Origin of the sequence: Bradyrhizobium sp. Arg816, from assembly GCF_029989365.1 — a bacterium.
Classification (GTDB): Bacteria; Pseudomonadota; Alphaproteobacteria; order Rhizobiales; family Xanthobacteraceae; genus Bradyrhizobium.
In genome coordinates this window covers 683507-798849 of the sequence record NZ_JAPRAQ010000001.1, presented here as the reverse complement: position 1 = coordinate 798849, position 115343 = coordinate 683507, and the positions used below count along the sequence as shown (strand labels likewise).

Genomic DNA, 115343 nt, shown 5'->3' with positions numbered 1-115343 from the left:
GCACGACCGGGCCGCTACCTGCTTCAGGCGGATCGAGCACATCGGCCGGCGCGGGCAGTTCGGGCATTGCTCCGACCTTTCCCGCAGCCTATGTGCCGCTGCGAGTCGATCAGGTCTCCCAATCGAGCGGTTCGACGCCGGGCGGTACGGTTGCGACCGTGTCGGCGGTTTCGCCGAGCTATATCGCGCAATCCGACCCTAGCGCGCCCTTCGCAAACCAGGACGGCCTGGTCGCCGCGCCCAATGTCGATCTAGCCAGCGAATTCGCTGAGCTGGCGACCGCAAAGTACAGCTTCATTGCCAATGCGAAGGTCATTCAAGCCTACGCCGAGACAGAAGAGACCCTCCTCGATATCAAGACGTGATCGCTGACGGATTGTATCGACGCATTGGCGGCGGGAACCGTCGCCGAACTTGATCCGTGTCAAAATCTCCTTTCCCGGTTCAAGCTAAATGGGATTAGAGTGCCGCCGGGGCAGGCTGGCGCAGGCAGGAGGTCCCATGTCAACTTATGTCGTCAGGTTCATGAAGGACGTGCTCGGCCAGTACGGCCGGCAGATCGAGGTTTGCCAGGGCACGCTCGAAATCGACGCCACCGACGAGGACGAAGCCAGGGAGCGGGCGAAGGCGAGGTTTTGCAAGGACCAGGCGTTGCATCATTGGTCGCTGCATGCCGACCGGATCCAGGTCAGACCGGCTGACTTTCCCTCGTAAGGTCTAACGGCCCGGTGCCGTTAGCGTCGGCGGCGCGGTGACGCCCGCGCCGAGCGATCGCTGCACCATGACCGTGTCGGACCAGCGGCCGTGGCGATAGGCGACACCGCAGAGCAGGCCGGCGCGCGCGAAGCCGAACTTTTCGTGCAGCGCCAGCGAGGGCGCGTTGTCGGCATCGATATAGCCGATCATCTGGCGGAAGCCGGCCGCCGCACACGCATCGATCATTCCCTGGAGCAGCAGCCGTCCGACGCCGCGACCGAGATGCTCGTGATGGACGTAGATCGAATGCTTGGCGGTGTAGCGGTAGGCCGGGCGCTTGCGGAACAGCACGGCATAGGCATAGCCGACCACCTCGCCGCGATAGGTCGCGACCAGATGCGGCAGGCGGGTCTGCTTCAGGTTCTTGCGGCGGTCGCGCAGATCGTCCGGTTCGGGCGCGCCGGTTCCCTCGACGTCGCGCGGCACCCCATTGCGGACGTGATGGCGGTAGATCGCCAGCATCGCCTCGACGTCGCTCTCCCGTGAGGGGCGGACCAGAACCGGTTCGTCATCTGTACGCGCAATCGCTGTTTCGTTCATCGGCACCTACTCGGCAACGACGTAAGTATAGAGGCCGATGCGGCCCTGTGCATCGATCTCCTTGTAGACTCCCTGGATTTCCACATCGAACCCCGGGAACGTGTTGAAGCAGGTCTCGAACATCTTGAGATAATCCACCATGGGCTTGGCCCGCTCCGTCAGCCGCTCGCCGGGCACGATGGTGGCGATGCCGGGCGGGTAGACCACGAAGGGCGTGGTGGCGATACGGCCCGCGATCGCCTCGATCGGGAGATAGTCGACGTCGTTCTTGAACAGATAGCGTGCGGCATCGCGGGGCGACATCGCGATCTCGGGCATGTGCTCGGGCATGAACTGCCGGGCCTGGAGGGCGCTGACATCGGCGGCGCGGAAGAAGCGGTGCATGTCGCCGCAGAGATCGCGCAGCCGTACGCCGGCATAGCGCGCCTGACGCCGCTGGTAGAATTCAGGGATGACGTCGGCCAGCAACGCGTTGTCGTCATGCAACCTCTTGAATGCGACGAGGCCGGAGATCAGCGTACCGGCTTTGCTCGCCTCGACGCCGGGGGTGAGCAGGAAGAGCAGGGAGTTGAGGTCGTTCTTTTCAGGGACGATGCGGTTTTCGCGCAAGTACTGCGCGACCACAGGCGCGGGGATGCCGTGCTCGGCATAGGCGCCGGTGGTGCGATCGAAGCCGGGCGTCAGCAGCGTCAGCTTGTTCGGATCAGTCATGGCAAAGCCTTCCGCAAGATCGGGAAAGCCGTGCCAGTTGGTATCTGGCGAAAGCTGCCACAGCGCCGGATTGGTGGCGAGCTCATCGGTGGAGAGGGTCTCCCAGGCGACATTGTGGGCGGCGCCGGGGCGGCTGACGTCGGGAATGGCGACGCGATCGGGAACGAAGGGCTCGAAGAACCAGCGGCGATCCGGATTTTGCTCCTTCTCCTCGAACTCCCGGCGCATCGCGCGGATCTTCTTGCGCAGCTCGATGCCGAGGCGGATCGTGTCGTCCCACAGGACCTCGCCCGAGCGGCCCTTCATCATCTGCGCGCCGACGTCGAGGGAGGCGAACAGCGGGTAGAACGGCGAGGTCGAGGCGTGCTGCATGAAGCTCTCGTTGAAGCGGCGGTGTTCGACCCGCCGCTTCTGGCCGCGGATGTGGCGGTCCTTGATGTGGATCTGGGAGGCCTGCGAGAAGCTCGCGAGCTGCTTGTGGGTGGATTGCGTCGCGATGATGCCGGGCGCTTCGGGAGGAAGATTCGCCAGCCCCATGGCGAAGCGGCCGGCATAGAGCGGGTGGAACTTCATGAAGCCTGCCCAGGCCTCGTCGAACAGGATGTATTCGCAGAGATGGCCGATGCGCTTCAGGATCATTTCGGCGCTGTGGATCGTGCCGTCATAGGTGCATTGCTCGACCACGGCGACGCGGAATGGCCGCTCCTTGCGCCAGGCGTCTTTGTCGGTCACCAGCGGATGGTTGCGGATCGCCTCGCGCACGGCCTTTTCGTCGAGCATGTCCCAGCGCATCGGGCCGATCAGGCCCCAGGCGTTGCGGATGGTCGGTACGTAGACCGGGACGCCGCCATTGATCATCAGCGCGCCGTGATGGGCGGCCTTGTGGTTGTTGCGGTCGAACAGCACGAGGTCGCCGTCGGTGACGAGGGCGCCGAGCGCGACCTTGTTCGAGGTCGAGGTGCCGTTGAGCACGAAATAGGTCTTCTCCGCGCCAAAAATCTGCGCGGCTTCCTTCTGCGCCCTCAGCGCGGGACCCTCATGGGTGAGGAGGTCGCCGAGGTCGAGCACGGAATTGTCGAGGTCGTCGCGGAACACGGATTCGCCGAGATGCTCGACGAAGACCCGGCCGATCGGACTGCGGTTGTAGAACACGCCGCCATTGTGACCCGGACAGGTCCAGAGCTGGTTGCCTTCCTCGGCATAATCGACCAGCGCCCCGAAGAACGGCGTCTTCAGCGTCTCGGCGTATTGCTTGAGCCGGCTGATCAAATTCTTGGCGATGAAGGTCGGCGTCTCCTCGGAGAGGAAGACATAGCCGTCGATGAAGTCGAGCACCTCGACCGGCAAATCCTCGAAGCGCTTGCGTCGGATCAGGAGGATGATCGGGAAGTCGAGGCCGCGGCGCCGCATCAGGTTGATCAGCGCCGAGGTCTTCCCCTCGAGGCCCTTCTTGCCCCAGTCCACCACCATGCAGCCGATCGCGGCGTCGGTCTGCACCGCGATCTCGGCGTCCTCCAACCTGCGGGCCCTCACGACCTCGAAGCCGGAGCGCTGGATCTCCTCGATAATCTGGTTGAAGCGGATGCCTTCCAGATCGTCGGCGTCGAACACAGGTGCGGCGAACAGGAAGTTGAAGCGCTTGAAATAATCCATGGTGTGTCCCGAATCTACAGAGACTGGCAGGTCTCTGCACTTTCGATGACAGTTTTATGACAGTCGCCCGATCCAGCGGGGATCGTGTGACGGCGATCAGTCCAGCAACTTGTCCAGCGTGATCGGGAAGCGCCGGATGCGCTTGCCGGTGGCGTGATAGACTGCGTTCGCGATCGCCGCAGGCACGCCGACGATGCCGATCTCGCCAATGCCCTTGACGCCCAGCTGGTTGATCCGGTCGTCGGGTTCGTCGACGAAGATGACGTCGATGTCGTGAACGTCGGCATTCACGGGAATGTGGTACTCGGCGATGTTCGCGTTCATGATCCTGCCGAAGCGGTGATCCATCACCGTCTCCTCGTGCAGCGCCATTCCGATGCCCCAGACCACGCCGCCCATGATCTGGCTGCGGCCGGTCTTGGTATTGAGGATCCGGCCGGCGGCGACGGCGCTCACGACGCGCGTGACGCGGATGACGCCCAGTTCTTCGTCGACCTTGACCTCGGCGAAGACCGCCGAATGGGTGTTGCGCGCGTGCGACCTGTCCTCCGCGAAATGATTGAGCTTCTGCTTCTCGATCCGCTCGAGCTTGCCGTGACGCATCGCGTCGGCGATCGAGACGGCACGGGCCTTGTCGCCGGCCTTGGCGATCGCGCCGTCGACCAGGATCACGTCGGGCGCATCGACGCCGCCGAGGGGCGAGGCGGGTATCGCCTTGGCAAGCCGTGCGAGCTCCTGGCGAATGTCTTCGGCCGCGCCCAGCACGGCGTGCGCGGCCGACGCCGCCATCCAGGAACCGCCTTCGACAGGGGCCTGCGGCAAGGTCGAATCGGCAAGCTTCACGTCGATATTCTCGATCGGCAGTCCAAGTGCGTCGGCGGCCACTTGTGCCACGATGGTGTAGGTGCCGGTGCCGATATCGGAGGCGGCGCAGGATACTTCGGCATGGCCGTTCGACGTCAGCACGATGCGGACAGCGACCGGCATCTGAAGCGCCTCCCACACCCCCGTCGCCATGCCCCAGCCGACCAGCTCCTTGCCGTTGCGCATGGAGCGCGGCGCAGGATTGCGTCGGCTCCAGCCGAAGGCTTCCGCGCCGCGGGCGTAGCATTCGCGCAGCTGCTTGCTGGTGTAGGGCAGGTCTTCACTCTGGTCGCGGTCCGAATAGCACTTCAGCCGCAGCTCGATCGGGTCGAGCTTGAGCGCGACGGCCAGCTCGTCCATGGCGCATTCGAGCGCGCAGACGCCGGAGGCGGCACCGGGCGCGCGCATGTCGCAGGGCGTGGACACGTCGAGATCGACGAGCTTGTGGGAGAAGAGGCTGTTCGGGCTCTTGTACAGCTGTTCCGCCCAGCCGGTGTCATTGCGCGAAAAATCCTCGTAGCGCGAAGTCACGGCAGTGGCTTCGTGCGTGACGGCATCGAGCGTGCCGTCAGGCTTTGCGCCGAGCGCGACGCGCTCGATGGTCATCGGCCGGTAGCCGAGCCCGTACATCTGCTGCCGTGTCAGGACGACACGAACGGATCGCTTGAGTTCGAGCGCGGCAAGCACCGCCAGCACCACCTGGTATTGCGGCCGCAATCCGGAGCCGAAGGCGCCGCCGACATAGGGCGAGACCACGCGGAGGTCATCGGGCCTCTTGTTGAACACACCGCATAGATATTTGTGGACGTTCTGGACACCTTGCGTCTTGTCATGGACGGTAAGCCTGCCGCTGCCATCGCGGACCACCGTGGTCGCATAAAGCTCCATCGGGTTGTGGTGTTCGGTCGGCAGGACGTAATCCGCCTGGTGCCGCACGGCGGCCCCAGCCAGCGCCGCGGCGGCGTCGCCGCGCGGCTTGTGTGGCCGATCCACTTTGCCGGCCTTGCCATGTTCGGATTCGAGATCCGTCGCAAATGCCTCCCGGTCGTATTCAACACGCACGCGGGTCGCAGCGAACTTGGCGGTTTCCCAATCATCCGCCACGACGAGCGCGATCGGCTGGCCGTTGAACCTGATCCTGTCGTCATAGAGCGGGCGGAAAGGCGAGCCCTTCTCCGGCGCCACCTCGTCCTTCCAGGCATCGTCATTGTCGGCGAGGGGCGGACGATGCGCATGCGTGAGCACGTCGACCACGCCCTTCACTTGCAGCGCGTCGCTGGCGTCGAGGCGAGCGATGCGTCCGCGCGGAATCGTGGACTCGACGACGAAGCCGTGGAGGAGGCCGTCCGCCGGAAATTCGCCGGCATATTTGGCGGCTCCGGTGACCTTGGCGCGGCCATCGACGCGGGACGTTGGCGTTCCGACATAGGCTTTCATCGGTCCCTCACGCGATTTTTTTGTGAGCCTGTGATTGTGGCGTGGCGCTGGCGGCCTGTATCAGCGTCCGCGCGATGGCGCGGCGTGCGAGCTCAATCTTGAAGCGGTTATGTGCGCGGGCCGTTGCCCCGTGCAGCAGCAGATCGGCAGCGCGCGAGAAGTGATCCGACGTCGCCGCCCGGCCGCGCAACGCCGCTTCGGCCTCGAGGCTGCGCCAGGGCTTGTGAGCCACGCCGCCGAGCGCCAGGCGGGCTTCGCTGATCGCGTTGCCATCCAGTTCGAGCGCGGCCGCGACCGAGACCAAAGCAAAAGCATAGGACAGCCGGTCACGGATTTTCAGATAGCTGTAGTTGCGGGCAAAGCCGTGCTTTGGAAGTTCGACGGCCGCGATGATCTCGCCGGTGCCGAGATTTGTGTCGACGTGAGGTTTGTCCTCCGGGAGCCGATGGAAATCAGTCAATGCGATCGTGCGCTGGCCGGAGGGACCTGCGATGTGCACGAGCGCACCGAGCGCGACAAGTGCGACGCTCATGTCGGACGGGTTGGTCGCGATGCAGGACGCGCTCGTGCCGAGGATTGCGTGATTGCGGTTGAGGCCGTCGATTGCCGAGCAGCCGCTGCCGGGCTCTCGCTTGTTGCAAGGCGTCGCCGTGTCATAAAAGTATGCGCAGCGCGTGCGCTGCATCAGGTTGCCGCCAACGGAGGCCATATTGCGCAATTGCGCGGAAGCGCCGGCGAGGATGGCGGCGGCGAGCAGGGGATAGCGCTGCTCGACGAGCGGATGGTAAGCGAGGTCCGAATTCGGCACCAAGGCGCCGATGCGCAGCCCGCCATCGGCGGTCTCCTCGATGTCGCGGAGCGGCAGGCGGGAGATGTCAATCAGCCGGGAGGGCCGCTCGACATTTTCCTTCATCAAGTCGATCAGATTGGTGCCGCCGGCAATCAGCTTGGCGCCGGGATCGGCGGCCAGCAGGCGGATCGCATCGGCGACGTCGGTGGCGCGGGAATATTGGAAGTTGTTCATGGCCGGCCCATTGCCTGCTGGATCGCGGCGACGATGTTCGGATAGGCGCCGCAGCGGCAGAGATTTCCGCTCATCAGCTCTCTGATCTCGTCGGCATCCCGGGCGCGGCCTTCGGCCAAAAGGCCCGCCGCCGAGCAAATCTGTCCCGGCGTGCAATAGCCGCACTGAAAGGCGTCGTGGTCGATGAACGCCTGTTGCAGGGGATGAAGCGTTAGGTCCTTGGCAAGCCCTTCGATCGTCGTGATCTCGGCGCCGTCCTTCATGACGGCGAGCGTCAGGCAGGAATTGACGCGCCGTCCGTCGATCAGCACGGTGCAGGCGCCGCATTGGCCGTGATCGCAGCCCTTCTTGGTGCCGGTCAGCTCGAGATGGTCGCGCAAGGCGTCCAGGAGCGTGGTCCAAGGCACCAGGTCGAGCGTGTGTCTGACGCCATTGACCACGAGATTGATCGGAATGCGGTCGGGAATTTGATTTGCGGCGTCGGCCATGTCGTCTCCCCTGCGACGGAGGCCGAGCCGAGACATCTAGCCGTGTTGATGCGAGGGCGCATCGTCTCTGGTGGCCAGTAGCGCCAACGGGCAACCGGTCGCTTGGTTCCTTGCGACGAATTGTCTCTTCGACGTGGGCGGTCAGCGTTTGGCTTCGCCGAAGACCACCGTCGGAACCGCGCGGTTGACGATCTCGCGCAGCGCAAAGCTCGATTGCACTCGCGCCACGCGCGGCAGGCGCGACAGTTCGGTACGGTGGATGCGCTCGAAATCCTGGATGTCGCGGGCGAGCACGATCAGGATGTAGTCGTCGGTGCCCGACATCAGGAAGCAGCGCACGACGGAGGGGCATTTCACCACCTCCGCCTCGAACGCCTTCAGCGCCTCGTCGCTCTGGCTCTCCAGCGCAATGCGGACCAGCACTGTCGTGGTGAGGCCGAACTGGGCGAGATCGAGCGCGGCCTGGTAGGCCTGGATATAGCCGTCGTCCTCCAACGCCTTCTGCCGCCGCGCCAGCGCCGTGCTTGATAGCCCGACCTTGTTGGCGAGCTCGGTGTGGCTGGCCCGCGCATTGGTGGTGAGTTCCGCGAGGATGGCGAGATCTTTCCGGTCGAGGGCCAAGGTTTCGTTTCCAGCGTGAAAGGGCGTTTGCACGCCGGAAACCGGCGCGGGGAGGTCGAAGCTAGCGGATATTTGCACGAAACCAAACCGGCCACGCCGTTACGATCGTGAGGTGAATCAAAAGGAGCCCAAAATGCGCGTCGGTGTGCCCAAGGAGATCAAGGTGCAGGAATATCGCGTCGGGCTGACCCCAGGCGCCGTCCGCGAATATGTCGCGGCCGGGCACCAGGTGACTGTCGAGACCGGCGCCGGCAGCGGCATCGGCGCTTCCGACGAGGTGTACCAGCGGGCAGGCGCCGCGATCGCGGAGAACGCCCGCGACATCTTCGCCAGCTCCGACATGATCGTGAAGGTGAAGGAGCCGCAGAAGAGCGAATGGGCCCAACTCCGCGAAGGCCAGATCCTCTTTACCTACCTCCATCTTGCGCCGGATCCCGAACAGGCCAAGGGCCTGCTCGCTTCCGGTTGCACTGCGATCGCCTATGAAACCGTCACCGACGCGGCCGGTCACCTCCCCCTGCTTGCGCCGATGAGCGAAGTCGCTGGCCGCCTCGCCATCGAGGCCGCCGGCGCCGCGCTCAAGCGATCGGCCGGCGGCCGCGGGGTGTTGCTCGGCGGCGTGCCCGGCGTGCAGCCGGCGCGCGTCGTCGTGCTCGGCGGCGGCGTGGTGGGAACGCAGGCCGCGCGCATGGCGGCGGGCCTCGGTGCGGAAGTCACTGTGATCGACCGCTCGATTCCTCGTCTGCGCGAGCTGGACGATGTGTTTCTCGGGCGGGTGCGCACCCGCTTCTCGACCATCGAAGCGGTCGAGGACGAGGTGTTCGCCGCCGACGTCGTGATCGGGGCGGTGCTGGTGCCGGGCGCCAGCGCACCAAAGCTCGTCACGCGCGCGATGCTCAAGTCGATGCGGCCGGGCGCCGTGCTGGTCGACGTCGCGATCGACCAGGGCGGCTGCTTCGAGACCTCGCATCCGACCACGCACGCCGATCCGACCTATCAGGTCGACGGCGTCGTGCATTATTGCGTCGCCAACATGCCGGGCGCGGTGCCGGTGACGTCGAGCCAGGGACTGAACAACGCGACGCTGCCGTTCGGCCTGATGCTCGCGAACAAGGGCTTTGCCGCGGTCCTGGAAAATCCGCATTTGCGCAACGGACTGAACGTGCATCGTGGCCGCATAACCAACAAGGCGGTTGCCGAGAGTCTCGGGCTGGAATTTGCCCCGGTTGAGAGCGGCCTCGCCGCGTAACGGCTACACTGATTTGCGGTGGCGGCTGCCGAGCGCGGCTTCGATCGTTTCCGGACGCTCGATCCGCTCGATCAGCATGTCGATGCGATCACCGCCCCAGAACAGCTCGCCGTTGAACACCATGGTCGGCACGCCGAACACGCCGAGTGCTTCGGCCTCGTCGATGATGCGGTCGTGCTCGGCGCGGGCAGGGCCGTTAACGTAGGCTTCGAACTCGCTTGCCGAGCCGCCGCACGATTTGATGACGTCCGCGATTGCGGCGAGATCGTCGATCTCCAGCTCATGGCTCCAGAATTTGCGGAACACCGCGTCGTGATAGGAGCGGAAGAACCCGTGCCGCTGTGCGAACAGCATTCCAACGCTGGAATAGAAGGCGTCGTAGATCCGGCGTGGCCCTTTCATGACGAGCCCTTGCGCATTGGCATAGCGCCGCGCGTCCATATAGGCGTAGCGCACCTTGCGCCAGAAATGCGGCGTGCGCTCCTCGACTGTCCCCATGAATTCGGCGACGCGCAGCGTATACGGCAGCCATTCGAGCTCGAAGCCATGCGTCTCCTCGAGTTCGAACAGGCGCTTGTTGGCGACGAACGCGTAGGGGCTTTTGTAGTCGGTGTAGATGCGGACAAGCGGCTTGGGCATTGGCGTTTCCCTTTTTCTTCCTTCTCCCCTTGTGGGAGAAGGTGGCGCGAAGCGCCGGATGAGGGGTATCTGTCCACTCGCGCTACCGTTCGTGAGGATAGAACCCCTCACCCGGCTTCGCTTTGCGAAGCCACCCTCTCCCGCAAGGGGAGAGGGTGCACCGTCGTCGCCGCACGATCAATGTCCCCAGGTCCCTGCGCTCACCCCTTCGTCAACCGATACTGTCCCAGATCCGGATCATGCGTCATGCGCCAGTAGTCCACGAACCGCCAGGGCATCGCGGAAAACACACGGCCGCTCGAATTGCGATAATAGGTGCTCATGCCGGGATGGGTCCAGATCATCGCCTCGTGCTCGGCATCGACCTTGCGGACGTAGTCGTCGAGCACGTCCTGACGGACGTCGATGGCGGCGACGTCCTGCTCGATCATGTCGGCGAGGCAGGTGGAAATATAGCGGCTCTGACATTCCGACTGGAAGATGACGCTGCCGCCGTGGGCGGGGCCGGAGTTCGGGCCGAGCATGCAGAAGAAGTTCGGAAAGCCCGGGACGGTGAGGCCGAGGAACGCGGTCGGATTGTCGTTGGCCCAGGCCTTGCGCAGATCCTTGCCGCCGCGGCCGCTGATGTTGAGGCGGGCCGCCATCTCCGTCACCTTGAAGCCGGTCGCGACCACGATGATGTCCGCGGGGCGGTGCTCACCGTCAGCGGTGACGATGCCGTCGCGATCGAAATGATCGATCGCGCCGGTGACGAGCTCGACATTGTCCCGCGTGAGCGTCCTGAACCAGTTGTTGTCGAGCAGGATGCGCTTGCCATAGGGCGGATAGGTCGGCACGCATTTGGCGATCAGGTCGGGCCGGTCCTTCAGCTCGTTAAGGATGAAATCGGTCAGCTCCTGGCGATGCCGGTCATTGCCCTTGTTGACGGCGCGCTCGGGATGCGGCCAGGCCGGGTCCTTGCGCAGGAACGGCAGCAAGCCGTCGCCATAGCGCCAGAACATGTTGAAGCGATACCACTGCACATAGAACGGCAGATGCGCGAGCAGCCAGCGCGCGCCCTCGCTGATCGGATCGGAATAGCCCTTCACGGGCCGCGCCCATTGCGCGCTGCGCTGATAGACCGTGACGGACGCGACGCGGCCGGCGATCGACGGCACCAGCTGCATCGATGTCGCGCCGGTGCCGATCACGGCAACATGCTTGCCTTCGAGATTGATGTCGTCCGACCACAGGGCCGAATGCAGGATCGTGCCCTTGAAGTCTTCCTCGCCTTTAAAGCGGGCGCGCGAGGGATCGTTAAGCTGGCCGATGGCCGAGACCAGTGCGGTGGACTCAAAGGTCTCTTCGCCGCTCTTCGTCTTCAGCGTCGAGATCCAGCGCCGCTTGCCCTCGTCCCAGCGCGACGCCGTCAGCTCGGTATTGACGCGCAGATGCTTGCGGATGCCGTATTCCTCGGCGACCTTCAGCAGATAGCCGAGCAGCTCCTCGCGCTGGCAGAAATAGCGCGTCCATGCATTGCCCGAGCCGAACGAGTAGGAATAGGAATGGTTCGGCGTATCGACACCGCAACCGGGATAGCGGTTGATCCACCAGGTGCCGCCGAGCTCGGCGTTCTTCTCGACGATGGTGTAGGGGATGCCGAGATGGCCGAGTGCCACGCCGAGCGCGATGGCGCAAACGCCGGCGCCGACGATCAGGACATGCTGGCCGGCAAGCTTCTCGTCGGAAGGGCGCTTCGTCCACTGCGGCTCGCGCGCCACAAAGCCCATCTCCTCGCGCATCAGGGGCGCATATTCCGGCGCGACGTTCTCGCCGAGGCACGCGCGCATCATCTTGAGCAGCAGCTCTTCGCCGGGATCGGTGATGACGGGTTTTGGCGTGCCGTCGGCAAACAGCTTGACCACTGCGGCACGGATTTCGTCCTGGACCTCCCGGGGCACGCCAGCCTCGGGATCGGGAATGAGACGGATGTCGCGCTTGGGCAAGTAGGGCGGCTCGAGCCAGCGCTCATCGCCGGTCATGTGCACCAGCACCATCAGCAGGCAGCGGATATCGCCTTCGGCGATCGCGGAGACGAGATCGAGCGGCTTTTGTGGAGATGCGATGTTCATGGCGTGTCCTGATCTCCGGATGCGCTGAAAAGGCCGCGCGTCATCAGCTTGCGATAGGCTGAGATGACGTGGTCCGGCACGGCGGTGACGCCGCCGGCCGAATAGGAGTAGCGGCGGCTGAGATAGCCGCGCGAGCCCATCAGCATGTGGACGATCGCCTCGAATTCCTCGTCGCTGTAATCCTCGATCGCTCCTGCCGCTCGTGCGCGGCGCAAGATGCGGACATAGGCGACCGAGATGTTGTCGAGATGTTTCTGGTAGCCGATGGGCGCGAAGAATTCAGCCTCGTTGAGGATGCGCAGGAACTCCGGCACCTCGCGGATAAAGTCGAAGAAGGCGGAAAAGCGCGCGATCTCCTGCCGCGCGGCATCGGCGGTGCCGGTGCGGGCGCGGATGAATTCCACCATGTCGAGGCCGATCTTCGGCAGCAGCTGATCGAGCAGCTCCTGCCGGTTCTCGAAATGATTGTAGAAGGTGCCTTGCGCGACGCCGGCTTCTTCCGTGATGCGGGCGACGGAGGCTTCGGCATAGCCATGCTTGCCGACGACCTTGGTCGCGGCGTCAAAGATCTTCTGCTTGGTCCAGGCGTTGCGCTCGACGCGGTTGAGCTTTGTGACCTTGGCATTCGCTTGCGTCATTCAGAGGTCTCCAGCTCGGCGCGCAGCACGCGCTTGAGGATCTTTCCGCTCGGATTCCGCGGCAGGCTGTCGCGGATGACGAGCTGCTTCGGCACCTTGAAGCTCGCCAGGCGCGTACGGCAGTGCTCGGTGAGGGCAGGGAGTTCAAGGCTTGCGCCTTCGGCCAGCACGACGATCGCGACCGGCCGCTCGCCCCAGCGCGCATCGCGCAGCCCGATCACCGCGACTTCGCGCACCTCGGGCAAATCGTAGATGACGCGCTCGACCTCTGAGGAGGCGATGTTCTCGCCGCCGGAGATGATCATGTCCTTCTTGCGGTCGGTCAGGTACAGGAAGCCTTCCTCGTCGAGATAGCCGACGTCGCCGCTGCGGAACCAGTCGCCGAAGAAGGCCGCCGCCGTCTTCGACGGATCCTTCCAATAGCCGCGCGTGATCTTCGGTCCGCGCAGGCAGATCTCGCCATTGACGTTCGGTGGCAGCGTCTTGCCGTCCTCGTCGCGGATCTCGATCTCGACGTGGGCGATGGCGCGCCCGGTTGAACCGATCTTCTCGAGCTCGCGGCCGGCTTCCATGAAAGTGTCGCCGCCGACGGTCTCGGTGAGGCCATAGGCATCGATGTAGCGCGCATTGCGGAAGAACTCCGAGAACGCGCGGATGCGCACCTCGGGCGTCTTCTCGCCGCCGCCGATCGCCCATCTCAGGCTGGAGACGTCGTAGCGATCGCGGGTGGGGCAGGTGAGCATCGCGGTGGTCATCACAGGCGCGAACCATGTCGCGTTCAGCTTGTCCTCCGCGATCGCCGCAAGCGCGGTCTCTGGGTCGAAATTGCGTTCGATGCGGATGAACCCGCCATGCCAGAGCACGGCGATGCCTGGCAGGTCGAGCGCGCCGACGTGGTAGAGCGGGCCGACGACGAGCAGTCGGGTCTCGGCGTTGATGCCGAGCGCAATCGTCTGGTCGGCGGACTTCCAGTAGAAATTATCGTAAGCGAGCATCACGCCTTTGGGGCGGTCGGTCGTACCCGAGGTGTACATCAACCGCATCAGGTCGGATGGCGCGCGGACGAGCATCGGCGCGGGCGCGGCCTCGCCCGCGAGGTGCGAGATGCTTTGCTGCGCGGCTTCGTTCAGCACGACAATTTTCGCGCCCGTTGCATTCGCGGCAAGTTCTTCATCGACGATCAACAACCGCGCGCCGGCATTGCCCGCGATGTAGCTGACCTCGTCGCGCGAAAGTCGAAAATTGATCGGCAAGAACACCGCGCCCAGATGGCTGGTGGCGAAGACGAGCTCCAGGAATGCCGCGCTGTTCTTCATCAGCACGGCCACGACGTCGCCCACGCCGATGCCCTGCGCGGCGAGCCAGCCGGCGGCCTGCCGGATGCGCGCATCGAAAACGGCGTAGGAGATCTCCTCGCCGCGATATTTCAGCGCGGGCCAGTCCGGCGTGCGCCGGGCGTGAAAGGTGATGAAGCTCGAAAGATTGATCATTTTGCGGGCTTTGGGCCGATTGTCGGCCTCGTTTTCTCCTTTGATGAATTATGACTCGTAATTCATCTTTGGCTTGACGTCACCCCCCAGCCTCTGAAATTGTTGGAAACACGGAGACGAGACGATCTCCGGCAAGGGACTGGAACGCCGACCCGAAAGAGGGAGGGGAAAATGACGAGAACCCGCATGCCGGGCATCAGCCGCCGTTCAACGCTGGCGCTGATGGGCGCCGGTGCGATGAGTGTTGCCGCGCCGTGGGTGGCGCGTGCGCAAGCCAAGACCATCAAGATCGGCATGCCGACGATTCTGTCGGGCCGCGTCGCGCAGCTCGGCACGTCGTCACGCAATGCGGTGATGCTCGAGGTCGACAAGGTCAACGCTGCCGGCGGACTTGCCGGCCGTCAGATCGAGATGGTGATCCGCGACTCCAAGGGCCAGCCGCAGGAAGCCGCTCGCGTCGCGCGCGAGCTCGTCAACACCGATGGTTGCGAGTGGTTGATCGACGGCGAGGCGTCGTCCGGATCGTTTGCGGTGCACGAAGTCGCGCGCGATCTCGGTGTGCTCTGCGTCCACACCTGCTCGGAGGCGTCCTCGCTGACGGCCGATCCGAAGCAGCACATCCCGAACGCGTTCCGTTGCGTGCGTCAGGGCATCCACGATTCCATCGTCGGCGGCAGCTATGCCGCTGGAATCGCGAAAGCCAAGGGCCTGAAGAAATGGGCGACCTGCTCGCCGGACTATGCCTATGGCCGCGACACCACCGGTGAGTTCACGCTGTACCTGAAGCGCTTCGCGCCCGACGTCGAGATCATCAGCGAGTCCTGGCCAAAACTGTTTCAGCCCGACTACACCGAAGTCGTGACCAAGATCCTCCAGGCCAAGCCGCAGGCGCTGTATTCCTGCCTGTGGGGCGGCGATCTCACCTCCTATATCGACCAGGCCAACATCTACGCGATGTTCGGCCAGATGGAGGTATTCGCGGTCAACATGGCCGACTACACCGCGCTCACCGTGGTGAAGAACCTGCCCAAGGGCATCCACTCCGGCAACCGCTACATCAAGACCTTCCCGACCACGCCGGAGAACGCGGCCTGGGGCGATGCCTACAAGGCGAAGTACAACGAATATCCGACCAACTGGTCATGGCAGAACGCGACGGCCGTGATGTTCCTCGCCGAGGCCGCGAAGAAGGCCAACTCCACCGACGGCAAGAAGATCGCGGAGGTGCTGAAGGGCCTCACCATCAAGTGCCCGTTCGGCGCCGACGGCACCGTGACGATGCGCGGCGACGACCACACGCTGGTCGGCTACGCCATCGGCTGGGGCACCACGATCCCGCAGGAGCCCTACGTACCCGAGGTCAAGGCCGGCGACTGGAAGACCATCTTCGAGCTCGAGGCCGAGTGGAAGAAGAGCAAGGGCTACACCTGATCCGATGCGCGGCGGGGACGGGCGACCGTCTCCGCCGTTTCTATTTGGCTCTCCGCGCCAAGTCCGGCGCGTCGCAATGAAAGTGCTCCCGTGGATCTCGACGCGCTTGCCGGCTGCCTCTCCAGTTCCGCCTGCCTGGTGACGCAAACCACCAGCGGCCTCATCATCGGCATGCTCCTGTTCCTGGTCGCAGTCGGGCTGACGCTGATCTTCGGCGTGCTCAAGGTCGTCAATTTCAGCCACGGCGCCTTCTACATGTTCGGCGCCTATTTCGCGATGACGGCCTATCAGCTCACCGGGAGCTTTGCGCTTGCGATGTTCGCGGGGGCGGCCGGCACCGCGGTTCTCGGCCTGATCTTCGAGCGCGTCTTCATGAGCCGCGTCTACGGCGCCGACGTGCTGATGCAGCTGCTCGTCTGCTACGCCTTCGTGCTGATCTTCGACGATGTCGTGCGCATCATCTGGGGGCCGGAATTCAAGTCGATGGGCATGCCCGCGGCATTCCAGGTGATGCCGCTGTTCATCGCCGGCGGCGTGGTGCCGCCTTACTACCTGCTGCTGATCGGCGTCGCGCTGGTCGCAGCGATCGTGCTCGGCATCGGATTGTCGCGCAGCCGCATCGGCAAGGTGATCCGGGCGGCGGCACATAATCCCGGCATGGTCTCGGCGCTCGGCATCAACACCGGCCTGATCTATGGGGGCGTGTTCGCGCTCGGCGGCATGCTGGCCGGCCTTGCCGGCGCGCTCGCGGCGCCCGTGCGGTCGCTGACCCCCGGCATGGGATTTTCGGTGCTGATCGAATCCTTCATCGTCACCGTCATCGGCGGCATGGGCTCGATCCTGGGCGCTCTGATCGGCGCGCTGCTGCTCGGCCTTATCAGGTCCTTCGGCTCGCTCGGCTTTCCCCTGTTCACGGAAGGCCTGATGTACCTTTTCATGGTGATCGTGCTGGTCTCAAAACCCACCGGCCTGTTCGGCAAGGAGGCGGCATGACCGAGCTCGAGGCCGGACGTGCCGAAACGCTGGTCCCCGTGCGCAGCGGTGCGGCGCTGCAACGCTATCGCGACGTGCTGATCGCGCTCGTCGCCTTTGCCGTGCTCGCGAGCCTGCCGCTGTTCACCGGCAGCAAGGCGCTGCTCGATTTCCTCATCCGCTGCTCGGCTTACGGCCTGTTCGCGACCTCGCTGAACCTGCTGGTCGGCTACACCGGCCTGACCTCGTTCGGCCACGGCATGTTCTTCGGCTTAGGGGCCTACAGCTTTGGCCTGATCATGCAGAAGCTGGGCGTCCCCATTCCCGTGGCCTTCGTCGCGACGCTGGCGATCACGGCGGTGATCGCCGCAATCATCGGCGCGATCTGCGTGCGGCTGAAGGAGATCTATTTCGCCTTCGTCACGCTCGCCTTCCAGATGTTGATTCACTCGACCATCCTGTCCTGGGCGTCCTTCACCGGCGGCGACCAGGGCCTGCGCGGCGGCATTCCGCGACCCGTGTTCCTCGGCATCAATCTCGCCAACCACGTCCATCTCTACATCGCGAGCTGCGCGCTGTTGATCCTCGGCCTGCTCGCGATGCGTCAGATCGCGCAGTCGCCGTTCGGCTACACGCTGCGCATGATCCGCGACAACGCGGCGCGCGCGAGCTTCCTCGGCATCGACGTCTGGCGCGCAAAACTGACCGTCTTCGTGCTGGCGGCGCTGTTCGCGTCGATGGGCGGCATGGTGATGGCGCTGTTCGTGTCCGGCGCCTATCCGGAATTCGCCTATTGGACCATCTCGGGCGAGGGCATCTTCATCAACATGCTCGGCGGCGTCTCGACCTTCCTCGGACCGATGGTCGGCACGGTGCTGCTGCTTCTGCTCAACGACACCGTGACGCGCTTCACCGAGTACCACGGCATCGTGCTCGGCGTGGTCATCCTGTTCTTCGCGCTGGGCCTGCGCAAAGGCCTGCTGGATTTCGTCGCCGACTGGTTCGCGCACCGGCGCGAGACGGGCGAGGGGCGCTAGTCATGCTCGAGATCCGCAACCTTGCAAAATCCTTTGGTGGTGTGAAGGCGACCAACGACGTCACGCTCGACTTCCCCGACGGTTCGCTCACGGCGGTGATCGGACCGAACGGCGCCGGCAAGAGCACGTTCTTCAACCTGATTACCGGCGCCCTGAGGCCGGATTCTGGTCAGGTTCTGCTCGACGGCGTCGATCTCGCCGGCCGCTCGCCTCCGGAGATCGTGCGCCACGGCATCGGCCGTGCCTTCCAGGTCGCGAGCATCTTCAAATCCCTGACGGTGCAGGAGACCATGCTTGCCGCCGTCAGCGCCGACCAACGCACCTCCGCAGTGTTGCACAAGCGCTTTCCGCTGCCCGAGACACGCGACCGCGCCGAGCATGTGATGGAGCTGCTGGGCTTGGCGGGAAAGCGCAATCGCACGGCCGCAACGCTGTCGCATGGCGACCAGAAACTGCTCGACATTGCTCTCGCACTGGTGCTCGAACCAAAGGTGCTGCTGCTGGACGAGCCGACCGCCGGCATGGGCCCCGAAGAGCGCTGGCGCATGATCGACAAGGTCCGCGAGCTCTGGGACACCCAGAAGATCACCGTCGTCTTCATCGAGCACGACATGGACATCGTGTTCAAGATCGCACCAAAAATCGTCGTGCTCTGCTACGGCCGCATCCTTGCGACCGGCACGCCCGACGAGATCCGTAACAACAGTGCGGTGATTGAGGCCTATCTCGGCACCGAACATGCGGGGGCCGCCGCATGAACGCCGCCATCATCGAAGTCGCCGATCTCGACGTCTATTACGGCACCAGCCAGATCCTGTTCGGCGTCGGCCTCTCGGTGCGGCAGGGCGAGACTATGGCGCTGCTCGGGCGCAACGGGGCGGGCAAATCGACGACGATGAAGGCGATCATGGGACTGGCGCCGCCGCGTCGGGGCAGGATCAGCCTGCGCGGCGCGGTGATCTCGGGCCAGAAGCCGCATCATATCGCGCGCGCCGGTCTCGGCTTCGTGCCGGAGGATCGCCAGATCTTTCCGGAGCACACGGTCGAGGACAATCTCGTCATCGGTCGCAAGCGGGGGCCGGAGGGCCAGGACGAATGGCCGATCAGGCGCATCTATGAGGTCTTCCCGCTGCTGGAGCCGCTGCGCCATCGTATTGCCGGGCGCCTGTCAGGCGGGGAGCAGCAGATGCTCGCGATCGCGCGCACGCTGATGGGCAACCCGGCGCTGTTGCTGCTCGATGAGCCGAGCGAGGGCCTCGCGCCGATCATCGTGCAGCGGATCGGCGAGCTGTTGCGGCAGCTCCGACAGCTCGGATCGACCGTGCTGATCGCCGAGCAGAACATGCATTTCTGCCTGGGGCTGGCGAGCCACGCCACGGTGATCGACAAGGGCCAGATCGTCTACGCCGCTGGGATCGACGAGTTGAAGGCCAACGACGCGATCCGCCGCCGCTATTTGGCGCTGTAACCGGGTTCCGGAGCGCCAACCCGGCCCAAAGAAGAAAACTATTGTCTCGGGTTCGTCAGACGGAAGGAGTTTCCCCGTCGAGGGCCAAAAACGCCAATCGCTTCCATTGCCGTTTGGGGCCGAAACGACGACATTCCATTCAGAATTTGATGGATCGGCGTAGCCATGGAACGCACTGGATTTGAGCCCTTCGGCGAGCAGCTGGTGTCCGCAACGGACACCCAGCCGCGATCGCGCGCGTCAAAGCTCCTGCTGCGGGCCGGCACCACGGTGTTCTGGTCGCTGGTCGCGGGCATCGTGCTGGCGCGTGCGGCCTTCTTTGAGCCGGGCGTCTATGACAGCTTCAGCCGTGTCGCCTCGCTCGCCAAAAGCCTGATCTTCTGAACCGATTATTCCGGGCTGAGCATAGAACTTCCCTCGGCCCTGATATGCCGAAAACTTATTCCCCAATCGGCGAGCACTGCGTATAAATATTTCTCCTCTGGGAGAGATTTGTGTCGCAGAATCAAGCATCCAACCCGGCCGACGCCAAGCCAACCACTGTCGTGAGCCGTATCGCGGCGCTGATTCCGGGAATCCTCCTGTGTATCGCCGTCGCCGGTATCTCGGCCTTGCTCGAGCGGGCCGAGCTGGGTGTCTTCGAGCACCCCTATGTCGAAGCGCTGGTGATGGCGATCCTGCTCGGGATGGCGCTGCGCAGCTTCTGGAAACCGGCGCCGCGCTGGCAGGCCGGCATCGCCTTCAGCGCCAAGCAGCTGCTCGAAGTTGCGGTCATGCTGCTGGGGGCCTCGATCAGTTTCGCCGCCATTGCGGCTTCCGGCGTGGCGCTGCTGGCATCGATCGCCGCGGTCGTCGTGATCGCGCTCTGCGTCTCCTTCGGCCTCAGTCGCATGCTGGGCCTGTCGACGCGGCTCTCGATCCTGATCGCCTGCGGCAATTCCATCTGCGGCAATTCCGCGATCGCCGCCGTGGCGCCGATCATCGGTGCCAACAACGACGAGATCGCGTCCTCGATTTCCTTTACGGCGATCCTCGGCGTGATGATGGTCCTCGGCCTGCCGCTGCTGATTCCGCTGCTGCAATTGTCGGCCACGCAATATGGCATTCTCGCAGGCCTCACCGTCTACGCGGTGCCGCAAGTGCTTGCGGCAACGGTCCCGGCCGGGCTCGTCTCGACGCAGATCGGCACGTTGGTGAAGCTGATGCGCGTGTTGATGCTCGGGCCGGTCGTGGTCGGCCTGTCGCTCGCGGCCTCGCGCTGGCAGGCCGAAGCCAAGAAAACCAATGTCGGCTTCTTCCGCCTGGTCCCCTGGTTCATCCTCGGCTTCCTTGCGCTGGCGACCCTGCGCTCGCTGGAGATCGTGCCAGGCACGGTGGTGGCTCCGATAACGCGGATCACGGGTTTCCTCACCGTCGTGTCGATGGCCGCGCTGGGCCTCGGCGTCGACGTGAAGGTGCTCGCCAATGTCGGCGGCCGGGTGACGGCCGCGGTGACACTGTCGCTGATGCTGCTGCTCGGCATCAGCATCGTGCTGGTGCACTGGTTCAAGTGAGAGCGCGCTTACCCTCCCCTGGAGGGGGAGGGTCGATCGCGCGCAGCGCGAGCGGGGTGGGGTGATCTCTCCACTCGGGCACTGTCGGAGGCGGAGAGACCGTCACCCCACCCCGACTCACATTTTCGCTGCGCTCAATGTGAGCCGACCCTCCCCCTCCAGGGGAGGGTAAGAGGATCGCTCACGCCGAGAGTGTTTGCCGAGTCTAAATCACATCCGCTAGCGAATGCCCATGCAGCTCGATGTTCAGCCCCTGCATGCCCATGTCGCTGATCTCGCCGCCCATCGCCTTCAGGCTCTCCTCGCGGATCAGTGACATCAGCCCGCGGCGGAGCGCCAGGAACTCCGACGACATCATCATCGCCTGCTGCCGCGGTCGCTCCAGCGGGATCGGGATCTCCGCCTTGATCGAGCCGGGGCGGGCCGTCATGCAATAGACGCGGTCGGAGAGGAAGATGGCTTCATCGATGTCGTGGGTGACGAACAGCACCGAGATCTTCAGCCGTTGCCACATGTTGGTGAGGATCTGCTGCATGATCACGCGCGTCTGCGCGTCGAGCGCACCAAAGGGCTCGTCGAGCAGCAGCACCTTAGGGCCCGTGGCGAGCGCGCGGACGATGCCCACGCGCTGCTTCATGCCGCCGGAGAGTTTGTCCGGATAATGCTTTTCGAAGGCCTCGAGCCCGGCAAGCCCGAGCAGCGTGCGGGCGGCGCGTTCGCGCTGGGAGCGCGGCATGCCGCGCATCTTCAGGCCGAACTCGACGTTCTCCCGCACCGTCTTCCACGGAAACAGCGAATATTGTTGAAACACCATGCCGCGCTCGGCGCTGGGGCCGTTGACCCGCTCGCCGTCGACCGTGACGATGCCTGTGGTCGGCTTGAGGAACCCCGCAACCGCATTGAGCAGCGTCGACTTTCCGCAGCCGGAGGGCCCGACGATCGAGACGAACTCGCCGGGCTTCACATGAATCTGCGTGTCGGTGACGGCCTGCACCGGTCCCTCGATGCTCTCATAGCTGAGGGAGAAATTCCTGACCTCGATATGGCCCTGCGGTGCTTTGGTCAGGATTTCGTTCATTTCAGCCTCCACGGCATCACCAACTGCCCGGCGCCCCTGATGAGCAGGCTCGATCCAAGGCCGAGCACGCCGATCGCGATCATGCCGAGCGCGATGTCGGCATATTGGACCAGGGAATAGGCTTCCCAGGTGAAGTAGCCGATGCCGTATTGGCCCGAGATCATCTCGGCGGCGATCAGCGACACCCAGGCCACGCCCATGCCGACGGTGAGACCGGTGAAGATGTGCGGCAGCGAAGCTGGAAAATACACCTGGCGGAAGATCGACCGTTCTCGCGCGCCGAGACATTGCGCGGCGCGGACCAGCACGGGATCGACCAGCGACATGCCATGCAGCGTGTTGACCAGGATCGGGAAGAACGCGCCGAGGAAGGTGATGAAGACGATGCTCTGCTCGTTGGTCGGCCAAAGCATGATCGCCATAGGCACCCAGGCGATGGCCGGGATCGGCCGCAGCACCTCGGCGACCGGGAAGATGATCTCGTGCACCAGCTTGAAGCGGCCCATGATCAGGCCGAGCGGCACGCCGACCACCGCCGCGAGCGAGAAGCCGAACAAGATGCGCCGGCAGCTCAAGAGGATGTGCAGCAGGAATTTGGGATCGTGGATCGCCTTGGTGAAGCTGGCATAGACCGCCAGCGGCGAGGGCACGTTGGTGAAGCGCACGAAGAACACAACGCGATAGGTCGTGAGCAGGTGCCAGACCAGCAGGAAGGCCAGCAGCGATATGACGCCGATCGCCGTCGCGCGCAGCCCCGCCCGATTGAGCCGGTACCAGCGCAGCGCGAGCGTGCCGAAGGAAGGCGGTGTCGCGGGCGGGGAAGGGGCGGGCACGGGGCCCGCCTCGGCGATTGCTGTTGCTGCCGGCATGCTGTCCTCGGGATGTCTGACGAGGGCGGGACTGCTCACGTCTTGCCTCCGCCGACCGCCGCCTTCACCGCGTCATCGAAGCCGAGCACCTTGCCGCTGATCTTGGCGGCATGGGCTTCGGCGTCCTTCTTCAGCAGGAATGGCGCGACCTCGCCGTTGCCGATCGCGAAGAAGGCCTGGTCGGCGAACAGCTTGATGCCGCGCGTGGTGTCGAAGACGTAGGCGACGTTGATCTTCTTGCCCTTGGCCTTGTAGTCGGCATAGGCCCCTAACGTGCACGCTGCGGACGCGAACGGCAGGATGCCGGCTTCGTCGACCCAGACCTCGCCGGCCTTGCGCGGGTCGGTGATCGGCTTCTTGCAGAACGAGTCTTCGCCGGAGATTTCGTAGTTCTTCGTGCTGTCGAGCTGCGCGTCATAGTCGAGCTTCATCTCGGCATAGGCCTTGCGGATGTAGGAATCATCCACCCACTTCTTCGGATCGAACTCCTTCATGCGGCCGAGATTCTGCAACACCTTGACGTCGGTCGCGGCTGCATCGATCAGCGCCGGCTTCACCGTGGGATCGGTGGTCATGTTGCCGCTGGGACCGAGGAAGATATAGACGACTTCCTTGTTGATGCCGGTCCAATCCTGGATCTTTTCGGCCGCGAGCTTCGGATCGTCGCGCAGCCACTGGTTGGCGGCAATCAGCGCCTTGAAGTAGGCAACGACGACCTCAGGGTATTTCTCGGCGAAATCGGTGCGGACCACGATGCCGTGAAAGGTCGGCAGATTGGTCTCGACGCCGTCAAAAATCTTGCGCGCAAAGCCGCGGAAGGGCAGCAGCTCGGCGAAGGGAACGAAGTCGGCATGCGCGTCGATCTTCTTCTCCTGGAGATTGGTCGAACCGACCTCCGGGCTCTGGCTGACGAGCTGGAAGAAGTCGGAGGCGTAACCGCGGTCCTGCATTGCCTTCAGCACCATGCCGTGTGCAGCCGAGCCGAACGGAACGCTGACGAGCTTGCCCTTGAGATCGGCGAGATCGTAATAGGGCGAGTCCTTGTGGACGACGAGCCCGTTGCCGGAGCCGGACAGGCTGTAGGCGGCCACGCCGATCAGGCGGCTCTTGCTCTCCGGATTGCTCTCGAAGGTGAAGCCGTTCACGATCAGCGGATAGTCGCCCATCATGCCGATCTGGAGCTTGTTCGCCATCATCGCGTTGGTGACAGGCGGGCCGGAGGTGAAATTCTGCCACTCCAGCTCGAACTTGATGTTGGCGTATTTGCCGTCCTTCGGCAGATATTTCTCGAGGAGATGCAGCTGCCGGATGACGACGCCGGCGGTCACCGTGTTGGTCGTGGTGTCCTGCGTTCCGATGCCGAGGGTGACGGTTTCCGCCAGGGCCGGCTGCGCGAGCAGAAGCGCCAGCGAGGTCACCGACATCGCGATCGAGAGCGTGGGAAGATGGCGGACCATTCTCATCCTCATTCGGTTGGATGTGCTGTGGTTGCCATGATTGGGTGAGGGCGTGGGCAGGGCAAATCCGGAGTGCGCGCCGCAGTCGATTAGTTGCCGGGAAAAGCTGATTGCATACTCCTTGGGCAGTCCTGCACTATAAAGCCGCTTGCCTGTGCATCGGCGTTAGTCGGCGCCCTGGCCGCGCATCTCCTCGAGAGCGTCGGCCCGGCACACCACGATCTGCGAGCGCTTGGTGACGACGATTCCCTTCTCCTGCATCCGCTTCAGGCTGATCGTGACCCATTGCCTGGTAGCGCCGACCATGTGGGCGATGTCGGCATGAGTGAAGGCGGCCGCGATCACCCGGCCGTCGGCATCCTCGACGCCGTAGAGCTCGACCAGATGCAGCAGGAGATGCGCGAGGCGCTGGGTGATCGAGCGCGTTCCCAGCATCTGCGCCAGCGCCGAATAGCATTTGCCTTTGAAGGTGAGGCCTTCAATGAGGCCGATGGCGAGGTTCGGGATCTCCACGGCGAGTGACCGCAGTTCCTTTCCGGGGAGGTGCACGACGCTGCAATTGCTGGATGCGACGCCGGACCATTGATGCACGGTGCCCTCGAACACTTCGGGCCCGCCGACGAAATTACCGACATGCCAGTAGGCCAGCGTGATCTCGCGTCCGAGCGGGGAAGTGTAGAACACGCGGATGCGGCCGCTCTCGATCAGCCAGATGCCGTCATGCTTGCCGCCCTGGCTGAACAGCGTCTGGCCGCGGTTGAGCACCTTTCGCCGGCCCTGCTTCAGCACCAGCTCCCGCTCGCGCGGTGACAGCTTGTCCATCAGCGGCGGCGGTCCGCCGATCCATTGCTGGTTCTCGGTCAGCAGCAGCGAGGAGCCGCCGGCAGCCCGGACCGTTGCGGGAACCGTCCCGCGAACCACATTGGCCGCCTGCAACATCGTCTGCCTCCGGAACGTTCAAATCGTTCTAAAGAGGAGCAATGTCCGTGCCAATCACTGCGCCGTCATCGCCCGACTTGATCGGGCGATCCAGTATTCCAGAGACGTCAATGGGATACGGAGGGGCCGCGGCGTACTGGATTCCCCGCTTTCGCGGGGAATGACACCGAATACTGGGTCAGCGCCCCGCCAAGCTCAGCAAATACGGCTTCGGATAAATCCCCCTGTTATGCCCATCCGAAAACGAGATGTTCAGCCCGTAGCCGAGATCGCCGATCTCGGTGATGGCGATGCCGGGAAAGCGTTCAGGGAAGCGATCGTCGAAGCGGGCGCGGGTGCAGTGAGCGCATTTGCAGCAGAGACGGAGCTGCTCGGCGGCGATCCCGACCACATCGTCCTGCGTGGTCCGGACGACGAGCGTCGCGAGATCGGCGCTGGCTTCATAGTCGGCCACCGTCGGCGTCACCAAGGTCATGGTCATGACGAACCTCCAGCTTCGTTCTACGTCGGGCCGGACGCGAGCGAATAGCAACTAATTGCCAGCGCGGACACGTGGCCGTCTGCCTCCTCTTCGATCATCGCCCACCAAATGTGAAACTAATCGACCGGGAATATCACTTCCGAATTGCCGGACTCTGCTCTCTCCGAAACCTTGTGCGCCAACGATGGCTGAGGAGAGACCATGAGCGCATTTCAGAAGGAAACGGTTTTGTCGGTCCGGCACTGGACCGACTCCCTGTTCAGCTTCACGGCGACGCGCGATCCGGGCTTCCGATTCCAGAACGGCCAGTTCGCGATGATCGGCCTCGAAGTCGAAGGCAAACCGTTGATGCGCGCCTACAGCATGGCGAGCGCCAATCACGAAGAGGAACTCGAGTTCTTCTCGATCAAGGTACAGGACGGCCCGCTGACTTCGCGGCTGCAGAAGATCAGGGAAGGCGACATCATCCTGGTCGGCCGCAAGGCGACGGGCACGCTGATCACCGGCAATCTCATCCCGGGCAAGCGCCTGTTGCTGCTCTCGACCGGCACGGGCCTCGCGCCGTTCGCCAGCCTGATCAAGGACCCCGACGTCTATGAGAATTACGAGACCATCGTGCTCGCCCATGGCTGCCGCCAGGTTTCGGAACTCGCCTATGGCGAGCACCTCGTCGACGGCCTGCGCAATCACGAATTCTTCGGTCCGCTGATCCGCGACAAGCTCGTCTACTACCCGACCGTCACCCGCGAGCCGTTCCGGAACCGCGGCCGCATCACCGATCTGATCGCTTCGAACCAGTTGTTCGACGACATCGGGCTAACAGGTCTCGATATCGCGACCGACCGCATCATGCTGTGCGGCAGCCCGGCGATGCTCGAGGAACTCCCCGCGATGTTTGCCGCGCGCGGCTTTGTCGAGGGCAATCACAGCCAGCCCGGCCATTTCGTCATCGAAAAGGCCTTCGTCGAGCGCTGAGGCGCAAATCGCGTCCCGGCGACAACTAATTGCTATCGCCGGACGACCACCTGAATAAATCTGATGCGAAGGCGCCGAACCGGCGAACCAGGAGCAAGCGATGGCACTAGATGAGATCGTCGACGGACTTTCGGAGGTTTCCTGCGACGTGCTGGTGATCGGCGGCGGCACGGCCGGCCCGATGGCGGCGCTGAAGGCGAAGCTGAAGAACCCGAAGGCCAACGTCGTCCTGCTCGAAAAGGCCAACGTCAAGCGTTCCGGCGCGATCTCGATGGGCATGGACGGGCTGAACAACGCCGTCATCCCCGGCTATGCGACGCCGGAGCAGTACACCAAGGAAATCACCATTGCGAACGACGGCATCGTCGACCAGAAGGCCGTCTATAAATACGCGCAAAACTGCTACTCGATCATCGAGGAGCTCGATAGTTTCGGCATCCGTTTCCTGAAGAACGAGAACGGCGACTACGCCGTGAAGAAGGTGCACCATATCGGCACCTACGTCCTTCCGATGCCGAACGGCGAGACGGTCAAGAAAGCACTCTATCGCCAGCTTCGCCGCGCCCGCATCCTGATTTCCAACCGCTACATGGCGACGCGGCTGCTCAAATCGTCCGACGGCCGCATCGCCGGCGCGATCTCCGTCAACACTCGCACCGCCGAGATCCTGGTGATCAAGGCCAAGGCCGTGATCCTCTGCATGGGCGCCGCCGGCCGCCTCGGCCTTCCGACCTCCGGCTACATGTTCGGCACCTACGAGAACGCCGCCAATTCCGGCGACGGCTATGCCATGGCCTATCACGCCGGCGCCGCGCTCGCGAACCTCGAATGCTACCAGATCAATCCGCTGATCAAGGACTATAATGGCCCGGCTTGCGCCTATGTCGCGGGTCCCTTCGGTGCCTTCACCGCCAACAACGAGGGATCGCGCTTCATCGAATGTGACTACTGGTCCGGCCAGATGATGCTGGAGTTCTACAACGAACTGCTGTCAGGCAAGGGGCCGGTGTTCCTCCAGCTCAAGCATCTCCATCCCGACACCATCTCGGAGATCGAATCCACGCTGCACAAGGTGGAGCGTCCCACGCGCGGCCTGTTCCAGCAGGGGCGCGGGGTCGATTATCGCAGCGAGTCGATCGAGATGCACATCTCCGAGATCGGGTTCTGCTCCGGCCACAGCGCCTCCGGCGTGTTCGTCGACGACAATGCCCGCACCACCGTTCCCGGCCTCTACGCCGCCGGCGATATGGCGAGCGTGCCGCACAATTACATGCTCGGCGCCTTCACCAACGGCTCGGTTGCCGGCATCGATGCGATGGAGTTCGCCGACAACCACGACTTTGCGGAGTTCGATGCGGCCGATGTCGCCAGGGAGCGCGACCGCGTGCTGGCGCCAACGAAGCGCGAGGACGGCATTCCGCCGAACCAGGTCGAGTACAAGACCCGTCGCCTCGTCAACGACTATCTCCAGCCGCCGAAGGTCTCGCGCAAATATGAGCTCGGTATGCGCCGCCTCGCCGAGACGCGCGAGGATATGCAGGAGCACATGATTGCCCGTAACGCGCATGAATTGCTTCGTGCGCTCGAGGTGCAGTCGATCATGGATTGCGCCGACATGGCGGTGCACGCCTCGTTGTACCGCGAGGAGAGCCGCTGGGGCCTCTACCACTGGCGCACGGATTTCCCGGAGAAGGACAACGAGAACTGGTTCTGCCACACGCTGCTCTCCAAGCAGAACGGCAAGATGACCAGCGAGAAGCGCGCCGTGGAGCCCTATGTCGTGCCGATCGCCGACGACGAGAAGGATCTCTACGACAAGCAGCGCATCCGCGCCTCCGCCTGATCCACCGCACGATCGCAACAGGAGACAAAAATGCCTCTCGCGTCCTATCAGACATCGGTTCCGGTGGTCGTCGACGACGCCAAATGCATCGCCGACAAGGGCTGCACCGTCTGCGTCGACGTCTGTCCGCTCGACGTGCTCCGCATCAGCGACATGACCGGCAAGGCCTACATGGCCTACGACGAGTGCTGGTATTGCATGCCCTGCGAGGCCGATTGCCCGACCGGCGCCGTCACCGTCAACATTCCCTATCTGTTGAGGTGATCATGTCGAGCCCGTTCGAATCCTATGACGACCTCGAAGACGCCGACGAGCGGTTGCAAGCCGCCGATCCCGCCGAGCGCCGTGTCGCCATCATTGCGCTCGGTCACTCCGGTGATCCCGCAGCCGTCGCGCATCTCGCCAACATGGTCGCCGATCCCGATGCCGGCGTGCGCCAGCAGGTCGCGATGGCGCTCGGCGAGTTCGACGGGCCGGAGGCCGCGAGTGGGCTGGTCAAGCTGCTGGTCGATCCCGAAAGAATCGTGGCGGCGGCCGCGGCCGACAGCATGGCCGAGTTCAAGGATCCGGCCTGCGCCGAGATCATCCTGCCGCTGGTCAAGCACGCCCACGCCTTCGTTCGTATGGGCGCGTTGCGCGCGCTGAAGGAGCTGCGCTGCAAGGACACGCTGAAGCCGGCGCTGGAAGCGCTGCTGGATCAAGATGCGGCCGTTCGCGTGCAGGCGATCGGCGTGATCGGCTTCCTCAAGCTGGAGGAATCCATCCCCGCGCTGACCGCGCTGATCAACGATCCCGACGCCCATGTGCGCCGCGCCGCGGTGAGCGCGCTGGCGTTCTCGCAGATGAAACCCGCGGCCGAGACGATCACACGCGGGCTGAAGGATTCGGACTGGATGGTGCGCGAGATGGCCGCGGAGACGCTGGGCCTCAACGTCAACGGTTCGCTCGCGGCCGATCAGCTTGTCGCCTCGCTCGCCGACGAATTCTGGCAGGTGCGGCTGAAGGCGATCCGCAGCCTCGGCAAGATGAAGATCGAGCGCGCGGTACGCCCGATCGGCAATTGCATCAACCACGACCAGGCCAATTTGCGGAAGGAGGCGGCCGCCGCGCTCGGCGAGATCGCCCATCCCGACGGCGAGGCCTTCCTGGCCGTCATCGCCGACGATGCCGACCCTGACGTTCGCAAGAACGCGCGCTGGGCGCTCCAGCAGATCGCGGCGCGCAAAGCGCGAGCGGGCGCATAAAGGCCCGGGCAGGGACATAGCGGCTCTTCGCTGCCGGTCTGGACTTCCCCTGCCAGACGTTTATTGGTCTTCGCCAATGGGATCGGCTGCTATTTCAGCGTGGCCGATCCGAGAAAGAGCGAGGACGCGGCCATGACGACACTGTCTGTAAAAGATCTTCTCCCCGAGGATGGAACGAAGGGGACGCTGGTCGGCCGCGTCTGGCTGCCGCAGGCGAACGGCCCGGCCGTCGTCGCCGTCCGTGGAGACGGCGTCTTCGACGTCACCGCCAGCTTTCCGACTGTCAGCGCGCTCTGCGAGGAGGACAATCCGGCCAAGGCGCTCGCCGCGGTCAAGGGCGAGCGCATCGGCGATCTCGAAGCGATCGTGGCCAACACGGCGCCAGATGGGCGCGATCCGAAAAAGCCGTGGCTGCTCGCGCCCCTCGATCTCCAGACCCTGAAGGCCGCCGGCGTCACCTTCGCCATCTCGATGCTGGAGCGCGTCATCGAAGAGCGGGCCAAGGGCAATCCGGCCTCGGCCGAAGCGATCCGGAAAGAAGTGACGCGGCTGATCGGTGACGATCTGTCGAAGCTCAAGCCGGGCTCCGACCAGGCGATGCATTTGAAGCAGGTGCTGATCGATCAGAACGCCTGGAGCCAATATCTCGAAGTCGGCATCGGTCCGGATGCCGAGGTCTTCACCAAGGCGCCGACGCTGTCGTCAGTCGGCACCGGCATGGATGCCGGCCTGCATCCGAAATCGACCTGGAACAATCCCGAGCCCGAGCTGGTGCTGTTCGTCTCGAGCCGCGGCAAGATCGTCGGCGGCGCACTCGGCAACGACGTCAATCTGCGCGACTTCGAGGGGCGTTCGGCGCTGCTGTTGTCGAAGGCCAAGGACAACAATGCCTCCTGCGCGATCGGTCCGTTGCTGCGCCTGTTTGATGACAGCTTCACACTCGACGACGCGCGCAAGCTCGATATCAGCCTGAACGTGAAGGGGGCGGACGGCTTTGTTCTCGACGGCCATTCCTCGATCAGCATGATCAGCCGGGATCCCACTGATCTCGTCGAGCAGACGATCGGCAAGGTGCATCAATATCCCGATGGCTTCGTGCTGTTTCTCGGCACGATGTTCGCCCCCGTCAAGGATCGCGATGCGCCGGGGCAGGGCTTCACCCACAAGCGCGACGACATCGTCACGATCGCAGCGCCCCAGCTCGGCAAGCTCGTCAACCGCATGCGCACCAGCGACGAGTGCGAGCCCTGGACGTTTGGAATCGGCGCGCTGATGAAGAACCTCGCGCAACGGAAGCTGATCTAGCTCCGCTGCCCTTCGCCTCTCCCCGCACGCGGGGAGAAGCCGGATTGCATCGAAGATGCAGTCCGGGTGAGGCGGACTCTCCGCGAGTCGATTTGGTCGACCTACGCCGAACTCCATCCACAGCGTCATTGCGAGCGCAGCGAAGCAATCCAGAGTCCCACCCCGGACAGATTCTGGATTGCTTCGCTGCGCTCGCAATGACGTGGAGGAGAGGTCGCGAGCCGCATATGCTCCTTCATCTCCCCGTTGCATCCACGGAACAAAATCGCGCTGGGCGTGTCATTGAACCGTCCATCGCGCCAAATCGAAATTTCGCGCAAATAGTCAAATAATATGACTAGTCGGAACTCATCTTCCGTGAAATAGTCCCTCCCGCCGCCTCAAGGGCCGGCCTGCGGGTGCCATGCTACCGATCGGCGCCCGAGATAACACAAGATGACTTCTTGGGAGACACGCCTGATGACCCTCAAAGCCCTCTTTGCGGCCAGCGCCACGGCCGCGTTGCTGCTCGCGCTGCCGGCCAGCGCCGCCGAGCTCACCATCGGCTTCTCGCAGATCGGATCGGAATCCGGTTGGCGCGCGGCCGAGACATCGGTCTCCAAGCAGGAGGCCGCCAAGCGCAAGGTCAATCTCAAGATCGCCGACGCCCAGCAGAAGCAGGAGAACCAGATCAAGGCGATCCGCTCCTTCATCGCGCAGAACGTCGATGCGATCTTCCTTGCACCCGTGGTCTCGACCGGTTGGGACTCGGTGCTGAAGGAAGCCAAGGAGGCCAAGATCCCGGTCGTGCTGCTCGACCGCGACATCGATCCCTCCGGCAAGGAGCTCTATCTCACCGCCGTGACCTCCGACAGCGTGCATGAAGGCGAGGTTGCCGGCGACTGGCTGGCCAAGACCGTCGGGGCTAAGGCCTGCAACGTCGTCGAATTGCAGGGCACCGTCGGCGCCAGCGTCGCCGCCAACCGCAAGAAGGGCTTTGACACCGCCATCGCCAAGCATGCGAACCTCAAGGTGGTGCGCAGCCAGACCGGCGACTTCACCCGCGCCAAGGGCAAGGAGGTGATGGAGAGCTTCATCAAGGCCGAAGGCGGCGGCAAGTCGATCTGCGCCGTCTATGCGCACAATGACGACATGATGGTCGGCGCGATCCAGGCGATGAAGGAAGCCGGCCTCAAGCCCGGCAAGGAGATCCTCACCGTCTCGATCGACGCGGTCCCCGACATCTTCAAGGCGATGGCCGCCGGCGAAGCCAATGCCACCGTCGAGCTGACGCCGAACATGGCCGGCCCCGCGCTCGATGCCATCGCGGCCTTCAAGGCCAAGGGCACCGTTCCGCCCAAGTGGATCCAGACCGACTCCAAGCTCTATACCGCGGCCGACGATCCGCAGAAGGTCTACGACAGCAAGAAGGGCCTCGGTTACTGAGGCGTGCCGCACCGCCGGACCGCTCGCTGTGGCCCGGCGGTGCAAGCCCCCTTCGAATCCGCTGCGCGAACGAATAGGCTGGGTGCCCGCATCACAAGCGGGCGCCGGTGGGAGTGACGTCGTTATGGAGAACAGCCCCGATCCTGCTCCTTCCCTGCTGGAGGTGCGCGGGATCAGCAAAAGCTTCGGTGCTGTGCGTGCGTTGCAGGAGGTCGACTTCACGCTTCGTGCGGGCGAGATTCATGCGCTGCTCGGCGAGAACGGCGCCGGCAAGTCTACGCTGATCAAGGTGATCACCGGCGTATTCCCGCGCGATGCAGGTATCGTCAGGCTGGGCGGTGAAGAGGTCGCGCCGCGCTCGGCCAAGGCCGCGCTCCAGGCCGGCATCGCCACCGTCTACCAGGAGGTCAATCTGCTGCCGAATCTCTCGGTCGCGCAGAACCTGTTCCTCGACCGACAGCCGATGCGCTTCGGCATCGTGCGTGAAGGCGAGATGCGGCGTCGCGCCAAGGCGCTGCTCACGGACTTCGGCCTCGATATCGACGTCGCAGCAGCACTCGGTAGCTATTCCGTCGCCATCCAGCACGTCACCGCGATTGCGCGGGCCGTCGATCTCTCCGCGCGCGTGCTGATCCTGGACGAGCCCACGGCGAGCCTCGACCGCCACGAGGTCGAGATCCTGTTCGGCATCATGCGCCAGCTCGCCAAGCGCGGCATCGGCATCGTGTTCGTCAGCCACTTCCTCGATCAGGTCTACGAGATCTCCGACCGCATCACGGTGTTGCGCAACGGCCGCCTGGTCGGCGAGCGTGAGACCGCCTCGCTGCCGCGGCTCGAGCTAATCCGGATGATGCTCGGCCGCGAGCTGGCCGAGACCACCAGCGCCCGCGCATCGGCGGGAGAGCATCGGGCGCGCGAGGTCTGCGCGAGTTTCGAGAACTACGGCAAAGCCGGCTATGTCGCGCCGTTCAATCTCGAGCTGCGCCATGGCGAGGTCGTAGGTCTCGCCGGCCTGCTCGGCTCGGGCAGGACCGAAACGGCGCGGCTGGTGTTCGGCGCCGAGCGCGCCGATGGCGGGCAGGCGACGGTGGAGGGGGCGCCCGTGCGGCTGCAGTCGCCGCGCGACGGCGTGCGCCACGGTTTTGGCTATTGCCCGGAGGAGCGCAAGACCGACGGCATCGTCGCCGAGCTCACCGTGCGCGAGAACATCGTGCTCGCGCTCCAGGCCAAGCGCGGCCTGCACCGGCCGCTGTCGCGCCGCGAGCAGGACGAGATCGCAAGCCGCTACGTCAGGATGCTCGACATTCGCCCGCCCGATCCGGAGCGCGCCGTGGGGCTGCTGTCCGGCGGCAATCAGCAAAAGGTTCTGCTGGCACGCTGGCTCGCGACCTCGCCGCGCCTCCTGGTGCTGGACGAGCCGACCCGCGGCATCGACGTCGGCGCGCATGCCGAGATCATCCGCCTGATCCGCGAGCTCTGCGACGACGGGCTGGCGCTGCTCGTGATCTCCTCCGAGCTGGATGAGATCGTGACCTATTCCGACCGCGTGGTCGTGTTGCGCGACCGCGCCCATGTCGAGGAGCTCGCGGGCGAGGCGATCGACGTCGGCAACATTCTCGCCGCCATTGCCGCCGATAGCGTCGCTGTTGCGCTCGAGGCCCACACATGACAGCGCTGTTGCCGCGCCGCGGCCTTGCCCAGATCCTCGCGCTGATCGTCATCCTGGCGGTCGATCGCATCGTGTCACCGCAATTCTTCGATCTGCGCCTCCAGGACGGCCGTCTGTTCGGCAGCCTGATCGACGTGCTCAACCGCGGCACACCGGTGGCGCTGCTGTCGCTCGGCATGGTGCTGGTGATCGCGACGCGTGGCATCGATCTGTCGGTCGGTGCGGTCATGGCCATCTCGGGTGCGATCGCGGCGAGCCTTGCCGACACGCACAGTCTGGCCGTTGTCCTCGCGGCCGCGCTCGGCGCTGGCCTGATCTGCGGATTGTGGAACGGATTTCTCGTCGCGGTGCTCGGCATGCAGCCGATCGTGGCGACGCTGATCCTGATGGTGGCGGGACGCGGCATCGCGCAGCTCATTACCGAGGGGCGTATCGTGACCTTCTCCTCGCCGGATCTGGTCTGGCTTGGCAATGGCGCGGTGCTCGGCGTGCCGATGCCGGTCGCGATCGCCTTGGGCATGCTGATTCTCACCGGCGCGGTGGTGCGCGGCTCGGCGCTCGGACTGCTGATCGAGGCGACCGGCGGCAACGCGCGGGCGAGCGAGCTTGCCGGCGTCGGCACGCGCGCGATGATCCTGGCGGTCTACGTCTGGTGCGGCATCTGCGCCGCGCTCGCCGGCGTGATCGCGGCGGCCGACATCATGGGCGCGGACGCCAACAATGCCGGCCTCTGGCTCGAGCTCGACGCCATCCTCGCGGTGGTGATCGGCGGCACCTCCCTGTTCGGCGGCCGCTTCAGCCTCGTGCTGGCCGTGCTCGGTGCGTTGATCATCCAGACCATGAACACCGGCATTCTGCTGTCGGGCTATCCACCGGAGTTCAATTTGCTGGTCAAAGCGGTGGTGGTGATGACGGTACTGCTGCTGCAATCGCCGAAATTTTCGGGGATTGCCGGGATCGCCGCGCGGCTGCGGAGGTCCAAAGCATGAAAGGCCTGCCGCCCGTCCTCATCACCGCCATCGTGCTCGTTGCCGGCTTTGCGCTGTGCGCCGTGCAATTCCCCAACATCGCCTCGACCCGCGTGGTCGGCAATCTCCTCACCGACAACGCCTTTCTCGGCATCGTCGCGACCGGCATGACCTTCGTCATCATCTCAGGCGGCATCGACCTCTCGGTCGGCTCGGTGATCGGTTTCACCACGGTGTTCGTCGCGCTTGCGATCGAGCGCTGGGGCGTGCCGCCGCTGCTTGCCTTCGTCGCGATCCTCGCGCTCTCGGCGGCCTTTGGAGCGGCGATGGGCGCGGTGATCCATGTCTTCGACCTGCCGCCGTTCATCGTGACGCTGGCGGGGATGTTCCTGGCCCGCGGCGCGAGCTTCTTGCTCTCGACGGAATCGGTGCCGATCACCGCGCCGGTCTATTCCACCGTGTCGGACTTCGCGCTGCGGATGCCCGGCGGAGGGCGATTGACGGCGATCGCGATCATCATGCTCGTGATCGTGATCGGCGGCGCGCTGCTGCTGCATCTCACCCGGTTCGGCGCCAATGTCTATGCGCTCGGCGGCAGCCGGGCGACCGCGAGCCTGATGGGCGTTGCCGTCGGCAAGATGACGGTGAAGATCTACATGCTGTCGAGCCTGCTCGCGGGCATCGCCGGCATCGTCTTCTCGTTCTACACCAGCGCCGGCTATTCGCTCTCCGCAGTCGGCGTCGAGCTCGACACCATCGCGGCCGTCGTGATCGGCGGCACGCTGCTCACGGGCGGGCAGGGCTCGGTGATCGGCACCTTCCTCGGCGTGCTGATCCAGGGCCTGATCCAGACCTACATCAATTTCGACGGAACGCTGTCGAGCTGGTGGACCAAGATCGCGACCGGCGTGCTACTGTTCGCCTTCATCGCCTTGCAGCAAGGACTGGTCGCGCTCGCGCGGCGGCCGGCGGCAAAGCGCGCAGGAGCAGCCACATGACGTCGCGCATCGTCGTCATCCCGACGCGCCGGGCTCACTCCAACCATGCGGAAGTGGCCCGCTCGATCGGCGTCGACATCATCGCCGGCCGCTACGCCGAGGGAACGCGCCTGCCTGGTGATGCCGAGATGATTGCGATGTTCGGCGTGTCGCGGCCGGTGCTGCGCGAGAGCGTGAAGACCCTGGTGGCCAAGGGCCTGCTCACCACCAAGGCGCGGGTCGGCACGGTCGTGCGCGAGCGCGCTGCCTGGAACATGTTCGACGCCGACGTGCTGGCTTGGCATCTGGACGCCGGCATCGACAAGCGCTTCCTCAACGACCTCGCCGAGATTCGTCTCGCGGTCGAGCCGCGCGCGGCCATGCTTGCCGCAGTGCAGCGGTCCGAGGAGGACGTCGCCGAGCTCCGCCGCAGCATGGATCGCATGCGGCGTGAAGCCTCCGACTCGGTCGGCTTTGCCGATGCCGATCTTGCGCTTCACGTTGGCGTGGCGCGTGCCTCCGGCAATCTGTTCATGCGCTCGATCGGGCACGTCATCGAGGCAGCCTTGCGCGCCTCGTTCCTGCTCAGCGCTCCGGTCGAGACGGAGGACCGTGACACTGTGCTGCTCTGGCACCAGAAGATCGTCGATGCCATCGCCGCGGGCGACGCGGACGCCGCGTCCGAGGCCATGGTCTATGTCATTCACAACGGCATGCGCCGCCACGAGGGCACGGTGATCGTAACAGCCCCGGCCGAGCCGCTGCCGTCGGCAGATACTGGAGAATAAGCGTGACAGACCTTCGCATCGCCATCGTCGGCTTCGGCAAGATCGCGCGCGACCAGCATGTCGGTGCGATTGCCGCAACGGCGGGCGCGACGCTCGCGGCCGTCGCGAGCCGCAACGCATCGCTGCCGGGCGTGCCGCATTTTGCGACCATCGAGGAACTGCTGGAAAAGGGACCGCCGATCGATGCCGTCTCGCTCTGCACGCCGCCGCAGGTGCGGCGTGCCCAGGCTGCCGCGGCGCTCGCTGCCGGCAAGCACGTGATGCTGGAGAAGCCGCCCGGCACCGGTGTTGCCGAGCTCGACCCGCTGATCGCGATGGCGGAAGAGGCCAAGCGAACGCTGTTTGCGACCTGGCATTCGCGCCATGCGCCCGCGGTCGAGCCGGCGCGCGCGTGGCTTCTCACCCGGCGGATCAAGTCCGTGCACATCAACTGGAAGGAAGACGTTCGCGTCTGGCATCCCGGGCAGGGCTGGATCTGGGAGCCGGGCGGGCTCGGCGTGTTCGACCCCGGCATCAACGCCCTCTCGATCCTGACCCGTATTCTGCCCCGGCCGGTGTTCGTCACCGCGGCCGAGCTGGCCTTTCCAGCCAATTGCCAGGCCCCGATCGCCGCGAACCTGACGCTGACCGACATTGGCGGCCTGCCTGTGACCGCTGAGTTCGATTTCCGCCAGACCGGACCGCAGAGTTGGGATATCGTCGTCGAAACGGAGGAGGGCCGAATGACGTTGTCGGGCGGCGGCCGGCGCATGGCAATCGACGGCGAGACCGTTGCCGAGGCGCCCGATCAGGAATATCGCGAGCTGTACGGGCGCTTCGTCAAGCTCACCGCGACCGGCGCGCGCGACGTCGACCTGGCGCCGCTGCGTCTCGTTGCCGATGCCTTCCTGCTCGGCAGGCGCAACATCGTCGAACCGTTTGTGGACTGAACATGGCTGGCGCAAAAATAACAAAAGACATCTTCGGAACGCTACCGGATGGCCGCAACGTCGAGCGCATCGTGCTGCGCGGGGAGGGCGGGTTCGAAGCCCGCATCATCACCCATGGCGCAGTGATCCAGGCGCTCATCGCGCCGGACGCCAAAGGCGGTTACGACGACGTCATGCTCGGCCATGACGCGTTCGCCGGCTATCTGGCCGAACGAAAATTCTTCGGTGCCACCGTCGGCCGCTATGCCAACCGCATTGCCAACGGACGGTTTTCGCTGGACGGCGAAACGGTGCAGCTTCCGGTCAACAACGGTCCGAATGCGCTGCATGGCGGCCTCGACGGGTTCGATCGCAAGCTCTGGGAGATCGCCGGCATCGACGACGGTGCGGAGCCGGGCGTCACGCTCACCTATTCGAGTCCGCATGGCGAAGAGAATTACCCCGGCCGGCTCGACGTGCGCCTGACCTATCGCGTCACCGGCCCGGCGGAGCTGTCGCTGACGATGGAGGCGCGAACCGACCGGCCGACCATCGTCAACCTGACCAATCACAGCTTCTTCAATCTGGAAGGCGCGACCTCAGGCACGCCCATTCTCGACCACAAGCTGACGGTCGCCGCCGAGCGTTTCCTCGCCATCGATCCCACCGCCATTCCGTTGCCTGAGCCGCCGCGCGCGGTGACCGGAACGCCGTTCGACTTCCGCGACGGCGAGGCCGTCGGCGCGCGCATCCGCGAGAGCGATCAGCAATTGCGGAACGGCAGGGGCTACGACCATACCTACTGTCTCGGGCGTGACGGCAAGCTTGCTTTCGCGGCCCGGCTGGAGGCGCCGCGTTCAGGGCGCATCATGGAGCTCCTGACCGATCAGCCCGGCCTTCAGGTCTATTCCGGCAACTATCTCGACGGCACGATCTCGGGCAAGGGCGGCAAGCTCATCCGGCAGTCGGATGCGATGTGTCTCGAGCCGCATATCTGGCCGGATGCGCCGAACCGGCCGGATTTTCCGAGCCCGCGCCTCAATCCCGGCGAGGTCTACCGCCATCACACGGTCTATCGCTTTGGAGTGAGGACGCTATGATGGAAGAGGTGCCTACCTCGGTTCTCTCGGACGAACCATGCCATCTCGGCGAGGGGCCGACCTATGATTTGGCCACCGACACGGCCTGGTGGTTCGATATCCGCGAGGGGCGGCTGTTCGAGGCGCATCTCGGCAGCGGCGGCATTCGCGTCCACGCGCTCGGCCGGATGGCGAGCGGTCTCGGGCGTATCGACGCCGAGCGCCAGTTGATTGTCGCCGAAGACGGCCTCTACGTCCGCAAGCTCGCCGACGGCGCGATGACGCTGGTCTGCCCGCTTGAAGCCGACAATCCCGCGACGCGCTCCAACGATGCCCGTGTGCATCAGTCCGGCACGTTCTGGATCGGCACCATGGGCCGCAATGCGGAGGCGGGAGCAGGAGCGATCTACGCGTTCCATCGCGGCAAGATCTCGATGCTGTTCCCGCGCATCACCATTCCCAATTCGATCTGTTTTTCACCTGATGGTGCGACCGGCTACTTCGCCGACACCGCGCGCGCCGTGCTCTGCGCCGTTCCGCTTGATCCGGCCACCGGCTTGCCGCGGGGCGAGCCGGAAGTCCTGTTGCGCCACACCGGCATCGGGGGGCTCGACGGCTCGGTGTGCGACGCCGACGGGCAGATCTGGAACGCCTGCTGGGGTGCGGGCCGGATCGATGTCTACTCTCCGCAAGGCGAGCGCCTGCGCTCGCTGCGCGTGCCGGCAAAGCAGTCGAGCTGCCCGGCTTTCGTCGGCCCAGATCTGTCGCGCCTTCTCGTCACGTCGGCCTGGCAGGATATGGACGCGGCGGCGCGCGCCGCCGATCCGCAAGCCGGCTGCACTTTCCTGTTGCAGGCATCCGCGCGTGGCCGCGCGGAGCCTGACGTCAAGCTCGCATAGGAGGCTCGAAGCCGCACACGACCAACGTTCTCGACGAAACGAAGAAACAGTCTGACACCCAAGGGAGTAAAACATGCTGAAACTGAAGACGACATTCCTCGCGCTGGCGCTGGCCGGCGCAGCGACGATGGCCTCAGGCATCACCGCCTCCGCCCAGGACAAGGCGACGGTTGGCATCGCCATGCCGACCAAATCGTCGGCGCGCTGGATCGACGACGGCAACAACATGGTCAAGGTGCTGAAGGAGCGCGGCTACAACACCGACCTGCAATATGCCGAGGACGACATCCCGAACCAGCTCTCGCAAGTCGAGAACATGGTGACCAAGGGCGCGAAGGCGCTGGTGATCGCCGCGATCGACGGCACCACGCTGTCCGACGTGCTCAAGCAGGCGAAAGCAAAAGGCATCACCGTGATCGCCTATGACCGCCTGATCCGCGGCACGCCGAACGTCGACTATTACGCGACCTTCGACAATTTCCAGGTCGGCGTGCTGCAGGCGGAATCGCTCGTGCAGGGGCTCGGCCTCAAGGACGGCAAGGGCCCGTTCAACATCGAGCTATTCGGCGGCTCGCCCGACGACAACAACGCCTACTTCTTCTACAACGGCGCGATGAGCGTGCTGAAGCCGTACATCGACAGCGGCAAGCTCGTCGTCGTCTCCGGCCAGATGGGCATGGACAAGGTCGCGACGCTCCGCTGGGACGGCGCCACCGCCCAGGCCCGCATGGACAACCTGCTCAGCGCCTACTACGGCAACAAGAAGGTCAACGCGGTGCTGTCGCCGTATGACGGCCTCTCGATCGGCATCATCTCGTCGCTGAAGGGCGTCGGTTATGGCAGCGCCGGCCAGCCGATGCCTGTTATCTCGGGCCAGGATGCCGAGGTGCCCTCGATCAAGGCGATGCTGCGCGGTGATCAGTACTCGACCATCTTCAAGGACACCCGCGACCTCGCCAAGGTGACCGCCGACATGGTCGACGCGGCGCTCGCCGGCAAGCAGGTCACCGTCAACGACACCAAGACCTACGAGAACGGCGCCAAGACGGTGCCGTCTTATCTCTTGAAGCCGGTCGTGGTCTACAAGGACAATTGGGAGAAGGTTCTGGTCGACAGCGGCTACTACAAGAAGTCGCAGTTCCAGTAAGACTCTCTCTTCTTCCTCTCCCCGTTCTTGCGGGGAGAGGGTTGGGGTGAGGAGCTCTCTCCACACGGGCAGTTGCCCTTGCGGAGACTCTCCATCGCGATCGACCTCTCTCCGCAGGCGGGGCGAGGTGAAGCAAAGGACTAGGGATAACGACGATGACCGCCATGCTGGAGATGCGCAACGTCAGCAAGAGCTTTTCAGGCGTGCAGGCTCTGCGTGACGTCAACTTCTCGGTTCACGCCGGGCAGATCCACGCGCTCGTGGGCGAGAACGGTGCCGGCAAATCCACACTGATGAAAGTGCTCAGTGGCGTCTACCCGGCCGGCAGCTACGAGGGCACCATCGTCTTCGAGGGCGAGGAGCGCCGCTTCCGTGACATCAACGATTCCGAGGCGCTCGGCATCATCATCATCCACCAGGAGCTGGCGCTGATCCCGCTGATGTCGATCGCGGAGAACATCTTCCTGTCGCATCCGCCGTCAAAATTCGGTGTGATCGATCGCGATCAGGTCTACCGGCGCACCCGCGAGCTGCTGGCGCAAGTCGGCCTGAAGGAATCGCCGGATACGCTGATCACCGACCTCGGCGTCGGCAAGCAGCAGCTGGTCGAGATTGCCAAGGCGTTGTCCAAGCGGGTGCGGATGCTGATCCTGGACGAGCCGACCGCGAGCCTCAACGAGGCCGACAGCGCCGCGCTGCTCGAACGCCTGATGGCCTTCCGCGAGCAGGGCATCGGCTCGATCCTGATCTCGCACAAGCTCAACGAGGTCGCCAAGGTCGCCGACCACATCACCGTGCTGCGCGACGGCCGCACCGTCGACGGCATCGACTGCCGTGCCGAGCCGATCCAGGAAGACCGCATCATCCGCAGCATGGTCAACCGCGATCTCGCCCATCGCTTTCCCGAGCGCAGCGCCAAGATCGGCGAGCCCGTCCTGACCGTCGAGAACTGGTCGGTCTATCACCCCATTCATCCCGAGCGGCAGGTGATCAAGAACGTCAATTTCGGCGTGAAGCGCGGCGAGGTCGTCGGCATTGCCGGGCTGATGGGCGCCGGCCGCACCGAGTTTGCCATGAGCCTGTTCGGCCGCTCCTGGGGTACCACTATCAGCGGCCGGATCCGGCTAGAGGGCAGGGAGATCGTGCTGCCGAGCGTTGCGGCCGCGATCGACGCCGGCCTTGCCTATGTCACCGAGGACCGGAAGCAGCTCGGCTTGATCCTGGCCGATGACGTCCGCAAGAACATCACGCTCGCCAGCCTCGACCAGGTCGCACCCGGCCGGGTGATCGACGACATCGCCGAGCTGAAGGTCGCCAGCGACTACCGGAGCCGCATGCGCATCCGCTGCTCCGACGTGTACCAGGAGACCGGCCAGCTCTCCGGCGGCAACCAGCAGAAAGTGGTGCTGTCGAAATGGCTGATGACCGATCCCAAGGTCCTGATCCTGGACGAGCCGACCCGGGGCATCGACGTGGGTGCCAAATACGAGATTTACTGTATCATCAACGAGCTTGCGGAGGCCGGGCGCGGCGTCGTGGTCATCTCCTCGGAGATGCCCGAGCTGCTCGGCATCTGCGACCGCATCTGCGTCATGAACGACGGCGCCTTCGTCGGGGAATTCAAGGGCGCAGAGGCGACGCAGGAGAAGATCATGCGCGCCATCATGCGCAACGAACGAAGCAATGGAAACGGCGTGCCTGAGGCCGCGGAGATGGGAGGATCGCAGCCATGACCGACAAGACGGTATCGCTGCCCGAGGAGCGTCGGCACGGCAGCTTCATCAAGAACAATTTGCGCAATTACGGCATGCTGATGTCGCTGATCGCGATCATGCTGTTCTTCCAGGTCATGACCGGCGGCACGCTGCTGCAGCCGCTCAACCTGACCAACCTGGTGCTGCAGAACAGCTACATCGTCATCATGGCGCTCGGCATGCTGCTCGTGATCGTCACCGGCCATATCGACCTCTCGGTCGGTTCGGTCGCGGGCTTCGTCGGCGCGGTCGCCGCCCTGCTGATGGTGACCTACAAGGTCGACTATACGCTCGCCTTCATCGCCTGCCTCGTGGTCGGCGCTGCGATCGGCGCGGCGCAGGGCTATTGGGTCGCCTATTTCAAGATACCGTCTTTCATCGTGACCCTGGCCGGCATGCTCGTGTTCAAGGGACTTGCGCTCGCGGTGTTGCAGGGGCAGTCGCTCGGGCCGTTTCCGCCGACCTTCCAGAAATTGTCGTCGGGCTTCATTCCGGAGTTCCTGCCCGAAGCCGGCACGCTGCATCCGACCTCGATGCTGATCGGCGCCGTGCTGGCGCTGGGGCTGGTTTACGCCAGCGCCAAGAGCCGCGCGCGCGAGCAGTCGCATGGCATCGAGGTCGAGCCTTATGCGTTCTTCCTTGGCAAGAGCGTGGTGCTGGCCTGCGCCGTGCTCTACTTTACCTACCTGATCGCGACCTATCGCGGCTTGCCGAACGTGCTGGTGATCATGAGCGCCTTGATCGCGCTCTACGGCTTCGTCACCCGCCGCACCGTAATCGGCCGGCAGATCTATGCGGTCGGCGGCAACGCCAAGGCGGCAAGCCTGTCGGGCATCAAGACCGAGCGGCTGACCTTCCTCACCTTCGTCAACATGGGCGTGCTCGCAGCCCTGGCCGGCCTCGTCTTTGCCGCGCGTCTCAACACCGCAACGCCCAAGGCCGGTCTCGGCTTCGAGCTCGACGTCATCGCCGCCTGCTTCATCGGCGGCGCCTCGGCCTATGGCGGCGTCGGGCGCGTCGGCGGCGCCGTGGTCGGCGCCATGATCATGGGCGTCATGAACAACGGCATGTCCATCCTCGGCATCGGCATCGACTATCAGCAGGTCATCAAGGGCCTGGTGCTGCTCGGGGCGGTCTGCATCGACGTGTATAATCAGCGGCGGTAAGCGCAAAATCACGTCGCGGGGGAGGCTCTGGCGCCGCCCCGCCAGGCGACTACAATTTTCGTCAATTTCGATCATGGCATCGCGACCGGAACCGATGCCTCGCGATGACCATGATTTGGGGGCTAGATCCGGGGGGGCCGAGCAGGGCACGGGCAGGGCAGCACCAGTGGCGGCTCATATCCACGAGATGACAGACGATGAATTTGAGGGCCGGCTTCGCATCCTCTTGCGCATCGTTTCCGCCTGCACCCTCGGGCTAGGCTCCTTTGCTGCAGGTTTATTGATCGGCGCCTTTGTTCTGTTTTGAACGAGGCGATTCACTCCAGAGCCTCGGAACGATAGGCGCCGGCGCGTCTTCTTGATCTAGATCAACCGATCGCCAATTCTGTGCTAATCTCATGTGGTCGACGCAAGGGACCACGGGGAACCCGAGTGACGAGTACAGTGAGGTCATCGCCGGCTTCGGAGGTGATGCTGGTCTCGACTTTGCCGGCGTTGCAGCTGATCTACGACACCGCCCCGATCGGGTTGGCCTGTCTGTCGCCGGACTGCCGCTATTTGCTGATCAACCAGCGTCTGACCGAGATCTGCGGCATATCCATCGAAGGCCATCTTGGACATACGGTCAGGGACTGCGTGCCGGCCCTGGCGGATTCCGTCGAGCAGATTGTGCGCTCGATCGTCGCGACGGGCGAGCCCGTGATCGGTATCGAGGTGGCGGGGCAGCGGGCCGATCGGGTCGAGGAGCGTTCCTGGGTTACCTATTGGCACCCGCTGCGAATGCCGGATGGCGAGATTGTCGCGGTCAACGTGGCGGCGGAGGAGATCACCGAACGCAAGCGCGCCGAGCGGGAGATTCGCAGCGCCAGGGACGCCGCTGAGACCGCGCTTCGCCATCTGCGCGATATCCAGGACACCCTGATCGAGGCAGAAAAGCTTGCGGCGCTCGGGCGCATGGTTGCCGGTGTCGCGCACGAGATCAACACGCCGCTCGGCAGCAGTCTGACGGTGGCATCGACGCTCCAGCGCAAGGCGGAGCAGTTCGCGGCGGAGGTCGCGCGGGGTAATCTCAAGCGCTCGACACTGACAGGGTTTCTGGAACTGGTCAGCGATGCGTCCGCGCAGCTGGTCACGAACCTCGGTCGCGCCGCCGAGCGGGTGCAATCCTTCAAGCAAGTGGCGGCTGACCAGACCGAGTCACTTCGGCGCGGCTTTGACGCAGGCGAGCTGACCGGGCAGGTTCTGTCGCAGTTCGAGCGGCAGTGGCGGGTGCGCGACATCGCGTTCAGCCTCCACTGCGAAACGAATCTCGCCATGGACAGCTATCCCGGGCCTTTCGGCCAAGTGCTCACCAATCTCGCAGTCAATGCGATGACGCACGCGTTCTCCGATGGTGAGACCGGGACGATCAACGTCTCGCTCCGTGCGGTCGATGATGACCACGTTGAGCTGCTGTTTGCTGATGACGGCTGCGGCATGGCTCCCGATGTGGAACGGCGGGCCTTCGACCCATTCTTCACCACGCGCCGGCACGACGGCGCCAGCGGCCTCGGTCTGCATATCGTGCACAGCATCGTCGTCGACCGGTTGGGTGGGCAGCTCCGGCTCGAGAGCCTGCCCGGCGCGGGGACGCGGTTTCAGCTCATCCTGCCGAGAATGGCGCCCGACCGGCGATAGCTGATCGTTTCCTCATCGGTAGTGCCCGGCTACTGCGTCGTGAACAGCACCGCCGCGATCGCGACGGAGAGGCTCACCGCCGATACGGTTGCCACAGTCGACAGCACCCCCATGCGCCTGAGCGCGATGGCGAAGGCGATGATGATCGGTGTCGCGGTCATCAGTCCGATTTGTGCATCGCTCATGTCGTCGCTCGCCACTCCGTGGAGTCCTGAGGCGGTTCGTAGCGCGATCCGGCCGGCCGGTCGTTGCGTCGGCGCAAACAAACGACGCGGCGTTTGCAGAGTTTGTCCGGCGACAAACTCGGATCGCGACGCCTGAGCTAAATCTGCCCGGTGTCCTGATCCAAAAAAGCAGATGTCGACAGCCGATTGCGAGCAACAGGGAACCGGCTGGGGAATTCTGGAAGATCTCCCCGGCGATCCCATGATCTGGGTGCTGATCTTCAGTGAGCTCGTCGCCTTCGGCCTGTTTCTCGGTGCCTTCACGGTCGCGCGCGCGATCCACCCCGCAGTGTTCGCGGCGGGGCAGGCGGTGCTAGATTCGAATCTCGCTGGTCTCAACACCGTCGTGCTGGTGACCAGCGGCTGGGCTGCGGCCCGGGCTACGAAGGCCGCGCGGACCAGCGAGAAGCAAGCCTCGCGCCGATGGCTCCTAACCGCCATAGCGCTCGGCGGCCTCTTCATCGCGATCAAGCTGACCGAATATGCCGAAGAGATCGGTCGCGGGATCGGCCTCGAGACCAGCCCGTTCTTCACGCTCTACTTCCTCCTGACCGGCTTCCATCTCCTGCACGTCTGCCTCGGCATCGTGATTCTCGCCGTGGTCTGCCGCCGCGCCGACATATCGGGCGTCGAGACGGGGGCCGCCTTCTGGCACATGGTCGATCTGGTCTGGATCGTGATGTTCCCGATTCTCTATCTGCTGCGGTGATGATGCCCGATCGCCTCGACATCACCTGGATCGCGCTGATCGGCCTCGCGCTGGCGACCATCCTGGTGCCACAGCTAGTGCCGCGACCGCTGCTCGGCGACGCTTTGTTGCTGACCTTCGCCGCCATCAAGGGCCGCCGCATTGCGCTCGATTTCATGGATCTCGGGGCCGCGCCGGCGCTTTGGCGCGGTCTGGTGAGTGCATGGATCCTCATCGTGGTGCTTGTTGCCTGGCTCGCCTCCGCCGTCGTCGCATTGATCTGACGCCGCCAACGCAGCGTTCATTGCGCCCGGACAAAGACCCGTCGGCACCAATCGGCAAGATACAGCATCACTGCTTCCTCACGACGGGACTCACAACGGAAAGGACTGGCAATGGCTGAACGCCTGACCAAGTCGGCGGCTCGAAACGTCTTCTACGGCGGCTCGGCCTTCTTCTTCGCCATCTTCATCGGGCTGACGGCGCACAGCCATTACTATATGGCGACGACCTCGACGGACGCGGCCACGCTGACATCGTCGGTCGCGCGCGGCAAGCATGTCTGGGAGAAGAACTCCTGCATCAATTGCCACACTTTGCTGGGCGAGGGCGCCTATTTCGCCCCCGAAGTCGGCAATGTCTGGGATCGCTGGGGCGGCAATGAGGATCCGGCCGGTGCGCGCGAGACGTTGAAGGCCTGGATGCAATCGCAGCCCTCGGGCGCGGAGGGCCGGCGCCAGATGCCGCAGTTCAACCTCACCGACCAGGAGCTGAACGATCTCGCCGACTTCCTGCAATGGACCAGCAAGATCAAGCGCCAGGAGTGGCCGCCGAACAAGGCCGGCTGACGCCTTCCACTTTCAAGGCCGCCTCTTTCAAGGCCTTGCCTCTTTCAAGACAGAGAGAACCCGAAATGAAATATCAAACCCAGAAAGTCGCGATGCTGTATTTCTACGGCGCGCTGACGCTGTTCCTGGCGCAGGTCCTGTTTGGCCTGCTTGCCGGGACCATCTACGTCCTGCCCAACACGCTGTCGGTGCTGCTGCCGTTCAACATCGTCAGGATGATTCACACCAACGCGCTGATCGTGTGGTCGCTGATCGGCTTCATGGGCGCGACCTACTTCCTGCTGCCGGAGGAAACCGAGACCGAGCTTTACAGCCCGCTGCTCGCAAAGATCCAGTTCTGGATGTTCTTTGGCGCCGCTGGCGTGGCTGTGGTCGGCTATCTGTTCCACTACCATGAAGGCCGCGAATTCCTCGAGCAGCCCTTCATCATCAAGGTCGGCATCGTGGTTGTCTGCCTGATGTTCCTGTTCAACGTGACGATGACGGCGCTGAGGGGACGCAAGACGACGGTCACCAACATCCTGTTGTTCGGCCTGTGGGGCGTTGCGATCTTCTTCCTGTTCGCCTTCTACAATCCGGCCAATCTCGCGGTCGACAAGATGTACTGGTGGTACGTCGTCCATCTCTGGGTCGAGGGCGTCTGGGAGCTGATCATGGCGTCCGTGCTCGCCTATCTGATGATCAAGCTCAACGGCATCGACCGCGAGGTGGTCGAGAAATGGCTCTACGTCATCATCGGCCTTGCGCTGTTCTCGGGCATTCTCGGCACCGGCCACCATTTCTACTGGATCGGCGCACCCGGCTACTGGCAGTGGATCGGCTCGCTGTTCTCCACGCTGGAAGTCGCGCCCTTCTTCACCATGGTGATCTTCACGGTGCAGATGACCTGGAAGGCCGGCCGCAAGCATCCGAACCGCGCCGCGCTGCTGTGGTCGGTCGGCTGCTCGGTGATGGCGTTCCTCGGCGCCGGCGTCTGGGGCTTCCTGCACACGCTGTCCTCGGTGAACTACTACACCCACGGCACGCAGGTCACTGCCGCACATGGCCATCTCGCCTTCTTCGGCGCCTATGTGATGCTGAACCTGTCGGTGATGGCTTATGCGATCCCGCAGATCAAGGGACGTGCGCCCTATAACCAGTGGCTCAGCATGACCAGCTTCTGGATCATGTGCACGGCGATGATGACCATGACTTTCGCGTTGACCTTTGCCGGCGTGATTCAGGTCCATCTCCAGCGCGTGCTTGGCCAGAGTTACATGGACGTGCAGGACCAGCTTGCCTTCTTCTACTGGGTGCGGCTCGGCTCCGGCGTGTTCGTCGCGATCTCTGCGCTGATGTTCGTCTGGGCGGTGCTGGTGCCCGGCCGCGAGAAGCGGGCGACTATCCCAGGCGTGCTCCAACCGGCCGAATGAACACAAGGCGGCCGCGCAAGTCGCGGCCGCCGTTCCAGAATGATTTCCGGAGAAGAACCATGACAGCAGCACTTCACGCCTTGGCGGCACCCGCGCTCGTGCTCCCGGCTTACGTTCCGAGCGGCAACGAATGCGGGCTGTTCGAGCACGCCTGGCGGCATCAGCTCCCGGTCCTGTTGAAGGGACCGACCGGCTGCGGCAAGACGCGCTTCGTCGCCCACATGGCGGCGCGGCTGGGATTGCCGCTTCACACCGTCGCCTGCCATGACGATCTCACCGCCGCCGATCTCACCGGCCGCTACCTGCTGAGAGGCGGCGACACCGTGTGGACCGACGGTCCGCTGACACGGGCGGTGCGCGAGGGCGGCATCTGCTATCTCGACGAAATCGTGGAGGCGCGCAAGGACGTCACGGTGGTGCTGCATCCGCTCACCGACGACCGCCGCATTCTGCCGCTGGAGCGGACCGGCGAGGAGCTGGTCGCGCCGAAGAGCTTCATGCTCGTGGTCTCCTACAATCCCGGCTACCAGACGCTGCTGAAGGCGTTGAAGCCGTCGACGCGTCAGCGCTTCGTTGCCATCGAGTTCGGCTTCCTGCCGCCGGAGCAGGAGGAGGCGGTGGTGTCCGCCGAAAGCGGGCTCTCGCCGGAGCGCGTGCGGCCGCTGGTTGGGCTGGCCAGCCGGCTGCGCGCGCTCAAAGGGCACGACCTGGAGGAGGGGGTCTCGACCCGTCTCGTCGTCTATTGCGCCACCCTGATTGCGGCCGGAGCCTCAATTGGCGATGCGGTGCTGGCCGGCATGATCGAACCGCTCACCGATGACGCAGACGTCAAGGCGGCGCTGCTCGACGTCGCACGCGCCGTGATCTCCTGAGGGTGATGCGATGCTCGATTTCCTCGAGCTTGAAGAAACCGTCGGCCGCGCCTGGCATCGCCTGGTCGGCGGCACCGCGAGCTATCTGGTTTACGCCGAACACGCGGTGTCCCTCGCGGAGGTGCGCAGCCGGATCGCGATCATGTTCCGCGCGCTTGGCGGGGAGACGGGCGTGCAGATCGCCAGCGCGAGTGCTCGCCGGACTGGGCATCGGCTTGGATGGCGGCAGCGCATCGGGCTCGGCGACGAGCGGCTCGAGCAACCGGGGCGTGACGCCGCGACGATCTTCCTGCCCGACAACATCGCGATCTTCGCCGATCGCGGGCTGAATGCTGCGCTGTACCGGTGGCTGGCCGTGTGGTTTGCCTTTGCGCCGGTCGACGCTATCCCCGAGGCCGATCCGTTGCGGCGCGACCTGTTGATGCTGCGGCGGGCCAGCGAGATCGCGGTGCTTGTGCTGACGGAATGTCCCGGCCTTGCCGGGGACTACGCCCGGCTGGCCGCGGCCACGGCCATGGCGCGGCCGCACCGGCCATTGCCGCGCATCGAGCAGGACATGGAGCAGATCGTGCTTGCTCTGCTCGGCGCCGGTACGCCGCCGGTGGGAAAGCTGTGGCCGGCGATGATGGGGACAGAGCCGCTGCCGGACAGGGCGCCGCCGGGCTATCGTTCGATCCTGCCATGCCCGCTCTGGGGCGATTGCTGGACACGGGAGCTGTCACCCGCACATGCGGGCGATGACGCGTGCGGGCCGACCGCCGCGCCAGCGCCATCAGACGATCGCAAGCGTTTCGCCGTCCGTGAGCGCGAAGACGGCACCGATCGCCGCGACCCGTTCGTGCTCAATCGCTTTGAAAAGATCCTCGCGATGGCCGAGATGATCAATGTCGATCGCCCGGCTGACGACAGTGAGGACGAGGAAGCGCAGAAGGCAGCCGACGACCTCGAGGAGATCACGCTCAGCCGCCGCAGCGGCAAGCCGGCGAGCCGGCTCAAATTCGATCTCGACCTGCCGCCGGAAGCCCTCGATGCCTCGCGATTGAACGCCGACCTGAGCTATCCCGAATGGGATTATCGCAGCGGCTCCTATCTGCCCGATCATTGCCGCGTGCTCGCGGGTGCGGCCTCCGAGCTGGGTGAGAGCTGGACGCCTGACGACGCCATGTGTCGGCATATCCGCCAGGTGCGCCGCCGCTTCGAGGTGTTGCGGCCGCGTCACGAATTGATGCGCGCCCAAGCCGATGGTCACGATCTCGACCTCGATGCGCTCGTGCGTGCGCGGTGCGATCTCCGCGCCGGCAGCGGCGGCGGTCTCGATCGCATCCATGTCGCGATGCGCCCGCAGGGGCACGATCTCGCCGTCACCCTGCTGGTGGACGTCTCGCTCTCGACGGATGCCTGGGTCGACGGTTACCGGGTGCTCGACGTCGAGAAGGAGGCGCTGCTGGTGCTTGCGCATGGCCTGTCGGCCTGCGGCGATCACCACAGCATCCTCACCTTCACCTCGCGCCGACGTTCCTGGGTACGGCTCGAAACGGTCAAGGCCTTCGGCGAGCCGATGAGTGGGGCGATCGAGCGCCGGATCGGCGCGCTGAAGCCTGGCTATTACACACGGATCGGCGCGGCGGTACGCCACGCCTCGACCGAGCTGGCGCGCCAGCCGCAGCGCAAGAAGCTGCTGCTCGTTCTCACCGACGGCAAGCCGAACGACGTCGATCATTATGAGGGGCGCTTTGCAGTCGAGGACACCCGCAAATCCGTGCAGGAGGCGCGGCGGCTTGGCATCGCGGTCTTCGGCGTGACGGTCGATGCGACGGCGCAATCCTACGTCCCGACGCTGTTCGGCCGCAGCGGCTACGCCATCGTCGGCAATATCTGTCGATTGCCTGCGGCGCTGCCGGCGATCTATCGACAGGTCGCCCATTGACCCCGGAAAGCCCGCCACGCGCCTCTTCGGTGAACTATTGCTCAAAGCATGGGTATATGATCGAATGGCCGGATGGACCGAAGCCGGCAAAGGCCCGATCTCGTCATCTTCGACTGCGACGGCGTGCTCGTCGACAGCGAGCTCTTGAGCTGCCAGTGCCTTGTCGACGAGCTGTCCGGATTCGGGATATCGCTGACACTTGTGCAGGCGCTCGAGCTGTTTCTCGGGCGAAGCACGAGCGCGGTCACGCAGCATTATCGCGAATTCGGCCAGGCGGTGCCGGCCGATTTTCCCGTCCGGCTGAAGGCGCGCGTACTGACCGCCTTCGAGAAGGCGCTCGATCCGATTCCCGATGCCGATACCGTCCTGTCCGGCCTGCGCGTGCCGAATTGCGTGGCCTCGTCGAGTGATCTCGACCGCGTCGCGCTGTCTCTGAGGGTGACCGGTCTCGCGCCCCATTTCGGCGACCGGATCTACACGGCGCAGATGGTCACGCACGGCAAGCCCGCGCCGGATCTCTTTCTCCACGCGGCGGAGAAAATGGGCGCGCAACCCGCGCGCACGCTGGTGATCGAGGACAGCGTCAGTGGCGTGCTGGCCGCGAAGGCTGCCGGCATGACCGTCTGGGGATTTGTCGGCGGCAGCCATTATCGCGGGCGCGACGGCCAAGCTATATTGTCCCGCGCCGGGGCCGATCGGGTCTTCGCGCACATGAGCGATTTCTGGGAGGCGTAGGCCGCCATGGCCGTCGAGAACGAAAAGTCCAGGCTCGACGATGCCGCGCGTGCCGGCTGGCTCTATTTCATTGCCGGTCACACCCAGGACGAGATCGCAAAGATGCTGCAGGTCTCGCGGGCCTCCGCGCAGCGGCTGGTCTCGCTGTGCCTTGCCGAGCGTCTCATCACCTTCCGTCTCGAACATCCCATCGCCGCCTGCATGGAACTGGCGGCACGCCTGAAGGCGCGCTTCGACCTCAGCCATTGCGAGGTGGTGCCGGCCGATCCTGCCGCGCCGCAGGCCACGGCGGGCATCGCCGAACGCTGTGCCAACCTGCTGGATTCGACGTTGCGTTCGGAAACGCCCGTCATCGTCGCGCTCGGTACGGGCAGGGCGGTGCGCGCTGCGGTCGAGCGCGTGACGCCGATCGACCGGCCCAACCACCAGATCGTCTCGCTGGTCGGCAACATCTCCGCCGACGGCTCGGCGAGCTTCTACGACACCGTCGGCCGGCTCGCCGACCGCACCGGCGCGCGGCACTATCCGATGCCGCTGCCGTTCCTGATGTCGTCGGAGGACGAGCGCAACAAGATGGTGCGGATCGAGCCGATCGCGAAGGTCAAGGCGGTCGCCGCCAAGGCTGACTTGCGCCTCGTCGGCATCGGTCAGATGGACCAGAAGGCGCAAATCCACATCGACGGCTTCGTCACCCGCGACGAATTGTTCGAGATGATGCGGCAGGGGGCGATCGGCGAAATCACCGGCTGGGCCTATGATGCCAAGGGCCGCCTGCTCAAGGCCGGCACCAACAAGCGCCTCACCAGCATTCCGCCGGAAGTGCCGGCCAAGACCACCACGATCGGCGCCGCGGTCGGTGCGGCCAAGGTGCCGGCGATCGCGGCCGCGCTGAACGGGCACCTGATCAACGGCCTGATCACGGACGAGGCGACGGCAAGGGCGATTCTGGAGCGGTAGGGCGGGCGATCTCACGACTTGCGCGACTGTCATCATCCGCGAAAGCGGATGATCCAGTACTCCGCGGCCCCGCTTGGGGCAAACCAACTCACGACACGGCGTACTGGATGCCCCGCCTTCGCGGGGCATGACGGGGGTGGGTGGTGCACCGCAGCACTCATAAGTTGCGGGAACGCCCGCGCGCCTGCTTGACAAGCGTCGCACCTCGTCCGAACATACGCTCAACGCGTGGGCATATGCTCAGAAGCGCGATCCTAGGGAGGTCACCGTGAAACACGTCCTCGGCGCCGTCTGCGGCGCGTCTTGCCTGTTGTTGGCTGTCCCTGTGATGGCCGAAACGACCCTGACCATCGCCACCGTCAACAATGGCGACATGATCCGCATGCAGGGGCTGGCCAGCGAATTCACCAAGAAAAATCCAGACATCACCGTCAAATGGGTGACGCTGGAGGAGAACGTGCTGCGCCAGCGCGTCACCACCGACATCGCCACCAAGGGCGGCCAATTCGACGTTTTGACCATCGGCACCTATGAGGTGCCGATCTGGGCCAAGAAGGGCTGGCTGGTGCCGCTCGCCAATCTCGGCGCCGACTACGACGTCGCCGACCTCTTGCCGAAGATCAAGGACGCGGTCTCCGTCGACGGCAAGCTCTACGCCGCGCCGTTCTATGGCGAGAGCTCGATGGTAATGTATCGCACCGACCTGTTCGAGAAGGCCGGCCTGAAGATGCCGGAAAAGCCGACCTGGGATTTCGTCATCGACGCCGCCAAGAAGCTCACGGACAAGAGCGCCGGCACCTACGGCATCTGTCTCCGCGGCAAGGCCGGGTGGGGCGAGAACATGGCGTTCCTGTCGGCCATGGCCAATTCCTACGGCGCGCGCTGGTTCGACGAGAAGTGGGAGCCGCAGTTCAACACGCCGGAATGGAAGACGACGCTCACGACTTACGTCAATCTCATGAAGGACGCCGGCCCTCCCGGCGCGAGCGCCAACGGCTTCAATGAAAACCTGGCGCTGTTCAACGCCGGAAAATGCGCGATGTGGATTGATGCGACGGTCGCTGCGTCCTTTGTCACCAACCCGAAGGAGTCCCAGGTCGCCGACAAGGTCGGCTTCGCGCTCGCGCCCAACACGGGGCTCGGCAAGAACGCCAACTGGCTGTGGGCCTGGAGCCTTGCAATTCCCGCCGGCTCGAAGAAGTCGGACGCGGCCGAGAAGTTCATCGCCTGGGCGACGAGCAAGGATTACACCAAGCTCGTGGCGTCGAAGGAGGGCTGGGCCAACGTGCCGCCAGGCACGCGGACCTCGCTCTACCAGAACGAGGACTATCTGAAAGTCGCGCCCTTCGCGAAGCTGACGCTGGCCTCGATTGATGCTGCCGACCCGAACAAGCCCACCGTGAAGCCGGTGCCTTACGTCGGCGTGCAATACGCGGCGATCCCCGAATTCCAGGGCATTGGCACGCAGGTGGGCCAGCAATTCTCCGCCGCGCTCGCGGGATCGATGACGGTCGATGCCGCGCTTACCGCGGCGCAGTCCGCCACCGAGCGCGAGATGAAGCGCGCCGGCTACATCAAGTGAACCCGAGCTCTCCCTCCTGAGCTCAAACTGGCGGCCATCCACCAGCCAGCCCCGAATGGATGGCCGCCTTCTTCCTCCCAGCGGAGACGCCAAGGATGGCAACCCGGCAGACGCAGTTTCTTGCGCGTTCGCTCCTGACGCCTGCGGTCGGGCTGCTCTTCATCTGGATGATCGTTCCGCTGGCGCTGACGATCTATTTCTCGACCCTGCATTACAGCCTGCTCGATCCCGGCTCCGAGGCGTTCGTCGGCCTGGAGAATTTCCGCTACTTCCTCACCGATCCCGCCTTCCTCGCCTCGCTCCGGAACACACTGGTGCTGGTCGGCTCAGTGCTGGCGCTGACGATCCTGCTCGGCATCCCCCTGGCGCTGCTGATGGACCAGCCCGTGATCGGCCGCAACATCGTGCGGCTGATGGTGATTGCGCCGTTCTTCGTGATGCCGACGGTGAGCGCGCTGGTCTGGAAGAACCTTTTGATGCATCCGGTCTCCGGCCTGTTCGCCTGGCTCGCCAAGCTGGTCGGGTTGACGCCGATCGACTGGTTCACCGACGCGCCGCTGCTCGCGGTGATCCTGATCGTCGCCTGGCAATGGCTGCCGTTCGCGACGCTCATTTTGCTGACCGCGCTGCAATCGCTCGACGAGGAGCAGAAGGAGGCCGCCGAGATGGACGGCGCCAGCGCCGTCTCGACCTTCATCTATATCACGCTGCCGCACCTTGCGCGTCCCATCACCGTGGTGATCCTGATCGAGACCATCTTCCTGCTCACGGTGTTCGCGGAGATCTTCGTCACCACCGGCGGCGGACCGGGCCTGCAAACCACCAACATCGCCTTCCTGATCTATTCGCAGGCGCTGATCCAGTTCGACGTCGGCAGCGCCTCCGCAGGCGGCCTCGTTGCGGTCGTGATCGCCAACGTCGTCGCTTTCTTCCTCGTCCGCATCGTCGGCCGCAATCTGGAGGCTTGAAACATGGCGCGGATGGCGACGACGCAGCGGGTGGTGGTCTCGACGATCGGAGCGTGGTTCTTCGGCTTCCTGATCTTCTTCCCGATCCTCTGGATGGTGCTGGCGAGCTTCAAGACCGAGTTAGAGGCCTTCGCCATTCCCCCGTCCTTCCTGTTCTTCCACTGGACCACGGAAAACTACGCGACTGTGCAGGAGCGCAGCGACTATTTCCACCACGCGATGAACTCGATCATCATCGCCGGCGGCTCGACGCTCATTGCGATGCTGATCGCGATCCCCGCGGCCTGGTCGATGGCATTCTCGCCGACCAAGCGCACCAAGGACATCCTGCTCTGGATGCTCTCGACCAAGATGATGCCGCCGGTCGGCGTGCTGGTACCGATCTATTTGATCTTCAAGACCTTCGGCCTGCTCGATTCCCGTATCGGCCTCGTCTTCATCCTCTGCCTCGGCAATCTGCCGATCGTGATCTGGATGCTGTTCACCTATTTCAAGGAGATTCCGCGCGACATCCTCGAGGCCGCGCGCATGGACGGCGCCACGATAGGCCGCGAGCTCGTCTACGTCTTGACGCCAATGGCGATCCCGGGGCTGGCGTCGACCATGCTGCTCAATCTGATCCTGGCCTGGAACGAGGCGTTCTGGACGCTGAACCTTTCAACGTCGAACGCCGCACCTCTCACGACGTTCATCGCCTCCTATTCGAGCCCGGAAGGGCTGTTCTGGGCAAAGCTGTCGGCGGCCTCGACGCTGGCGATCGCGCCCATTCTCGTCCTCGGTTGGTTCAGCCAGAAGCAGCTCGTGCGCGGGCTCACCTTCGGCGCGGTGAAGTAAAGGGGCTGGCGGATCATGGGTCAGATCACACTTCAGGACGTACAGAAATCCTTCGGTCCTGTGCACATCATCAAGGGTGCCGACCTCGAGATCGCCGACGGCTCCTTCGTGGTGTTCGTAGGTCCCTCGGGCTGCGGCAAGACCACGCTGCTGCGGCTGATCGCCGGGCTCGAAGACGTCTCAGGCGGCAAGATCCTGATCGACGGCAAGAACGTCGTCGACACGCCGCCGGCCAAGCGCGGGCTGTCGATGGTGTTTCAGTCCTATGCGCTCTATCCGCACATGAGCGTCCGCGGCAACATCGGCTTCGGCCTGAAGATGGCAGGCCTTTCCAAGGACGAGACCAACCGCAAGGTCGAGGCAGCGGCCGCGACACTGAACCTCACACCCTATCTCGATCGCAAGCCGCGCGAGCTCTCCGGCGGCCAGCGCCAGCGCGTCGCGATCGGCCGCGCCATCGTCCGCGAGCCCAAGGCATTCCTGTTCGACGAGCCGCTGTCCAACCTGGATGCGGCCTTGCGCGTGCAGATGCGGATAGAAGTCACGCGGCTCCAGAAGCAGCTCGGCACCACTGCGATCTACGTCACCCACGATCAGGTCGAGGCCATGACCATGGCCGACAAGATCGTCGTGCTGAACGGCGGCAAGATCGAGCAATATGGCTCGCCGCTGGAGCTCTATGAGCGACCCGCCAATCTCTTCGTCGCCGGCTTCATCGGCTCGCCGAAGATGAACTTCGTCACTGGCGAGCACGCCTTGCAGAAGGGCGCGGCGACGATCGGCGTGCGGCCGGAGCATCTCAAGATCGAGCGCGACGGCGCCGGCGGCTGGCAGGGAACGATCGCGGTCGCCGAGCATCTGGGCAGCGACACCTTCCTGTATGTCGATGCCGGACCGCTCGGCATGCTGACGGCGCGCTACATCGGCGAATTGAGCCTGCATGCCGGCGACCGCGTGTCGCTGGTGCCGGATCCCGCGCGCATCCATCGCTTCGACGAGAGCGGCAACGCGCTTCGGGGCTGACAAGAAACGGCAAGAGACGGCAAGAGACGGAAAGACCACCATGTATCTCGAAAAATTCAAGCTGAGCGGCAAGACCGCGTTCATCACCGGCGGCGGGCAAGGCATTGGCCTCGCCTGCGCGGAAGCGCTGGCCGAAGCCGGCGCGAAGGTCATCATCGGCGATCGCGACAGCAAGGTCGCCGGCGATGCCAAGGCCAGCCTGAAGGCGAAGGGTTTTGACATCGAGACTGCGATCATGGACGTCACCGATACCAAGCGCGTGGCTGAGGTCGCCAACGACCTCGTCGCCCGCCACGGCAAGGTCGACATCCTCGTCAACAATGCGGGCATTGCCCGCAGCGAGACGCCGGCCGAGACCGTCACCGACGAGCACTGGCTCAACGTCATCGACGTCAATCTCAACGGCACCTTCTGGTGCTGCCGCGAATTCGGCAAGCACATGCTCAACGCCAAGAGCGGCGCCATCGTCAATGTCGGCTCGATGTCCGGCTTCATCGTCAACAAGCCGCAGGAGCAGTGCTTCTACAACGCCTCCAAGGCCGGCGTGCATCATCTGACCAAGTCGCTGGCCGCCGAATGGGGGGCGCGGGGCATCCGCGTCAACGCGGTGGCCCCGACCTATATCGACACGCCGCTCAATGCCTTCGTGAAGAGCACCCCGCGAATGTACGACGCCTGGATCGGCGGAACCCCGATGGGGCGGATGGGGCAGGTCGAGGAGATCGCCTCGGTCGTTTTGTTCCTGGCCTCCGAAGCGGCGAGCTTGATGACCGGCAGCATCGTGCTGGTGGATGGCGGCTACACTTGCTGGTAGGCTACCGTCAAAACTGACGAGAGCTTCCGGGAGCGACAATGCCGCGAGCGTATATCGGCGTCGACGTGGGGACCACGAGCACGCGGGCCGGGGTGTTTGACGAGGCGGGCACACTGCTCGCGACCGCCAAGCATCCGATTCGGATCTGGCACGAGGCCGGCGATATCGTCGAGCAGTCGTCGGAGGATATCTGGCAGGCCTGTGTCAAATCGGTGCGGGCGGCGATGGCAGAAGCCGCCATCGCGCCCGACAGCGTCGGCGGCATCGGCTTTGATGCGACCTGTTCCCTCGTGGTGCTCGATCCCAGGGGCGAGCCCGTCACGGTCAGCGCCTCCGGCGACAGGCAGCGCAATGTCATCGTCTGGATGGATCACCGCGCCATTGCGGAAGCGCGTCTCATCAACGAGACCGCGGACGATGTGCTGCGCTATGTCGGCGGCTCGATCTCGCCCGAGATGGAAATGCCGAAGCTCCTTTGGCTGAAACGTCATTTGCGCGCGAGCTTCGATGCTGCCGGACATTTCTTCGACCTCGCAGACTATCTGACCTGGCGCGCCACCGGATCGCTGCAGCGCTCGACCTGTACGGTGACCTGCAAATGGAACTATCTCGCGCATGATGGTGGCGGCTGGAGCGCGCCTTTCTTTGAGCGCATCGGCCTCGCCGACTTCGTCAGCGAAAAATACACCCGCATCGGCACCGAAATCGTCGCGCCCGGGACGCGGCTTGGCACCGGTCTCACCAGCGCCGCCGCCGCCGATCTCGGCCTGACCGCGGGCACGCCGGTCGGGGCGTCCCTGATCGACGCCCATGCCGGCGGCATCGGCGCCATCGGTGGCCGTGACGGATCGGGTGGAACGAGCGACGTCACCGATCGTCTCGCCTACATCATGGGCACGTCGGCCTGCATCATGGCGACGACCAAGGAGCCGTGCTTCGTGCCAGGCGTCTGGGGGCCTTATTACTCCGGTATGGTACCTGATTTCTGGCTCAACGAGGGTGGCCAGTCCGCTGCGGGCGCCGCGATCGACCATCTCCTCAAGTCGCATCCCGGCCACGCGGAAGCGAGCGCCGCGGCGAAAAGCGAGGGTGTCGACCTCATCGAGTTCCTCGAGCGCCGCATCATTGCGCGCGCCGGCGATGCCAGCCGCGCCGCGCTGCTGGCGCGCGACGTCCACGTGCTCCCCGAATTTATCGGTAACCGCTCGCCCTATGCCGACCCTGACACTCGCGCGGTGATCGCGGGCCTCGATCTCGACACCGATGTCAGTTCGATGGAGCGGTTGTTCATCGCCGGCCTCTGCGGGCTGGCCTATGGCCTTGCGGAAGTGATCGAAGCCTTTGCCGCGCATGGCGTCCATGCCGGCATCATGATCATGGGCGGCGGCGCCAGCCGCAGTCCGCTGGTGCGGCAGATCATGGCCGACACCACGGGCCTCACCGTCGCGCTGCCGCAGACCAAGGAGCCGGTGCTGCTGGGTGCCGCGATGCTGGGCGCCGTCGCCGGCGGCGCCTATGCCTCGATCGGCGAGACCATGGCCAAGATGTCGGCGCTGGGCCGCAAGAGCGAGCCGACCGCGCCCGACATGGCCGCGTTTCACAGCAGGAAGCGCGAAGTGTACAAGCTGCTGCGCGAGGTCGATCGCGGCAGCCGCGCGGCGATGCGCGAGGGTGCCGGAGGTTGAAACGGATGTTGATTGCCTGCGGCGATGCGCTGATCGATTTCGTCCCGACGCAAAACACCGAGGGGCGCGAGGCGGTGATGCCTGCGGTCGGCGGCTCCTGCCTCAACGTCGCGATCGGCATGGCGCGGCTCGGCGCGCCGACCGGCTTCGTCGGTGGTATCTCGACCGACATGTTCGGGCGTATGATCGCCGATCACGCCGCCGCGTCGAACGTCGAGTTGGGGCTGGCCACCCGCGGCGATCACCAGACCACGCTCGCCTTCGTGCGCATCGTGGCGGGCGAGTCGCATTATGCGTTCTATGACGCGGAGACCGCGACACGGAACTGGACCTACCGGCGTGGCACAATTCCGTTCGCGACGGTCGAGGCCATCCATGTCGGATCGACCACGCTGGTGAACGACCAGGGCGCGGCCGAGACGAAAGCCCTGATCGCGGACGCGCGCGCGACGTCGACGATCTCCTTTGATCCGAACTGCAGGCCCAATCTGGTCAAGGACAAGCCCGCCTATCTCGCGCGCATGACGGAGTTCGCAAGGACCGCCGATCTCATCAAGATGTCGGATGTCGACTTCGCGTATCTCTTCGGCGAGGAGCCATATCAGCAACGCGCGAACGCGTTGCTGGGGCAGGGCACGAGCCTCATCGTCATCACCCGCGGCAACCATGGCGCCATCGCCTGGCACGCGGGAGCAGGGCAGATCGAAGTGCCGGCACCGAAGGTCGAGATCGCCGACACCATTGGGGCCGGCGACAGCTTTCAGGCGGCGCTGCTGTTCGCCCTGCACAAGCAGGGCCGCATCGGCCGGCAGCAGCTGAAAGACATCGGCACGGACGAGCTTCGCCGCGCGCTGTCCTTTGCCGCCAACTGCGCCGGCCTGACCTGTACCCGCCCGGGCGCCGATCCGCCCTGGAGCCATGAAGTCACGTGGGGCGTCTAGCGCGGCTCCGCATCAAAGCCGTGCCACCACCTTCTCGGCGCATTTGAGGAAGGTGCGGATCAGCGGGCTTTGCGAATCCCGCCGCCAGCACACCGCGATATCGATGGAGTCGCTCGCCTCCCGCAGCGGCCGGAACACGATGCCCTGCGGCGCGCCGAGCTTCGCGCAGGCCGGCAGGATCGCAAGCCCTTCACCGGCGAGGACGAGGCTCATCGCCGAATGGACCGTCTCCACCCGGCTCGCGATCGGCATCACGATCTGATGCCGCCGCAGCAAGGCTGCGACCGCGGAGGAGGCAGGGTCTTGCTCCGGCGGCGGCAGCGCGATCAGCGGGCGGCCCTGGAGTCGCGCCATCGGCACGGCGCTTAGGCGCGCAAGCGGTGAGCGATTCGGCATCGCCAGCATGAACGGCTGCGCGCCGATCCGCGCCACCTGGATCTCGGGATGGTGGATCGCCGGCATGCACAGCGCGACGGTGACGCTGCGGTCGAGCAGCCGCGCCTCGCGCGTCGAGGCGCTGAGCTCGGCGAAGTCGAGGTCGACGCCGGGAATGGATCGCCGCAGCTCGGGGATCAGGCGCGGCAGCATGGCGTTCGCCAGCACGAACATGTATCCGACGGAAATCCGCCCGCGGCTCCCGGCCGCGACCGCGCGCGCGGCTTCGATGCCGTCGGCGGCCAGCGCCAGTGCTTCGCCGGCGCGCACCAGCAGGGCCTGGCCCGCTTCCGTCAGGTCCATGCCGCGCGTGCCGCGGCGGAACAGCGGCGCGCCGACCTCGGCTTCAAGCTTGCGGATCTGGACGGAGAGGGGAGGCTGTGCCATCCGCAGCCGTTCGGCGGCCTTGCCGACGCTGCGCGCCTCGGCCACGGCGACGAAGTAACGGAGCCGGCGAAGATCCATTGGCATACCGAAAACGTATGGGTTGGCGTCCAAAAACGTATTGGACGGCGAGTTAACAAAACTGTCATTCTCGATGTCAATGCAATGGCTGGGCCAACGGGGGCCGGCTTCGGAGCGTGATGTGACGATGAACGGCGATCCCTGCCTGCTATCTGCAACCGAACTGCGCGGCCTCATTGCCACGAAGAAGATTTCGCCTGTCGAAGTCACCCACGCCGTGCTCGCGCGAGCCGAGGCGCTTCAGCCCGAGCTGAACTGTTTCATCACGCTCTGCGGCGACGAGGCGATGGCGGCGGCCCGCGCGGCCGAGCGCAAGGTGATGGCGGGCGATCCGCTCGGCCTGCTGCATGGCCTTCCCGTCACCGTCAAGGACATCGTCAACACTGGGGGCGTGAAGACCACGTTCGGCGCCGTTCCCTACAAGGACAATGTGCCGAGCGAGGATGCTGTCGCGGTCGCAAAGCTCCGCGCGGAAGGCGCGATCCTGATCGGCAAGACCACGACCCCCGAATTTGGCAGCAAATGCCTGACCGACTCGCCCTTGTTCGGCCGCACCCGCAATGCGTGGGACGCGCGGCGCTCCTCCGGCGGCTCCAGCGGCGGCGCGGCGGTGGCGGTGGCGAGCGGCATCGCGCCGCTGGCGATTGCGACCGATGGCGGTGGCTCGACGCGGATTCCGGCCGCCTGCAATGGCGTGGTCGGGCTGAAGCAGAGCAACGGCGTGATAGCGCACAGCCAGGCGCTCGACGCCTTCGGCAACCAGACCTATGTCACGCCGACCACGCGCACCGTCGCCGATACCGCGCTGATGATGCAGGCGATGGCCGGCGAGGACTCATGCGATCCATGGTCGATCGGCGTGCCCGTGCCCGATTTCATCGGCACCGCCGCGCCGCGCGGCGATCTGCGCGGGCAAAAGATCCTATTCTGTGCGTCGCCGCCCGGCCGCCCGGTGTCGTCAGATGTCGCGGCCAGCTTCAAGGCGAGCCTCGAGCGGCTGGCCGGTTTCGGTGCCGAGCTCGAGGAGTTCTCCGGCGAGGGCTTTGACATCGAGCCGATCTGGCGTGCCATCAACCACACCGTCTGGCGCACGCGTTTCGCCAAGCTGGTGGCCGAGCATGGCGACGTCCTCAGCGAGGCCTTCGTCAAGCAGGTCGCGCTCGCGACCAATGTCAGCGGCGTCGCCTATCAGGAGGCGATGTTCGCGCGCACCGCGCTGTTCCGCCGCGTGCAATCCCTGCTTGCGCGCGGGCATCTTTTGGCGATGCCGACCCTCACCCGCACCGCGCTGCCGATCGACCAGGACCTGTTCGGCACCATCGAGATCGACGGCAAGCACTTCGACAGCGTCCGGCCGCACTGGTTCCCCTGGACCATGCCGTTCAACATGACCGGGCACCCCGCGATCAGTCTTCCCTGCGGCTTCGGCCGCGACGGCCTGCCGATCGGGCTTCAGCTCGTCGGGCGCTTTCGTGCCGATGCCGAATTGCTGCGCGTGAGCGCGCTGTTCGAGGCCTCGCACGATCTTCTGTCCCGCCGGCCCGGCTGAGGTGAGGCACATGCCGCAAAGGACTTGCCTCCGGCGCCCGGACATGTTGATCGTGCGGCGGATGAGCCCTGAAGCCGAGCGCGCATGAGCGTATTCTTTCTTCGACGTCTGTTGACCTTGCTGGCGACGCTGGTCGGCGCATCCGTGATCATTTTCCTGGTGCTGGACGCTCTTCCGGGCAACGCGGCGCAGATGCTGATGGGCGCCGATGCCTCGGCCGACGCGGTGCGCGCGCTCACCGTCAAGCTGGGGCTGGATCAGCCGCTGGCGGTTCGCTATCTGCAATGGATCAAGGGCCTCCTCGTCGGCGATCTCGGCAACAGCTATGTCTATGGCACGCCGGTCGCGAGCCTGATCGCGGAGCGGCTGGTGCTGACTATCCCGCTCGCGATCATGTCGATGCTGATCACGGTGACGCTGGCGCTCTCGGCCGGCATCTACACCGCGGCCAACCACAACAAGCTCGGCGACGTCGGCGTGATGTCGTTGACGCAGGTGGGCATCGCGCTGCCGAACTTCTGGTTCGCGATCCTCCTTGTCCTCCTGTTCTCGGTGCGGCTGCAATGGCTCTCGGCGGGCGGCTTTCCCGGCTGGGAGGATGGCATCTGGCTCGGCATCAAGTCGCTGCTGCTGCCGGCGGTCTCGCTCGCGGTGGTGCAGGCCGCGATCCTTGCGCGCGTCACGCGCTCGGCTGTGCTCGAAGTGCTGCGAGAAGACTTTGTCCGCACCGCGCGCGCGAAGGGTCTCGGCAAGCGCGAGGTGCTGTGGAGCCATGTGCTGCGCAACGCCATGATCCCCGTAATGACGGTGATGGGGCTGCAATTCGCCAATTTGCTCGCCGGCACCATCGTGATCGAGAACGTGTTCTACCTGCCGGGCCTCGGCCGCCTGATCTTCCAGTCGATCGCCAACCGCGACCTGATCGTGGTGCGCAATTGCGTGATGCTGCTGGCGGCCATGGTCGTCATCGTGAATTTCGTGGTCGACGTGCTCTACGCCTTCATCGATCCCCGCATCAAGGTCCAGGATTTGTGAGCGCACCACTGACCACTTCGGTCGACGCCCCGATCGTAACGCGTCCGCTGCCGGCCCGCACCTTCTGGGCCCGCGCGCTGCGTCACCGCAGCTTTGTGCTCGGCGGCGCGCTGAGCCTGCTGGTCCTCGCCTCGGCGCTGTTGTCGCTGGTGTGGACGCCGTGGTCGCCCTACGAGATCGACATCGCCTCGAAGCTCCGGCCGCCGTCGGCGGCACACTGGCTCGGCACCGATTCCTTCGGCCGCGACATCGTCTCGCTGCTGCTCGCCGGCGCGCGCTCGACCATTCTGGTCGGCATCATCGCCGTGAGCATCGGTCTCACCTTCGGTGTCTGCCTCGGCCTGGTCGCGTCGGCCAAGCGCGGCTGGACCGAAGAGATCATCATGCGTTTCTCCGATTTCACCTTCGCCTTTCCGGCGGTGCTCTCCGCGATCATGCTCGCCGCGGTCGTCGGGCCGGGCATGGTGACCTCGATCATCGCGATCGGCATTTTCCAGATCCCGACGCTGACCCGGCTGACACGCGGCTCGGCCAACGCGATCTGGGCGCGCGAATTCGTGCTGGCGGCGCGCGCCTCGGGCAAGGGCAAATTCCGCATCACCATCGAGCATGTGCTGCCCAACATCCTGTCGATCCTGATCGTGCAAGTCACCATCCAGTTCGCGCTCGCGATCCTTGCCGAAGCCGCGCTGTCCTATCTCGGTCTCGGCACGCAGCCGCCGCAGCCGTCCTGGGGCCGCATGCTGAACGATGCGCAGACGCTGCTGTTCCAGTCGCCGATGCTTGCGGTCTATCCGGGTGCGGCGATCGCCATCGCCGTGCTCGGGCTCAATCTGCTCGGCGACGGACTGCGCGATCTGCTCGATCCGCGACTGGCGCGGGAGCGATGACGATGGGGGAGCGCTCAACCCTGCCGCTGATCGAGGTCGCCAATCTCGGCGTGCGCCTCAACACCAGCCGCGGACCGGCACAGGCCGTGCGCGGCGTCAGCTTCACCCTCAAGCGCGGCGAGACGCTGGGTCTCGTCGGCGAATCCGGCTGCGGCAAGTCGGTGACGGCGCTGTCGCTGATGGGCCTCTTGCCGGACAGTGCTGTCGTGACCGGCAGCATCAGGCTTGATGGCAGCGAGCTCGCCGGTCTGTCGGATGCGGATTATTGCAAGCTGCGCGGCAACCGCATCAGCATGATCTTCCAGGAGCCGATGACGGCGCTCAACCCGATGCACACGATCGGCCATCAGGTTGCCGAGCCGCTGCGGCGTCACAAGAAATATTCGGCGGCACAGGCGCGCAAAGAAGCGATCGCCTTGCTCGACCGCGTCGGATTGCCCGATCCCGCAAGGCGGATCGACGCCTATCCGCATCAGTTCTCCGGCGGTCAGCGCCAGCGCGTCACCATCGCGATGGCGCTCGCCTGCGAGCCCGACCTGCTGATCGCGGACGAGCCGACCACGGCGCTCGATGTCACCATCCAGGGCCAGATCCTCGACCTCATCGCCGATCTCGTCGAGGAGCGCGGCATGTCGATGATCCTGATCTCGCACGATCTCGGCGTCATCGCCGAGAACGTGCAACGCATGATGGTGATGTATGGCGGCACGGTCGTCGAGAGCGGGCCGACCGACGAGGTGTTCCGCCGGATGGGCCATCCCTATACGCAGGGCCTGTTCCGCGCCCGGCCGAAGCTCGGCGCGCGCAAGGGGACGCGGCTGACGACGATCTCGGGCACGGTGCCCGAGCTTGCGGACTTGCCTGCCGGCTGCACGTTCGGCGATCGCTGTCCGCTGGTCGAGGACAAGTGCCGCGTGGCGCTGCTGGCGCTGGTCGAAGTCGGTCCCGGTCACGGGGTGCGCTGTGTGCGCACCGATGTCTCCATGGCCGCGAATGTCGGAGCGCTGCCCGCATGACCGCAGCGCCGCTTCTCGACGTCAAGAATCTCGAGCAGCGCTACACGCTGCCGCGTGAAAGCCTGTTCCGCCCGCCGGGCCAGGTGCGCGCGCTCAACGGCGTCAGCGTGCGGGTCGATGCCGGCAAGAGCCTCGGTATCGTCGGCGAGTCCGGTTCGGGCAAGTCGACCTTCGCGCGGGTGGTGATGGCGCTGGAGCGGCCGACATCGGGGCAGGTCGCGCTGCTCGGGCGCGATCTCAACCACATCTCGGCCGACGAGCTGCGTCGCGCGCGCCGCGATTTCCAGATGGTGTTCCAGGATCCCTACGGTTCGCTCGATCCGCGCCAGACCGTCGCGCGCATCGTCGCCGAGCCGCTGACCGTATTAGACGACGCCGACCGCACCACGTTCCGCGAACGTGTCGCCACCGTGCTGCGCCAGGTCGGCCTGCGCGACGCCGACATGGACAAATATCCGCACGAATTTTCGGGCGGCCAGCGCCAGCGCATCGCGATCGCGCGCGCGCTGATCACCCAGCCGAAGCTCATCGTCGCCGACGAGCCCGTTTCGGCGCTCGACGTCTCCGTTCAGGCGCAGGTGCTCAATTTGATGCAGGACCTCCAGGAGCAGTTCGGCCTGAGCTACATCCTGATCAGCCACGACCTCGCCGTGGTCGACTATCTCTGCGACGAGGTCGCGGTGATGTATCTCGGCCGGATCGTCGAGCAGGGCAGGCCGGAGGACCTGTTCGAGCGCTGTGCCCATCCCTATACGCGGGCGCTATTGGATGCCGTGCCGCGGGCGCGCGCCGGCGGGGGCCGGCGGCGGCGCGGGGCCCAGGCGATCGCCTCGCAATCGGCGGCGGCGAGCGGATGTCCCTATGTCGCGCGCTGTTCGCTTGCCGACCAGCATTGCCGCCAGGCCCTGCCTGAGCTACGCAAGGTCGGCGAAGCCCATCTCGCCGCCTGCCACAAGGCGGAGGCGGTGATGGCATTGCCGCACGCGGCCATGGAGGTTTAGTGTTCCCATGGAATTGGCGTAGGCTGAGACAAGAGAAGGCCGGGGAGTTACGCATGCTCAAGAAATTATCGATCGTCGCATTTGCCGCTGCGCTTGTCGCAGCACCGCTGCCGGTGCTGGCGCAGAGCAAGAAGGACAGCGTCGTCATGGGCATGACGCTGGAGCCGCCGGGGCTCGATCCCACCAACGCCGCAGCCGCCGCGATCGCCGAGGTCACGCTCTACAACATCTATGAGACCCTGACCAAGATCAACGAGGACGGCACCGCTTCGCCGCTGCTGGCGGAGAGTTGGACCGCTTCGCCCGACCTGAAGAGCTACACCTTCAAGCTGCGCAAGGGCGTCAAATTTCACAATGGCGAGCCGTTCGATTCCGCCGCGGTGAAGTTCTCGTTCGAGCGCAACGCAGTGCCGACCAGCACCAACAAGGACAAGAGCCTGTTCCAGGGCTTCGAGTCCGTTGCCACGCCCGACGCCGACACGGTCGCGATCACCCTGAAGAATTCCGAGCCGAACCTGCCATTCCTGCTGGGGCAGGCGAGCGCCTCGATCGTCGAGCCGAAGAGCGCGCCGACCAATGTGACGCAGCCGGTCGGGACCGGGCCCTACCAACTCGGCGCCTGGGCCAAGGGCTCCTCGATCACGCTGAACAAATGGACGGACTATCGCAATGCCGCGGCGATCAAGCTTGCGAAGGTGACGATCCGCTTCATTTCCGATCCGGCAGCGCAGGCCGCGGCGCTACTCTCGGGCGACGTGGACGCCTTTCCGCGCATCGCGACCCGCGTCGTTGCTCAATTCAAGGCCGACCCGCGCTTCACGGTGCTGATTGGCGGTTCCAAGGCCAAGACCATTGTCGCCATCAATGAGCGAAAGAAGCCGCTCGATGACGTCCGCGTTCGCCGCGCCATTCTCGCTGCGATCGACCGCAAGGCATTGATCGACGGTGCCGTCGAGGGGTTCGGCACGCCGATCGGCAGCTTCTACACGCCGGGATCGCTCGGCTATGTCGATACCACCGGCATCAACCCCTACGATCCCGAGAAGGCCAAGAAGCTGCTCGCCGAGGCCGGCGTCACCGCGCCGCTCGAGCTGTCGCTGAAGCTGCCGCCGCCGCCCTATGCGCGGCAAGGCGGCGAGATTGTCGCGGCCCAGCTTGCCAAGGTCGGCATCGTCGCCAAGATCGAGAACGTCGAATGGGCACAGTGGCTGTCGCAGGTGTTCGCCGGCAACGGCCCGCACAATTTCGACCTCACCATCGTCAGCCATGTCGAGCCGTTCGACCTCGTCAAGATCACCGAGCCGGACTACTATCTCGGCTACAACAACGACGCGTTCAACGCGCTCTACAAGCAGATCGTGTCGACGCCGGATGAGGCCGGCCGCGCCAAACTTCTCGGCGACGCCCAGCGCATGCTGGCGACCGATGCAGTCTCCGCCTACCTGTTCCAGCCGCAATGGCCCACTGTCATCAGCAAGAAGCTGAAGGGCGTCTGGAAGGAAGTCCCGCAGTTCGAGAACGACTTCTCGACCTGGTCCTGGGAGTAGGGACGCGTCGTCAAGTCGAGCCCGTCGCGTCAACGTTGACCTCTCCCCATCGGGGGAGAGGTCAAATTTTTTAGGCGACCCAAAACAAAAACCTGAAAAACAACCCCATGCACAGTAGCCGGGATTAAGCATTTCAATGGCTTGCGCGACCCGCTCAATGGCTTGCGTAGCCATGCGATGCGGTTGACCCGTCGGGCAAAACACCGGCAATATACAACCATCGCGGCGTCATGGTTCGGGACGCGCCGTCAGGCGAGGCACGCCATGAAGAAGCCATCCCGCCGCGATGCCGACATCGCCGCGGCTGTCGTCAGCGCTGACGCACCGATCACACTGAAGCTCGACAATGCGACGATGAGCGATATCGCTCATGCGCTGGCCAGCGGGCAGGTCACTGCCGCGTCGCTGACCAAATCCTATCTCGCGCGCATCGAGGCGTACGATCGCGGTGGGCCCGCGCTCAACTCCGTGCGCGCGATCAATCCCGACGCGCCTCACGATAGCGAGCAAGTTCGACGACGCCAAACCGTCGGCCAAGCGGCCGCTGGCCGGCATCCCGATCCTGGTGAAGGACAACATCGCGACCGGCGACGAGCAGCCGACGACGGCGGGCTCGCTGGCGCTGGAGGGCGCGCGCGCCAGGAGAGACGCGACAATCGTCAAGCTGCTGCGAAAGGCCGGCGCGGTGATCCTCGGCAAGGCGAACCTGACGGAGTTCGCCAACATTCTCGCGGCCGACATGCCCGCGGGATATTCCTCGCTCGGCGGTCAGGTGAAGAACCCCTATGCGCCGGCGCTGATCGATGATCGCGGCATTCCGGTCGTGCCACCGGGCGGATCAAGCGCTGGCTCGGCCGTCGCCGTAGCGGCCGGCCTGTGCGCAGCCTCGATCGGCACCGAGACGTCGGGCTCGCTGCTGTATCCCGCGAGCCAAAATGGCCTCGTCACCGTGAAGCCGACCGTCGGACTGGTCAGCCGGGCCGGGATCGTGCCGATCGCGCACAGCCAGGACACTGCAGGACCGATCACGCGTACGGTACGCGACGCGGCGATGCTGCTGAACGTGCTGGCTGCCCAGGACCCGCTCGACCCGGCGACGGAGCGGTAGCGGCGGCCGGCCGATTACACTGCCGATCTCACCAACGACGCGATGAGGGGCGCACGCATCGGCGTGCCGAGCGAGCCCGGCGATCCGCTCAACGATCGCTATTACGGCAAGCTGCCGCCTAGGTCGGCAAAGGTGATGGCCGATGCCATCAAGGTGCTAGAGGATCTTGGCGCGATCATCGTGCGCGCCAACATGCCGACACTCGGCTGGATCGGCGGGCCGGGTACGAACATGAACGTGCTCAACCGCAATCCTCTGAGTCGCAACCGGGGTAATCTGGCGACGCCGCCGATCGTCTTCCTCTACGAGCTGAAGCACGATCTCAATCTTTACCTGAAGGATTGGGCGACCAACACCGACATCAAAACCATGGCCGACATCGTGGCCTTCAACGAGGCTCATGCGGAGACGGCGCTGCGGTTCGGCCAGGACCTGTTTCTCGCCGCCAACATGACCAGAGGCGATCTCAGCGAGCGCGAGTATAAATCGGCGCGGGCCATGGACCTGCTCTCCGCCAAGACGCGCGGCATGGATGCCTACATGAACCAGCACAAGATCGACGCGGTGCTGTTTCCCGGCGCCGATGGCTGTGTGATCGCCGCGAAGGCAGGCTATCCCAGCGTCATGGTGCCCGGAGGATTCATCTCGGGCGCCGACGGCAAGGATACGCCCGATTATCCGCTTGGCATCACCTTCGCAGGCCGTGCCTGGAGTGAGCACAAGCTGCTGCGTCTGGCCTACGCCTATGAGCAGGCCACCAACATGCGTAAACCGCCGCCCGGCTTGCCCGCGCTTTAGATTTCGCCGGGCGATGGATCAGGATTTCTGGTCGGCTGTGTTGGCCAATTCAAACGCCGCTTCGGCCGTGATCGCTGGTATGGGCTGCTTGTTGGCCCGGTTTTCGCCGGCGAGGCGATGGCGAAGGCGATCCAGTGGCCTCTCAAGACCGACGACGATAAAACAAGACACCAACAAGCTTGTCGCGACCACGACAGCATAATTGTTGCTCAGAAACTGAATGATCGGAAAATGCACGAGATAGATCGGATATGAGAGATCGCCGACAAACCGATCGATGCTCACGTCCTTGAAGGCTGCGAAGGCTACCGGAACGACCGCCGCGGCCATTGCAGCCGCAACGAAGCCGTACTGTTCCGGCACGTTCAGAACAAAATGCTGTCCGAGCACGATCAACCCGGCGATTGCGACGAGCGCGACGGCCCTGGATCTCGAGAACGGAAGCATTTCGATCTGGTTGAACAATCGGAAGCTGAGCATTCCGAGCACAAATAGGGGAAGCTCGAATGGAAAGAAGCGATAGTACCAGGGATCGTGATCCAATCCGGCGCCATACGCTGCAAGTCTCGCTCCGGTGAGCATGAGAGCGATCGCACCCAGGCGGAAGCTGCTCAGCCGGGCCACGAACGGAGCCATCAGGTAAAAATACAGCTCCAATGCCAGCGTCCACGATGGGCGCACAACCAGGTACGAGGACAGTTGAGGGGCAGTGGAGTGGAAATTCGCGGTAAAGAACAGCTCGCCGCGATCCACTCCGAGGAACAGCAAGGTGTCCTGAAGAAAGATCAGTATGCTGGATGCGAACACCAGAATGGCGGGCTGCCACCCCAGGCTGGCAATCTGGTGGAAATCATTCACGGGCCAGAGCGCGAGAGCAAGCGCAGCCACGAGCCAGTATGTCGGAAAAATTCGAACGGCTCGACTGAGATAGAATGCTCCTGCGGACGCGTAGCGCTGCGACAGGACCATCTGCATGTAGAATCCGGAGACAACAAAGAAGACTTCGACCGCCATGATCCCCGTGGTGAGACGAAGCCAGGGGAATGGCGGCAGCACGTGGTCGCCGACAACGGCCAGTGCCAGGAGTAATCGCAGGAGGCCCATCGATTCACGCGATCAGGCGCGGCACGACGTCAGGTATGATGGAAGAATTGCGATAAGAATCCGGCTCAGCCGGAACACGGGCAGGGAGATGATTTCGTCGTCTGGCCTCGCTCCTCCCGAGCGATCGTGACGGCATACAACAGAAGCTCGGCGCCATTTGCGGCCACTCCCTGCGTTACGGGAATGTACGTGCCATAACAACTATTAATAGAGTCACAACATCAGCGTGTGATTTGGCGTCACTCTCGCAGACCGTGCCTGGAGCGAACACAAGCTGCTGCGTCTGGCCTACGCCGGCTAGTCCAGGGCGCGCACTCATAAACCGTCGATGATGTCGGTTTCTCCCCGACACCCGATTGATGGAGCAGCAAAGGACCAAGAAGCGGACACACCAGGGTGTCCAGTCGCCAATCAAGGCTCTATAGATTCGCCCGAAAAAATTCGGCGACCGAAGAATTCAGCCGAACATGAAACTGCTCGCGGTCGAAACCCGGTGGATCATTGCAGACGATAGGTTCCTGGCCAGCAACGCCAGCGGGGCAAACTCTGATAAAAGAGAAGTGCTGTGAGTTTTCGATTTTATTGAGGGTGTGTGGCACCTTAAGCGCTGCATTGATTGTCTCAATAGCCTTGTGATCGACACCGTCAAATCCTGTCTCGGAGGCCCACAGCTGTACAGGCACCGTGACGTCGGAGAAGCTCTCGGCAGTGAAAAAGATAGTCATAGGATCGACAATCGTCGCAGCCTTAATCCGACGGTCATGCATCATCGGCAAATTGGAAAATTGCGGCCCACGTAGTTCACCACAAATCTTATCCGTCCGCCCTTCGCACATCGGCAGTCCGGCCAAAAAATTAGGCCTTGCCCCAACGGTTACGAGCCCTGTGTAGCCACCACGTGAGAAACCAAAGATACCGATCCTGTTAGGGTCAACCGTCGCGAACCACGGGTCTACTGTGATCATGTGATCGATCACTCGCGAGACATCTTTCGGGCGCTGAAGGTAGATCGACAGTTCCCCGATCCTGCTTTTGTCGGAGGCCGTATCGCCGGGATGATTGAGCGACGCTACGACAAAGCCCTCATCTGCTAAATGTTCGGCTGTGTCACTGTTTCCGACGAATGAGCCGCCTCGTCCATGAGTCATGACGACGAGCGGCAATTTGTGCCCGCGGACCGCGCCGTCCTTGGCCCCCCTCAAAATGAATGCGTCGAATTTGATCGGCGAAGGCGGATCGTTGCTGGGATACCAGACGGCAACCTTAATCGCAGGGCCGCTGCCGTCGGCCGGAACATCGACCATCTTCAGCCCAGCCGCTGCTGCGGGTGCGGTCATGGCGAGGGCCGCGGAAAGGCAGATGAACCGGACTGTTTGCATGTCGCCGCCCTAGAAGCGTTCGCGAGGCGGTTTATTGAATACGCGCGCAGATGGCCAGCGATCGGGCTAATGCGATGATTAATGAGCAGTCGCAGTACTGTGAGACTGCTTGAGTTCTGGTTGGGTCATTTCGACAGTTTCATCGGGGATTATCGGCAGCGCCATGAAGTAGGGCGCTGGGCCAACCTCCCGCCGAAAAGCAATCGCAGCAATCCGATCCGCTTCAGCCCCTATCTTTCGCAACCAGTTCGAGCGGCTCTTCAACAGGATGATCAAACAATGTCGTCGGGCAACGACGCGCTACGACAGGCTCGCCGCCAACTACCTTGCCTAGACCGGCGTGGTGAACATCGGTATGTCCGGCAGCACGACATTCAATCGTCCGGCGGCAAGCTCGTCCTCGATGGCGATGCGCATGAACTGCGCGATGCCAACGCCTTTTATGACCGCCTCAATCAACGACTGGGCATCGTCGCTATCGAAGGGGCCATTGGGGATGACCCGAGTGCCGTCCGCAAAAGTAAATGCTTGCGGCCGGCCAAGCGCCGTTTTTGACCCGATGCGGACATTGCGTCGCACGGTTAGGGCGGGCTGCCAGCCCTTTTCTCGCTCGGCTCCCGGTTGAAAGATGCTAGGCTGTATGCCTCAGTCGGGCGCTTCAAACGAGTAACTCAATGAGGCGGCGCGAGTTCATCACGCTCGTCGGCGTTGCCGCGGTTATGGGCCCGAGCCCGGCGCGGGCGGAGCTGACGAGAAAGCTACCCATCATCGGATTCTTGGGCCCGGCCTGGTCGGCCCAAGATTTCGAGGATCGGTTGCGCGAACTCGGTTGGATCGCGGGGCGGACCGTTGCGATCGAGTATCGCTCTGCGGAGGGACATACCGAACGCTCCAACGAAATTGCGACCGAGTTCGTCCGACTCAAGGTGAATGTCATCGTCACGGTGGGAGGATCTCCGACCCTCGCGGTAAAACGTGCGACATCGCTCATCCCAATTGTCTCCATTTCTGGCGACCCTGTTGGCAGCGACCTCGTCGCAAGTTTGGCCCGACCGGACGGCAATGCGACCGGCCTAGCGCTCAACCCCATCAGTCTTGCCGGCAAGCGCCTCGAGCTGTTGCGCGAGGTTGTCCCAGGTTTCCGCCGCTTGTCCGTTATGGTCAATGCCAATAGCCCCGGTTTCAAAAACAGAATGGATGAGGTGCAGGCGGCGGCCTCCGCGCTCGGCCTCAAGGCGACGATATTGGAAATCCGGCGCGCAGAGGACGTTGCATCGGCTTTCGAGGCCCTCAGGGACCGTGCGGACGCACTCTATGCCGTCGGCGTCCCACTCACCTTCGCCATTGCGACCCGAGCGCTGACCGCGCGAATTCCAACGATGTTTGAATACCGAGAGTTCGTCGATGCGGGCGGGCTGATGTCCTACGGCGTGGACGCAACCCACCTATGGCGGCTTGCCGCGACCTTTGTCGACAGGATTTTGCGCGGGGCGAAGCCGGCCGACTTGCCAGTCCAACAGCCGACCAAGTTCGACCTCGTCATCAATCTGAAGACCGCCAGGGCACTCGGTCTGAAAGTACCGGAGTCATTTCTGTTACGCGCCGACGAGGTGGTTGAATGAGCGGGGCTGCCGGGCAGCCACCAAGGGAGCGCCGCTCATCCGACCGATCGTATGCCTCGCGGGTCAGTGTCTCGGTTCAAGGCCACGTAATCGATCTCGCCATAGGTAATCCCGATATCCTTCAGCTCCTGATCACTCAGGCTACAAAGATCACGCCGCAGCCGCTCCCATTTCCGCCACTCTTGAAAAGCGTTCCAGCAATTCTTGAGAACGCTGACATGGCGTCGCTGAGAGTCTGTCGTCTGGACCAAGCCCGTTGTCTGATAAATCATGCTCATCGCAGCATCCTCGGGCACCTTGTTTCCACCCTGACAAGCTGCCAAAATCTGGCCCAGCGCGCTTGATCTGCTGCTTACATTTTCCTTACGGACTGCTTATTCTTTATTTTCCGGGTGTTGCCGGGCCTGACCGGAGACCGTCCAAGGCTGTGCTGCACCGGCCAAACTATCTCAACGCACAATTCATTCTGGCGGCATGCCACGCAATGTCTGGAAGGGTCGAGGAAGCCCGGATGATCGGTGCGCGCCTGATGGAAGCGAGGCCGGCTCTGCGCGTCTCCACACTCGTTCCAAAGCTCGCTCGATTTTACAGGCCGGAACACCTCGAAAGGATAGCGCGAGCTTGCCCCATCATGGGTCTAGCCCCATGAGTGCGTGCGGTTGTCAGGAAAGACTAGTCTCATTCCAATTCCCATCAAGCGCGCAGTATGAAATGGCCACTTGTGGCTTAGCGGACCAATCCGCATTCTGAACAGTTGGACCGCTTTTGCCGCTTAGCGGACCTGGCCTTCAGCTCAAATGTTCGCTTTGGCCCATAAGCGGCCATCCTCTCCTTACAGCCGTAACCATCTCCCTCCAGAGGAGACATCGTTCGGTAGCGCGCGCCGCTCCATTCTTGGCGTGGCTCGCGCGGACACAAGCGCGGCCAAGCATCTGTCCGGAAGCCTGCATTGGGTTGCGCAGGATGGATTGCGACAGCGAATTCGCAACCGCGACGAAAGGGTTCTCCGATGTCCTATAATTTTCTGCTGGCGTCGTGGGGGACCCTTGGGAATTTGAGCCCGCTGCTGACTGCGGCGCGGAGGTTGCACCGGAATGGACATCATATCTGGGTGATGGCGGATCCGGCGATGCGCGCTGAAGTCGAGGCCTCCGGCTTTGCATTTATAGCATGGCGCCGCGCCCCGACCGGAAAGGCTGCGGATCCGGTGGACGTCTCGGATGTACAAGACTTTCTACGCCAGGCCATCTTTGATCCTGCCGCGCTCTATGCGGCCGATGTCCGGGATGAAATCGGCCGTATGCCGACGGATGCCGTTCTCCTGCTTGACGTGCTGTTTGGCGCTGCGCTCGGGGCGGAGGCGTCAGGCGTGCCTTTCGCTCTTCTGTCCCCTCATGTCAGCATTCGGCCCCTGCCGGGAATGCCGCCGGCTATCAGCGGATTGGGTCAACCGAAAACGCCGCAAGAGCGCGCCGATGTCGACGCCGCCAATGCCAGGCTGGCCGAAACACTCAATGTGTTTCTGCCCAGTCTCAACCGCGCGCGTGCCGATCTGGGTCTTCCGCCTCTCGCAGATGTCTTCGATCTGTTCGATCGGGCCAACCGGCTTTTGCTCGCGACCAGTCGGGCGTTCGACTTTCAAGCTGACTCGCTGCCCGAGAATTTCCGCTATGTCGGACCGCTGCTCGATGTGCCGAACTGGTCAAAGTCTCGGCAGACGGAGGCGTGGCGAGCGCCATGGTCGGCTCCGTCGGGGCGTCCTCGCGGGCTGATCGCATGCAGCACGGGCGCGCAAGGTCAGCGCGAGCTGTTTCAGCGCATTATCACAGCGATGGAAGCGGTCGAGATCGATGCCCTTGCAACAGCCGGTCCCAATGTCGACGTCGCCGACCTCTGGGCTCCGAACAATGTGCATCTGGTCCGCGGCGCTCCCCATGACCTCGTCATGAAGGATGTTTCCGTGGTGATCTCGCAAGGCGGCCACGGAACGACCACGCGTTCACTCATCAACGGACTGCCGCAGCTCATCCTGCCGATGGGGCGGGACCAGGCCGCCAACGCCGCGCGCGTCGAAGCGAAGGGGGCAGGGCTTCAATTGCCTCCAACCGCCTCCGAAGCGGAAATTGCCGCGGCGGTGAACCGATTGATCGCGGAGCCGCAATTCAGGATGGCGGCCCGTCTGCTCGGCGAGGCCATGAAAGTCGATATCGATCGGTCCGGCCTCGTCGACGAGATGGAGGCGATCGCCGCCACTGGCCGCGCGGCGAGACAGCAACCGAAGAAACAACCGCTTCGAAAATCCGCCTGACGGATCGCAACGCGAATGGGCGGCGCACCGTTCGTGAACGATGCGCCGCTCGTTGGTTCATGCCGCTTTGGCGTCGACGCTGCCGATCCAGTTGCGGGCCAGCGTGACGTCGGCCTGCGACAATTGATGGCCCGCCGGCAACACCTTGTGGTCGACGCGCGCTCCGGCTTCCGACAACAGCGCCGCAAGCTTTGCCGAATTGCTCGCCGGCACGATCGGATCGGCCTGCCCGGACAGCAGCAAAATGGGCTTGCCGCCAAGCTCCGGCATTAGCAGATCGGTTTTGGGCGGATCCGACAGCGGCACCATTGCGCGCAGCAGGATCGCGCCTGCCAGGACGTCCGGCTTCAGCAGCAACAGCGCGGCTGCGATGTTGGCGCCGTTGGAGAAGCCGACCGCGACCGGAGCGGCGATGCCGTATTGCTTGCGCGCATCGGCGACGAAGTCGCCGAGCTCCAGCGCGCGCCGGCGCACGTCGTCCTCGTCGAACACGCCCTCCGCGAGACGGCGGAAGAAGCGCGGCATGCCGTGCTCGAGCACGCGGCCGCGCGGCGAGAGCAGCGCGGAGCCGGGCGAGATCATCTTGCCGAGCCCGAGCAGATCGTTCTCGTCACCACCGGTGCCATGCAGCAGCAGCAGAGGAGGGGAGCCCGCGTTGGTCGCGGGCTCGAAACGATGGATGAATGTGCTCTCGGTCATGACGCGCTTTCTTCCAGGCTCGGCAGAACATTTTCGATCTGCTTGCGCTGCGCTTCGAGGAAACTCGGCAGCTTCAGATCACGTCCCAGCGTCGCGACGGGTTCGTCGACGGCGAAGCCGGGGATATCGGTCGCGATCTCGAACAGCACGCCGCCGGGCTCGCGGAAGTAGATCGAGCGGAAATAGTTGCGGTCCCTCTGCTCGGTCGGGTGCAGGCCGTGATTGCTCACGAGCTTTTGCGCCATCCGGCCCTGCTCGGCGTCATCGGCCGCGCGGAAGGCGATGTGATGGACGGAGCCGCCGCCCTGATGCCCGCGCAAAAAGCCCTTGGCCTCGTAGATGTCGACGACGCTGCCTTCGGCATCGCCCGGCGCCTTGAAGCGGATCACCGAACCTTCGCGCCCGGTCTCCTTGAAGCCGAACACATCGGTGAGCACGGCCGCCGTCTTCGCCGCGCTGTCGAGCAGCAAGGTCACACCGTGGAAGCCGCGGATCGCGTGCTCGGCCGGCACGTCGCCATTGCTCCAGCCGGGCTCGTTCTCGGCGCCGGGGACACCCACAAGCGCGAGCGCCATGCCGTCAGGGTCGGTGAACGGCAGCACGGACTCGCCGAAGCGCTTCTCCAGCGCCTCATAGGCAATGCCCTTCTCGGTGAAACGCTGCGTCCAGTAGCCGAGCGAGTGCTGCGGCACGCGGAAGGCGGTCTGATGCGTCTCGCCGACGCCGCGGCGGCCGGCCGGCACGCCGGCCCAGGGGAAGAAGGTCAGGATGGTGCCGGGGCGGCCGGTCTCGTCGCCGTAATAGAAATGATAAGTGCCGGGATCGTCGAAATTGACCGTCTTCTTGACGAAGCGCAGGCCGAGATCCCGGGTGTAGAAGCCAAAATTGCGGATGGGGTCGCCGGCGATCGCGGTGACGTGGTGCAGTCCAGACATTGTCGTCCTCCAGAATTCGGGGAGCGGTCTTGCTCTGGGTGGAAATATCGTTCCGCTTTGGATTGGAGACAATCCATGCAAATATGACGTCTATGTCTACGATTTGGAAACAATCGCCGGGGCCGGCCCTTGGATAAAGTCGCCAGCCTCCGGGCCTTCGTGAAGGTGGTCGAAAGCGGCAGTTTTGCCGAGGCGGGCCGCCAGTTGCGGCTGTCGCGCTCGGCGATCAGCAAATACATCGCCGACCTCGAGGAGAGCCTCGGCGTCCAGCTCCTGAACCGCACCACCCGGCACGCGAGCCCGACCGAGAACGGCCAACGTTATTTCGAGCGCGCGGTCGTGATCCTCTCGGAGATCGAGGCCGCCGACCAGGCGGTGACGCAGGCCCAGTCGGCGCCGCGCGGCCTGTTGCGGGTCAACGCGCCGATGTCGTTCGGCACGATGCGGCTAGGTCCTGTGCTGGCCGATTTCATGGCGCGCTATGGCGAGCTCCAGCTCCAGATCGTGCTCAGCGACGATCTGCTCGATCCCGTGCAGGACGGCTTTGACGTGACCTTGCGGATCGCGGAATTGGAATCCTCGAGTTTGATCGCGCGAAAAATCATGCCGGTGGCGCGCATGATCTGCGCCTCGCCCGATTATCTCGCGCGTCACGGCACGCCAAAGCATCCGCAGGATCTGCGCGAGCATGTCTCGCTCACCTACGGCTTCCTGCTGACCGGCAATCAATGGAAGCTCACCGGTACCGACGGCGATCACTGGATCCAGCCGGCCTGGTCGCTCTGCGTCAACAATGCCGAAGTGCTGCGCGACGCCGCGATCAAGGGCAGGGGGCTGGCGCTGCTCCCGGAGTTCATCGCCGCCGACGCGTTGAAGAAGGGCGAGCTGCGGACGGTGCTGGACAATTATTCCGCACCGCCGCTTGCGCTCTATGCGGTCTATCCGCCGACGCGGCATTTGTCGGTGAAGGTGCGGCTGTTCATTGATTTTCTGGTGGAGCGGTTTGGGCGTGAGGAAAAGACCTAAAGATTTCAGTACTGCCCAGTCGCCCGCCCCATGCTAGCTTGGCTTAGTCAGTTTTAGGGGGCGGGATGAAGGGTGGGGTTATCTATACTTACAACGACTTCGAGCAGATCGTTGGGTCATTGATGGTGAGCGAGACTTCCCCCCGTATGATGGGCGTTCTGTTTGCTCAAGAAGGCCAGAAGTTGACCAAAGATGTCTTGGAGCCAGCCTTCAAATATCTAAATCGGCGCTCGGGAGCAGACTTCCACCTCATTTTAGCTGGATGGGAAAACCGCTCCGACAACTATAGCTACACGGACGAGGACTTTCTGCGAGCCGTTGAAATCTTCGAGGCAAATTCGAAATTCAAATACCGGGGGCGGCCAGTGCTCTTGCTGTTCGCCGCTCGTGCGGGAGTGAGCAACCAAGTCAAGCTCTCTGCGGATGCATCGAGGGAAACCACTGATTCGTACGCAGACCTTTCGAGCGTGATGCAAATTCAGCTCGACGTATTGAGTGACAAGGCGATACGCGAGCCAGCCATAGTTGTAATCGAAAATGCGATAGCCTTTGCCAAAAAATACGAGGGTGATGATCCTGTTCGCGCTTACGGTGTCAGGGGTATCTTCCGCGCGGTTGCGGATGGCATAGTTGAGGGATTGACTGCCCTGCTACCGAAAGCGGTAAAGGATAAGATCGACTATATCCGCGAGCATTCGGTGACCGACATCTCGAACATTGAACACAAGGTCAAAGTGAAGTTGATTTCAGAGCGCGAGGAAACCAAAGACCTCGTTCCAATCGAGCGCAAAGATCGCTTGCTCCGCTATGGAGATGCAAATTTGCTGCCTCCGAAGAAAGCGCGCTCCGTTGAGTCTGAAGGACACGATGAAGCATGATGAGCACCTATCCATGAATAGTTGGCCGAAGAACTAGCTGACCGAGCTTTGCTCGGCGGGCCGGAGCAGTTCGTCAAGCGCGCTCATAGAGGCTTGCTGAAGCGCGGCAAGCTCACGAGCTGCGCTCTGGTATTCGGGCGGGGACATCGAGGGCGCTGCCAATTCGATCTCACGGGTGCGCTCGAACAGGCGCACGAGTCCGAGCGCGCCGGCGGCGCTGCCGAGCTGGTGCGTGGATCGCGCGAGCTCGTTGTGATCGCCGGCCGCGGCGGCCTTGGCGATGTCTGTGATCAATTTGCCGCTGGTCTCTTGCAGCAAATGATGCAGCTTTTCGATTTGCGCGGAGCCGAGCAGCTCGCGCTGGTCGTCGAGGAAATGCCGGTCGATCAATGCGCCTGCAGCGAGTTGCGCGGTGGCCGGCTCATCGGGGGCATCCTCGATCGCCTCGCGCAACGCGTTGATCAGGATCGGCTTGCTGACGACCTTGGCGATGCCGGCGCCGGTGAGCCGCTCGCGGGCGCTGGTGGAGACGTCGGCGGTCACGGCGATGATGCGCGGCATTTTTGGCAGATCGAGCTTGCCGATCCGCGAGGCCGCCTCGATGCCGTCCATGTCGGGCATGTGCAGATCCATCAGGATGATGTCGAATGTCCGGTCGCGGGCGAGCTCTATCGCCGACGCGCCGTCTCTCGCAATCGTCGCGCGATGGCCAAGCCGGTTCAGAATGGCTTCACCGACCTCGCAATTGACGGGATCGTCGTCGACCAGCAGCACGCGCAACTGCCGCGAGGGCGGCGGGACCGCGCCTTGCGCGACGCCGCTTGGGGCCCGGCCGAGCGGCACCTGAAGCGTGAACGTGCTGCCCGCGCCCGGCGTGCTCTCCACCGTCAGCTCGCCGCGCATCAGGCGCGTGAGCCGGCGCGCGATCGCGAGTCCGAGGCCGGTGCCGCCGAACCGCCGCGCGATGCTGTCGTCGGCCTGGACGAAATCGTCGAAGATGCGCTCGTGCATGTCGGGCGCGATGCCGATGCCGGTATCGCGAACGGTGATGCGCAGCAGGACATGATCGTCGCGTTGCTCGGCGGTCGCTGTCAGCGCAATCCCGCCGTGCGGGGTGAACTTGATGGCATTGCCGATCAGATTGAGCAGGATGCGGTTGAGCCTGACCGGATCGCCGTGCACGGATGTGTCGACCGTCGCATCACAGGCGAGGTCGAAGGTCAGGCCCTTGCCGAAGGCTTGCGGACACATCAGCTCCGCGGCGGTCTCGATCAGCTGGTGGAGGCGGAAGTCACGCGTCTCCAGCGTTTCGGTGCTGGCCTCCAGGCGGGCATATTCCAGGATGGCATCGACCAGGGCGATCAGCGTTTCGCCCGATGCCTCCGCGGTCGCGAGGTGGCGGCGCTGGGCCTCGCCGAGGCTGCCGTCGTCGAGCAGCTGCAGCACGCCCATGACGCCGTTCAGCGGCGTGCGCAGCTCGTGGCTGACGACGGCGAGGAAGCGCGACTTGGTCTCGTTGGCCAGCACGGCGGCCCTGCGTGCGCGCTCGGCGGCGTCATGTTCGGCCAGGGCCTGATCGCGGGTCTTTTCGAGTTCGGCGGTCCGCTCGGCGACCTTGCGCTCGAGGGTCGCATAGGAGTCGCGAAGATGCGCGGCCATCCGGTTGAACTGGTCGCCGAGCGCTTCCAGCTCGTCGCCGGTCTTGATCGCGAGCCGCAGGCCGAGATCGCCGCTGCCGATCCGCCGCGCGCCCTGCGTCAGGATCTGGATCGGCACGGTCATGCGCCGGCTGAGCCAGAGGGACACCAGGACCGCGAAGGCGAGCAGGACGATCAGGAGAAACGTCGCGCGTCCGATCGATGCATAGATCGGGGCGTAGGCCTCGCTGAGCGGAAGCTCGACGAACACCAGCCAGCCGAGCGAGGGGACCGTCGCATAGGTCGAGAGCACGCGCTGGCCCGACAGATCCTCCTTGACCAGGCCACCCGAAGGCGGGCCCACGCCGTCGAGCGCGGCGCGCACGTCGGCATGCCCGGAGAGATCGCTCCGTTGCAGCGCCGGCCACAGATCGGGATGCGCGATCAGGACTCCCATGCGGTCGACCACATAGGCCTTGCCCGTGTTGCCGACCCTGATCCCGGCGACGAGGTCCCAGATGAAGCGCAGATTGACGTCGGCCACGATCACATTGGGATTCCGCCCGGTCCCGCGCGTGGCGAGCGTCATGAACGGCTCGGTGTCGCCGAGGAAGTAGACCGGCCCGTAATAGGCCCGGCTTTCATTGGCGCCGCGGAAGGCCGGCGAGGCCGAGAGATCGGCCTTGCTGCCGACCCTGTCCGCGACACGGCGTGACACGCGCACCTGCTCGCGGCCCTGCGAATCGAGCTCGGCAATTTCCGCGATCGCGGGCGAGAGGCGCAGGAGCCGGATGGCGTTCAGGCGGTCGTCTTCGTTGCTCGACAGCTCCGGAGGCAGGCGCGAGAGCCATCTGATCTGGTTTTCGATCTGGCCGATGAACTGGCCGATCTGAATCGCCGCGCTTGCTGCCTGCTCGCGCTGGGTCGCCGCGAGAAGCTCCTTCTGCTCGTGATAGGAGAACCAGACGTCGAAGCCGGTGTTGATGGCGAGCGCGGCAAAGGCGAGGGCGACGATCGAGTAGAGATATTTTCGGAATAACCGGCCCGGGGGCGTCCGCAAATGTCCCTGGTCGATCGCCTCGTTCACTCGCGGATCTCGTCGGCGCGCGCGAGCAGCGTGAATGGAATGTTCAATCCGAGCGACCGGGCGACCGTGCGGTTGATCAGGAGCTCGTATTTCCGCGGCGATTGCACCGGCAGATCCCCGGCCTTGGTGCCGCGCAGGATGAGATCGACGTAGTCGGCCGAGCGCACCTCCAGCGTCGGCCCGTAGCTCATCAATCCGCCCGCATCCATGAAATAATGGAACGGATAGATCGTGGGGACGCGATGCTTGGCCGCCGCCGCCACGACCGCCTGACGGTGGATCACGAGGAAGCTGTCGACCAGCGCAACCATCGCCGCCTTGGGCGGTTCGGAAAAGCGCCTCACGGCTTCGTCGATGTCCGTCGGCGCGTTGACGGGCGCGGGGGCCACGGACACCCCTGATGTCGCGGCCTCCTGCTCGATCGATTCGAGGAAGAAGCGCCCGGCGCGGGGCGTGGTCGCCGGGTTGAAAAGGACGCCGACGCGCGCGAGATCCGGCACCGCCTCCCGAATGAGCTGAAGCCATTTGCCGCCCATTTCGGCGGTGCTGTTGGTGAAGCCGGTGACGTTGCCGCCGGGATGCGCGAGGCTTTCGACGAAACCGTTGCCGACGGGATCGTTGGCGGTCGCGAAAACGATCGGGATGGTTTTGGTGGCGGCAAAGACTGCGGCGGTTTCGGTGGTCGAGCCGGTCAGGATCACGTCCGGCTTGAGCTCGAGCAACTCCTGGACCGCGGTCTTGAGCTTGTCCGGTCCGCCAAAGGTCGAACGGAGTTCGAAGCGGAAGTTGACGCCTTCGACCCAGCCGCGCTGCCTCAAGCCGACGATGAGGCCACCCAGGCGGGAGGTCGGGCTGTCGGTCATGCTCCGTCTGGTCAGTTCGTCGTCGAGCGGCAATCCCGTCAGCGAGGCAATAATCCGCATGCGATCTGACGTTGCGCCGAGCGCAATCCAGCCTGCGGCGGTTGTGCCCGCAAGGCGAATGAAGCCGCGGCGATCGAGCGCGAACGCGGAAGGCCGTTCGGTCATGGAATTCTTTGCACGATGGTCTGTCCCAAGCCGGATGCTTAACGCGAAAGGGCGGTATCCACAATTGATGAAAAAATGCGCTTATGAATGTTCATTCGCAGCATTCGGCACTTCGATACCGTATTCCTACCCGGCCAAAGAGTCGCTGTTTCGAGCTTTGTCTGCTCCGTGACGATCTGCAACGCGTTGTGGCGTTGCAACATTTTCCGTCTCGTTGCGACGACGGTTCGGAGAAGTCGATTTCTGAGCGGCTGATTTTTTGAAGCGTTGTTTCAGGTTTATTTCGAAGGTTTTCGATGCGCAAAATCTATCTTCTTCCGGCCCTCGTGGGCCTGCTGACCTCAGTTGCAGCCGGGCCGCTCGCGGCCCAGGGAGCGGTGCCGAAGCAGAAGGCTGCGCCGGCACCCAGAGCAGCCGCTGCCGGTGCGGCGCCAGCCGCCGCCGCCGGTGCGCCGGTCGCTGCTGCGACAGAGACGCCTATCGCCGGTGCGGACGACAAGACGGCCAAGGCGATCGACGGCTTCCGCTCCGCCAAATTCGGCATGAACGAAGCCGACGTGCGCGCGGCGATGATCAAGGACTTCAGCGCCAAGCCCGACGCGATCAGGGCGCAGGACAACGCGTCCGAGCTGACGCACAGCATCCTCATGTCCGTTCCCGAGCTGCTGCCGAACGGCGGGACTGCCGAGCTCTCTTATGTGTTCGGCTACAAGTCCAAGTCGCTGATCCAGATCGGCGCCGTCTGGTCGAAGGGGACCGACACGGCGATGACGCCGGAGAAGCTGTTCTCCAACGCCAACATCCTGCGCGCCCATTTCATGGGCGAAGGCTTCAAGCCCGACTCCATCGCGGTCAACATGCCGGTTGCCGGCGGCATCGTGATGTTCCGCGGCAGCGATGCCAAGGATCGTTCGGTGATCCTGCTTTTGCAGGGCACGTTCGAGAACAAGGAGAACAACCAGCGTGTGCTGACCCCGACCAGCCTGCTGCTGTTCTACGTGGCCGACGCCAAGAGCCCCGACATCTTCAAGTTGCCGCCCGGCCAGTTCTGATGCCGGACGACCTCACGACATTCTCCCACCCGGTTGTGGATCGGCGCGAATGCCGATGATGAGGATCTGAAATGCGCGGACCATCTGCGACGCGAGACAATAACGAGCTGACGACGCTGCGGAGGCTGGCGCGCTTCCGTTCTATGTCATTGCTCTGCGCGATGCAGATGGTCTTCCTGCCGGTGTTCAGCATCCGCCTGCAGGCGCAGACGGCGAACGTGATCGTTCCTGATGGACGCACCGGCACCAGCTTGCAGACGTCGGGCAGCGTCACCAACGTCACGACGTCGACGGTCTCGGGCAACAACGCCTTCAACTCGTTCTCGCAGTTCAGCGTCGGGCAGGGCAACACCGTCAATCTGCAGCTGCCGACCGGGACGCAAAACCTCGTCAACATCGTTCGCGACGCCCCGGTCTACGTCAACGGCACGCTGAACTCCTACATGAACGGGGCGATCGGCGGTAACGTCTATTTCGCCGATCCCAAGGGGTTCGTGGTCGGCCGCAGCGGCACGGTCAATGTCGGCAGCCTCAACGTCTCGACGCCGACACGCGAGTTCACCGACAGCCTGATCGGCGCGGGCGGGCAGATCAACCAGTCGGCCGTCGGCAATCTCATGGCCGGCTCGTTCCCGGTCTCGCCCGACGGCAACATCCGTATCTATGGCCGCATCAACGCGATCGACGGCGTCCGCCTGACCGGGCAGAACGTCTTTGTCGGCGGCGCCAGCCAGCGCGACACCGCCAATCTCGATCACGCCGCGAAGTTCGCGGCTTCCGTCAACTCGAAGGGCTTGCGCAGCGCCAGCTCCATCACCGTCAGCAACGGCTCGATCCATATCGGCGCCGCCAACAACGCCAGGGTCAACCGGCGTCTCACCGCGCACAGCAAGACCTCAACGCCGAGCAACATCACCGTTCAGGCCGGCAACAACATCGATATCGGCAGGAACGCCAGGCTGAACATCGCCAGCAAGACCGGCGATGCCGGCGAGATCCGGCTGAAGGCGGCCCAGAACCTGACGGTCGCGGGCGGGGCCAAGTTCAACGCCAGCGCGAAGACGGGCAATGCGGGTCTCGTCGATTTCAGCGCGAACGGCATCATCGACATCGGCCAAGGCATCAAAGTCAACCTCAGCGCGGCAAACGGCAAGGCGGGCACGCTGCTGATCGATCCGACCGACGTTGTCGTCGGTGATGCTGCCCAAGGCGACACCGGCGTGACGCTTTCGAACAGCTCTGTCGTGGCTGCGCTCAATGGGCTCAGCGCCGGGGCCAACTACCTCATCCAGGCTGATCATTCCGTCACGCTCGCCGCGCACGCGGTGATCGATGCCCGCCGTCTCGATGGCTCAGGCCATTCGACCGGCAACGCCAACAACGTCACCATCGACGCGCCGAACATCGACATCAAGAATGGTGCGCAGATCCTGGCCCAGGCGGTCAATTTCGGCGGAACCACCTACACCGACGGCAACGTCGCGCTGACGGCAACGGCGAGCGACATCAAGCTGTCCGGCCAGGCCACCGCCGCGACGTCGATCACGGTCGATGGCAAGATCACCGGCGGCATCATCTCGATCAGTGCGACGTCGACGGCCGTGTCGAGCTTCCTGAACGGTTCGGTGGCCGGTGATTTCGCGCTTGTCGGCTCGACGCTTGCCGCCTCGCTGCTCGGGCTCAATGGCGGCTATGTCGCGGCAAGCGCCACCGCGACCATCAACATCAACAGCCATGCCGACATCAACGGCCGCGGAGATGTCACCATTTCCGCGCATACCACGGAGACCGCGTCGGATCCGGCGGTCGCCTCCACCTTGCTCGGCAGCCTCACGCCGGTCGCGGCCGGTGTGGTCGTCGGCAAGATCGACGGCACTGCCACGACCAACGTGGCCTCGGGCGCGACGGTCAACGCCGGCGGCAACCTCGAGATCAAGGCGCTCAACGATGCGACCATCGCCATCTCGGCCCTCGCGGCGTCGACGAGCGCGCAGATTGTCCCGACGGTGGCCTATTCGACGGGATCGGTGACGACGACCGCCAACGTCGCGACCGGCGCGCATATTGCGGCGGGCCTGGTGAACACGACCGGCAGCACCTTGAAGGTGCGCGCGATCAACAACAATTCGTTCTCGACCAGCGCAACGTCGGTTGCCGCGCCCGGGACGGGGGCGAGCGGTGCTGTCGGCGGCGCGTTCGCCATCAGCGACATCACGACGTCCGCGACCGCAACGCTTGGTGCATCGCTCGGAACCGATGTCAACAACCGAATGAACGGGTCCGTTCTGGTCGAAGCGACGTCCGACACCACGCTCAATTCCACGATGGCTTCGTCCATCGCCGGCCTGCCGGCACTGATCGCGGCAATCGAAAGAGGGCTGCGTGCCGTCACCGCGCCGACGTCGATCATCAGGGACCATATGGGTTCGCTGGTGCCTCTGAACTTCGATTTCAAGGTCGCAGGCGCGCTGTCGCTGGCCAACAGCACCCAGAGCGCGACCGCTGCGATCGCGCAAAATCCGAGCGGCGGCGCGCCGAGCATCTATGCCAGCGGTAACGTTGCTGTTGCCAGCAATGTCATTGATCGCGGCGTTCGCAGCAATGCGACGTCCAGCGCGATCACGAAGGACCCGGTGTCCGGCGAGAGCACCGCGATCAGCGCGGCCGTCGCCTGGGGCAATTTCACGCATAATTCGAACGCCTATGTCGGCGGCGGAGCCCTGGTCAATGCGGCGAATATCGCCGTCGATGCCACCACCGAATTGCCGATCACCAACACCTGGCTGAAGTGGGATGGACTGGGTGCGGTTCTGAGCCACCTCAACGGCAATCTCGGCGTCGGCGGCAATATCCTCACCAGCTACGCCAATGCCACCGCGGACGCCGGCGACACGATCGGCATCGCCGGTTCGCTGAACCATTTCGTCGTGAACAACAACACGACGGCGTGGGTGGCCGGCAGCGCGAGCCTGACGGCAACCTGCGCGACCGCGGCCTGCGGCAGTGGCACCGGCTGGTCGGTCGGGATGGACAATGGCGACGTCCATACCTACAACGCCAGCCTCCAGATCGCGGCCACCACGACCACGGCGTCGATCGACGCCGCCGGCAATGTCGGCACGCTCGGCTTCCTGTTCGGCAACACCTCGGGCGGCTCCTCCGTCGGCGGCGCGCTCAATCTCGTCCAGTTCAACACCAATACCATCGCCGGCGTTTCGGACCGTGCGACGCTGCGTGCGGCGGACGACATCGCCGTCAACGCGATCACTTCCGACCGGTTCGTCGCTGTCGCACCGTCGTCCGGCAAGGCTGCCGGCACGCTGGCGCTGAACGGTATCACGTCGCTCGGTTTCCTGAACAACACGACGCACGCGTCGATTTCAAGCCAGGCCACCGTCTACGCCCCGACCGTCGGCATCCTGGCGCAGCAGGACCTGTCGGTCGTGACGCTGTCCGGCGCGATGAGCTATAACGGGAGCGGCGGTTCAGCGGTTGGATTGTCGGTCGCCTATCTCGGCGCAAATACCGACACCTCCGCCTATATCGGCGACAACCATTCCGACATCCGGCCCGGCGTGTTCAGCGCCAACGATCCGTTCGCCGGCACCAGCGGCGGAAGCGGGGCGGTCAATGTCGACAATCTCACGATCAGCGCGACCACCTCCGGGCGCATCACCGCTGCTGCGGTCGCGGCAGCGGTCTCCGATCCGGCGTCGTCGAGCTTCTCCGACAAGGCGGGCGCCGCCGGCGCCGCCTCGACCGGAGGCACCGCCGGCGTGACGACGGCGGCGGGCAAGATCGGTTCGACCTCGGGATCGAGCACTAGCGGCTTCAGCCTCGATCTCGCCGGCAGCTCGTCGGTGAGCGACGTCTCGCTCGGCACCAGCGCCTATATCAAGAACACGACGGTCAACAAGTACACCACGGCCAGCGCCGTGCTGACCAACACGATCGTTCAGGCGCTGAACGACACCATGCTCAACAATGGTTCGGGCTCGGCGGCGCTCAATCTGGCCGGAGGGTCCGCCACGGGGGCTGCGATCGGCGGCGCGATCGCGGCGGCGATGTCGAACAATGCGACGCTCGCCTATATCTACGGCACCACCATGAACAACCAGAGTTCGGTGACGGTGCAGGCGCTCAATGGCGGCTCGGAGACCGTCGTTGCCATCGGCGTGGCGGGATCGAAATCCAATTCGGCGTCGCTGTCGGCCTCGGTCGGCATCATCACCGACAGCGCCAACGCCTATATCGAGAGCTCGACGATCACGGGGCAGGCGAGCGGCGTCAATCGCGCGCTCGAGGTCGACGCCTACCAGACCACGAACATCGCGATCGGCGGCGGCTCGCTCTATATTTCGGGCGGTCAGGCCGGCGTCGGCATCGGGCTGACCTATGCGTCGATCGCCGATCCCACGGGCGGAAATGCGACCGATGCGCATATCCGCAGCACGGCGATCTCGAACTACGACAGCCTGCTGGTGATGGCCGACAGCGCCAGCGTGATTGCGGCCGGTGCGGCCTCAGGCGGGGGCGGGGCCAGCGCGAACGGACTTGCCGGCGCGATCGTCGTCAGTGAGATCACACCGACCACGACAGCCTATATCAACAGCGGCGCGACGGTGAGCATCAATGTCGGCCGCGTGACGGTGCTGGCGGACAGCGGCGCCGTGTCAGCGCTGGATACGGCGCTCGGCAACCTCGTCAAGAAGTCGAACAACAATCATCTCGCCACGGACACCTGCACGGTCGCCGGTGGCACGGGCGGGCAGAACTGCATCGATTTCGGCGCGGCTGCGCTCAACGGGGGCACAGGTAACGGTCCGGGAGCGAGCATCGTCTCCGTTGCGGGTCTCATTCAGGCCGGCAAGAACAATGTCGGTGCCTCGATCGTCTACAACACCATCGCAACGACGCATTCGGCCTATATCGCCAACGTCCTGATGACGGCCGGCAGCAACGGCAATGTCAGTGTGAGCGCGGTCGATTCCTCGAAGATCCAGGCGGTCACGATCGGCTTCGGTCTGGCGACCGGGCAATTTGCCGGCGTCGGCGGCACCACGATCAGCAGCATCTCCAATACCGTCTCGGCGGCCATCGGCAACAGCCTGTCCAGCGCGACGCAATCGTCCGTCTCGGCCAAGAACATTTCCGTCTCCGCGACCGACAATTCCAGCATCACCGGAACCGCCGCCGTCGCGGGCGCCTCGACGCAGGGCAGCGCCGCGGGTCTGGCGCTCGTCTACAGCAGCATCGCCAACAATGTCAGCGCCGGCGTCACCGGCTCAAAGCTGACCGCCTCGGGCAACGTCGCAGTCGGTGCGAACTCGAACGCCAGCATCTCGACCGTTGCCGTCGGTATCGCGATGTCCTCGCAGGTCGGGCTGGCCGGCTCGGTCGCCACCAATCTGATGGGAACCAACGTCACCGCCAGCATCACCGCCGCCGGCACCAACGGTATCAATGGTGCCGACGTCACCGCGACCAACAACGTCGCCGTGACCGCCGGCAACAACGACAAGGCAGGCGTGTTCGCCGGCGCCGTGTCGATCAGCAAGGGCGCGGCCGGCGGCGCGGGCTCGTTGGTTACCAACCAGATCACGGGGACGACGGCGGCCTATATCAGCGGTGCCAACACCAAGGTCGACGCGCTCGGGACCAGCAGCACCGATACGCTGTCGGTCAACAACGGCACGCTCGTGCATGCCTTCGATCTCGGCACCGCCCATGCGCCGACCGACACCACGCCTGACCTCACCGAGAACCAGGACACCGTGCGCGGCCTTGCCGTCGTCGCGAGCTCGCACCAGGCGGTCGTCACCAACGTCGCGTCGGTCGCCGCGAGCAGCGGCATCGCCATCATGATCAACCCGATCACCAATGTGATGAGCGGGGCGACGAGGGCCTATATCGACAGCGCGGCAATCGACACGCGCCTGACCTCGTCGACGCTGGCGCCCCAGATCGAAGTCGCGGCATCGAGCTTCTCCTATTCCGGCGCGTTCGGCGCCGGCATCGTGGCGCCCACCGGCAACGGCGGCGGCGGTGCCACCATCATCAGCACCACGATGCAGCGCGGGACGTTCGCCTACATCACCAATGCCACGGTCGGCGGCGTGCAGTCGTCGAGCGCGACGGTCGGCGCCGTTACCGTGAAGGCCAATGCCGAGCAGGATGCGTCCTCGATCGCGATCGGCTTCAACACCGGCTCGGTCGGGCTGAACGTCTTCCAGGCGACGACGGAAGCCTATGTGGACGGCGGCGCGCTGACGGCTGCGTCACTCACGGTGAACGCGACCAACAACACCGGCATCTTCTCCGCGAACGGCTCCGGCGCCTATGGCAGCCAGGCCGCGATCGGCGCGGCCTTCCTGGTGCAGGTCTCCTCGAACCGCACCGAGGCCTATGTCGGCGACGAGTTCCACTATCAGGGCAATGGCGCGGCGCACACGACCGCGCTCAACCTGAGCGGCGCGCTCGACGTCGAGGCCACCACCAAGAACCGCTTCGAGGCCTATGCGATCGGCGGCGCGCTCTCGACCGGCACGGCGGCGATCGCCGGCATGGCGAATATCGAGATCGCCAACAACACCACCATCGCCGGCGTCTATGACACCACGTTGCGGTCGGTGACGGGCGGCGCGGCCGGTGCGGTCACCATCAACGCGACCGAGGACGTGGCGATCAAGGAGATCGCCGGTGCGCTCGCGGTCGGCGCGAGCGGGGCTGGGGTCGGCGTCGGTGCCGCCGCCAACGTCATCGTGTTCAAGAGCCAGACCATTGCAGAGAGCCGCAACAGCAATCTGAACTCGTTGGGCGCGATCAACGTCAATGCGCTCAGCACCAAGGAGGTGCTGTCCTACGCGGTCACCGCCGGCATCGGCGGCAGTGTCGGCATCGGTGCAACGGTCGGCGTCATCATCATCGGCACCAACACCGCCGACGCCGACACCCAGGGCCAGCAGACCGGCCAGCTCAACCAGAACGGCAACGGCACCATCGCGTCGGTGAACAACGGCACCAACAACTCGCATGGCAGCAACGCGGTCGCGAGCGGCACGGCCGGCAATCCGAACAGCGCCAATGTCAGCTCGACCTACGACGTCAGCACCGTCCTGTCCGGCGGCAACGACGCCGTCGTCGCGCAGATCGCGGGCGGCAACGTCACGGGCACGCAGGTCAATGTCACTGCCACCAGCGCCAACGCGGCCAAGATGTATCTGCTCGGCGCAGGCTTCGCCAAGAACGTCGGCATCGGGGCCGGCATCGGCTACACCAGCGTCAACAGCACCGTGCTCGCCAATTTGAGTGACTACGGACGCAACGGCTCCGGCGTGCTGGTGGCCGCAGATACGCCTTTGGCCGTCTCGGCACCGGTTGTCACCGTTGCGGCGGTCGTCAAGGACGCGACCACCGGACCTTATGCCGGCAAGACCATCGACACCGAGGCGATCGCCGGCGGCGCGGCGCTTTACTTCGGCGCCGATGCGGCTGTCGCGGTCGGCAATGTCAGCAACTCCGTGGCGGCGCTGCTGGGCGGCCAGATCACCGGCGCGAGTGGCACCGGCAATGGCGCCGCCGTCATGGCGCAGGATTCGACGACCCAGGTGGTCTTCACCGGCGGCGTCACCGGCGGCGCCGTGGCTGTCGGCGCTTCGGTCGCAACGGCAAGCCGCACGAGTTCGGTCGCCGCGAGGGTCCTGAACGGCTCCACCGTCAACGTCGCGACTCTGGCAGTTGGAGCAAGCGGCGCCGGCACCTTGTCGACGACGGCCACCGCGCTCGGCGGCGGCATCGTCGCGGGCGTCGGTGCGGATGCGGAGGCCCACGAGAACTCGTCCGTGCTGGCGGAGATCGGCGCCAGTGCCTCGATCACGACGTCCGCGACCGGCGTCGGCACGCTGGTGTCGGCGTCGATCACGCCCAATCTGTCGAGCGAGGCGATCGGCGTTTCGGTCGGCGGCGCTGCCGTCGGCGTTGCCATCGCCAAATCCACGGTCGGCGCCACGGTTACGGCCGATGTCGGCGACAACACGAGCTTCTCGGGCGGAGCGCTCGCCGTGACCGCCATGGCGCTGGTCCCGACCAGCGGCACGACGACCTGGGCCAAGGCACTCGCCGGCGGCGGCGGCTCGCTGATCGGCGCGCAGGGCAGCCTGGCCCAGGCTTCCGAGAACGCCACGGTGAGCGCCTATGGCGGGACGGGGATCCGGCTTCCCAACGCCAACGTGACCATCGCGGCCGAGAACGACAGCGCCCAATATGCCGAGGGGACGGGCCTTTCGACCGGGTTCCTGGCGCTCGGCGCCACCGTCGCGCAGACGTCGTCGAACGCGCACACCTATGCCTATCTGGGTGCGCCCGCGGATATGGATAATCTCAATCACGGCAATTACACGGGCATCCTCCGGATCACGGCGACCGGCACGGATACCAACGTCTCCAACGCGAAGGTCGGCGCGGGCGGCACCTATGCCGGCGCGGCGGCGGTCGCGACGACGAGCTCGACCGCCGTGACCAATGCGCGGTTCGACGGCGGCACGACGGACGACACGCTCTATTTCGGCGGCCTTCGCATCAATGCCAAGCACACCACGAATTACGCCGCGAGCGGCGACGCCTACCAGGCGTCGACGGCCGGCGTCTCGGCCGGCAAGGCGCAGAACGACGTCGACTCGACCACCACTGCCGAGATCGGAACTCACCTGATCATCAATTCGGCGGGCGGCAACATGGTCGTCATCGCCAACGACATCGTCAACCAGGGCGGCGGTGGCGCACGTTCGGGCTCCGGCGGCTCGTTCTCGGGGGCTGCGGCGCTCAGCGACTCCCACGTCACCCAGACCGTCAATACCAATATCGGCGCCGGCACGGTACTGAGCCTCAACGGCGATCCGCGGACGTCGGCGGCGTTCATCAACATCGAGGCCTACAACACGCTGAATACCAACGACACGGCCAGCCTGGCCACCGCCAGCTTCTTCGCCGGCGGCGGCGCCGAATCCAACATGACCGCGAATGCCACGCTCGCGGTCAACATCAATGCCCGCGAGCTGTTCAGCGTCGGCAAGATCTATATCGGCACGGCTGCAAAGATGGCGGCGGCGAACAACGCCAATGCCAGTCTCTACGGCGCGATCGCCGGCGTCGGCGCCAGCACCAACACCTGGGTTCACGCCAACCAGGCCGTCAACGTCGGCGCCGGCGCGAAGATCGCGGCCTGGCGCGACATCAACATCTATGCGGGCCTCGCCGGCGACGGCACCGTTTTCAGCAGCGTGCAGGCGACGGCGACGACGGTCGTCTACAACAACACCGCGATCCCGATCTCCACACTCTATCGCGGCACGGCCAATGCCGACGACACCACGAGCCTGACGCTGGCCTCCACCTCGAGCATCCTCGGCGCGCGCGACATCTATCTGGGCGCAACGCAAGGGCAGGTCACGGCGGCCGGCAACGGCAGCAACTACAATCCGTATCTGGACATCTTCAGCGCCAAGAACAGCGACAACCACAGCCACACCAGCGGAACCGGCGATGTCGCGCTCAATGGCCTGGTGGTGGCAGGCGTCAACAACGACTTGACCATCACGATCGAACTCGGTGCGACCGCGCCGACCCTGAGCACCACCAGTCCTTATTCCCTGCTGACAAACGGCTCTTCATCGGTCCTCGAACTGGTCTCCGACGTCAATCACTTCAGTCCGGTGATGAGCTGGAACCACCAGACGGTCCAGTACACCGTCGTCGGCAACTTCAATCCCTACCAGCTGGTGGTCAACCAGCTGGCGTCGCTGACCGGCCTGACCGAGTCGCAGGTCCGCTCCCAGCTCGCGGCGGCGACGCCCACGGCGCCCGCCAGCATGTCGCCGACCGGCACCGATCCGACCGGCGACAAACAGCGCCAGATCGACACGTTGATCAAGCAGGCGCCGTTTACCACCGACGCGCCCGGCAACGCCTTCGCGTTCGGCGACATCCTGGTGTCCGCCGGCAACGTCTCGATCCTGGCCCAGAAGCTGACCGGAAACAGCGGCACGAATCCGGCCCCGCCCGCGGTCATCGCGCGCAGCTCGCCGCTGATCAAGATCGAGAACAAGGGCCTCGACTTCATGAGCCTCGGCAATCTCACGGTCACCGATGTGACCGGAGGTAACATCACCTATCGCCAGATCGACCATGTCGACCCGGATTCGCATTCCAATGTGACCTTCACCGCGATGCCGAGCGCGACGCCGGTCATCGACGTCTCCGCCACCTACAATCGTCTGGACCCCGACAGCGGCCAGGGCATCGACCAGAACGGTAACGTGCTGACCCGCACGCCCGACATCTATTTCAACGGCGCCGTCAACAACGCCAACGGCCTGCTCAAGATCATCAACAATCTCGGCAGCGTCGTCGCATCGCAGTCGCTCAGTGCCGCGACCGTCCAGATCGTGGTGCCCAAAGGCACCTTCACCTTCCTCGGCGGTATCGGGAGCTTCTACGACAGCGGCAGCGCGGTCACCTCGCAATGGGCCAGCACCGAAAACCGGCCGGAAGACGCGCTGACGGCGGTGATGACGGCGGCGACCTATCTCGGCGCCTACGGCGACTACTATACCGCTCCGCATATCGGTTCGGGAACCGATCACCCCTATTTCTACTATTGCTGCGCCGACGGTAGCCACGGCGTGTATCAACCGGTCGGCAACGCCGACGCCAGCACGATCTTCACCGCGCGCATGCTGATGACCTATTACGACGGCCACTCGCTCTATTCGGCGATCTTCCTGCCGACGGGCCAGGGCACGCCTGGGAACACCAGCACTCCCGATGCGGGCAGCGTACCTGACGTCAATACCCTCAAGATCATCGAGGGCCAGCAGGACCTGCACAACATCGCCGTCGCTCCGTGGAAGAAAAACACTTATGACGGCCGGAACGTTTACACAGATAGCGATCCGTACAAGACGCCGTTCAACTGCCGAGATTGCGACGCGTTCTTCCAGGTCATCAACATCCAGCCGGATGCGATCACGCCGAAGACCGCGGATGCGCCGGCCACCGCGACAGCCACCCGGACCATCAGCGGTCAGGCGGTCATCATCTCGGCGTCGGTGATCAACATCAACGGCACCATCCAGGCCGGCTCGAGCAGCAATTACTCAGTCAACATCGGCGCCGCGGCGTACGATGCCATCTATGGCAGCAACGGCCTCAAGAACCGCAACAATGGCGCGGATTTTGCCGCGGCCCAGGCCAATGCACGGAACGGCGTCTATTACGACGTCTCGGGCTCAGTGACGGCGTCGGCCAGCGGCGACGCCAAGATCGGGGTCAGGTACAACGCTCTCACCGACCAGCTCATCCTGAATGGCGTGGCGCAGGGCGCGGGCGGCTACGTCTACCTCAACGGCAAGATCATCTCGACCTCGACCGACAACACCCAGACCCAGGGTAACATCGAGATCAAAGGCGGCGCCGGCACGGTCACCGTCAACAACACCAGCGGGCTCCAGCTGGTCACCAACACCATCAATACCAGCGTCACTGCCCAGAGCGTGGTCGAAATCGTCGACCAGCTCAAGGGGAAGACGACGTGGTATGTCTACGATCCCAAGGCGGCGAGCAACCAGCAGGTGACGAAATACCAGACCAACAGCGTCACCGCGGCCGCGATCGACCCGTCGATGCTTACGGCCAGGACCGGTACAGCGGGCGTCCAGTACGCGACGCAGGAGAACATGCTCTATCAATGGGTCGACACCGCGACGCTGGATCGTCCCACGACCAGTACGCAGTTCGACTACGGCTGGAGCTTCACGCCCAATCGGGACGGCCAGAACTGGACCCGCGCGACCAGCCTGGTTTCGGGCACGCAGACCAGCAACTACCAGAAGGTCACCACCGCCACCGGCAGCTATCACTGGGCGGGAGGCGTGAACCCGGACGGGACCCCCGTTGGACTCAACACCCACTCCAACGCTTGCTGCGGCGCAGATGCCCAGTACAACTGGTACCAGCAGATCTACGATCATCTGACGCTCACGCTGACCAACACCGTCAAGGCGTCGAACCCGATCAACATCAAGTTCATCGGCGGCAGCAGCAGCGACGTCGTGGTCAATTCGACCTCGGGCATCGTCATCAACGGGTCGATCAACAACCAGCAGGGCACGACGACGCTTGCCGCCACCGGCACCAACTCGTCGATCACCGTCGGCGCCAATGCCAACAACCCGGTGATCTCGGGGACGAGCGTGACGCTTCGGGGTGACGGCGGTATCGGCACGCTCGGCACCAACAAGGCTCCCGTCCAGGTGCAGATCTATGGCGGCAGCCTGACCGCCAGCTCGATCGACCGCGACATCGCGATCTCGGCGATCGGCGCGCTGTCGATCAACCAGGTCAAGGTGAATTCGGCAGGTGCGACGCCGCAGGGCAGCGTCTTCCTCTCGGCGACGGGCGACATCAACTCGGCCTCCGCCTACAACGTCGCCAATCCCGTCGTGATCGGCAAGAACATCGAGATCAACTCGACCTCCGGTGCGATCGGCGCGAGAAGCGCCGTCGTCAATGGCGCGTCCACCCTGACCAACATCAATCCGCTGGTGATCCAGGCGACGGGAACGACGCAGGCGAGCGGTGCCGTCGATGGCGGCGTTCTCGACAGCGCCTCGGCCACCGGCACCTACATCATCCAGTCCAAGGGTGATTTGCGCCTCGGCACGGTCCAGTCGACCGGCGGCCCGGTCTTCCTGGAGGCGGCGGGCTCCGACAACAATCCGGCCAACATCCTGAACGGCCGGGCGGCAGTTGGTCTGACCCAGGCGCAAAGCCAGCATCTTCAGGACGTCCAGGCCAGCCTCGACCTGCTCAGCGGCAACGCCGCCACCAACGCCGTCAACAGCTACCAGTCGATGGTGACGTCGGCCTACAACGACTACTTCCAGCTCAAGAATATCGCCTTCCCGAACGGCAGCACCTACAACCCGACCTCGGTGGGGCAGACGGTGCTGCGGGCCCAGGTGGCTGCCAAGCTCGGCATCGATCCCGCCAACGTTTCGACGACGCAGATGAAGGCCGAGGCGACTACGCGGTTCCTGCGGGATCAGTTCCTGCTCGGCAAGATCACCACCGACGAGCTCAAGACCTCGCTGACGACGTTGCTCGGCACCGCGCCCACGGATCCGCTGGGGACCGTGTTCGGCAGCTCGCTGTCGTCGACCCTGTTCACCAAGCTGTTCGACGGCGTGGCGACAGCCAATCAGCGCATGCCGAGCAATACGGCGCTGCAGACGGCGCTTGGCGCCTACAATGCGAATTACAGCTACACGCTCGCATCGACCGAGCGGGTCTACAGCATCATCACCGCGGGCTCGCAGTGGACGCAGAGCCAGCTCGCCTACACGGTCTCGTCGTCGGCCGTCGGCGCGGCACCGCCGCCGATCGACGAGAACGTCGTCGCCAATGTCAGCGCCAACCAGATCATGCTCTACGCGCCGCGCGGCTCGGTCGGTAATTCGGCAGCGCCCCAGACGTTCACGTTCACCAGCGTCGATTCCTCGTCGCTGACGCCGGAGCAGAGGGGCTTGCTCGCGACAGCCGGTCCCGGCCAGCTCACCGTCGGCGCGGTGACGGACCCGACGACCCATGTCACGACCTATACGGTCAGCCTGTCGCAGCAGAACCTCGTCGTCGTCGACAACCCGATCGCGATCTCGGCCAAGGCGCTGACGAACATCTATCTCGGCAGCAAGAACAGCCTCGCGCTCGGCGGCGTTACCGCGAACTACGGCCCGATCGCGGCCGCGCAGGCCAACGGCATCCAGGTGACCGGCCGCGGCGACGTCAAGCTCGACGCCGTCAACAGCATCTCCGCCAATGCAAGCGGGGCCGTGATTTCAGGCGATATCGGCAACCTGACCTTGATTGCGGAGCACGGCAATGTCGGTGCCCCCTCGGGAACCGCCGGGAGCAACCCCGCGAACAATACGAACGCGCTTCAGATCGCGTTCGCGGATCCGTCCAACGACCAGCTCGACCAGGTCTCGTCGGCGCAGGGCATCTACCTGAAGCAGACCACCGGCGATCTCATCCTCGGCAACATTGCCGCCGGCAATGCGATCCAGCTCGCGGCGACCGGCAGCATCTATGCCGAAGCCGGCTTCACGGACCGTACGGCGATCCACATCCTGGGCGCCGACCTCGATCTGCGCGCCGGCGGCAATATCGGCTTCAACGGCTCGACCTTCCAGCCGCTCCAAGTGAACATCTCCGGCGCGGTGACCGGCTCTGCGGTCGGCGACCTCAGCATCCTCGCCGTCACCGGCGATCTCATGGTCGGCTCGAGCGGCCCCTATGGGACGCTGACGGCCGGCGGCGCGCTGACGCTCAACGCTGCGCGCGGCGGGCTCACCGTCAATGCCGACATCACCAGCGGCGGCCTGATGCAGCTGCTCGCCAACCGCGGCATGAATTTCGCGGCCGGCACCAGCGCGGCGCCGGTGGTTGCGACCAGCAGCACGAGCGGTGTGACGCTGGTGGCCGCGACGCTGTCGATGGGCGCCTATTCGGCCATCAACGCGGCCGGATTGATCTCGGTGACCACCACGGGTGATGCGACCATCGGCCAGCTGAATTCGTCGCTGTCCTATGCGGCGGCCTCGAACGCGCCCTCGATCATCGTCACCGCCGGCGGCGTCGCCTCGCTGGGCGCGATCATCGACAATGGCGACGGCCAGACCAAGTTCGTCGCATCCGGCACCGGTGCCGAGCTGTCGCTGAGTGCATCGAACGGCATCGGCAACGTGACGAGCCGGTTGGCCCTCAGCGCCGCGCGGCTGTTGGCGAGCGCGAGCGGTGGCGACATCTACGTCAAGACGCTCACCGAGACCGAGACGAGCCTGCTATCCGCGGTGAAGGGCAGCGTGGACATCATCGGCACGGGCGGCCTGACGCTCGACCAGGTGGTGGCGGGCACGGCGACCGGCGCGAGCGGGTCATTCCGCGCCGTCGCGAACAATGGCAGCATTGTCATCGGCACCGCCGACAGCAGCGGCTCGCAGACGGTCCATGCCACGCAGAACGTGACGTTCAAGTCGCTCACGACCACCGGCAACAGCGGCGACACCGGCAACATCAGCGTCACCGCCGACAACGGCTTCATCCTGGCGCAGACCGTGGTGTCGGGCGGCGCGACCACGCTGGGCTCGGTCTCGGCCCACGGCTCGGCGACGCTGCTGGCCGCCACGACCATCACCGGCAACACGCTCGCCGCCACGACCGGCTCGGGCCTGCTGACCGCCGGCGGCCCGATCAACTGGAACGTCCTCAACACCGGGACGACGCTGGGCGCGACCGCGAGCCAGGGCAGCATCACCTTCCAGACCGCGCAGAGCGGCGGCACGCAGACCGTCCACGCCCATGACAACGTGACGTTCAACGCGCTGACGGCGACGGGCATCAACGGCGATGCCGGCAGCATCAACGTCAACGCGGATAACGGTTTCATCCTGGCGCAAACGGTGATGTCGGGCGGCGTGCCAACGCTGGGCTCGGTCTCGGCCCACGGTTCAGCGCGGCTGATCGCGGCGGGCACCAACACCGGTCACAACCTCACGGCCACGACTGGCAATGCAGTCCTGAGCGGCACCGTCGTTCATTGGGATAATCTTACTGCGGGCGGCACGCTCGACGTCACCGCGACGGCCGGAGGGATCACCGTTGGCACCGCCATCAGCGGCGGCACGCAGACCCTGCATGCCGTCAACGACATCGTCTTCAGCCAGCTCACCACGACCGGTATCCCGGGCGATGCCGGCGACCTCAACGTCAAGTCCGACATGGGCTCGCTCCGCGGCGGATCGATCACCGCCAACGGCGCGACGCGTTTCGATGTGGCCGGATCGGTCTCGTTCGACCGGATCAGCGGCGACGTCGTCAAGATGACCTCGTCGGGTGACCTGACGATCAACTGGGTCAGCGTCGTCCGGGAGCTCGACCTCGCGGCCGACACGATCAACGTCAGGGGCGAGCAGATCCGTTCCAACCCGGCGATCCCGCTGATCATGAACATCACCGGCTATAACGGCGGCGTCGCGAAGTCCGCCAACATCTCGATCGATCCGGACAGCATCGTCGTCAACCAGTTCAGGGTGGTGGATGCGAACTTCTGGACCGACGCGCACGCGGTCACGATCCTGAACGGCTATGTCCCGGGCCAGCTCATGCTCACCACCGCGACCCAGCAGGTGTTCCTGAACAACCGGACGCTGGCGCCGACCAACGGGCCGACGCTCCAGCTTTACCAGCCGGGCGGCGTGTTCACGATGAGCCAGGTCGGCAACGCCAATGTCAGCAACGCCTATGTGGTGTTCTACACCGACGGCGTCTCGGCCTCCGTCACCAACTATGGGCCGGGCCACACCTGCTGCTACGACTTCACCGGCGCCAGCATGGTGCGCAACATCGCGGTCGACGGCGAAGGCAAGGAGAGCATCGAGACCTGGCTGGCGAAGAAGGATGGCGGGACGTTCTATTTGCTCGGCCTCTCCGGCCAGGCGCGGCTCGACGCGCTGCTGACGCCACGTCCGGTCGAGACCATCGGCTCCGGTCCTGCCGTCAACATCGAGGGACTGAGCGATCTGCGCAAGCTGCGTCGTCACGGGCAGCGCACGGGTCGTCCGGGCTGGAAGGACGCTGCTGTCGAGATGGCGAAGCCGGCAGTTGGCCGTCTCGCACAGGCATGGTAACTGGATTCCGGATGCGGATTTGGGGGGCAGCATTGGGGGTAGGGCTTGCAGCTTGCTGCATCGCCTCCGCTCGCGCCCAGTCGATCAATCCCGGCGTGATCCAGAACGACATCGACCGGCAGCGCCGGCAGCTAGAACAGCAGAGCGCGCCCCCGAAGGTCACCGGTCCCGCGGTGATCGGCGGTGAGCGGGAAAAGTCCCAGCTCCTGAAGCCGGGCGGGCCGAAATTCCGCCTGCGCAAGGTCGAGTTCAACTCCTCCAAGTTCATCACACCGGCGGAGCTCGACGAGATCGCGAAGAAATATGTCGGCAAGAACGTCGACATCGCCGCGCTGCTGCAACTCGTCGCCGACATCAACGCCATCTACACCGAGCGCGGCATCGTCACGGGCATCGCGACGCTGCCGGATCAGGATGCCAAAGGCGGCGTGGTCAAGATCAAGCTGACCGAGGGCCGGCTCCAGAAGACGACCATCGAGGGCAACAAGCAGACCCGCACCGATTACATCCTTCAGCGCGTGAAGGAGCCCGAAGGTGAGGTCCTCGACGTTCCAAAACTCAATCGCGACGTGATCTGGTTCAACCGGACCAACGACGTGCAGATCAAGGCGCTGCTGCAGCCCGGCACGAGCTTCGGCCTGACCGATCTCCAGTTTGCGGTGATCGAGCCGCCGATCGACACCCTGCAGCTCTTCACCGACAACCAGGGCGTCGAGAACACCGGGCGGTGGGAGGGCGGCGCCTTCTACAAGCGCCACGGCCTGTTCGGCGTCGACGACCGCCTGACCTTCTACGGCGTCCGCGCCGACGGCAATCTCAACGGCAACGTCGCCTACAATATTCCGGTCAATCCCTGGGGCGGCCGCGTCGGCGTCAGCTACACAGAGGGCAAGATCAAGATCATCCAGGGGCCGTTCGTCGCGCTCGACGTCACCGGACGCTCGAGCCAGGCCGCGGTCAATTTCAGCCAGCCGCTCTGGGTGACGCAGGACTGGCTGGTGCTGTTCAACGCCGCCGAGACCGAGGGCAAGACGGTGAGCCGCTTCGCCACGGTCGACGTGACCAACGACCATTACGACAAGGCCACTGCCGGGCTCTCCGTGACGAAGTCTGGCAACGCCTATTCGATCACGGTCTCACCGGCGGTGAACTACATCGAGTGGCAAGACCACGTCCTCAGCAACAACCGCACGTTCAACACCTATACCGGTTCGCTGATCGCAACCAGCGCCGCGGGGCCTGCGAATTTCAGCGCCAACGTGCTGGCGAGCTGGCAATACACGCAGGAAAAGCTGCTGCCGGGCGACCAGGTCTTCTCGATCGGCGGTCCCACCACCGTACGCGGCTATCCCTCCAACTCAGCGTCCGGCGACAGCGGCTATTATTTCAACGCCGAGCTGCACTACAATTGGTCGCAATGGCTGAAGGGCTTTGACACTTACATCTTCACCGACTGGGGTGCGGTCTATTCGACATTCCCGGGGATCACCGAGCTGGGTTCGGTCGGCGTCGGTTTCTCATGGACCTACGCGTCGTTCATGACCTTCGAGGCAAATTACGCGACGCCGTTGAAGATGGCCGTCTCGACCCAGAACCATTACGAGGCCTATGGCCGCGTCATTTTCCGGCCGTTGTTGATGTTCCAGAAGCCGGAAAGTGCGGCGCCCGTGGCGGCCGCGGCCGGCAGGAGCAGGTCGTAGCGACCAGCCGCCTCTCTCTCCGTCGTCATTGCGAGCGCAACTCTCTCGCCACCGTCATTGCGAGGAGCCCTTGCGACGAAGCAATCCAGAATCTTTCTGCGGAACGAGTCTGGATTGCTTCGCTACGCTCGCAATGACGGAGGATAGATCAACCGCTGGCGTCTGACTGGCAAGCTTAAGGCGCAGCCTGACTAGCGCCGCAACGTAAACTCCTCCGCGCCGCGCCGGTGTTCCCACTTCGCCTGCTCAAGCTCAGGCTGGTCGCACTCGGTCTCGGGATAGCCGATGCAGAGATAGGCGATGAACTTCCAGGTCTCAGGCACGTCGAGAATGGCGTGAATGCGCGCAGGGTTCAGGATCGACACCCAGCCGAGGCCGATGCCGTCGGCGCGCGCGGCGAGCCACATCGCGGTGATCGCGGCGACCACGGAATATTCCGTCGTCTCCGGCATGGTCGCGCGGCCGAGGCCGTGGCCGATGTCGCTCGCCTTGTCCGCGAACACGGCGAGGTGGCCGGGCGCCTGTTCGAGACCGGACAGCTTTAGTGTCGCGTAGCGCGCGGCGCGCTCACCGGAGTAGCAGTTCAGCGCATCGGCGTTGCATGCCCTGAAGTCGTCGATCACGGCGCGTCGTCGTGCGGCATCTTCAACGACAACGAAGCGCCAGGGCTGGCTGAGGCCGACGGAGGGCGAGAGACAGGCGGTCTCGATCAGGCGATCGATGGCGCCGGCCGGCAGCGGATCGGCGCGGAAGCGGCGGACGTCGCGGCGCCACACGAACAACTCGCGCAAGTGCTGACGGAAGGTGTCGTCGAACTCGACCATGAGATCAGCCTCCCACCCGGAAGGATGCCGCCACCAGCAGAATGAGGATCTCGCCGGTCTGCTCGAATGCACCGAGGATGTCGCCGGTCTGCCCGCCGATCTGGCGGATGGCAAGCCGCGCCAGCATCAAGCCGGCGAGGGACAGCAGGATCAGGCTGACCAGCGCCTTGCCCGGCCCGAGCGCGAGTGCGAGGGCGAGCGTTCCAACGGCGAAGGCGACGGCGACGCTGCGGCCCGGCGGCGATCCCGCGCTTGCCGACAGTCCATCAGGCCGCGCCGGCGGGACCAGCGACATGAAAGCCGGCACGCCCGCGCGGGCAGCCGTGTGCGCGGCGCACAGCGCGAGCGCGACGGCCCAGGGATTGGCGATCGCTGCGAGCGCGCTCCAGCGCAGACCGAACGACAGGATCAGCGCGCAGACGCCATAGGTGCCGATCCGGCTGTCGCGCATGATCTCGAGCTTGCGCTCGCGCGTCCGGCCGCCGCCGAGCCCGTCGGCGGTATCGGCAAGGCCATCCTCATGCAGCGCGCCGGTGATGAGTGCGGTCGTGGCCAGCGTGAGCAGGGCGGCGAGGTTCGGTGTCAGTCCGAACCGGCTGGAAATCTTGTAGACCAAGGCGCCCGCGAGGCCGACCATCAGTCCCGCGACGGGGATTGCCCAGGTTGCGCGCGCGATGGCGCCTTCGCCTGCGGGCTTCGACGATGCGACGGGGAGGATCGTCACGAACGATGCCGCCATCCTGAGATCGGCAACGACGTCTCGCAAGAGTTCGGCGCGCGGTATCATTTCAGTTTCATCGGCAGGCCGGCGACGACGAACTCGACCTCGTCGGCAACCGCCGCGATGATCTGGTTCATGATCCCGGCGGCGTCGCGATAGCTGCGCGCCAGTGCGTTGTCGGGCACGATGCCGAGGCCGACTTCGTTGGTGACGAAAATGACGGGGCTTTTCAAGCGGGGTAGGGCGTTGGCGAGCTCTGTTACCTCGCGTTCCCAGTCGCGCCCGGCGTGCATCAGGTTGGAGAGCCATAGCGTCAGGCAGTCCACCAGCCTCGGGCCACCGCCATCGCTTGCGATCAGCGCGGGCACGAGATCGAGCGGCACCTCGCGTTCGATCCAGTCGGTTCCGCGCCGCGCGCGGTGGCCGGCGATGCGCTGCTCCATTTCCGCATCGAGCGCCTCGGCCGTCGCGACATAGACAGGCTGTCCGGGGAACGCGCGGACGCGCGTTTCCGCGCGCCTGCTCTTGCCCGATCGCGCCCCGCCCGTGATCAAGATGACGGCCATCAAAGTCTCCTGTGGGCCTGACTAATCACCAAACGCGGCCAAAGACAAAGCCGAAATCAGGCGGGCAGGGGCTTGCGCTCCGCCTTCGCTTTGCGCAACAGGGGCGGGACAGGAGGCAGGTGTGGGCTTTGCGGGCGCGATGGTGGTGGCGATGGCGGTGGATGCCCTCTTGGGCTGGCCGTCGTGGCTGTTCGCGCGGATCGGCCATCCCGTGACCTGGCTCGGCCGGCTGATCTCTGCCATCGACACCGCCTGGAATCGCGATTCCGATCCGCCGGCATTTCGCCGTGCTGCGGGCGCTGCCGGAGCGCTCGTCGTCATCGCGCTTTCGGTTGCGCTCGGCTGGATGCTTCAGTCGTTGCTCCCGTCGTTGCTTCCCTGGGGCTGGGTGCAGATTGTATTGGTCGGCGTCCTAGCCTGGCCGCTGGTCGCGCTGCGCTCGCTGCATGACCATGTTGCCGCCGTTGCGACACCCTTAGATGCGGGCGACATCGCCGCTGCGCGCGCAGCGGTGGCGCGCATCGTCGGGCGCGATCCCGCGACGCTCGACGAAGCCGGCATCGCGCGCGCGGCGATCGAGAGCCTCGCCGAGAACGCCTCCGACGGCATCGTGGCGCCGGTGTTCTGGGGCGCGCTGTTCGGACTGCCCGGCATTTTGGGCTACAAGGCGATCAATACGCTGGACTCCATGATCGGTCATCGCAACGAACGCCACGAAGCTTTTGGCTGGGCCGCCGCGCGCATCGACGATGTCGCCAACTTCATCCCGGCGCGCCTGACCGGCTTTCTGTTCGTGCTGCTGGCATCGCGGCGTTCGAAGGCGCTGTCCTGCATGACGCGCGATGCCCGCCGTCATCGCTCGCCCAACGCCGGCTGGCCGGAGGCGGCGATGGCGGGCGCGCTTGGCGTGCGGCTCAGCGGCCCCCGCATCTATCACGGCAGCGCGACCGATGAGCCCTGGCTCAACGAGGGCGCGCGCGATCCGCTTGCCGCGGACATCAGCCAGGGATTGACCATCTACCGCCGCGCCATGCTGCTGCTCGCCGGAATCCTTGCGATCCTGGCCTTCGCGTGAAAGAACGGGGCATGCGCGAGCACGGTGGAAATCTCGATCTGGCCCAGCAGCGTTTCGGCGGGCGCGCGGAGGACTGGATCGATCTGTCGACCGGGATCAACCGGCTGCCTTATCCGGTAGGTGAGGTGAGCGCGCGTGCGTGGAGCGCGCTGCCGTCGCGCGCCGAGATCGAGGCGCTGCATCAGGCGGCACAGCATGCCTACCGCACGAGTGCACCAGTTGTCGCGATGGGCGGGGCCCAGGCCGCCATTCAATTGCTTCCGCAACTCGCGCCAGCCGGCCGCGCGCGCATCCTCGCGCCGACCTACAACGAATATGCCGGGGTCTTGTCGATTGCGGGTTGGGATGTCCAGGAGGTCGGCGAGCTCGACGCGCTGGCGGGCGCGAACCTCGCAATCGTTGTCAATCCCAACAATCCCGATGGCCGGCGCTTTGCGCCAAAGGATTTGCTGGGGCTGCTGCCGCGCGTCGGCCGTCTCGTCATCGACGAGAGTTTTGCTGATGCTGCCCCGCAGCTGTCGCTCGCAGCCGGAGCGGATCAGCCTGGACTGCTGGTCCTGCGCTCGTTCGGAAAGTTTTATGGTCTTGCCGGCCTGCGGCTTGGGTTTGCGCTAGGCCATGCGACCGATATCGCGAAGCTCGCGGCGGCGTCAGGTCCATGGCCGGTCTCGGGCGCGGCGATCGCGATCGGCTGCCGCGCCTTGCGTGACGACGCCTGGGCCGAGGCCACCTCCGCGCGGCTTGCGCGCGACTGTGCCCGCCTCGACGACATCGTACAGTCGCAAGGCCGGCGGCTCGTCGGTGGAGCGCCGCTGTTTCGTCTCTACGAGACGCCTGATGCGCTTGCTGTGCAGGAGAAACTGGCGCGTAGCCAGATCTGGTCGCGTGTGTTCGCGAAAGAGCCGGCATGGCTGCGCCTCGGGCTTCCCGGCAGCGAAGCCGAATGGACGCGCGTTGCCGAGGCGCTAGCGCGCTAGCGCGAGCAGGCCTTCGACGTCGAGATGCTGTTCGATATGATCCGCGAGGGCATCGAGCGCGCTCTCGACCCTGGCATGATAAGGCTCGTCGCCGGCGGGAATATCGAGCTTTGCGAGATACGCCTTGCGGAAATCGTCCGACGTGAACAGGCCGTGCAGATAGCTGCCCTGCACGCGGCCATCGCGCGAGATCGCGCCTTCGGGCCCGCCGTTCAGCTTCGCAAACGGGCGCGCGCGATCCGGCCCGTCGGTGCGGCCAATGTGGATCTCGTAGGCCTCGATCGGCTGGTCCGTGGCGGCGTGCACGGCCGCGACGCGCGTCAGCGTCTTCTGCGGGCTCATCATTGTCTCAACATCCAGAAGTCCGAGACCCGGCGTGTCGCCGGCAGGGCCTTCGATGCCGTCAGGGTCGGCCACGCTGCGCCCGAGCATCTGATAGCCGCCGCAGAGGCCAAGCACATGGCCGCCGCGGCGGTGATGCGCCAGGAGATCGATGTCCCAGCCCTGCGCGCGCAGGAAGGCGAGATCGCCGCGGGTGGATTTGGAGCCGGGGATGATGACGAGGCTGATATCGCCGGGGATGGCTTCGCCGGGGCGCACCATCACGAGATCGACGCCAGGCTCGAGCTTCAGCGGATCGAGATCATCGAAATTGGCGATCCGCGACAGCGCGAGGCAGGCGATCTTGCACTGGCCCGGCTTGCGCGCATCGCTCAGGCCCAGCGCGTCCTCGGCCGGCAGCTCGCCGGCGCGCGCGAACCAGGGCAGCACGCCAAGGCCGCGCCACGCGGTCTTCTGCTCGATCAGCTTGTAGCCGTCATCGAACAGCGAGGGGTCGCCGCGGAACTTGTTGATGACAAAACCCTCGATCATCGCGGCATCGTCGGGGTCGATCACCGTCTTGATGCCGACGAGCTGGGCGATGACGCCGCCACGGTCGATGTCGCCGACCAGCACGACCGGCACGTCGGCCTTGCGCGCAAAGCCCATATTGGCGATGTCGGCCTTGCGCAGGTTCACTTCGGCCGGGCTGCCGGCGCCTTCCACCAGCACCAGATCAGAGCGTGCCTTCAGCCGCTCGAAACTCTCCAGCACCGCGCCCATCAGCGAGGGCTTCATCGCCCCATATTCACGCGCCCGCGCGGTCGCGATGCGCTTTCCCTGGACGATGATTTGTGCGCCGACGTCGGTCTCCGGCTTCAGCAGCACCGGGTTCATGTCGGTGTGCGGCTCGACGCCGGCGGCCAGCGCCTGAAGCGCCTGCGCGCGACCGATCTCGCCGCCGTCGACAGTGACGGCCGCGTTGTTCGACATGTTCTGCGGCTTGAAGGGCAGCACGCGCAGGCCGCGCCGCGTGAAGGCGCGGGCGAGGCCGGCGACGATGAGCGATTTGCCCACGTCCGAGCCGGCCCCCTGGATCATCAATGCGCGCGCCATCGAATTCAGAACTCGACGCCGGCCTGGGCCTTGATGCCGGAGCGGAAGGGGTGCTTGACCAGCGTCATCTCGGTGACGAGATCGGCGATCTCGATCAGCTCGTCCTTGGCGTTGCGCCCGGTGAGCACGACATGCGTCATCGGCGGCTTCTGCGTTTTCAGGAACTCGACGACCTCGGCGATGTCGAGATAGTCGTAGCGCAGCGCGATGTTGATCTCGTCGAGCACGACCATGCGCAGATTGGAATCTGATATCAGCTCCTTGGCCTTCGCCCAGCCGGCCTGCGCTGCGGCGATGTCGCGGGCGCGGTCCTGCGTCTCCCAGGTGAAACCTTCGCCCATCGCATGGAACTGGCAGAGCTCGCCGAAATGGCCGGTGAGCAGGCGCCGCTCGCCGGTGTCCCAGGCGCCCTTGATGAACTGCACGACCGCGCAGGGGAAGCCATGGGCGACACAGCGGACGATCATGCCGAAGGCGGAGGAGGACTTGCCCTTGCCGGCGCCGGTGTGGACGATGATGAGGCCCTTCTCGCCGCTCTTGGTCGCCATGATCTTGTCGCGGGCGACCTTGATTTTCGCCATTTTCGCGGCGTGGCGGGCGTCGGTTTCCTCGGCCGTTTGGGTATCCGGTTCAGGCGTCATCGGACCTGGTCCTTCGGCTTGACAAGAGGCGGCCGGGGGCAAATGGTGGCCCGGCGTTGGTTCCTGTCCTATGACAGGCGAAGAGGGAATGCGATAGGGTCCGAATCGACAAGATTCGGGTCCAAACTGCAGCCGCCCCCGCGACCGTGACCGGAGAGATGCCCGAAGCCACTGATCCCCCAGGGGATCGGGAAGGCGGGGATCGAAGGGCCAAAAGCCCTGCTCCGCAAGCCGGGAGACCTGCCAGCGCGGACGAGTTTTGGACCGGCGGACGGGGTGTTCCGCGACGGGGAAACGGACCTTCGGGGGAATGGTCCGTGTGCCTCTTCGCCTCCCGCTGTTTATCCTGGAAGAGGCGATGACCGTCACACTTCACGTCTGTATTACCTGCCGTGCCGGCCAGACGCTCGACGAGGGTGAGACGACGCCCGGCAAGCGCCTGCATGGTGCGATCCTCGACGCCGGCGTGCCCGAGGGCGTCAATGTGGTTCCCGTCGAATGCCTGTCGGCATGCAGCCAGGGCTGCTCGGTTGCGCTCAGCGCGCCCGGCCGCTGGTCCTATGTCTATGGCCGTCTGTCAGAGGCCCATGCGAGCGACGTGGTCGCGGGTGCTGCGGCCTATGCCGCCGCGCCCGATGGCCTCGTGCCCTGGCGCAGCCGTCCCGAAATCTTCCGCAAGCAGTCGCTTGCCCGCATTCCCCCCATTGCCGTGTTGCCGGAGGCCGCCGAATGAACTCGCTCGCAAAAGTCCCTGTGACGGTGGTCACGGGTTTTCTCGGCTCCGGCAAGACCACGCTGATCCAGCATCTGCTCGCAAACCCTGACGGCAAGAAGCTCGCCGTGCTCGTCAACGAGTTCGGCAGCGAAGGTGTCGACGGCGAGATCCTGAAATCCTGCGCCGATGCGAATTGCCCGGAGGAGAACATCGTCGAGCTCGCCAATGGCTGCATCTGCTGCACCGTTGCGGACGATTTCATTCCAACCATGGAAAAGCTCCTGGCGCGGCCGGTGCGGCCCGATCACATCCTGATCGAGACCTCGGGGCTTGCGTTGCCGAAGCCACTCCTGAAGGCGTTCGACTGGCCGGAGATCCGTTCGCGCATCACGGTCGACGGCGTGATCGCGCTGGCCGATGCCGAGGCTGTTGCCGCCGGCCGTTTTGCGCCGGACCCGGCTGCGGTGGAGGCGCAGTGCGCCGCGGATGAAAATCTCGATCACGAGACGCCGCTGTCGGAAGTGTTCGAGGACCAGATCGCCTGCGCCGACATCGTGCTGCTGACCAAGGCCGATCTTGCGGGCGCGGCAGGGATCGAAGCCGCCAAGGCCGCCATCACCGCCGAGATGCCGCGCCGGGTGCCGATGCTATCCGTCACCGATGGCGCGATCGATGCGCGTGTCATCCTCGGCCTCGGCGCTGCCGCAGAGAACGATCTCGCCGCGCGCCCCTCGCATCACGACGGCGAGGAGGATCACGAGCACGACGATTTCGCCTCCGTCGTGATCGATCTTCCGGAGGTCAGCGACATCGACGCACTGGTCGCGTCGGTGCAGCGTCTTTCGCGCGAGCAGAACGTGCTGCGCGTCAAGGGCTATATCGCGGTTGCGGGCAAGCCGATGCGCCTGTTGCTGCAAGCGGTCGGCGAACGCGTGCGCCACCAGTTCGACAAGCCCTGGGGCGCAGGTCACAGGCAGTCAAAGCTCGTCGTGATCGGCGAGCACGGCGATATCGACGAGGCCGCGATCAAGGCAGGACTTGGTCTCTTGGGATCTGGTATCTGATGCACGTCGTCTTCCGCGAGAGCCGCGGTCTCGAGGAGACCGCGACGCCAAGGGACATCGGCCAGGACCCGGCCGATCTCGTGGTGCTCTCGTATTCGGATTCCGACCTTGCCGCGTTCGCGGCCGGCTGGCTGCGCGGCCGCAACAGCCTGCCGTCGCTGCGGCTCGCCAATCTCGCAGAGCTGCGTCATCCGTTGTCGGTCGACACCTATATCGAGCGCACGCTGTCGCAGGCACGCGGCATCCTGGTGCGCCTGATCGGCGGTGAATCCTATTGGCAGTACGGGCTCGCGGCCCTGCAGCAGCTCGCGAAGGACCGCAACATCGTGCTGGCCGTGCTGCCGGCCGACGGCCGCGACGATTCGCGGCTCGATGGCTACTCGACCCTTCCGGTTTCGACGCTGCGCCGGCTCAAGGTGCTCTGCGACACCGGCGGTCCCGTTGCAGCCCAAGCCGCGATCGCGCAGCTCGCGCTGGCCTCGGGCCTCTACGCAGGCCCGGTCGTCGGCGAGATGAACGTGCCTGAGATGGGCTTTTACGATCCCGCGCGCGGCGTCATTGCTGCGCCGATGGCAGGCGAGGGAAAGCCGCTCGCGCTCGTCACCTTCTATCGTTCCTATCTCACCGCCGCGGATACCGGGCCGGTCGATGCTCTGATCGCAGCGCTGCGCGAGCGCGGCTTTGACGCATATGGCGTGTTCGTCACCTCGCTGAAGGGCGCGGGTGTCGCGGATTGGCTGCGGACGTATTTCGCGACGAATCCTCCGGCCGCGATCGTCAACGCGACGGCGTTCTCGGCGATGGGCGACGATGGCACGACACCGTTCGATGCGGCATCGTGTCCCGTCTTCCAGGTCGCGCTCTCATCGGCACGTCGCGAGGACTGGGCGGAATCGCTGCGCGGCCTGTCGCCCGGCGATCTCGCGATGCATGTGGTGCTGCCGGAGGTCGACGGCCGCCTGTTCGCGGGCGTCGTGAGCTTCAAATCGGCCGCGGAGCGCGATCCCGATCTGCAATTTTCGCATTTGGCACACCGGCCGGATGAGGAGCGCGTCAAGGCCGTCGCCGCGCGGGTCGCGGCCTGGCGGCGCCTCGCGGAGACGCCAGCCGCCGGGAAGCGGGTGGCGCTCGTGCTCTCGAACTACCCGGGCCGTCCGCATCAGATCGCGCATGCGGTTGGTCTCGATGCGCTGGCGTCGGTCGAGGCGCTGTTGTCCGATCTGACGGAGGCCGGCTTCGATGTCGCGCCGGTTCAGGCGCTCGGCGAGACGCTGCTCAAGCAGAACTTGACTTGGGGCGTCGCCGATTACCGCGCCGCGCTCTCGCGTCTCCCGCAAGTCTTGCAGGATGATCTCGCGCAAGCCTGGGGCGCGCCGGAGATCGATCCAAGCTGCCCCGACGGCGCGTTCCATTTCGCTGCGATCCGATGCGGCCAATCGATCATCGCGGTTCAGCCGGAGCGCAGCGACGCGGCCACGCGCGATGTCGACTATCACGATCTCGCCCGCACGCCGTGCCACGCCTATGTCGCGTTCTATCTTTGGCTCCGGCAGCAGGGTTGTGACGCCGTGGTGCACATGGGTGCGCACGGCACGCTGGAATGGCTGCCCGGAAAATCCGTGGCGCTGTCATCCGCGTGCTGGCCCGAAGCGCTGATCGGCGATCTCCCTGTCATCTATCCCTTCATCGTCAATGATCCCGGCGAGGCCGCGCAGGCCAAGCGGCGCTTAGGGGCCGTCACCATCGGCCATCTGCCGCCGCCGCTGGAACAATCCGCGGTGCCGGAAGGCCTGCGCCGGCTCGAACGTCTCCTGGACGAATACTCGACCGCCGATGGTCTCGACCCGGCCCGACGTCAGCGCCTGATTTCTGCGATCCGCGACGAAGCGCGTGCGGCAGGGCTCGAAGACGATCTTGGTCTGGATGCATCGGCTGCAGCGGCGGAAGCGATCCCGCGGATCGATCGCTTCGTCTGCGATCTCAAGGAGAGCCAGTTCGGCGACGGGTTGCACGTGTTCGGCCGCGGCGCCTGCGCCGATGCGGAGCGCGATGCGTTGCGTTCCGCCCTGGCGGGGCAGCGTGTTGCGCCGGGGCCGTCGGGCTCGCCGTATCGCGGGCGCCAGGACGTGCTGCCGACCGGGCGCAATCTCTTTGCCGTCGATCCGCGCGCGGTGCCGACGCCGTCGGCGCATGCGCAAGGCATCAAGCTCGCGGAAGAGCTGCTGCGGCGCCATCTGCAGGATCACGGCGACTGGCCGAAAGGCCTCGTGGTTGATCTCTGGGGCTCTGCGACGATGCGGACCGCCGGCGAGGAGTTTGCCATGGCGCTGCATCTCGCCGGCCTTGCGCCGCGCTGGGATCACGCCTCTGGCCGCGTCACCGGCTACGACATCATCGCGCCGGCCGAGCTCGGCCGCCCCCGCATCGACGTCACGCTGCGCGTGTCGGGCCTGTTTCGCGATGTCTTCTCCGGCCTTGCGCAATTGTTCGAGGCTGCCGCCGAGGCGCTCGCGAGCCGCGAGGAGGAGGGCGACGAGAACCCCTATCGCCACCGCGCCTCGCGTGTGTTCGCGCCGCGTCCCGGGCAATACGGCGTCGGCCTGTCCGCGATCCCGGATGCCTTCACGCCCGAGACGCGTGATGCCGCCGGCGAGGCCTGGCTGTCGGCATCGTCCTGGGCGTTCTCGGCGGACGGTGCGATGCAGCCGGATCGGGCCGGCATCGAGACGCGGCTCGCATCCGCCGATGCTTTCGTGCATGTCCAGGACTTGCCGGAAACGGATCTTTTGCTCGCCGCCGACTACGCCGCGCATGAAGCCGGTATCGCTGCGGCCGCCGCACATCTCGGCGCGGCGGGACCATCGCTCTATCATCTTGACACGACGCGACCCGAGCAGCCGCACGCGCGGACGCTGACCGAGGAAATCTCGCGCGTGGTCCGCGCGCGCGCGGCCAATCCGGCCTGGATCGCCGGCATGATGCGGCACGGTTTTCGCGGCGCCGCCGAGATCACCGCGACGCTGGAGCACATGGCCGCCTTCGCGCATCTGGCCGGCGCCGTTCCGCCGCACCTGTTCGATCTCTATTATGACGCGACGCTCGGCGACGCCGACGTCCGCACCTTCATGGCCCGCGAGAATCCGGCGGCGCTCGCCGCGATGGAGACCTGCTTCACGCGCCTGCACGAAGCCTCGCTCTGGCGAACGCGCCGCAATTCGATCGCGGCTGCGCTGAAGGAGGCGTCATGAGCGCGGCCGCGATCAAGGGCTGGTGTCCCGGCGCGTTGCGCCCGATGCAATCGGGCGACGGGCTCGTGGTTCGCATACGCCCGTTCGGCGGGCGGCTCGAAGCTGCACAGGTCGCCGGGCTTGCCGAACTCGCCGAACGCTACGGCAACGGCCTCATCGATGTGACGAGCCGCGCCAACCTCCAGATCAGGGGG

At 64.8% G+C, this 115343-nt stretch carries 91 protein-coding genes, 2 pseudogenes and 1 riboswitch (2 of these 94 running past the window's edge); of the genes and pseudogenes, 63 read left to right on the top strand and 30 right to left on the bottom strand.

Features of this window, described 5'->3' with window-relative positions; genetic code table 11:
- Together OWC48_RS03580 and OWC48_RS03575 are read left to right on the top strand one after the other, a co-directional pair.
- Nucleotides 1-365, top strand: the 3' portion of a protein-coding gene (locus tag OWC48_RS03580) for a flagellar basal body rod protein FlgC (RefSeq protein WP_282518699.1). Its footprint begins 85 nt before the window's first position; 365 of the gene's 450 nt are visible here — the last part of the coding sequence; its start codon lies off the left edge, out of view; the stop codon is at nt 363-365.
- Nucleotides 366-501: 136 nt separating this feature from the next.
- On the top strand, nt 502-714 hold the full coding sequence (locus OWC48_RS03575) for a hypothetical protein (RefSeq protein WP_282518698.1): 213 nt from the start codon (nt 502-504) through the stop codon (nt 712-714).
- Nucleotides 715-717: 3 nt separating this feature from the next.
- Here the strand turns inward: OWC48_RS03575 and OWC48_RS03570 are convergent, their stop codons facing one another.
- The 6 genes from OWC48_RS03570 to OWC48_RS03545 form a co-directional block, all read right to left on the bottom strand.
- Nucleotides 718-1296: a GNAT family N-acetyltransferase gene (locus tag OWC48_RS03570; protein WP_247308604.1), complete on the bottom strand. Its 579-nt coding sequence runs from the start codon at nt 1294-1296 to the stop codon at nt 718-720.
- A 6-nt stretch (nt 1297-1302) separates the two neighbouring features.
- The gene (locus OWC48_RS03565; RefSeq protein ID WP_282518697.1) at nt 1303-3660 is read right to left on the bottom strand and encodes an Orn/Lys/Arg decarboxylase N-terminal domain-containing protein; all 2358 of its coding nucleotides are present in this window, start codon (nt 3658-3660) and stop codon (nt 1303-1305) included.
- A gap of 96 nt (nt 3661-3756) precedes the next feature.
- Nucleotides 3757-5961 (bottom strand): xanthine dehydrogenase family protein molybdopterin-binding subunit, encoded by a 2205-nt coding sequence (locus tag OWC48_RS03560; protein ID WP_282518696.1) that lies wholly within the window; start codon nt 5959-5961, stop codon nt 3757-3759.
- 7 nt (nt 5962-5968) lie between these two features.
- Nucleotides 5969-6985, bottom strand: a complete 1017-nt coding sequence (locus OWC48_RS03555; RefSeq protein WP_282518695.1) for a xanthine dehydrogenase family protein subunit M — start codon at nt 6983-6985, stop codon at nt 5969-5971.
- Nucleotides 6982-7473, bottom strand: coding sequence for a (2Fe-2S)-binding protein (locus OWC48_RS03550; RefSeq protein WP_282518693.1), 492 nt, complete (start codon nt 7471-7473; stop codon nt 6982-6984). The genes OWC48_RS03555 and OWC48_RS03550 overlap by 4 nt, the downstream gene beginning before the upstream one ends.
- Before the next feature lie 141 nt (nt 7474-7614).
- Nucleotides 7615-8094 (bottom strand): Lrp/AsnC family transcriptional regulator, encoded by a 480-nt coding sequence (locus OWC48_RS03545; RefSeq protein WP_282518691.1) that lies wholly within the window; start codon nt 8092-8094, stop codon nt 7615-7617.
- A 133-nt stretch (nt 8095-8227) separates the two neighbouring features.
- Here OWC48_RS03545 and ald point away from each other — a divergent pair, with 133 nt between their 5' ends.
- Nucleotides 8228-9343, top strand: a complete 1116-nt coding sequence (ald, locus tag OWC48_RS03540; protein ID WP_282518690.1) for an alanine dehydrogenase — start codon at nt 8228-8230, stop codon at nt 9341-9343.
- 3 nt (nt 9344-9346) lie between these two features.
- On the opposite strand, the gene OWC48_RS03535 is transcribed toward ald, so the two are convergent.
- From OWC48_RS03535 to OWC48_RS03520, 4 genes are all read right to left on the bottom strand, one after another.
- Nucleotides 9347-9982 (bottom strand): 2-hydroxychromene-2-carboxylate isomerase, encoded by a 636-nt coding sequence (locus tag OWC48_RS03535; protein ID WP_282518689.1) that lies wholly within the window; start codon nt 9980-9982, stop codon nt 9347-9349.
- Between the two features lie 200 nt (nt 9983-10182).
- Nucleotides 10183-12093, bottom strand: coding sequence for an NAD(P)/FAD-dependent oxidoreductase (locus OWC48_RS03530; RefSeq protein ID WP_282518688.1), 1911 nt, complete (start codon nt 12091-12093; stop codon nt 10183-10185).
- Nucleotides 12090-12731: a TetR/AcrR family transcriptional regulator gene (locus OWC48_RS03525; protein WP_282518687.1), complete on the bottom strand. Its 642-nt coding sequence runs from the start codon at nt 12729-12731 to the stop codon at nt 12090-12092. The genes OWC48_RS03530 and OWC48_RS03525 overlap by 4 nt, the downstream gene beginning before the upstream one ends.
- Nucleotides 12728-14221, bottom strand: coding sequence for an AMP-binding protein (locus OWC48_RS03520; protein ID WP_282518686.1), 1494 nt, complete (start codon nt 14219-14221; stop codon nt 12728-12730). Before OWC48_RS03520 ends, OWC48_RS03525 begins: the two co-directional genes overlap by 4 nt.
- 171 nt (nt 14222-14392) lie before the next feature.
- Between OWC48_RS03520 and OWC48_RS03515 the strand changes: the two genes are divergently transcribed.
- The 7 genes from OWC48_RS03515 (at nt 14393) to OWC48_RS03485 (ending at nt 20682) form a co-directional block, all read left to right on the top strand.
- Nucleotides 14393-15652 carry an ABC transporter substrate-binding protein gene (locus OWC48_RS03515; RefSeq protein ID WP_282518682.1) on the top strand — a complete coding sequence of 420 codons (1260 nt, stop codon included), beginning with the start codon at nt 14393-14395 and terminating at the stop codon, nt 15650-15652.
- A 90-nt stretch (nt 15653-15742) separates the two neighbouring features.
- A complete protein-coding gene (locus OWC48_RS03510) occupies nt 15743-16645 on the top strand; it encodes a branched-chain amino acid ABC transporter permease (RefSeq protein ID WP_282518681.1) in 903 nt (300 codons plus the stop codon).
- A complete protein-coding gene (locus OWC48_RS03505) occupies nt 16642-17661 on the top strand; it encodes a branched-chain amino acid ABC transporter permease (RefSeq protein WP_282518680.1) in 1020 nt (339 codons plus the stop codon). The genes OWC48_RS03510 and OWC48_RS03505 overlap by 4 nt, the downstream gene beginning before the upstream one ends.
- A 2-nt stretch (nt 17662-17663) precedes the next feature.
- Entirely contained in the window at nt 17664-18419 is a 756-nt protein-coding gene (locus tag OWC48_RS03500; protein ID WP_282518679.1) for an ABC transporter ATP-binding protein, read from the top strand.
- The gene (locus OWC48_RS03495) at nt 18416-19129 is read left to right on the top strand and encodes an ABC transporter ATP-binding protein (RefSeq protein WP_282518678.1); all 714 of its coding nucleotides are present in this window, start codon (nt 18416-18418) and stop codon (nt 19127-19129) included. Before OWC48_RS03500 ends, OWC48_RS03495 begins: the two co-directional genes overlap by 4 nt.
- Nucleotides 19130-19294: 165 nt before the next feature.
- Nucleotides 19295-19513 (top strand): hypothetical protein, encoded by a 219-nt coding sequence (locus tag OWC48_RS03490; protein ID WP_063984492.1) that lies wholly within the window; start codon nt 19295-19297, stop codon nt 19511-19513.
- A 110-nt stretch (nt 19514-19623) separates the two neighbouring features.
- Complete coding sequence (locus tag OWC48_RS03485) at nt 19624-20682, top strand: putative sulfate exporter family transporter (RefSeq protein WP_282518677.1); 1059 nt, start codon at nt 19624-19626, stop codon at nt 20680-20682.
- Between the two features lie 205 nt (nt 20683-20887).
- Here OWC48_RS03485 and OWC48_RS03480 read toward each other — a convergent pair whose 3' ends face one another.
- The 5 genes from OWC48_RS03480 to OWC48_RS03460 all read right to left on the bottom strand — a co-directional run bounded on the left by OWC48_RS03480 (nt 20888) and on the right by OWC48_RS03460 (nt 25500).
- Nucleotides 20888-21760, bottom strand: a complete 873-nt coding sequence (locus tag OWC48_RS03480) for an ABC transporter ATP-binding protein (protein WP_282518676.1) — start codon at nt 21758-21760, stop codon at nt 20888-20890.
- On the bottom strand, nt 21757-22668 hold the full coding sequence (locus OWC48_RS03475) for an ABC transporter permease (protein WP_282518675.1): 912 nt from the start codon (nt 22666-22668) through the stop codon (nt 21757-21759). The genes OWC48_RS03480 and OWC48_RS03475 overlap by 4 nt, the downstream gene beginning before the upstream one ends.
- The gene (locus OWC48_RS03470; protein ID WP_282518674.1) at nt 22665-24086 is read right to left on the bottom strand and encodes an ABC transporter substrate-binding protein; all 1422 of its coding nucleotides are present in this window, start codon (nt 24084-24086) and stop codon (nt 22665-22667) included. The genes OWC48_RS03475 and OWC48_RS03470 overlap by 4 nt, the downstream gene beginning before the upstream one ends.
- 165 nt (nt 24087-24251) lie before the next feature.
- A complete protein-coding gene (locus OWC48_RS03465) occupies nt 24252-25025 on the bottom strand; it encodes a Crp/Fnr family transcriptional regulator (RefSeq protein WP_282518672.1) in 774 nt (257 codons plus the stop codon).
- 178 nt (nt 25026-25203) lie between these two features.
- Nucleotides 25204-25500 carry a gamma-butyrobetaine hydroxylase-like domain-containing protein gene (locus tag OWC48_RS03460; protein ID WP_282518963.1) on the bottom strand — a complete coding sequence of 99 codons (297 nt, stop codon included), beginning with the start codon at nt 25498-25500 and terminating at the stop codon, nt 25204-25206.
- A 207-nt stretch (nt 25501-25707) separates the two neighbouring features.
- Here OWC48_RS03460 and OWC48_RS03455 point away from each other — a divergent pair, with 207 nt between their 5' ends.
- The 17 genes from OWC48_RS03455 to OWC48_RS03375 all read left to right on the top strand — a co-directional run bounded on the left by OWC48_RS03455 (nt 25708) and on the right by OWC48_RS03375 (nt 45330).
- The gene (locus OWC48_RS03455; RefSeq protein ID WP_282518671.1) at nt 25708-26481 is read left to right on the top strand and encodes a ferredoxin--NADP reductase; all 774 of its coding nucleotides are present in this window, start codon (nt 25708-25710) and stop codon (nt 26479-26481) included.
- 100 nt (nt 26482-26581) lie between these two features.
- A complete protein-coding gene (locus OWC48_RS03450; RefSeq protein ID WP_282518670.1) occupies nt 26582-28324 on the top strand; it encodes a fumarate reductase/succinate dehydrogenase flavoprotein subunit in 1743 nt (580 codons plus the stop codon).
- Nucleotides 28325-28354: 30 nt separating this feature from the next.
- Entirely contained in the window at nt 28355-28588 is a 234-nt protein-coding gene (locus tag OWC48_RS03445; RefSeq protein ID WP_008141081.1) for a ferredoxin family protein, read from the top strand.
- Nucleotides 28589-28590: 2 nt separating this feature from the next.
- Complete coding sequence (locus OWC48_RS03440) at nt 28591-29568, top strand: HEAT repeat domain-containing protein (protein ID WP_282518669.1); 978 nt, start codon at nt 28591-28593, stop codon at nt 29566-29568.
- A 132-nt stretch (nt 29569-29700) separates the two neighbouring features.
- Complete coding sequence (locus OWC48_RS03435) at nt 29701-30873, top strand: fumarylacetoacetate hydrolase family protein (RefSeq protein WP_282518668.1); 1173 nt, start codon at nt 29701-29703, stop codon at nt 30871-30873.
- A 459-nt stretch (nt 30874-31332) separates the two neighbouring features.
- The gene (gene ytfQ, locus OWC48_RS03430; protein ID WP_282518667.1) at nt 31333-32298 is read left to right on the top strand and encodes a galactofuranose ABC transporter, galactofuranose-binding protein YtfQ; all 966 of its coding nucleotides are present in this window, start codon (nt 31333-31335) and stop codon (nt 32296-32298) included.
- A gap of 124 nt (nt 32299-32422) precedes the next feature.
- Nucleotides 32423-33967, top strand: coding sequence for a sugar ABC transporter ATP-binding protein (locus OWC48_RS03425; protein WP_282518666.1), 1545 nt, complete (start codon nt 32423-32425; stop codon nt 33965-33967).
- Entirely contained in the window at nt 33964-34956 is a 993-nt protein-coding gene (locus tag OWC48_RS03420; RefSeq protein WP_038956311.1) for an ABC transporter permease, read from the top strand. The genes OWC48_RS03425 and OWC48_RS03420 overlap by 4 nt, the downstream gene beginning before the upstream one ends.
- Nucleotides 34953-35933, top strand: a complete 981-nt coding sequence (gene yjfF, locus OWC48_RS03415) for a galactofuranose ABC transporter, permease protein YjfF (protein ID WP_282518665.1) — start codon at nt 34953-34955, stop codon at nt 35931-35933. The genes OWC48_RS03420 and yjfF overlap by 4 nt, the downstream gene beginning before the upstream one ends.
- Nucleotides 35930-36700, top strand: a complete 771-nt coding sequence (locus OWC48_RS03410) for a FadR/GntR family transcriptional regulator (RefSeq protein WP_282518664.1) — start codon at nt 35930-35932, stop codon at nt 36698-36700. Before yjfF ends, OWC48_RS03410 begins: the two co-directional genes overlap by 4 nt.
- Before the next feature lie 2 nt (nt 36701-36702).
- Entirely contained in the window at nt 36703-37629 is a 927-nt protein-coding gene (locus OWC48_RS03405; RefSeq protein WP_282518663.1) for a Gfo/Idh/MocA family protein, read from the top strand.
- 2 nt (nt 37630-37631) lie between these two features.
- A complete protein-coding gene (locus OWC48_RS03400; protein ID WP_282518661.1) occupies nt 37632-38708 on the top strand; it encodes an aldose epimerase family protein in 1077 nt (358 codons plus the stop codon).
- Complete coding sequence (locus OWC48_RS03395; RefSeq protein ID WP_282518659.1) at nt 38708-39586, top strand: SMP-30/gluconolactonase/LRE family protein; 879 nt, start codon at nt 38708-38710, stop codon at nt 39584-39586. The genes OWC48_RS03400 and OWC48_RS03395 overlap by 1 nt, the downstream gene beginning before the upstream one ends.
- A 73-nt stretch (nt 39587-39659) precedes the next feature.
- The gene (gene chvE / locus OWC48_RS03390) at nt 39660-40733 is read left to right on the top strand and encodes a multiple monosaccharide ABC transporter substrate-binding protein (protein ID WP_282518658.1); all 1074 of its coding nucleotides are present in this window, start codon (nt 39660-39662) and stop codon (nt 40731-40733) included.
- A gap of 155 nt (nt 40734-40888) precedes the next feature.
- Nucleotides 40889-42466, top strand: a complete 1578-nt coding sequence (gene mmsA / locus OWC48_RS03385; protein WP_282518657.1) for a multiple monosaccharide ABC transporter ATP-binding protein — start codon at nt 40889-40891, stop codon at nt 42464-42466.
- Entirely contained in the window at nt 42463-43653 is a 1191-nt protein-coding gene (gene mmsB / locus OWC48_RS03380; protein ID WP_085399414.1) for a multiple monosaccharide ABC transporter permease, read from the top strand. Before mmsA ends, mmsB begins: the two co-directional genes overlap by 4 nt.
- 471 nt (nt 43654-44124) lie before the next feature.
- Complete coding sequence (locus OWC48_RS03375) at nt 44125-45330, top strand: sensor histidine kinase (RefSeq protein ID WP_282518656.1); 1206 nt, start codon at nt 44125-44127, stop codon at nt 45328-45330.
- A gap of 29 nt (nt 45331-45359) precedes the next feature.
- On the opposite strand, the gene OWC48_RS03370 is transcribed toward OWC48_RS03375, so the two are convergent.
- Complete coding sequence (locus OWC48_RS03370; RefSeq protein ID WP_091892367.1) at nt 45360-45515, bottom strand: hypothetical protein; 156 nt, start codon at nt 45513-45515, stop codon at nt 45360-45362.
- 172 nt (nt 45516-45687) lie between these two features.
- On the opposite strand from OWC48_RS03370, the gene OWC48_RS03365 reads away from it, so the two are divergent.
- The 15 genes from OWC48_RS03365 (at nt 45688) to OWC48_RS03295 (ending at nt 60840) form a co-directional block, all read left to right on the top strand.
- On the top strand, nt 45688-46263 hold the full coding sequence (locus OWC48_RS03365) for a cytochrome c oxidase subunit 3 family protein (RefSeq protein ID WP_282518655.1): 576 nt from the start codon (nt 45688-45690) through the stop codon (nt 46261-46263).
- A 2-nt stretch (nt 46264-46265) separates the two neighbouring features.
- Nucleotides 46266-46526, top strand: a complete 261-nt coding sequence (locus OWC48_RS03360; protein ID WP_282518654.1) for a cytochrome C oxidase subunit IV family protein — start codon at nt 46266-46268, stop codon at nt 46524-46526.
- 111 nt (nt 46527-46637) lie between these two features.
- On the top strand, nt 46638-47090 hold the full coding sequence (locus tag OWC48_RS03355) for a cytochrome c (RefSeq protein WP_071915501.1): 453 nt from the start codon (nt 46638-46640) through the stop codon (nt 47088-47090).
- A 65-nt stretch (nt 47091-47155) separates the two neighbouring features.
- Nucleotides 47156-48502: a cbb3-type cytochrome c oxidase subunit I gene (locus OWC48_RS03350; protein WP_282518653.1), complete on the top strand. Its 1347-nt coding sequence runs from the start codon at nt 47156-47158 to the stop codon at nt 48500-48502.
- A 59-nt stretch (nt 48503-48561) separates the two neighbouring features.
- On the top strand, nt 48562-49374 hold the full coding sequence (locus tag OWC48_RS03345; protein ID WP_282518652.1) for a CbbQ/NirQ/NorQ/GpvN family protein: 813 nt from the start codon (nt 48562-48564) through the stop codon (nt 49372-49374).
- A gap of 10 nt (nt 49375-49384) precedes the next feature.
- Nucleotides 49385-51301 (top strand): nitric oxide reductase activation protein NorD, encoded by a 1917-nt coding sequence (locus tag OWC48_RS03340; protein ID WP_282518651.1) that lies wholly within the window; start codon nt 49385-49387, stop codon nt 51299-51301.
- A 72-nt stretch (nt 51302-51373) separates the two neighbouring features.
- Nucleotides 51374-52036, top strand: a complete 663-nt coding sequence (locus OWC48_RS03335; RefSeq protein ID WP_282518650.1) for an HAD family hydrolase — start codon at nt 51374-51376, stop codon at nt 52034-52036.
- Nucleotides 52037-52042: 6 nt separating this feature from the next.
- Entirely contained in the window at nt 52043-52993 is a 951-nt protein-coding gene (locus OWC48_RS03330; RefSeq protein ID WP_282518649.1) for a sugar-binding transcriptional regulator, read from the top strand.
- Between the two features lie 328 nt (nt 52994-53321).
- A complete protein-coding gene (locus tag OWC48_RS03325; protein ID WP_282518962.1) occupies nt 53322-54575 on the top strand; it encodes a sugar ABC transporter substrate-binding protein in 1254 nt (417 codons plus the stop codon).
- Between the two features lie 95 nt (nt 54576-54670).
- Nucleotides 54671-55543 carry a carbohydrate ABC transporter permease gene (locus OWC48_RS03320; protein WP_282518648.1) on the top strand — a complete coding sequence of 291 codons (873 nt, stop codon included), beginning with the start codon at nt 54671-54673 and terminating at the stop codon, nt 55541-55543.
- Between the two features lie 3 nt (nt 55544-55546).
- The gene (locus OWC48_RS03315) at nt 55547-56377 is read left to right on the top strand and encodes a carbohydrate ABC transporter permease (protein ID WP_282518647.1); all 831 of its coding nucleotides are present in this window, start codon (nt 55547-55549) and stop codon (nt 56375-56377) included.
- A 15-nt stretch (nt 56378-56392) separates the two neighbouring features.
- Entirely contained in the window at nt 56393-57400 is a 1008-nt protein-coding gene (locus tag OWC48_RS03310; RefSeq protein WP_282518646.1) for an ABC transporter ATP-binding protein, read from the top strand.
- 40 nt (nt 57401-57440) lie between these two features.
- A complete protein-coding gene (locus OWC48_RS03305; protein WP_282518645.1) occupies nt 57441-58214 on the top strand; it encodes an SDR family NAD(P)-dependent oxidoreductase in 774 nt (257 codons plus the stop codon).
- A gap of 38 nt (nt 58215-58252) precedes the next feature.
- Nucleotides 58253-59899 carry an FGGY-family carbohydrate kinase gene (locus OWC48_RS03300; protein ID WP_282518644.1) on the top strand — a complete coding sequence of 549 codons (1647 nt, stop codon included), beginning with the start codon at nt 58253-58255 and terminating at the stop codon, nt 59897-59899.
- A 5-nt stretch (nt 59900-59904) separates the two neighbouring features.
- Nucleotides 59905-60840 carry a carbohydrate kinase gene (locus OWC48_RS03295; protein ID WP_282518643.1) on the top strand — a complete coding sequence of 312 codons (936 nt, stop codon included), beginning with the start codon at nt 59905-59907 and terminating at the stop codon, nt 60838-60840.
- 12 nt (nt 60841-60852) lie between these two features.
- Here the strand turns inward: OWC48_RS03295 and OWC48_RS03290 are convergent, their stop codons facing one another.
- A complete protein-coding gene (locus tag OWC48_RS03290; RefSeq protein ID WP_282518642.1) occupies nt 60853-61740 on the bottom strand; it encodes a LysR family transcriptional regulator in 888 nt (295 codons plus the stop codon).
- Nucleotides 61741-61867: 127 nt separating this feature from the next.
- On the opposite strand from OWC48_RS03290, the gene OWC48_RS03285 reads away from it, so the two are divergent.
- The 7 genes and pseudogenes from OWC48_RS03285 (at nt 61868) to OWC48_RS03255 (ending at nt 70684) form a co-directional block, all read left to right on the top strand.
- A complete protein-coding gene (locus OWC48_RS03285; protein ID WP_282518961.1) occupies nt 61868-63289 on the top strand; it encodes an amidase in 1422 nt (473 codons plus the stop codon).
- An 84-nt stretch (nt 63290-63373) separates the two neighbouring features.
- Nucleotides 63374-64324 (top strand): ABC transporter permease, encoded by a 951-nt coding sequence (locus OWC48_RS03280; protein WP_282518641.1) that lies wholly within the window; start codon nt 63374-63376, stop codon nt 64322-64324.
- The gene (locus tag OWC48_RS03275) at nt 64321-65214 is read left to right on the top strand and encodes an ABC transporter permease (protein WP_282518640.1); all 894 of its coding nucleotides are present in this window, start codon (nt 64321-64323) and stop codon (nt 65212-65214) included. The genes OWC48_RS03280 and OWC48_RS03275 overlap by 4 nt, the downstream gene beginning before the upstream one ends.
- Before the next feature lie 2 nt (nt 65215-65216).
- Nucleotides 65217-66230, top strand: coding sequence for an ABC transporter ATP-binding protein (locus OWC48_RS03270; RefSeq protein ID WP_282518639.1), 1014 nt, complete (start codon nt 65217-65219; stop codon nt 66228-66230).
- Nucleotides 66227-67231, top strand: a complete 1005-nt coding sequence (locus tag OWC48_RS03265) for an ABC transporter ATP-binding protein (RefSeq protein WP_282518638.1) — start codon at nt 66227-66229, stop codon at nt 67229-67231. The genes OWC48_RS03270 and OWC48_RS03265 overlap by 4 nt, the downstream gene beginning before the upstream one ends.
- 53 nt (nt 67232-67284) lie before the next feature.
- Nucleotides 67285-68778, top strand: coding sequence for an ABC transporter substrate-binding protein (locus OWC48_RS03260; RefSeq protein WP_282518637.1), 1494 nt, complete (start codon nt 67285-67287; stop codon nt 68776-68778).
- Between the two features lie 448 nt (nt 68779-69226).
- Nucleotides 69227-70684, top strand: a pseudogene (locus OWC48_RS03255) (amidase family protein).
- A gap of 18 nt (nt 70685-70702) precedes the next feature.
- Here OWC48_RS03255 and OWC48_RS03250 read toward each other — a convergent pair.
- Nucleotides 70703-71788, bottom strand: coding sequence for an acyltransferase (locus OWC48_RS03250; RefSeq protein WP_282518636.1), 1086 nt, complete (start codon nt 71786-71788; stop codon nt 70703-70705).
- A 419-nt stretch (nt 71789-72207) separates the two neighbouring features.
- Complete coding sequence (locus tag OWC48_RS03245) at nt 72208-73125, bottom strand: prolyl oligopeptidase family serine peptidase (RefSeq protein ID WP_282518635.1); 918 nt, start codon at nt 73123-73125, stop codon at nt 72208-72210.
- A gap of 213 nt (nt 73126-73338) precedes the next feature.
- Here OWC48_RS03245 and OWC48_RS03240 point away from each other — a divergent pair.
- Nucleotides 73339-73501: pseudogene (locus OWC48_RS03240) on the top strand (IS5/IS1182 family transposase); the annotation flags it as partial.
- Here OWC48_RS03240 and OWC48_RS03235 read toward each other — a convergent pair.
- Nucleotides 73498-73746 carry a LysR substrate-binding domain-containing protein gene (locus tag OWC48_RS03235; RefSeq protein WP_282518634.1) on the bottom strand — a complete coding sequence of 83 codons (249 nt, stop codon included), beginning with the start codon at nt 73744-73746 and terminating at the stop codon, nt 73498-73500. The pseudogene OWC48_RS03240 and the gene OWC48_RS03235 sit on opposite strands and share 4 nt — an antisense overlap.
- Nucleotides 73747-73841: 95 nt before the next feature.
- Between OWC48_RS03235 and OWC48_RS03230 the strand changes: the two genes are divergently transcribed.
- Entirely contained in the window at nt 73842-74789 is a 948-nt protein-coding gene (locus OWC48_RS03230; protein ID WP_282518633.1) for an ABC transporter substrate-binding protein, read from the top strand.
- Between the two features lie 35 nt (nt 74790-74824).
- Here OWC48_RS03230 and OWC48_RS03225 read toward each other — a convergent pair whose 3' ends face one another.
- Entirely contained in the window at nt 74825-75061 is a 237-nt protein-coding gene (locus OWC48_RS03225; protein WP_282518960.1) for a DUF1127 domain-containing protein, read from the bottom strand.
- A 935-nt stretch (nt 75062-75996) separates the two neighbouring features.
- Between OWC48_RS03225 and OWC48_RS03220 the strand changes: the two genes are divergently transcribed.
- Nucleotides 75997-77097 (top strand): glycosyltransferase, encoded by a 1101-nt coding sequence (locus OWC48_RS03220; RefSeq protein ID WP_308775977.1) that lies wholly within the window; start codon nt 75997-75999, stop codon nt 77095-77097.
- A 57-nt stretch (nt 77098-77154) separates the two neighbouring features.
- Here the strand turns inward: OWC48_RS03220 and OWC48_RS03215 are convergent, their stop codons facing one another.
- Nucleotides 77155-77796 carry an alpha/beta hydrolase gene (locus OWC48_RS03215; protein ID WP_282518631.1) on the bottom strand — a complete coding sequence of 214 codons (642 nt, stop codon included), beginning with the start codon at nt 77794-77796 and terminating at the stop codon, nt 77155-77157.
- Nucleotides 77793-78731: a ring-cleaving dioxygenase gene (locus OWC48_RS03210; RefSeq protein ID WP_282518630.1), complete on the bottom strand. Its 939-nt coding sequence runs from the start codon at nt 78729-78731 to the stop codon at nt 77793-77795. The genes OWC48_RS03215 and OWC48_RS03210 overlap by 4 nt, the downstream gene beginning before the upstream one ends.
- A gap of 129 nt (nt 78732-78860) precedes the next feature.
- On the opposite strand from OWC48_RS03210, the gene OWC48_RS03205 reads away from it, so the two are divergent.
- Both OWC48_RS03205 and OWC48_RS03200 read left to right on the top strand, forming a co-directional pair.
- A complete protein-coding gene (locus tag OWC48_RS03205) occupies nt 78861-79757 on the top strand; it encodes a LysR family transcriptional regulator (protein ID WP_282518629.1) in 897 nt (298 codons plus the stop codon).
- 65 nt (nt 79758-79822) lie between these two features.
- The gene (locus OWC48_RS03200) at nt 79823-80635 is read left to right on the top strand and encodes a hypothetical protein (RefSeq protein ID WP_282518628.1); all 813 of its coding nucleotides are present in this window, start codon (nt 79823-79825) and stop codon (nt 80633-80635) included.
- 33 nt (nt 80636-80668) lie between these two features.
- Here OWC48_RS03200 and OWC48_RS03195 read toward each other — a convergent pair whose 3' ends face one another.
- The gene (locus tag OWC48_RS03195) at nt 80669-83359 is read right to left on the bottom strand and encodes a hybrid sensor histidine kinase/response regulator (RefSeq protein ID WP_282518627.1); all 2691 of its coding nucleotides are present in this window, start codon (nt 83357-83359) and stop codon (nt 80669-80671) included.
- Nucleotides 83356-84387 (bottom strand): ABC transporter substrate-binding protein, encoded by a 1032-nt coding sequence (locus OWC48_RS03190; RefSeq protein WP_282518626.1) that lies wholly within the window; start codon nt 84385-84387, stop codon nt 83356-83358. The genes OWC48_RS03195 and OWC48_RS03190 overlap by 4 nt, the downstream gene beginning before the upstream one ends.
- A 296-nt stretch (nt 84388-84683) precedes the next feature.
- On the opposite strand from OWC48_RS03190, the gene OWC48_RS03185 reads away from it, so the two are divergent.
- The 3 genes from OWC48_RS03185 to OWC48_RS03175 all read left to right on the top strand — a co-directional run bounded on the left by OWC48_RS03185 (nt 84684) and on the right by OWC48_RS03175 (nt 103881).
- A complete protein-coding gene (locus tag OWC48_RS03185) occupies nt 84684-85439 on the top strand; it encodes a hypothetical protein (RefSeq protein ID WP_282518625.1) in 756 nt (251 codons plus the stop codon).
- Nucleotides 85440-85510: 71 nt separating this feature from the next.
- Complete coding sequence (locus OWC48_RS03180) at nt 85511-102181, top strand: leukotoxin LktA family filamentous adhesin (protein ID WP_282518624.1); 16671 nt, start codon at nt 85511-85513, stop codon at nt 102179-102181.
- Nucleotides 102182-102192: 11 nt separating this feature from the next.
- Nucleotides 102193-103881, top strand: coding sequence for a ShlB/FhaC/HecB family hemolysin secretion/activation protein (locus OWC48_RS03175; RefSeq protein WP_282518623.1), 1689 nt, complete (start codon nt 102193-102195; stop codon nt 103879-103881).
- Between the two features lie 191 nt (nt 103882-104072).
- Here OWC48_RS03175 and bluB read toward each other — a convergent pair whose 3' ends face one another.
- Genes bluB through cobU form a run of 3 tightly spaced genes read right to left on the bottom strand, consistent with a single transcriptional unit; the run spans nt 104073 to nt 105992 of the window.
- Nucleotides 104073-104705: a 5,6-dimethylbenzimidazole synthase gene (gene bluB / locus OWC48_RS03170; protein ID WP_282518622.1), complete on the bottom strand. Its 633-nt coding sequence runs from the start codon at nt 104703-104705 to the stop codon at nt 104073-104075.
- Nucleotides 104706-104709: 4 nt separating this feature from the next.
- Entirely contained in the window at nt 104710-105492 is a 783-nt protein-coding gene (gene cobS, locus OWC48_RS03165; RefSeq protein WP_282518620.1) for an adenosylcobinamide-GDP ribazoletransferase, read from the bottom strand.
- The gene (gene cobU / locus OWC48_RS03160; protein ID WP_282518619.1) at nt 105489-105992 is read right to left on the bottom strand and encodes a bifunctional adenosylcobinamide kinase/adenosylcobinamide-phosphate guanylyltransferase; all 504 of its coding nucleotides are present in this window, start codon (nt 105990-105992) and stop codon (nt 105489-105491) included. Before cobU ends, cobS begins: the two co-directional genes overlap by 4 nt.
- Nucleotides 105993-106113: 121 nt before the next feature.
- Between cobU and cbiB the strand changes: the two genes are divergently transcribed.
- Both cbiB and cobD read left to right on the top strand, forming a co-directional pair.
- Nucleotides 106114-107067 carry an adenosylcobinamide-phosphate synthase CbiB gene (gene cbiB, locus OWC48_RS03155; protein ID WP_282518618.1) on the top strand — a complete coding sequence of 318 codons (954 nt, stop codon included), beginning with the start codon at nt 106114-106116 and terminating at the stop codon, nt 107065-107067.
- Between the two features lie 11 nt (nt 107068-107078).
- Complete coding sequence (gene cobD / locus OWC48_RS03150) at nt 107079-108044, top strand: threonine-phosphate decarboxylase CobD (RefSeq protein WP_282518617.1); 966 nt, start codon at nt 107079-107081, stop codon at nt 108042-108044.
- Here the strand turns inward: cobD and OWC48_RS03145 are convergent.
- Both OWC48_RS03145 and cobO read right to left on the bottom strand, forming a co-directional pair.
- Nucleotides 108033-109481 (bottom strand): cobyric acid synthase, encoded by a 1449-nt coding sequence (locus OWC48_RS03145; protein ID WP_282518616.1) that lies wholly within the window; start codon nt 109479-109481, stop codon nt 108033-108035. The genes cobD and OWC48_RS03145 overlap by 12 nt on opposite strands.
- Before the next feature lie 5 nt (nt 109482-109486).
- Nucleotides 109487-110122: a cob(I)yrinic acid a,c-diamide adenosyltransferase gene (cobO, locus tag OWC48_RS03140; RefSeq protein WP_282518615.1), complete on the bottom strand. Its 636-nt coding sequence runs from the start codon at nt 110120-110122 to the stop codon at nt 109487-109489.
- A 40-nt stretch (nt 110123-110162) separates the two neighbouring features.
- A riboswitch (cobalamin riboswitch) is annotated at nt 110163-110385 on the top strand.
- 95 nt (nt 110386-110480) lie between these two features.
- Here cobO and OWC48_RS03135 point away from each other — a divergent pair.
- The 4 genes in view from OWC48_RS03135 to cobG are tightly spaced (each overlapping or abutting the next) and all read left to right on the top strand, a layout consistent with a single transcriptional unit that may run on beyond the window.
- Nucleotides 110481-110855, top strand: a complete 375-nt coding sequence (locus OWC48_RS03135; RefSeq protein ID WP_028148471.1) for a DUF1636 domain-containing protein — start codon at nt 110481-110483, stop codon at nt 110853-110855.
- Nucleotides 110852-111901 (top strand): cobalamin biosynthesis protein CobW, encoded by a 1050-nt coding sequence (gene cobW, locus OWC48_RS03130; protein ID WP_282518614.1) that lies wholly within the window; start codon nt 110852-110854, stop codon nt 111899-111901. Before OWC48_RS03135 ends, cobW begins: the two co-directional genes overlap by 4 nt.
- Nucleotides 111901-115149 carry a cobaltochelatase subunit CobN gene (gene cobN, locus OWC48_RS03125; RefSeq protein WP_282518613.1) on the top strand — a complete coding sequence of 1083 codons (3249 nt, stop codon included), beginning with the start codon at nt 111901-111903 and terminating at the stop codon, nt 115147-115149. The genes cobW and cobN overlap by 1 nt, the downstream gene beginning before the upstream one ends.
- Nucleotides 115146-115343: the start of a precorrin-3B synthase gene (cobG, locus tag OWC48_RS03120; protein WP_282518612.1), read on the top strand. The gene runs 966 nt beyond the window's last position; the window shows 198 of its 1164 coding nt (coding positions 1-198); its start codon is at nt 115146-115148; its stop codon lies off the right edge, out of view. The genes cobN and cobG overlap by 4 nt, the downstream gene beginning before the upstream one ends.

Bases quoted from the DNA above. Each gene is read 5' to 3' on its own strand.
- OWC48_RS03575 (WP_282518698.1), top strand. From the start codon at position 502: ATGTCAACTTATGTCGTCAGGTTCATGAAGGACGTGCTCGGCCAGTAC.
- OWC48_RS03570 (WP_247308604.1), bottom strand. From the start codon at position 1,296: ATGAACGAAACAGCGATTGCGCGTACAGATGACGAACCGGTTCTGGTC.
- OWC48_RS03565 (WP_282518697.1), bottom strand. From the start codon at position 3,660: ATGGATTATTTCAAGCGCTTCAACTTCCTGTTCGCCGCACCTGTGTTC.
- OWC48_RS03560 (WP_282518696.1), bottom strand. From the start codon at position 5,961: ATGAAAGCCTATGTCGGAACGCCAACGTCCCGCGTCGATGGCCGCGCC.
- OWC48_RS03555 (WP_282518695.1), bottom strand. From the start codon at position 6,985: ATGAACAACTTCCAATATTCCCGCGCCACCGACGTCGCCGATGCGATC.
- OWC48_RS03550 (WP_282518693.1), bottom strand. From the start codon at position 7,473: ATGGCCGACGCCGCAAATCAAATTCCCGACCGCATTCCGATCAATCTC.
- ald (WP_282518690.1), top strand. From the start codon at position 8,228: ATGCGCGTCGGTGTGCCCAAGGAGATCAAGGTGCAGGAATATCGCGTC.
- OWC48_RS03535 (WP_282518689.1), bottom strand. From the start codon at position 9,982: ATGCCCAAGCCGCTTGTCCGCATCTACACCGACTACAAAAGCCCCTAC.
- OWC48_RS03530 (WP_282518688.1), bottom strand. From the start codon at position 12,093: ATGAACATCGCATCTCCACAAAAGCCGCTCGATCTCGTCTCCGCGATC.
- OWC48_RS03525 (WP_282518687.1), bottom strand. From the start codon at position 12,731: ATGACGCAAGCGAATGCCAAGGTCACAAAGCTCAACCGCGTCGAGCGC.
- OWC48_RS03520 (WP_282518686.1), bottom strand. From the start codon at position 14,221: ATGATCAATCTTTCGAGCTTCATCACCTTTCACGCCCGGCGCACGCCG.
- OWC48_RS03515 (WP_282518682.1), top strand. From the start codon at position 14,393: ATGACGAGAACCCGCATGCCGGGCATCAGCCGCCGTTCAACGCTGGCG.
- OWC48_RS03505 (WP_282518680.1), top strand. From the start codon at position 16,642: ATGACCGAGCTCGAGGCCGGACGTGCCGAAACGCTGGTCCCCGTGCGC.
- OWC48_RS03500 (WP_282518679.1), top strand. From the start codon at position 17,664: ATGCTCGAGATCCGCAACCTTGCAAAATCCTTTGGTGGTGTGAAGGCG.
- OWC48_RS03495 (WP_282518678.1), top strand. From the start codon at position 18,416: ATGAACGCCGCCATCATCGAAGTCGCCGATCTCGACGTCTATTACGGC.
- OWC48_RS03490 (WP_063984492.1), top strand. From the start codon at position 19,295: ATGGAACGCACTGGATTTGAGCCCTTCGGCGAGCAGCTGGTGTCCGCA.
- OWC48_RS03480 (WP_282518676.1), bottom strand. From the start codon at position 21,760: ATGAACGAAATCCTGACCAAAGCACCGCAGGGCCATATCGAGGTCAGG.
- OWC48_RS03470 (WP_282518674.1), bottom strand. From the start codon at position 24,086: ATGGTCCGCCATCTTCCCACGCTCTCGATCGCGATGTCGGTGACCTCG.
- OWC48_RS03465 (WP_282518672.1), bottom strand. From the start codon at position 25,025: ATGTTGCAGGCGGCCAATGTGGTTCGCGGGACGGTTCCCGCAACGGTC.
- OWC48_RS03460 (WP_282518963.1), bottom strand. From the start codon at position 25,500: ATGACCTTGGTGACGCCGACGGTGGCCGACTATGAAGCCAGCGCCGAT.
- OWC48_RS03455 (WP_282518671.1), top strand. From the start codon at position 25,708: ATGAGCGCATTTCAGAAGGAAACGGTTTTGTCGGTCCGGCACTGGACC.
- OWC48_RS03450 (WP_282518670.1), top strand. From the start codon at position 26,582: ATGGCACTAGATGAGATCGTCGACGGACTTTCGGAGGTTTCCTGCGAC.
- OWC48_RS03445 (WP_008141081.1), top strand. From the start codon at position 28,355: ATGCCTCTCGCGTCCTATCAGACATCGGTTCCGGTGGTCGTCGACGAC.
- OWC48_RS03440 (WP_282518669.1), top strand. From the start codon at position 28,591: ATGTCGAGCCCGTTCGAATCCTATGACGACCTCGAAGACGCCGACGAG.
- OWC48_RS03435 (WP_282518668.1), top strand. From the start codon at position 29,701: ATGACGACACTGTCTGTAAAAGATCTTCTCCCCGAGGATGGAACGAAG.
- ytfQ (WP_282518667.1), top strand. From the start codon at position 31,333: ATGACCCTCAAAGCCCTCTTTGCGGCCAGCGCCACGGCCGCGTTGCTG.
- OWC48_RS03425 (WP_282518666.1), top strand. From the start codon at position 32,423: ATGGAGAACAGCCCCGATCCTGCTCCTTCCCTGCTGGAGGTGCGCGGG.
- OWC48_RS03420 (WP_038956311.1), top strand. From the start codon at position 33,964: ATGACAGCGCTGTTGCCGCGCCGCGGCCTTGCCCAGATCCTCGCGCTG.
- yjfF (WP_282518665.1), top strand. From the start codon at position 34,953: ATGAAAGGCCTGCCGCCCGTCCTCATCACCGCCATCGTGCTCGTTGCC.
- OWC48_RS03410 (WP_282518664.1), top strand. From the start codon at position 35,930: ATGACGTCGCGCATCGTCGTCATCCCGACGCGCCGGGCTCACTCCAAC.
- OWC48_RS03400 (WP_282518661.1), top strand. From the start codon at position 37,632: ATGGCTGGCGCAAAAATAACAAAAGACATCTTCGGAACGCTACCGGAT.
- OWC48_RS03395 (WP_282518659.1), top strand. From the start codon at position 38,708: ATGGAAGAGGTGCCTACCTCGGTTCTCTCGGACGAACCATGCCATCTC.
- chvE (WP_282518658.1), top strand. From the start codon at position 39,660: ATGCTGAAACTGAAGACGACATTCCTCGCGCTGGCGCTGGCCGGCGCA.
- mmsA (WP_282518657.1), top strand. From the start codon at position 40,889: ATGACCGCCATGCTGGAGATGCGCAACGTCAGCAAGAGCTTTTCAGGC.
- mmsB (WP_085399414.1), top strand. From the start codon at position 42,463: ATGACCGACAAGACGGTATCGCTGCCCGAGGAGCGTCGGCACGGCAGC.
- OWC48_RS03375 (WP_282518656.1), top strand. From the start codon at position 44,125: ATGCTGGTCTCGACTTTGCCGGCGTTGCAGCTGATCTACGACACCGCC.
- OWC48_RS03370 (WP_091892367.1), bottom strand. From the start codon at position 45,515: ATGAGCGATGCACAAATCGGACTGATGACCGCGACACCGATCATCATC.
- OWC48_RS03365 (WP_282518655.1), top strand. From the start codon at position 45,688: ATGTCGACAGCCGATTGCGAGCAACAGGGAACCGGCTGGGGAATTCTG.
- OWC48_RS03360 (WP_282518654.1), top strand. From the start codon at position 46,266: ATGCCCGATCGCCTCGACATCACCTGGATCGCGCTGATCGGCCTCGCG.
- OWC48_RS03355 (WP_071915501.1), top strand. From the start codon at position 46,638: ATGGCTGAACGCCTGACCAAGTCGGCGGCTCGAAACGTCTTCTACGGC.
- OWC48_RS03350 (WP_282518653.1), top strand. From the start codon at position 47,156: ATGAAATATCAAACCCAGAAAGTCGCGATGCTGTATTTCTACGGCGCG.
- OWC48_RS03345 (WP_282518652.1), top strand. From the start codon at position 48,562: ATGACAGCAGCACTTCACGCCTTGGCGGCACCCGCGCTCGTGCTCCCG.
- OWC48_RS03340 (WP_282518651.1), top strand. From the start codon at position 49,385: ATGCTCGATTTCCTCGAGCTTGAAGAAACCGTCGGCCGCGCCTGGCAT.
- OWC48_RS03335 (WP_282518650.1), top strand. From the start codon at position 51,374: ATGGACCGAAGCCGGCAAAGGCCCGATCTCGTCATCTTCGACTGCGAC.
- OWC48_RS03330 (WP_282518649.1), top strand. From the start codon at position 52,043: ATGGCCGTCGAGAACGAAAAGTCCAGGCTCGACGATGCCGCGCGTGCC.
- OWC48_RS03325 (WP_282518962.1), top strand. From the start codon at position 53,322: ATGGCCGAAACGACCCTGACCATCGCCACCGTCAACAATGGCGACATG.
- OWC48_RS03320 (WP_282518648.1), top strand. From the start codon at position 54,671: ATGGCAACCCGGCAGACGCAGTTTCTTGCGCGTTCGCTCCTGACGCCT.
- OWC48_RS03315 (WP_282518647.1), top strand. From the start codon at position 55,547: ATGGCGCGGATGGCGACGACGCAGCGGGTGGTGGTCTCGACGATCGGA.
- OWC48_RS03310 (WP_282518646.1), top strand. From the start codon at position 56,393: ATGGGTCAGATCACACTTCAGGACGTACAGAAATCCTTCGGTCCTGTG.
- OWC48_RS03305 (WP_282518645.1), top strand. From the start codon at position 57,441: ATGTATCTCGAAAAATTCAAGCTGAGCGGCAAGACCGCGTTCATCACC.
- OWC48_RS03300 (WP_282518644.1), top strand. From the start codon at position 58,253: ATGCCGCGAGCGTATATCGGCGTCGACGTGGGGACCACGAGCACGCGG.
- OWC48_RS03295 (WP_282518643.1), top strand. From the start codon at position 59,905: ATGTTGATTGCCTGCGGCGATGCGCTGATCGATTTCGTCCCGACGCAA.
- OWC48_RS03290 (WP_282518642.1), bottom strand. From the start codon at position 61,740: ATGGATCTTCGCCGGCTCCGTTACTTCGTCGCCGTGGCCGAGGCGCGC.
- OWC48_RS03285 (WP_282518961.1), top strand. From the start codon at position 61,868: ATGAACGGCGATCCCTGCCTGCTATCTGCAACCGAACTGCGCGGCCTC.
- OWC48_RS03280 (WP_282518641.1), top strand. From the start codon at position 63,374: ATGAGCGTATTCTTTCTTCGACGTCTGTTGACCTTGCTGGCGACGCTG.
- OWC48_RS03270 (WP_282518639.1), top strand. From the start codon at position 65,217: ATGGGGGAGCGCTCAACCCTGCCGCTGATCGAGGTCGCCAATCTCGGC.
- OWC48_RS03265 (WP_282518638.1), top strand. From the start codon at position 66,227: ATGACCGCAGCGCCGCTTCTCGACGTCAAGAATCTCGAGCAGCGCTAC.
- OWC48_RS03260 (WP_282518637.1), top strand. From the start codon at position 67,285: ATGCTCAAGAAATTATCGATCGTCGCATTTGCCGCTGCGCTTGTCGCA.
- OWC48_RS03250 (WP_282518636.1), bottom strand. From the start codon at position 71,788: ATGGGCCTCCTGCGATTACTCCTGGCACTGGCCGTTGTCGGCGACCAC.
- OWC48_RS03245 (WP_282518635.1), bottom strand. From the start codon at position 73,125: ATGACCGCACCCGCAGCAGCGGCTGGGCTGAAGATGGTCGATGTTCCG.
- OWC48_RS03230 (WP_282518633.1), top strand. From the start codon at position 73,842: ATGAGGCGGCGCGAGTTCATCACGCTCGTCGGCGTTGCCGCGGTTATG.
- OWC48_RS03225 (WP_282518960.1), bottom strand. From the start codon at position 75,061: ATGATTTATCAGACAACGGGCTTGGTCCAGACGACAGACTCTCAGCGA.
- OWC48_RS03215 (WP_282518631.1), bottom strand. From the start codon at position 77,796: ATGACCGAGAGCACATTCATCCATCGTTTCGAGCCCGCGACCAACGCG.
- OWC48_RS03210 (WP_282518630.1), bottom strand. From the start codon at position 78,731: ATGTCTGGACTGCACCACGTCACCGCGATCGCCGGCGACCCCATCCGC.
- OWC48_RS03200 (WP_282518628.1), top strand. From the start codon at position 79,823: ATGAAGGGTGGGGTTATCTATACTTACAACGACTTCGAGCAGATCGTT.
- OWC48_RS03190 (WP_282518626.1), bottom strand. From the start codon at position 84,387: ATGACCGAACGGCCTTCCGCGTTCGCGCTCGATCGCCGCGGCTTCATT.
- OWC48_RS03185 (WP_282518625.1), top strand. From the start codon at position 84,684: ATGCGCAAAATCTATCTTCTTCCGGCCCTCGTGGGCCTGCTGACCTCA.
- OWC48_RS03180 (WP_282518624.1), top strand. From the start codon at position 85,511: ATGCGCGGACCATCTGCGACGCGAGACAATAACGAGCTGACGACGCTG.
- OWC48_RS03175 (WP_282518623.1), top strand. From the start codon at position 102,193: ATGCGGATTTGGGGGGCAGCATTGGGGGTAGGGCTTGCAGCTTGCTGC.
- bluB (WP_282518622.1), bottom strand. From the start codon at position 104,705: ATGGTCGAGTTCGACGACACCTTCCGTCAGCACTTGCGCGAGTTGTTC.
- cobS (WP_282518620.1), bottom strand. From the start codon at position 105,492: ATGATACCGCGCGCCGAACTCTTGCGAGACGTCGTTGCCGATCTCAGG.
- cobU (WP_282518619.1), bottom strand. From the start codon at position 105,992: ATGGCCGTCATCTTGATCACGGGCGGGGCGCGATCGGGCAAGAGCAGG.
- cobD (WP_282518617.1), top strand. From the start codon at position 107,079: ATGCGCGAGCACGGTGGAAATCTCGATCTGGCCCAGCAGCGTTTCGGC.
- OWC48_RS03145 (WP_282518616.1), bottom strand. From the start codon at position 109,481: ATGGCGCGCGCATTGATGATCCAGGGGGCCGGCTCGGACGTGGGCAAA.
- cobO (WP_282518615.1), bottom strand. From the start codon at position 110,122: ATGACGCCTGAACCGGATACCCAAACGGCCGAGGAAACCGACGCCCGC.
- OWC48_RS03135 (WP_028148471.1), top strand. From the start codon at position 110,481: ATGACCGTCACACTTCACGTCTGTATTACCTGCCGTGCCGGCCAGACG.
- cobW (WP_282518614.1), top strand. From the start codon at position 110,852: ATGAACTCGCTCGCAAAAGTCCCTGTGACGGTGGTCACGGGTTTTCTC.
- cobN (WP_282518613.1), top strand. From the start codon at position 111,901: ATGCACGTCGTCTTCCGCGAGAGCCGCGGTCTCGAGGAGACCGCGACG.